This window comes from Streptomyces sp. NPDC087440 (assembly GCF_044744005.1).
In the GTDB taxonomy this organism is placed as follows: Bacteria; Actinomycetota; Actinomycetes; order Streptomycetales; family Streptomycetaceae; genus Streptomyces.
This window is the reverse complement of sequence record NZ_JBIUXN010000017.1, coordinates 1-97,036: the sequence shown is the minus strand read 5'-3', so window position 1 is coordinate 97,036 and position 97,036 is coordinate 1. Positions and strand designations below refer to the sequence as shown.

The window sequence follows — 97,036 nt, the reverse complement described above, 5'->3', positions numbered from 1 at the left end:
CGGCCCCGCCCCCGGCCCGCGCCCGCCTCCCCCCGAACCGTCGTGGCCACGGGCACCACACCCTCCCCCGCACCCCGGCCGGGGCCCCCCCACGGCGCGCGGCGCCCGACGGCCCGAATCCGGTGACACCGCGTCAGGCAGCACCCTGCGCGCCCTGTTGTCCCGTACGGGGTTGTCCCGTACGGGCGCGGCACGCGTACTTCGTGGCCTCGACGGTGCTGCGGGCCAGCGCCATGGCGTCGTGCAGCAGCACCATCGGCTCGGCCCGGTCGTCCGCACCGTCCTGCTGCCGGGCGCGCAGCAGCACGGCGGCACAGGCCAGCGCGTCACAGGCGGCACTGACCTCCGCGGGGATGCGCAGTCGGCGCGGTGCCCGCAACTGCCCCTCCAGCCACTCCAGTTGCTGGACGACCGTCGTCAGGTCGACGGCCGTCTCGGACACCGAGGATGCCGTGGGCACCTCGGACACCTCGGACACGACGGACATGCCCCACCCTCCTTCCCGCCGGGACGCCGGCACCGGACGCCCCGGGGGAGGGGCGCCCCGGCGCCGGCGTCGATGGACGTCACGCGGCCGGTTCGGCCTTCGTGACGAGATAGTCGCCGAGCACGAGATAGTCGATCTCGGTGCCCAGGAAGCAGTTCACCGCATCCGTCGGGGAGCACACGATGGGCTCGCCCGCCACGTTGAACGACGTGTTGATCAGGCAGGGCACGTCCGTACGCTCGGTGAACGTGCGCAGCAGCGAGGCCAGCAGCGGCTCGTCCTCGTCGGTGAGCGTCTGCACCCGCGAGGTGCCGTCGACGTGCGTGGCACCCGGGATGACCTCGTGGTACTCCGGCCGGACCGGGAAGACGAACGTCATGTACGGCGAGCGGGTCTTGCGGCCCATCTCGAAGATCTTCGGGGCGTCGGACTCCAGCACGATCGGCGCGAACGGGCGGAACGGCTCCCGGTGCTTGACCCGGGTGTTGATGACGTCCTTGATGTCCGGGAAGCTCGGGTTTGCCAGGATGCTGCGGTGGCCCAGGGCCCGCGGCCCGTGCTCCAGGCGGCCCTGGAACCAGCCGATGACGACCTTGTCCGTGAGCAGGTCCGCGACCCGCTCGGCGACCTTGTCCTCGGGCAGCCGGGTCCACTCCACCCGCCCGGTGAAGTCCCCGAGGGTCCGCTCGATCTCCGTGCTGTCGTACTCGGGACCCACATAGGGGGTGACCGTGGCGGCCCGCGCGGGCCCGGCGGCGTCCGGGTGGTTGGCCCAGGCGTGCACGGCGGCACCGATGACGACGCCGGTGTCACTGGCGCCGAAGGACACGGACATGTCCTCGAACCGCGAACCCTCCAGCAGGTGCGTGTTGTTGACGCAGTTCAGCGCCAGGCCGCCCTCGAACAGCAGGTGGTCGAGGTCGGTGCGCGCCTCCAGGGCGCGCAGCTGGTGGCTGGTGACGGCGGTGAGCATCTCCTGCGCGGCGGCGGCCAGTGTGGCCTTGTACTCCACGGTGTCCTCGTACGGACCGAAGTGCTGCTCGAAGAGGTCGTCGAAGCAGCGGCCGTTCTCCGGGTCGTGCGGCCGGCACAGGGTGTAGCGGCCGTTGTCGTGCAGCTGGACGATGTGCTCCAGGAACGGGTTCGGCCTCGGCGGCTCGGCGAACCCCGACAGGCCCATGACCTTGTACTCGTCGTTGTTGGGCACGAAGCCCAGGAACCGGGTGATGGACGCGAAGAGGTTGCCGATCGAGTCGTTCGCGCTGATCGTCGCCTCGTCGAAGACGCTGATCTTGCCGTCGCGGATCTCCCCGATCAGCGAGGAGAACAGCTCCGCCCGTCCGTCACTGATCAGGAACGCGGCGTCCTGCTGGCCCGCCATGTAATAGCCGGTCATCGCGTGGGCGAGGTGGTGCTGGACGAACACCACCTTGTCCGGGTCCGGGGTGAACCCGGTGCGCCGCGCGAAGTCCGCGAGGACCGCCTCGGGGCTCAGCGCCTCCCCGAACAGGGCCGCGAGGTGGCTCAGGCGCACCACCTTGTCCGCGGGCTTCAGCGGGGCGCCCACCATGTCGCCCATCATCGCGTCGAAGACCTGGTCGGAGAACCGCCACGGTATGGCGATGAGGTCGATGTCGGAGAACCCGACACCGGCCTGCTCCAGACACCACTGCACCGCGTTGACCGGGAAGTCGGAGGTCTTCTTCTCCCGGTTGAGGCGCTCCTCCTCGACCGCGGCGACCAATTCCCCGTCGACCAGGAGTGCGGCTCCCGCGTCATGGCCGAGGACGTAGTGCTTCTCGGTGCCGACCGCGCCGAAGTGCTCGGCGAAGAGATCGGCGCCACGGGTGAACCCGTTGCACCCCAGAACAATCATGGCGAATTCCTTTTCCGTTGTGCCGAGTTGTCGTGCGGTGAATAGTAGGAAGAGGCTATCGACGGTATTCGGGGCCGGACAATGTGCGCCCCGCACCGCCGTACATGCATTTCACACACCTGTGCCGCATCCGATAAATCCTCGTAGAATTGACGGCCTGTCACGGCTGCCGCATTTCCTTTTCTGTCCGGCCAGTTACCGGGAGGACCGCAATGCCACTGGACCGCATACTCCGCCACCTGATCGCCTGGCAGCAGGCCGACGGCCCGCCCGTCCCGGCCCGCGCCCTGGGCGTCGAGGAGGCCCGCCGGAGGTACCGCGCCAACGCCGCCCCGCTGCCCACCGACACGGCGCAGGGACCGCACCCCGAGGTCACCAGCACCGACGAGACGCTCACCGCGGCGGACGGGACCACGCTCGCCTGCCGGGTCTACACCCCGCCCACGGACCGGGGCCGGCTGGTCACCTACCTGCACGGCGGCGGCTGGACCGTGGGCGACCTCGACAGCCACGACCTGGCCTGCCGCAGCGTGGCGGACGCGCTCGGCGCGGTGGTCGTCGCCGTCGACTACCGGCGGGCCCCCGAATTCCCCTACCCCACACCGCTGCTCGACTGCATCGCCACCGCCCGCTGGGCCGCCCGCGTCCACCCCGGCCGCCCCCACGTCCTGGCCGGGGACAGCGCGGGCGCCAGCCTCGCGGTCGGCGTCGCCCTGGACGCCCGCGACCAGGGCGACCTGCCGCTCGCCGCCCAGCTGCTCCTGTACCCGCCGACCGACCCCCGGCTGCTGTTCGCCGCGGGCAGCGCCCATGCCGAGGGACACCTGCTGTCCCTCGACGACATGGCGTACCACTACGACCTGTACGTGCCCGACGCCCACCGGCGCCGCGACCCCGCCGTCGACCTGCTCGGCGCCGACCTGCGCCACCTGCCCCCGGCCGTGGTCGCCACCGCCGAATTCGACCCGCTGCACGACGAGGGCGTCGAACTCGCCGACAAACTGGCCGTCAGCGGCGTGCCGGTCCGCCACGTCCCGGGACCCGGCCTCGTGCACGGCTACTTCCTCATGCAGCACCTCGTGCCCGCGGCGGCCGCCCGCTCCGCGCTCGTCCTGGCGGAACTGGACACGCTGCTGGGGCCCCCGCAGCACGACGACCGCCCCGCAGCCGACGAGCACTGCGAGGCGGTCCGGGCCTGAACCCCGGGGCCGGGGCGGGGGAGTCAGGCCGCAGTGCGGCACCCCCGCTCCTGCCCCAGCTGCTCCTGATCCTGCTCCGGCAGGCACAGCACCGGGGCCATCGAGGGACCGCGGTCCTCGTACAGCACCGCCAACTCCCCCTCCAGGAACAGCCGGCGCATCGCGACCCGGCGGATCTTCCCGCTCGTCGTCCGCCGCACCCCGCCCCGCCGCAGCAGACAGACGGCACCCGCCGTGACACCGAAAGCCCCCGCCACCGTCCGGCGCATCCGCTCGGCCAGCCGCCGCAGATCCGCCTCGGCGGGCCGCCCCTGCACCTCGTGCACGACGACGAGGTCCTCGGCGCCGAACGCGTCGGCGGGCACCGTGAACACCGCACCGGCCTGCGCCAGTTCGGGATGGCTCAGCCGCAGCGCCCGCTCGACGTCCTGCGGGTACAGACGGCCCTCGGCCAGCCGCAGCTCCTCCTCGACGCGGCCCAGGACGTACAACTCGCCCTCGTGCAGCGCCCCCAGGTCGCCGGTGCGCACGAAACCGTCCGGCCCGAAGGCGTGCTCGGTCGCCGGTGCGCAGTTCCAGTACGCCCGGCCCAGGCTCGGGCCGCGCAGCCAGATCTCGCCGACGCCGCCCGGCGCCACCTCCTGCCCGCCGACCGGCTCCACGATCCGTATCTCGCAGTCCAGCGGGCTGCCCACGCTCACCAGATCGACACCGGACCGGGCGGTGACGAACCGGCGCTGCCCCAGGTGGCCGGCGTCGACCGTCGTCACCACCGGCCGGCGCCGCGCCGCGCAGGAGACGAACACCGTCGCCTCCGCCATGCCGTAGCAGGGGCACGGCGCGGTGTCGGGCAGGCCCGCGGGCGCGAAACGCTTGGTGAACGCGTCCAGCGTCGCGATGTCCACCCGCTCCGAGCCGTTGTACGCGAGCTGCCACCGCGACAGGTCCAGGCCGTCCAGCTGCTCGTCGGTGACCTTGGCCAGGCACAGTTCGTAGGCGAAGTTCGGTGCGGCCGAGCAGTGCACGTCGTACCGGTCGATCAACTGCAGCCACTGGTGCGGGCGTTGCAGGAACGCGCTGGGCCGCATCAGGACGCTGGTGGCGCCGATCAGCAGTGCGGGCAGCAGCTGACCCAGCAGCCCCATGTCGTGGTACAGCGGCAGCCAGCCGCCGACCCGGGACTCCCGGGTCAGACCGAAGGCACGGCGCTGGGCGTCCGCGTTGTGCAGGAGGTTGCCGTGGCTGAGCATCACGCCCCGGGGCTCGCCCGTCGTGCCCGAGGAGTACTGGAGCATCGCGAGATCCTCCGGTCCGACGGGCGGCGGCGACCAGGAGCCCGGCACGGGCAGCGCGTCGCCGCCGGTGGCCACGACCCGGGCGCCCAGCCGCTCGGCGCCCGCCCAGGCCTCGACGTCCGCCAGGTTCGCGGAGTCCGTGAGGACCACCGACGCCGCCGCGTTGCGGGCGATGTGGTTCACCCGCTGCTGCTCGTGCCGGTAGTGCCCCGGCAGCGGTGCCGGGACGGCCACCGCCCCCGCATACAGGCAACCCAGGTACGCGGCGGTGAAGTCGAACCCGCTCGGGTACAGCAGCAGCACCCGGGTGCCCACCGGGCAGCGGGCCCCGAGCCAGGCACCGACCCGGCGGGCCTGCGCGTCGAGTTGGGCGTACGACCACGAGGTCGAGCCGTCGGCCCGCTCCACGTCGTCCACGAAGACCAGCGCCGTACGGTCGGGAGCGGCGTGCGCGTGCGCACGCATCACCGCGGCGACGCTCGCGGCCTGCGGTAGATCGACCATGACCTTCAGTTCCTCTCTGCTGCGTACTCACGGTGGATGGCGTGCTCGAAGCGGTGCGGTCACTCTCTTCGGCGCACGGTGCGGCTCAGCGCGGAGCCACGAACAGCTCCCGGGCCTTGGCCCGCTGGAGCTTGCCGCTGGTCGTCTTCGGAATGCTGCGGCGGGGCACCAGGTGGATCGCGGCGGGCGCCACCCCCGTGCGGGAGGCGACGGCCGCCCGCACCGCCCGGCGCAGCGCCTCGTGGTGCGCCTCCTCCAAATCCGTCTCCACGATCAGGTGCAGCTCCTCGGACTCGGCGTCCTCGGGGCGGTGCCCGACCGCGATCACGGCCCCCAGCCGCACTCCGGGCACCGTCTCGGCGGCCTGCTCGAAGTCCGAGGGGAAGTAGTTGGAGCCGCGGATGATGACCAGGTCCTTGGCCCGGCTGGTGATCCGCAGACCGCCGTCGCGCAGATAGCCGATGTCACCGGTCCGCCACCAGCCCTCCGCGTCCTGCGACGCGGCGGACTCCTCGGGAAGGTCGAAGTACCCGTCGGTGCGCGAGGGGCTGCGGAACTGGAGGTGACCGATGGCGTTCTCCGGCAGCGGCCGCCCTTCGGCGTCGACGACGCGGATCTGCGCGCCGTCGACCGGCTCGCCGCAGTCGGCCACCTGCACCGCGTCGGCGCTGTCCGGGTCGACGTCGACGGCCCGGCCCTCGGCGACGGCCGCCTCCCGGTCGATGGAGTCGAACACGAAGGGCGCGCCCGGCAGCTTCACGGTGAGGACCAGGGTGGCCTCGGCCATGCCGTAGCCCGGGGTGAACGCGTGGGCGGGCAGCCCCCAGCGGGCGAACCGCTCGGTGAAGCGCCGCGCGGTGGCCGGCTGGATGGGTTCCGCCCCGCAGAACGCGCTGCGCCAGTGGGACAGGTCCACCCCCTCCAGCTCCTCGTCGCGCACCCGCGAGGTGACGTACCCGTACGCGAAGTTCGGTGCGGCCGCCACGGCCCCCCGGTAGTCGCTGAGGTGCCGCAGCCACTCGGCGGGGGAGCGCAGGAAGCGGGTCGGCGGCATCAGGACGGTGCTCGCGCCCACGTAGGCGGGGCTCAGCACACCGGTGATCAGGCCCATGTCGTGGTAGAGCGGGGCCCAGCTGACGGTGGTGTCCTCGCGGGTCCAGCCGACCCGGGCGGTCAGCTGCCGGCAGTTCGCCGCCATCGCCGCGTGCGAGATCATCACGCCCTTGGGCGTGCCCGTCGACCCCGAGGTGCACTGGATCATTGCCAGTTCGTAGCCCGCGGGGACCCGCAGGGGGTGGGACGGGGCGTCGCTCGCGGTGGCGCGGGCGTGCAGCACGGCCCCGTCGATCAGGGCGGCGCCGCCGAGGTCGGGCAGCGCGTCGATCACCGCGGCCGTGGTGACCACGGCGGCAGGCCGCAAGTACCCGATCAGATCCTTCAGTTGCCCCTCGAACCCGGCGGCGCCACCGAACCGTACCGGTACGGAGATCGCCGTCGGCGCGGCCCCGAGCAACTGGGTGCCGAAGAAGGCGGTGAGGAACTGCGCGCCCGTGGGCAGACAGAGCAGCACCCGGTCGCCCGCCCCCACGCCGTGCTCGGCGAGGGCCGCCGCACACCGGGCGGCGTTCTCCACCAGCGTGTCGTAGCGCACGGTGTCCACGGTGCCCGGCTCCGGGAGCAGGGTCACCGACGAGCCGTCCGGGCCGCGCTGCGCCTCGGCGAGGAGCGCGTGCCACACGGTCGAAAACGGTTCGGTCGCGGTCATCAGAGCCTCTCCTCGACAAGACGGGTGAGCGGATCGGCCACCCACGGCCGCACCGTGACGTCGTCGGCGACCAGACGGGCGGGACGGAACAGGTGTCGATCGGCCAGGTCCCGGGCGGCCAGCACGCCCGCCGGGGTCAGACCGCCGTACGACGGGCTCGCGGTGGCCGGTTCGAGGCCGAGCAGCATCGTCTCGGCCAGGCAGGAGTAGAAGACGCCCGGCGGCAGCGTGATGCCGGGGAAGTGCGGGGCCTGGTCGTGGGGGAGCGCGATGCGCCCGCCGGACACCAGCGTGACGTTGGACAGCCCCGCCACGGCCGGGTGCACGTCGCCGGGCACCGCGAGGTCGCAGACCAGCACGTCCCGGTCACCGGCCAGATGGTGCGGCAGGATCACCGGGTCGGCCGCGTTCGTCGCGCTGACCACGATCGGGCAGTCCCGCAGCGCCGTCAGGTCGTCGCAGACCGACACCTGGGTGGCACCGGTGAGCCGCTCGGCGACGGCGTCGAGCCTGCGGGCCGAACCCGGACGGCCCACCAGCAGCAGCGACTCGCAGTGCGGGGCGATGAGTTCGGCCATCACCGCGCCGATGTTGCCCACGGCACCGACCAGCGCGACCCGGCGGTTCCCGGGCCCCGCCTCGGCCAGTTGGCGGCACAGCAGGTCGTACGCACAGGCGGCGGTCAGCGAATTGCCCGAGGTCACCCTGACCCGGTCCTCGACCACGTCCCGGGCGGCGTTGGCGACGATCGACGTGTGCCCGCCGAGGCCGATGACCTCGGCCCCCAGCGAGACGCCCAGGTCCACCGCGTCGAGCACGGTACGGCGCAACCACCGCCCCTGGCCCGCGCGCAGGGCGGCATTGGCCTGCGCGGCGGTGAAGGGGACCGCCACCATGACGACCTCGACCGTGCCCCGGGTGCCGGAGGCGACGCGGTGGCGGGCGACCTCGAACGGGTCGAGCTCGCCCTGGATCCGGTCGAGCACGTCCGCGCACTGCCCCGGGGACCAGGACGCCAGCTCCGGCGCCATCGCCCCCAGCTTGCCGGGGACGTCCAGATTGGCGAGGAACACCACCCGGGGCACGTCGCCCGGCGCGGCGGTCGGCCGGTCCCCGCGGGGCTGCGGGACCGGGGTGCGCGGCTGCCACGGCCCGTCGGGCGGGGTGGCCAGATGGGCGAGGAGGGTGGCGTGGTCACCGTTCTCCAGCAGCCCTGCCACCTCGTCGAAGGCGGCCGCGATGTGCTCCACGTCGGCGGCCCGCAGGAGGGCGGACGGCTGGACGCGCAGCGTCGTGGGCGCCGACAGGGTCGGGATGACCCGCAGCCGATGGGTGTGCAGCAGACGTCCGGCGATGAGGTAGCCCAGCGACTCGGGGTCGAACACCTCGCGCAGCAGACCCGAGGCGGGCTCGGGGAGCCGGAACTCCACCCCCAGGAGCAGACCGCGCCCCCGGACCGCGGCGACGGCCTTCGGCCACCGGGCCGCCACGTCGGCGAGCCGCTCGCGCAGCAGCGCTCCGGTGGCCACGACGTCCTCGCGCAGGGACAGGGCCAGGTCGAGCGCGGCCGTGGCGATCCGGGAGGAGAACTCGTCGTCGGCGAAGGTCGACGTGTGGTGCCGGCCGAAGTCCGGGACGTACCGCTCGGCGGCCACCAGGAGCGCCGAGACCTTGGCCAGGCCGCCGCCCAGGGACTTGGAGAACAGGTAGTAGTCGGCCACCACGCCGGAAGGCTCGGAGGCCAGGAAGGTGCCGGTGCGGCCCATGCCGGACTGGATCTCGTCGAAGACCAGGACCGCGCCGTGCCGGTCGGCCAGCTCGCGCAGAGCGGCCAGCGTCTCGGCGGGCACCTCGCGCACGCCCGCCTCGCCCTGGACGGGCTCCGCGAAGCAGGCGGCGAGCGGCGACAGTCGGCGAGCGGCGGAGTGCGGCACCCCGGCGGCGTCGACGGTGACCCGGTGGGCCTCGACGAACGCGTCGTCGAGCGCACCCTCCACCGCCTGCGGCGACCAGTCGTGCAGCCGCCGGTGTTCGGGACCGGGCACATGCAGGTCCGCGGGGACGTTGCCGCCGTGCGTCAGGGTGCCCGCACCGGCCGTCTTGCCGTGGAAGGCGTCCTTCAGGGAGACCAGGACCGGGTCCGTGCCGCGCAGTGCGGCGATCGCCGCGATCGACGCGGTGAGCACCTCCTCGCAGGGGCGTCCGGCCGCGGGCCCGTCCGCGCACGCGACATGGCCGACGCCGTCGCGCCGCACCCGGCGCAACGTCTGTTCGTCCTCCTCCTGCAGGGCCGCCAGGGTCCGCCGGTGCTCCACCGTCGCGTGCTTGACCGCGGCTTCCACGGCCTCCGCACCCGTGCAGCCGAAGGTCACCACGTACCGGGCACCGGTCGTGGCGCCGACGGTCTCGGAGAGCCGCCGGGCCAGCTCGGCCGCGCCCGGGCGGAAGCTGCCCTGGGCGTTGAAGGGGACCTCCTCGTCCAGGCACCGGCGGGCCACCTCGACCAGCGCCGGGTGGTTGTGCCCGAACAACGAGGCGCCGGCCCCGCCGACCAGGTCGAGGACCTCGACCGTTGCGGCGGGGCGGTGCCCGTCCGCCGGACGCTCCCAGGTCAGCCGGTCCCCTCGGCCACGGCTGTAGGTGGCGTCGAGATGCAGGGCGCGAAAGAGCCGGGCCAGTTCCGGGCGGGCGTATTGCGCGAAGGCGGATGCGGGGTCGATGGGGGCATTCATGCGGCACTGTCTCCTTGCCCCGCCCGCACCAGGAGCGAGGCGGCGACCTGGTCCCGTGCGTCGTGCAGGGTCAGCATCGACGCTGCCTGCTCGTCGGATATCTGAATGCCGAACGTGGTCTCCATCTCGATGACCAATTCGATGGAGCGGACGGAGTCGAGCCCGTAGTCCAGGAGCGGGACGTCCGGATCGATGTCGGACAGGTGCAGCCGGGAGCGGAAGATTTCCTCGACGGCGGAGAAGATGTCATTGACCATTGCGTGCTTTCCCCATTCAAGATGGAATTCCAGGGCGACGTACAGAGTTCAACTGCGCGAGGGCGCGGCGCCGTTCAACTGACCGGCGTGGCGGCGCGGCGGCGCGGTCGGCCTGCGCCGTGCGCCGTTCAGCTCCGTATCGCCACGGCGAGCGCGAGGCCGCCGCGCGAGCGGACCAGGACCGGCACCGACTCCCCGCCGTACGAGGCGGTCAACACGTCGTCGGACAAGGTCAGTTCGATGCGCCAGAACACGAAGTCGCCGAGGGACTCGATGCGGTTGAGCGCCTTGAAGGCCGCCTCCTTGGCGACGAACAGCTCGGCCGGAACGTACCGTCCGTCCGGTACGAGCAGGTCCTGCCGCTCCCGCCGGCGGAAGGTGAACCGGCCCATGCGGTCGGTGACGATCGCGTTCTCGACGTCGACGCCGACCGCCTCCGCGCCGGGCACCACCGCCGCGACGGCCAGATGCTCGGTGTGGGAGATCGAACCGGCGAACCCCGGTGGGAAGACGGGCCGCCCGACCGGGTCGCGCGGGACGGCCACCTCGGAGGATCCGGCCGAGGTCAGGGCCTCGGCCGCCGCGGTGCGGCCCGCCGCGAACTGCTCGGCCGGCCCGTGCGGCCACGGCACCGGCTGGATGCCCAGCCGGGTCGGCGCCGCGATGTGTGTGAAGAGTTCCGGCAGTTCGGCCACCGTGTGCCCTTCAATCGCCCAGGCGCAGGGCCGCGACGTGACCGGCCAGCGAGTCGATGGAGCGCAGCACCTCGGGCTGGAGGTCGTCGTCCCACTCGAACCCGAAGGCGTCCTCCATGGCGACCAGCAGGCTGACCAGCCCGGTGGAGGAGACTCCGGCCTCGCGCAGCGACAGATCGCCCGGGAAGCTGCTGATGAACCGGTCCTGGCCGAACAGCTCGGCCAGCAGGGCGCGGATGCGCCGCGCGATGCTCTCGGTGCCCGCGTCGGCGGCCGGGCCGCTGCCGGTGCTGCTGCCGCTGCCGGTGCCGGTGTGCGCGGGGGAGAGGGTGTCGGTGTCAGGCATGGGCTTCCGTCTCCGCCACGAACTTGAGGATCATCGACTGGAAGGACTCGGGGTCGTCGAAGAACGGCACATGGCCCGCGTTGGGCATGATCTCGCAACGGCCCCGCGGGAACAGCGCGGCCACCTGACGGCCCCGGCCGGGGCTGAGCAGGATGTCGTCGTCGCCGAGCACGACCAGCGTCGGTGCGCCGATCCGGGTCAGCAGTTGGGAGCTGGGGTCGCCCTCCTGGACCAGGGACAGCCCGTTGGCCAGTTCCTCGGGGGTGTTCATCGCCATGAAGCTCTCGCGCAGCCCCAGGAAGCCCGGCGTGCCGCCCTCCTCGTTCATCTCGCCCGCGATCACCTCCGGGTACATGTGGTTGTACAGACCGGCGATGCCCTGGGTCTGCAGGGTCACCCGCCAGGCCCGGTTCAGTTGGCGGTGCCTGCGCATGCCCGTCAGCCCGAAGACCGGCCCGGCCAGGATCAGGCCGCGCACCCGGTCCGGGTGGGCGAGCGCCACGTCCCGGGCGAGCTGGGTGGAGGCGGAGGTGCCGACCAGGTAGGTCGACTCGATCTCCAGCGCGTCGAGCAGACCGATCAGGTCGGCGGCGTGCTCCTGCCAGCTCGGCTCCTTCGCCAGCTTCCCGGACGCACCGTGGTTGGCCAGGTCGTACGTCACCACCCGGTGGTGCTCCGCGAGCTCCCCGGTGATCGACCGCCAGAACGGGGCGCTGAGGAAGAAGTTGTTCAGGAAGGTGATCGGGGTGCCGCTGCCCACGGACTCGTAGTAGAGCTCGACGCCTTCCCGCACCTGGGCGCGGCGGGCGTCGGGGGGATAGGACAGGTCCATCTGTTCCTGCTCATCGGCTGCCATGGTTCTCCACCTGTTGCTGGTTGTCGGGGTGTTGCCGGTTGTCGGGGTGCCGCGCGCCCGCGAGGACGGGGGTGCGGGCCAGGACGGGGGCGAAGCCGCGGACGACGTCGGCCGCGGCCCGTTCCTCGGGGACGTCCGCGCAGGACAGTCCGCAGTACAGGGCCATCTCCTCGATCCGGCCGGTGGTCGCCTCGGTGGGCACCGCCGAGCTGAACCGGGGGATGAGGTACGGCCTGCCCTCGACCACGGTGCGGCCGATGAACGTCCGGGGCTGGTGCGGATCGGCGGTGACGGACGTCGCGAGGACGCGGTGGCGTCGGCCCGGCCAGCCGATCTCGTACACATCGGTGATCACGGTGTCGTGCGCTCCGGCGCCGGTGACCGCCGCCTTGAAGACGGGGTGGGCGCGCGACTCGTGGGCGACGACGAAGGCGGTGCCGAGCAGCACCCCGTCGGCGCCCGCGGCCAGCGCCCGTGCGGCCTGCCGGGGCGAGCCGATGCCGCCCGCGGCGACCAGGCAGGCATCCGGCACCCGGGTGCGCAGGGCGGCGACCAGGTCGTCCCGGCGCGCGGTGCCGAGCAGATGCCCGCCGGCCTCGATGCCCTGGGCCACCACGACCGCGCCCGAGGCGGCCGCGCGCACCCCGTCCTCGACGGTCCCGACCTGGACCACCGCCGCGCGCCCCGCCGCCGCGACCCCGGCGAGCACCGGGCTCCGGGGCATCCCGAAGAACGACAGGTGCACCCGCCGCGGCGTCTCGGCCAGGACCTGCGCCACCTGACGTTCCAGCTCGGCGTCGCCGACCACCTCGGGGATCAGATTGACGCCGACCGGCCGGTCGGTGCCCGCGACGAGCCGGGCGAGCATCGCCGACAGGGCTTCGCCGACCAGCTTGTAGCCGCCCGCGCACCCGGCCGCCCCGGCGTTGGACACCGCACACGCCAGTTCGCTTCCCGCGACCCCGCCCATGCCGGACTGCAGCAGGCTCACCTCGACGCCCAGCACCTCGGCCAGCGGCGGACGCGTCGACCGGTGCATCAGCTCAGGCTCTCGACGGCGGACGCGGCGGCCTCGGCACTGCCGAACCGCTCGGTCAGGGTGTGCACCCACCGCTCCAGCCCGAAGGCCAGGCAACTGGTGTGCGCGGTCTCCGCACCGGCACGGATCCCGCACCGCTCGCCGAAGAAGTTGCGGTGGTAGTTGACCGACCCGATGGCCAGCCCGTTCACCACGAACTCCTCCTTCACCGGGAACAGGCGCTGCATCTTGGCCTTGCCGCCGTTCTTGTCGAAGAAGGGGTCGGTGGCCACCTCCAGCTTCAGGTCGAGGCCCAGCTCGCCGCAGAGCGCCGTCACCGCCTGCTTGGCCCGTACGAGATGGCTCTTGGCCGTGTCCTCGGGGCCGACGCAGACGATCTCCCGCATGGAGAAGCCGAGCAGCCGCTGCAGACCCCGGTAGTGGTCCTCGTTGCGGAAGCAGGTGCCGACCGTGGTGCGCAGCACGCCCTCCTCGGGGAGTTCGGCCCCGCGCAGGTTCAGGTAGACCGAGTAGCACGCCGCGGACGGCAGGGCGAACGCGGCCGGCTCCATCACCTGCGCCGGTATCCGCTCCACCGGCCGGACCGCGTCGCCCAGCGCCGCGGCCAGCCGCCCGGGGTCGAGCCGGGTCGCGGCGAGCCCCAGGTGCGGGAAGTTGTCGTAGTAGTCGAAGGTGTCCAGGTCCTGACAACGCATCAGGAACGGGAAGCGGAACTCCGGGGCCCGCCAGTCGGCGGCCAGGCCCAGGATCACCCCGTCGATCGCCCGGTACAGACGCAGCTGTGCGCCGTCCAGGACTTCCAGACCGGTGCCGGTCGCGTACGTGGTCATGCTGCCGCCTCCTTCACGAAGAACCGGGAGTCGATGGCCCTCAGGGTGCGGAAGTCGTCCAGGTCCAGGTCCTCGGGGTCGATCGTCTTCCCCGTCAACTCCTCCAGCAGGAAGATGAATTCGATGAACGCCAGGGAGCTGATGGCCCGGCTGTCGATCAGGTCGAGATCGTCGGCGACACTGTCGAGCCGGGGATTGCGCTCCAGAATGAACGCTCGGACCTCTGTCATCGGATCGGTGCTCGTCATGCGATGTCCTCCCGTCCCACACCGGACTTGGTCAAGAAACGCCGGGTCCGCTTGAGCACCTGGTCGTGCGCCTCGATGCGCGCGGGGTGGCTCAGCGCGCGCCGCCGCAGGGCGAGGGCGTCCGGAATGCCCGCGTCGCGGTAGGCCGCCGGGTTGTAGAGCGTGGCGATGCTGTACTGCAGGTAGCTCTCCAGGTACTCCGCCACCAGCGGCACCTCCTGCGGATGCCGCTGCTTGACCTGGTTCAGCAGCTCGGTGAAGACCATCCGGCCGAACGCCACGTGCCGGCTCTCGTCCACGTGGTGCACCCGGTTGACCTCACGGGCGATGAACGGCAGGGACGCGTCCGTCGCCATGTGCGCGTTGTAGTAGTCGACGATCTCCTCGAAGATCAGGATGCGCGCGAAAATGATCATCTCGCGGGACGTCCGGGAGAGATGGTCGACCGAATCCGCCCGCAGCGACGGCTGGCTCGGGTACAGCCGGCCGCCGTACCGCAGACAGAACTTGGAGAAGAACCACATGTGTTCGTTCTCCTCGCCGATGAAGTGGTGCAGGAACTCCGAGACGTTGGCGTACGTCGGCTCGTGGATGCGCAGCACCACCTCGGTGAGCAGCTCGCGGATGCCGTGGACGTTGAGGCTGAAGAAGTTGATCGCCTCGGACCGGGTCAGGGCGAGCTGCTGCTCACGGGTCAGCTCGTCCCACATCGGGGTGCCGCCCAGCGTGGTCAGCTTCTCCGACATCCACGGCATGTCGGGCTCGATGGTGTCCGGCCAGTCGAACATCGTGTACGGGTTGTAGTAGCCGGACTCGGCGAGATTCTCCAGCCGGTCCAGGTCAAGGGTGACCGGGGCTACCTCGGTGGCCGCCATTGTTCTCCTCTCCTTGTCAGATGTGTTCGGCGCAGGGCTCTGTGCGCGGGGGGCGGGGGACGTGTTCAGCGCAGGGCTTCAGCGGAGGGCTTCAGCGCAGGGCGCGGATGTCCGCGTGCACCTGGACCGGCTCCAGCGAGCCGCAGCCGTGGTGGGCGAGACCGACGTCGGCGGACGCGGTGGACGGGATCACCTTGTTGTAGACCGAGCCCAGACACAGCTGCTGGAACGCCTCGGTGTTCCCCGGAAGCCGCCCGGCCAGCTGCGCCTTCGCGATGTCGACGGTCTTGACCGCCCCGTCCTCGTCCTCGACCTCGACACAGGCGTGCGGCAGGTCCAGGGCCCCGCCCAGCACGCCGCAGAACCAGCCCCGCCGGGCCACGGCCCGGTGTCCGGCCGCGCGGAACTGCTCGGCCAGGAACAGGCTCGCCGCGATACAGCTCGTCGCGCCCAGCCGGTGCACCAGATCGTGGTCGGCCTGCATCGGGACGGGCAGCATCTGCCAGCGGTAGCCCGCGTCCAGGTAGTCGTGGGTCAGCGTGCGCAGGACGGGGGAGCGCAGCGGGCCGAGCGCACCGGTCGTGGTGACCTTCGCCGTGTACCGGGCCGATCCCGGGCCCGGCTGCGGGGCCGTCACCTCGGCGAGGTGCCCCCCGAACCGGGAGGGCTCGGGGGCCTCGAACCGCCACGGCGCCGCCCCGTCGCACTCCGGGCACTCCAGGTCGACCCGGAAGTCCCAGGACTTGGGGCCCAGCAGCGCGTCGACCGGTCGGCCGGCGAAGCGGAACAGCATGCGGAACGCCAGCTCCGGCTGTGTCGTCCCCTTCCCCGAGTACATCCCGAGGTTGTAGAGGTCGTTCACGTCGAAGTGGCGCACCGCGTCCCGGGTCTCGAACGGCAGGCCCGCGTCGATCAGCGTGTCGAGATCAGCCCGGTCGCAACCCAGCATCTCCCGTGCCGCCGATTCCGGCTGATTCCTCACGGAATACAGGTCGGGAACAAATTCGATGGAACCTGCGATTTTCTCCCAGGACAGTTCAGTGACGGATTTTCGGTTCGACACCGACTACCTCCCCAGGTATCCGTTCTCACCGGCTGAATTTCAACCGGTAAAAGGAACCTAACAGTGGTGTGTCAGGGGCCGACAGATTCACCGCACATGAGGGTGCATGCATTTTGCACGGCGCGTCGACCGCGTCAGATCCACTGTTCTTCCCGCGCGATGCGGAGCGCGTCAATGCGATTGCGCGCACCGATCTTCGCCACCACGGACGAGATGTAATTGCGCACGGTCCCTTCGGACAGGAAAAGTCGCGCGGCGATCTCCTCCAGCGTGTCGCCCTGGTCCAGACGCTCCAGCACGGCCAACTGCCGAGGTGACAGCGGGCAGTTGGCACCCGTCACCGCCGGGACCGTCAACTCGGTGTCGAAGGCGCGTTCACCCTGGTGCACCAGGTGCACCGCCTCGAAGAACCGGCGGGGTGGCGCACCCCGTCGCACCATTCCGGCAATCTCGCCGTCCAGGGCGCGACGTACGACCGACCGAATGCAGGCGGTCGCGACCAGAAGGGTCCTGCTGCCCGGAAGAATCGCAATCTTCTCGGCGATGTCGACCGTTTCGTTGTCGCGTCCGTCGAAACTGATGACAGCGACATCCGGACGATGCAGTTCCGCGAACTCCAACGCGGCGAGTCTGCTGCCCGTGCTTTTTGTGACCGTGACCCCCGGCTGCTGATCAAGCAATGCCGAGAGCGCAGACCGAGACAAATGGAGATCGTCGAAGACCATCACGTCTATGCTCACTCAGATTCCTCCGATCAGTGCGCCGACCGTTCTCTGGAAGAACCGGCGGCGCAGCATCGTGACACGGAGGGTCTGGGGGAATTCTGGATGCGTTCTTCAGACGGTGCACGCCGTTCTTCAGACGGTGCACGTCGCTCTTCGGAGACGGTGTACGTCGGTCTTCACACGGCGTACGTCGCCCGAGCGGCGCCCGTCAGCACGCGGACAGCGGCAGCGCGAGGAGGTCGACGCCGTCGGGCGGCCCGGTGAGGCGACCGGCCGTCGTCCAGCCCCAGCGCCGGTAGAGCGCGTGGGCCGGCGCCGCCCTTGACGCGGCGAGTACGGCGTGGTGCTCCGGGCGGTCGGCCAGGAGCAGGTCGAGCAGGGCGCGGCCGTGCCCGAGGCCCCGCGACTCCCGGACGACGGCGAGCTCGTAGACGTAGAAGAATGGCCGATGCAGCCAGGGCGGGGCGGGCGCCTCGGCGCGCGGGTGCCACCAACCGCTCTCCCGGCGCACTCCGTAGGCGAAGCCGCCCAGTGCCCCGGCGTCGTCGTGCACGGTGGTCACGCAGAAGCCGGGCAGGGCCGCGTGTGCGGCGAGCTGCCCGGCGAAGGCGTCGGCGTCCTTCTCGTCCTCGTGGTACGGCGCCTCCCGGTACACCCGCAGGTATACGTCCCGGAGTGTTGCGGGACAGGGGACTTCGGCCGAGCGTTCAGGCATGGTCGACAGTCTCCCGCAGGGCGGCCACGGGCAGGGTGCGGTTCAGCCGGGCCAGCACGGCGACCGCCGCGAGGCAGCACACGCCCAGGACGAGCCAGGGCAGTTCGGGCCGCGCGGTGAGCAGCTGGGTGAACACCGCGGGGGCCGCCACCTTGGCCAGCCCCCACATCAGCTCCTCCAGACCCAGGTACCGGCCCCGGACCCGGGCGTCGGCCATCGACACGATCAGCGCGCTGCTGGTGGGGGCCTGCAACAGCTCCGCGACGGTGAACACGACCATGCCCAGGGCGAGTCCGGCGAAGGCGAGGGTGGTGTCGGCGGTGGGGACACAGGCGAACACGGCGAAGGACACGATCCACAGCACCGCCGCCACCTGGAGCACCCGCGGCCGTCGACGGCGCTCGATCGCCTTCGCCACCCAGGTCTGCGCCAGCATCACCAGCCCGGTGTTGATCGCGAACAGCATGCCGGGCTGCCAGGCGGGCAGGCCGCGCGCGTCGATGACGTACGCACTCAGCAGGACGGTCAGCGCCAGGTCGCACAGGGCGAACACCAGGACGGTGACCAGGAATCCGAGGAAGGCGCGGTCGGCGAGGACCTCCCGGTACCCGCCGCGCTCGCCGACCGGGCGGACCACCGGCCCGGGCGCGGTGCCCGGCAGTACGGTCAGCGGTCGCCAGGTCCCGATGAGGACCGCCGTGACCAGGAACGACGCGGCGTTGAGCAGGACCACCAGGGTGTAGCCACCGCCTCCGTCCCAGGCGACCAGCAGGCTGCCGAACAGACCTCCGGCGCCGAATCCGACGTTGCGCAGCGAGCGTTGCATGGCGTACCAGCGCGTCCGCTGCCCCTCGTCGGCGATGTGCGCCACCAGCGCGGTGGCCGCGGGGCGGAACAGGCTCTCCCCGCACAGGGTGGCCGTCACCAGGAGGACGAGCTGCCACCGCGCGTCGGTGAACACGTACCCCGTGAAGGTGGCCACCCGGATCAGATTGCTGGCGATCATCACCGCGCGCGGCCCGAACCGGTCGATCAGCGGACCCGCGAGCGGCCCGGCGGGCAGCGAGATCAGCGCGGCGACCGACAGCATCACACCGACCGTGGTCAGCCCGATGTCCTTGGCCGCGTGGAAGTACACCACGGCGAAGGGCAGGAAGAGCCCGGTGCCCAGGGCGTCCACGGCCTGCGCGACGACCAGCGGGCCGCGCCCGCGGGTGTTCGGCAGCCCGAGGGTGTCGATGACGGCCATGTGTGCCCCCAGAACTCGTCGATGTGCGAAAGGTGCGTGCGGCCGCGTGGTACGGCAGGTGTGCGCGCGGCGGGAATCAGGCGTGCGGCAGCGGAAAGACGTTGTACTCCTGTTCAGCCAACGGGCGCACGCGCCAGCCGAGTTGCACGCCCGCGCGGCCGATCCGCCCGTCGCCCCACATCGGCATCCCCGCGGGGAAGTTCGACACCAGCCCGGGCACGATGGTGTGCGCGGCGGCGAAACCGGCCGCCGACACGTCACAGGTCGTCAGATCGACGCTGATCACCTCGAAACCCCGCTCCTCGACCTGCCGGCGGTACGTCGACAGACGGCGCTCGGCGAGCCGGGGGAGCGTCTGCCAGGAGCGCGTGGGCAGGTCGGTGACCCACGGGGCGACCCGCTCGGCGGCCCGCGGGTCCAGGTGGAGCTGCTGCTGGCACAGCAGGTCCCGTACGTCGCCGAAGTCGGCGGCGTAGGAGTCGAGATAGCGGCGGTCCGCCCGGTACGGCTTCAGGTTGCCCAGGTGGGGCAGTTCCTCCTGCCCGCCCGCCAACGCCTTCTCGTCGTCCAGGAAGTGGCAGGTGTGGTGCAGGGTGAACCCCTCGGCCAGCGCCTTCGCGGCCGCCTCCACCGGGTCGGGCCGTGTGGCGAACCCGATGGTCAGCCGCCCGTGTTCACGGTCGGACACCGCCGCGGCCAGGACCGGCACGTCGAACTCGTTGTCCAGGTGGATCAGCGTGATGTCGTACGCGTCCAGGCTGTCGCCGACCAGCTCCCGGACCGAGTCCGGCAGCGGCAGCCGGGGCAGGCGTGCGGCGTTGGCCCACCACAGCATGGTGGTGTCGCGCTCGATCACCTCCTCCAAGCCCGAGGTGACGGCGTGTTCCTCGCTCGTGCCCGCGGCCACCCCGGCCACCAGGGGGTCCGCGTAGGCGAGAGGGTCGTGCTCGCCGTGGGCGACCAGGAAGGCGGGCACCCACACCGGCTCACCGGTGGTCCAGGACCGGCCCTCGACCCAGGCGCATTCCGCGTCCACGGTCAGCGGGGCGAAGGGGAAGCCCGCAGTGGCGTACTGCTGCGGCGAGTACAGGTGCAGCCTGCGCGGGTCGAGGGCGGGCACCTTGGCCCGGCGCAACTGGGCGTGGCTGGCGAACCGCAGCCGGTCCTCTGGCAGCCTGCTGCCGCAGTAGCGCTCGACCGCCTCGCCCACGGCGCTGCGCCGCGCACCCTCGAAATCGGACCACGAAGTGCCGAACGCCTGACGGTCGTTGGGCCAGTCGGCGACGCGCCGCATGTCGGCGACGTCGACCGCGCAGGTCCGCAGCAGGGCGGGCATGCCGGGCAGCGGTGCGAGCTCGTGGACGGCGGTGACCACGCCGACCTGGTCGTCGACGAGCAGATCCGTCGCGGCGTCACCGCGCCCGAAGGGCCGCGGCCGGGTCGGCACCGGCAGTACGGTGCGCTCGACGCGGCTCAACCGGCGTGCGTCGAGCTCGACTTCGGGGACGCCGTCCCCGCCCGCGAGCCAGCGCTCCAGGTACGCGGCGCCCTGCGCGGCGATCCAGCGGGCGTCGGCGGCGGTGCCGGGCGCGGTGCCGGTGGCCGGTGCGTCCTGCAGCGCCTCGACGATGCGGGGATCGACGGCCGCGGCCAGGCGCCGCTCCCGTACGTCCCTGAAGTCCGCCGTGCTGCCGGGGACGATCGCGGGGCCGAGGAACGCCCGGCCCAGTTCGCGGCGCAGCGGCAGCCAGCGCAGACCGAGTGCGGCGCACTGCGCGTCGATGCGGGTCAGTTCGGTGTGGGCGGGGTGGGTGAAGGCGGCGATCAGCACGGTGGTGCCGAGGTCGCCGCCGAGCGTGTCCGCGGTGAGGTCCTCGGGGGCCGGGGCCACCAGCGCGTAACCAGCCGGTGCGAGAGCGTGGGCGAGCGGTCCGGTGAGCGCGGGCGCGCCGGTGAGCAGGACCGTCGTACGCGAGCGCCGTGCGGCCCCGGCCGCCTCGTCCGGTCCCGGGCCCTCCTGCAGGCACCCGTCCTGCCGCAGTACGTCGATCACCTCCGCGTATTCCGGCGGCATTCCCGAAAGAACCTCGGCACGCGTCCTGGTCCCGTCGAGAAGGGACGCCCAGGCGCGGAATGCGGCCGTGGGTGCGGAAATGCGGAACTGGCCGCCGCCGGGCGTGGCGACAAAACAGAGATCCTGCTCGATGTCGTAGATCTCCACGTCCACGAGCCGCAGCGTCGAGTCCTCTGTCGCAGATGACATATCGGCCTCATCAAAAGGAAAAGCAGGGGCGGATGCATACGGAAAGTCCCCGGACCCGGGTTTCCCCGGGGCCGGGGTGGGACGACCCGGACCTGCTGAACAGGCCTGTGGTCAGTGCTTACTTGACCTGCTGCTCGACAGTCCCGCCGAAACTACTTGGCGACCGAGCGGTTGTGGACGACAGCGCGGTTGTGCACGACGGCGCGGTTGTGGACGACAGCGCGGTTGTGCACGACGGCGGTGACGGCGGTCTCGGTCTTGATGGTGGAAATCACGGAATTGCCTCCCATGGCTGAGGTGAATCTTCGGGGTGGGTTGTGCGTTGACAGGAATGAATCTACGAGCATGTCGACGGGCTTCCCAGATGTATTCGGCACCGGTGGGTATGCATATTGCACTGCCGGTGGAAGGGCCGGATGTGCGTGCCCGAGCACGGCAAGCCGGCAGCCGCAACCCGCCCCCGTCACGGCGGCCCTCCTCGTCCCGCGCCCCCGCGGCCCGCCCCCGTCGCGGCAGCGCTTCCGCCCCCGCCGCCCCCCCCTCCCGCCACCCCCTCCCGCGTCCCCGGAACCGCAGGTCAGCGGGTGGCCTGTACCGGAGTGCTCTAGGACCGCTTGAGGATTCCTAATAAAACGGGGCGGGCGGTTTTGTTTTCGGGTATCGTCGTCCCGTCAAGCCATCCGAACCGGAGATGCCTCAGGAGGCCCTGATGTTCGATGTGTTCGCGGCGGGCGGCCCGCCCACGCCGCAACCCGCCGACGGAGGACAGCCTGCGGTGGAGCTGGTGCCCATCGCGTCCCTGACGGCGGCGGATTCACCGCGCGCCACGGGAGAGGACGCGGACCACGTCGAGACCCTCGCGGAAACCTGCAACGTACTGCCGCCCATCGTGGTGCACCGGCCGACCATGCGCGTGGTCGACGGCGTCCACCGGCTGCGGGCCGCGGTGCTGCGCGGCGAGGAGAGCATCGAGGTCCGGTTCGTCGAGGGCTCGGCCGAGGACGCCTTCGTCCTGGCCGTACGGCTCAACGCCGAGCACGGCCTGCCGCTCTCCCGCAAGGACCGCCTCTTCGCGGCCGAGCGCATCATCGCCGGCCACGTCCACTGGTCGGACCGGCGCATCGCCGAGGTGACCGGCCTCGCGCCGACCACCATCGCCTCCTTGCGCGAGCGTTCGACCGTCCAGGTCGAGCAGTTGAACGCCCGCACCGGACGCGACGGACGCTCCCGGCCGGTCAACGGGGCCGCCGGGCGGCTCCGGGCGGGTCAGATCGTCGCCGAACGCCCGGAGGCCTCGCTGCGCGAGATCGCCCGCGAGGCGGGGATCGCCCTGGCCACCGCCCGCGACGTCCGGCTGCGGGTCCGCGAGGGAAGGGACCCCGTACCGCCCAAACTGCGGGAGGCTGCCCCGGCGAGCCACCCGGCCGAGACGGTGCAGGAGAAGGCCGAGCGGCCGAATCGGGCGGTCCCGGCGGCCGCGGTGACGCCGCCCGTCGTGCGCAGCCGGCCGGAGCCGGTGCTCGTGTCGGACGCCGGACGGCTGGCGAACCTGGCCCGGGACCCCTCCCTGCGCTTCTCCGAAGGGGGCAGGGCGCTGCTCCAGCTCCTCGCGCCCAACGCCCTCGACGACGAGAAGTGGAAGTGGCTCATGGGGGCCGTGCCGGAACACCGCTACGCCGACATCGCCCGCGCCGCCCGGCACTGCGGCGAGCGGTGGATCAGTTTCGCCGAAGGGCTGGAGCACGGCAACAGCGCGCCCACGGGCCGGGCCGTCTGAACGGGGAACAGAAGACGGCAGGGCAGCGGAGTGCGCCCGTGAAATCCCCTGTTCCAGGGGTGCACTTCGGGAGCGACTGTTAGCATACGAACTCGCCGGTTTGTTTGACGCGAGACGCGGGTGGCTCGGGTCAAGGAGGAAGAAGAGAAGAGGGTGGCATGGCGCAGCAGGAGCGGGCGGTCCGCACACGACGGACGATCCTGACCGCCGCGGCCGAGGTCTTCGACGAGCTCGGCTACGAGGCGGCCACGATGTCCGAGATCCTCGGGCGGTCCGGTGTCACCAAGGGAGCGCTGTACTTCCACTTCTCCTCCAAGGAGCAGCTCGCCCGTGAGGTGCTCGAGGAGAACGCCCAGGTCGTCCCCACCGTTCCGCACCAGGACCTGCAACTGCAGAAGGCCGTCGACACCGGCATGCTGCTCGCCCACCTGATGGTGCGCGACCCGGTGCTGCGCGGCGGTGTCCGCCTCGCCCTGGAGCAGGCCGGGCACAGCAGGGTGGACCGCAGCGTGCCGTTCGTCGCCTGGGCCGAGGCGAGCCGCGATGTGTTCCAACAGGCCAAGGAGCAGGGCGAGTTGCAGCCGCACCTCGATCCCGCGGCGCTCGCGGAGGTGTTCGTCGGAGCGTTCGCGGGCGTGCAGCTGATGTCGCAGGCGCTGAGCGGGCGCGAGGACCTCGCCGCCCGGGTGTCCTCGCTGTACCGCGTACTGATGGCGGGCGTCGCGGTCCCCAGCGTCCTGGTCCAGCTGGACGTGGCCCCGGACCGAGGGGCCCGGGTGCACCGGGCCATCGAGGAGGAGCAGCACTCCCGGGAACGCATCCGCGTCGCCGGGCGCAGCTGAGCACCACAACAGCAGCGAACCGGCGCAGCACAGCACCGCAGGCACGGCAGAGCACCGCAGGATCGGCAGAGCACCGCAGGATCGGTCAGCAACGGCAATTTCCGCAGTCACGGCGCGAGTTCATACGGGGAAGTGCACTCATGACGGTACCGGCTTGTCCCTACGCCATAGACCTGACGGGCAGTCGTCTCGCGGAGGAGGCCGCCGAACTCAGACGGCACGGCCCCGCGACACAGGTCGCCCTGCCCGGCGGCGTCACGGCCTGGGCCGTGACCCGGCACGCGGCCGTGAAACAGCTCCTGGTCGACCCCCGCGTCTCCAAGGACGCCCGACGGCACTGGCCCGGCCTGGTCGACGGACGCATAGGCGCCGACTGGCCGCTGTACCACTGGGTCAGCGCGGAGAACATGCTCTCCGCCTACGGCGAGGAACACAGCCGGCTGCGCCGCCTCGTCTCCGGCGCCTTCACCGCCCGCCGCAGTGCCGCCCTGCGGCCCCGCGTCGAAGCACTGACCACCGGCCTGCTGGACGCCCTCGCGGCCCGGCCCGCCGGAGCCACGGTGGACCTGATCGCCGACTTCGCGCTCGAACTGCCCGTCCAGGTGATCTGCGAGCTGTTCGGGATCGCCGACGCGGGCGACCGACTGGCCCTGCGCGACGGGCTCAGCGTCTCCTTCCGCACCTCCGCCACCGCCGACGAGGTGCGCGCCGCCCAGACCACCCTGCACGAGGTGCTCACCCTGCTGGTTGCAGTCAAACGCCTCGCCCCGGCCGACGACCTCGCCTCCGCCCTGATCGCGGCGCGCGACCAGGACGGCAGCCGGCTGAGCGAGAGCGAACTGGTGGACACCCTGCTGCTGATGATCGGCGCCGGGTACGAGACCACCGTCAACCTGCTGGGCAACGCGATCGTCGAACTCCTCGCCCACCCCGAGCAGTTGCAGCACGTGCGCGACGGCGCCGCCGACTGGAACGCGGTGGTCGAGGAGACGCTCAGGGCGCGCGGCCCCGCCGCCTACGTACCGCTGCGGTTCGCCCTCGAGGACATCGACCTCGGGGACGGTGTGGTCATCCGGCAGGGCGACCCCGTCCTGATCTCCTTCGCGGCCACCGGCCTGGACCCGGACGCACACGGCCCCGACGCCGAGACCTTCGACGTGCTCCGCCGCGAGCGGAGCGACCACCTCGCCTTCGGGTACGGGGTGCACCGCTGCCTGGGCGCGTCCCTGGCCCGCGTCGAGGCGGCCGCCGCCCTGCCCGCGCTGTTCGACCGCTTCCCCGACCTGCGCCTGGCCGTTCCGGCGGCAGAGCTCCGGCCGACGGTCTCCTTCATCACCAACGGCCACCGCGCCGTCCCGGCGATCCTCACCCCCCTGGCCGACCGGTGATCGCGGTCACCGGAGCGACCGGCACCGTGGGCGGGCAGGTGGCCCGACTCCTGGCCGCCGACCATCGCGTACGGCTGCTCGTCCGCGACCCGCACCGGGCCGCGAAGCAGGGCGTGCCCGGGCAGGCGGTCGCCACCGACCTCGGAGACCGGGCGTCCCTCGACGCCGCCCTGGCGGGCGTGCACGCCCTGTTCCTGCTCACGGCGAACCCGCTACTGCCCCACCACGACCCGAACATCCTCGACGCCGCCCGCCGCAGCGGCGTACGGCACATCGTTAAACTCTCCGCCCTCGCCGTGGCCGACGAGCACGCCGACGACCTGATCACCCGCTGGCAGCGCCGCAACGAAACCCTGCTGAAGGACTGCGGAGTGCCGTGGACGATCCTGCGGCCCCGTGCCTTCATGTCCAACTCCCTCGCCTGGGCCGCCTCCCTGCGCACCACGGGCGTCGTCCGGGCCCCGGACGGCACCTCCCGCAACGCGTGCGTCGCCCCCCAGGACGTCGCGGCCGTCGCCGCCCAGGCCCTGACCGGCCCCGGCGGACAGGCCCTGACCCACCCGCTGACCGGCCCCCAGGCGCTGTCCGCCGAGGAACAGACCGCCGTCCTGGCACAGGTGCTCGGCCGACCGGTGCGGTTCGAGGCCATCACCCTGGAACAGGCGTACGCGGCCTGGGCCGCGAAGTACCCCGAACCCGTCGCCCAGGCCCTCCTGCACAGCGCGCGCCGCCAGCGGGACGGCGCCAAGCAGGACACCGACCCCACCGTCGAGACGCTCCTCGGCCGCCCCGCACAGACCTACCGCCAGTGGGTGCGGCAGCACCGCCGGCAGTTCCTGTGACCCGACAGTTCCCACGACCCCGATCGGAAGGGTTCCCATGTCCAGTCGCCCCAGCGGAGTGGTGATCGTCGGCGGGGGGCCCGTCGGCATGCTGCTCGCCGCCGAACTCGGCGCGTACCGCGTGCCCACCACCGTCCTCGAAACCCGGACCGCCACCTCGGACGAGCCCCGGGCCGGCACCCTGCACGCCCGCACCACACAGTCCCTGGCCCGGCGCGGCCTGGCCGCCGGGGTGTCGGACGCCGACGTGACGGGGGAGAAGTCCGAACCGTTCCACTTCGCGGGCCTGCCCGGGCTGACCCTCACCGCCCCGGCGGCCGAGCCGCCGATCATCGTCAAGCAGTCCCAGGCGGACCTGGAACGCCGTCTGGAGACCGTCGCCCGCCGCCGCGGGGTACGGGTGCTGCGCGGCCACCGGGTACGCCGCATCGACCAGGACGCCGACGGCGTGCAGGTCCTCGCCGAGGCGGACGGCGGTACGACACTGCGCCTGCGGGTCGCCTACGCGGTCGGCGCCGACGGAGCCCGCAGCACGGTCCGCGACCAGTGCGGCTTCACCGCCGACACCCACGCCCCGACCGTGTCCGCCCTGATGGGACAGGTGCGTTTCGCCGACCCGGCGGGCGTGCCGCTCGGCTGGCAGCGCACCGCCCGCGGCTGGACCTCCGCCAAGTGCGACGCCGAGGGCCACGGCCGACTGCTCACCCTGGACTGCCGGGGCCCGCACCCCGACCGGGGCAGCGACCCCACCCTGGCGGAGCTGGGTGCCGAGGTCGAACGCATCACCGGCCGGCCCGTACCCCTGGCCGAAGCGTTCCATCTCTCCCGGTTCAACGACTTCTCCCGGCTGGTGACCTGCTACCGGCAGGGCCGCGTCCTGCTCGCGGGCGACAGCGCCCACGTCCACTTCCCCGTCGGCGGCCAGGGCCTGAACACCGGCCTGCTGGACGCGCTCAACCTCGGCTGGAAGCTCGCCCACACCCTCAACGGACTCGCGGGCCCCGACCTCCTCGACACCTACGACCGCGAACGCCGCCCCGCCGCCCTGCGCGTGGTCGACAACACCAGGGCCCAGCTCGCCCTGATGCGCCCCGACCCCGAACTCGACGCGCTGCGCGCCCTGATGAGCGAACTCCTGCCGCTGCCCGAGGTGAGCGGACACCTCGGCGGCATGATCAGCGCCCAGGACACCCGGTACCCCGCGGACAGCGGACCGGCATCCGTCTGGGAGGGCCGCTTCCTGCCCAACCACCCCCTGGCCGAGGACGGCACCGACGTGATCACCCTGCTCGGCGAGGGGCGCCCGGTGCTGCTCCTGAGCGAGGACGTCCCGGCGCCCGCCGGGGCCGACGGCTGGGCGCACGTACTGCGCACCTCGCGGGTGGCCGGACGGCTGGAGGGCGGCGTGGACGCCGTGGTGGTGCGCCCGGACGGGTACGTCCTGTGGAGCTCCGACGGCGGCGACCTCACCGGCACGCTGCACCGGTGGTTCGGCGCGCCGGTGAGCGGCGAGCGGGGGGCGCGGCGGGTCCGTACCGTGACGACGGCCGCAGCGGTCTCGGCCTCCGGCCTCTGAGGGCGGGCCCGCACACCCGCACGGCGACGCGAAGGGGCCCCGTCACCCGGCAGGTGACGGGGCCCCTTCGCGCCCTGCGGACGCCGCCCGGGGGCGGCGTCCCGGTGCGCTCAGTGAACCGGCTGCAGTTCCCGGGCCGCCTGGGTCGGCGCCCCGAGGATGGACTGCTGGAGCCGCTGCACGGATGCGCTCGGCTCCAGGCCCAAGTCCCGCACGAGCGCGGCACGCAGGCGTTGGTAGACGCTCAGGGCCTCGCCCGCGCGGCCCGCGCGGTACAGGGCCAGCATGAACTGGCCGCACAGGCTCTCGTTGAGGTGGTGCTGGTGGACCAGGACGGTCAGTTCGGGCAGCAGTTCACGGTGCCGCCCCAGGATCAGGTCCACCTCGATGCGCCGGTCGAGCGCACACAGCCGGGCCTCCTCCAGGCGCCTGGCCTGTACGTCGAGATGCCGGCCCCGGTCCACGTCGACGAGCGCGGGTCCCGTCCACAGGGCGAGCGCGGCGTGCAGCAGACGGCCCGCCCCGGCGTGGTCGCCCGCCTCCATGGCCTGGTACCCCTCGGTGCTGAGCCGGTCGAAGGTGCGGAAGTCGACGGTGCCGTCGCCCGGTTCGAGCAGATAGCCGCCCGCCCGGGTCACCAGCACGTCCTTGGAGCTGCGCGGTCCGCCGCCGGGTGCCTGGTCGAGTGCCGCGTCGATCAGCTCCCGCAGCCGCAGGACGTAGGTCTGCAGTGTGGTGCGGGCGCTCCGTGGCGGCCGGCTGCCCCAGAGTTCCTCCACCAGCAGCGAGGCCGGCACCAGTCGGCCCGCGTTCACGGCGAGCAGGGCGAGGACCTGGCGCGGCTTCGGCGCGGTCGGGACGATCTCCGTGCGGTCCAGGCGTGCCGCGAAGCCGCCGAGTATCTGAATGTCCATGTCTCTTCCCAGGTCCGTAGGGGGGCGCCCGCGGAACGGGACGCGAGCGGTGGGTGTCGCAGGGAACTAGGGGCGTACTGGAGAAGAATTAAACAGCACGGCCGGTTCTTTTTCTAGGGGGTCGGCGCATGGGCGGGCGCCGTGAAGAGCAGTCGAAGTTTGCGCTTACAAACACAACAAACCGCCGATGCGGTTTGTTAATGTGGAAGCTGGACGGGCGGGCCCTGCGGACAGCACGGGCCGCTCCGTACGGGGACGCCATCTCCAGGCCCGACGACGGGCGGATGGAGCGGATCGGGAGCGACGGAGCACTTCGATGGTCAAGCAGGAACGTGCCGTACGGACCCGCAGCGCGCTCATCGGTGCTGCGGCCGACGACTTCAGCCGCATGGGGTACGCCCCCGCCTCGCTCCTGGCCATCAGCCGCCGCGCCGGTGTGACCAGCGGGGCGCTGCACTTCCACTTCCCGACCAAGGACGCCCTCGCCTCCGCGGTGGTGGCCGCCGCCTGCCACCGGCTGCGCGGCATCGTGGAGCGCCGCGAACGCCGGCCCTCGCGCGCCGGGGGCCTGCAGCTCCTGATAGACGTCGGCCACGACCTCGTCGAGCAGTTGCAGGACGACGTGGTGCTGCGCGCGGGGTTCGACCTGGACGGCGACCCCGGATGCCCGGAGGACGTGGGTGACGTGCGCCGTTACTGGCACCAGTGGGTGCGCTCGACGCTGGAGGGCGCCCAGCGGGCGGGGGAGTTGCGGCCGGACACCTCGGTCGAGCACGTCGCCGGCGCGCTGTTCGTGTGCACGGCGGGCATGCAGTTGCTCGGACGACGGGACGTGCGGTGGGTCTCGCACAGCACGCTCAGCCGGTTCTGGAACCTGCTGCTGCCCCGGATCGCCCGCGACGAGGCGGGGCTGGACGTCACAGGGGCGCGCTGAGGCGCGGAAGGTGTGATTCCGGCCTGGTGCGACGGATCATTTTTGGCCAAGTAGCCGAGCTCGCGCGGGACGTGCGGCACGGGTCCGCAGCCCCTTGGCGCCTCCCCCGGCGGGCCGCCGGGGCAACGACGAGTGCAGGCAGGGCGGTTGGCGGGTGCCCCCCGCGACGCTCATGCACGTCCGGCAGCCGGACGGGAGTCCTCAGTCGAGGGAAGCCCGGAAACCGTGGGTGCCGGAGATTTTCCTTTGCAGCCGCCTGAACTAAACCGGTGCGCCCGTATATTTTGTGCTCGCCCTTTCGAACACGTCGTTGTCCCCCTGTGATCCGGCAAGAAGAAGGGAACCCCCCATGACCCTGGTCGTGCGCCCTCAGCAGTACTCCGTCGACTCCGTCGTGCAGGGCGTCGAGGAACTGCCGCGGCTGACCACCACCGTCCCCCGGGAGTACGTGCACCGGGCCTCCCTGGCCGAGGTCTTCCTCACCGGATGCCGCCAGATCGAGGGCACCCGCTTCGAACTGACCGGGCAGTGGCCGCGCGCCCACACCTTCTTCACCACCCCGGACGGGACCCAGCACGACCCCATGCAGGCCGCCGAAACCATTCGCCAGGTCGGGCTCTACCTCGCCCACTCGGAGTTCGGCGTGCAGCTGGGGCACCACTTCCTGTTGCGGGACATGGAGTTCACCGTGTGTCCGGAGCACCTGGGGATCGGGCGACGCCCCAGCGAGCTGGTCCTCGAAGCCGTCTGCACCGACGTGAAGTGGAGAGGCACCCGCCTCGTCCAGTTCGCCATGGCCATCACCATCGACCGCGAGGGGCACCAAGTGGCCCGCGGCAGCGGGCACTTCACCTGCGTCGCACCGGCCGCCTACCGCCGCCTGCGCGGTGCGCGCGCCGAGCTGGACGCCTCGGCGCTGCAGCGCCCGGTGCCCGCCGACCCCCGCCGACTGGGGCGCGCGCACCCGGCCGACGTCGTCCTGTCGGCCACCGACCTGCCGGGCCGCTGGCTGCTCAGCCCCGACACCCGCCACCCCATCCTGTTCGAGCACGGCGGCGACCACATACCCGGGATGGTGCTCATCGAAGCCGCGCGGCAGGCGGCCTGCGGGGCGGTCGAGGCGCCGAACGTCCTGCCGGTCGGCGCCGCCACCGAGTTCTTCCAGTACGCCGAGTTCGGCGCCCCGTGCTGGATCGACGCGGTCCCCGTCACGGCCGCTCGGTCCGCCCTGCACACCGTGGACGTCAGCGGACGGCAGAACGGCAGCGAGGTGTTCCGCACCCGGATGAGCGTCCTCGAGGTCTGAACGGCCGAAACCGGCACCACCGTACGCGAAAGGGTCCGCCCCGGACGGGACGGACCCTTCACGTACCTCTCTGCACTGATGGGGACAGCCCCGCCGGGCGGGAGCTCAGGGGCAGCCGACCACCTGCGCCGCGAACGACAGACCCGCACCGAAGCCGAGCAGGAGAACCGGGGCACCCTGGGGCACCTCGGCACGCTCCACCAGCTTGGACAGCGCCAACGGCACGCTGGCGGCGGAGGTGTTCCCCGAGTCCACGACATCGCGCGCGATGACCGCGTTGGTGGCACCGATCTTGCTGGTCACCGCCTCGATGATGCGCAGGTTCGCCTGGTGCGTGACGACCCCGGCCAGCTCGGACGGGTCGAGGCCGGCCGCCTCGCAGGCCCGGCGGGCCACCGGCGCCAGGGACGTCATCGCCCACCGGTAGACGACGTGCCCGTCCTGCCGGAACAGGGCGGGCGGTCCGGTCGGACCGGAGGTGCCCAGGGTGATCGCACTGCCCCGCTCGGGCAGCGACCCCCACACCGCCGGACCGATGCGGTCGGGGCCCGCGGCCTCGGTGGCCGTGACGACCGCCGCGCCCGCCCCGTCGCCGAAGATGACGCAGGTCGTCCGGTCCTGCCAGTCGAGGAAGTCGCTCATCTTGTCCACACCGACGACCAGCGCGGTGCGGGCGCTGCCGCCGCGCACCGCCAGATCGGCCGTGGCGAGCGCGTACGTGAATCCGGCGCACGCGGCGTTGAGGTCGAACACGGCCGCGGCGGGAACGCCCAGCCGGGCGGCGACCGTGGCGGCGACGCTGGGCATCCGGTCCACCGCCGTGCAGGTCGCGACGATCACCAGGTCGACGTCGGCGGCGTCCGCCCCCGCCCGGGCGAGCGATTTGGCGGCGGCGACCGTCGCCATGTCGGCGACGCTCTCGTCCGCGTCCGCGACATGGCGGGTGGCGATGCCGACCCGGGACCTGATCCAGGCGTCGGAGGTGTCGACCAGGGCGGCCAGGTCGTCGTTGGTGAGCACACGGGTCGGCTGATGGTGGGCGACGGAGACGATCCGACTGCCGGGCTGGGAAGCGGTCACGGTTCCTCCAAGGGTCGTGGTCCGGGTCGTGGTCCGCAGAGCGAGGTGCTCCGACGGGCGGGTCAGGCCACGTCCCGCTGTGCGGGGGGACGGGGCAGGGACTCCAGCGGGGCCAGGTCCTCGGTGACCGTCGCCAGCACCTTGGCCACCGCGTCGTGCAGGAAGAAGTGCTCGCCGGGCAGGATCTCCAGGCGCCCGGCGGTGTTCGTCTGCCGCAGCCACCGGTGCAGCTGCCCGGCCACCACCAGGGGATCGCGGTCACCGCCGAACACCGTCAGGGGCACGGGCAACGGAGCCTGTACGTGGTACCGGTAGGTCTCCAGGAGCGAGAAGTCGGCGCGCAGCGCGGGCAGCACCAGCTTCATCAGCGCCGGGTCCTCCAGGAGTTCGGCCGGCGTGCCGCCCAGGAAGCGCAGTTCCTCCACCACCTCGCTGTCGGGTGCCGCGTGGATCGGCCGCCGGGTGCGCGGCAGGTCGGGGGCCTCCGAACCGGAGACGAACAGGTGCGCCGGCAGCGGCAGGCCGCGCGCCCGCAGCGTCCGGGTGAGCTCGAAGGCGATCAGCGCGCCCATGCTGTGGCCGAACAGGGCGTACGGCCGGTCCAGATGCCCGGACAGGGCGTCGGCCAGCGCCTCGGTCATCAGCGGCATCCGGCCGATGGGAGTCTCGCCCCAGCGGGTGCCGCGGCCCGGCAGCTCCAGCGGATGCACCTGGACACGGTCGGGGGTCAGGCCGGACCAGGCCCGGTAGGCCGTGCTGCTGCCGCCCGCGTAGGGCAGGCAGAACAGGCGGACTCCGGCCTCGTTCCGCGGCTCCGTCCTGGCGAACCAGGGGTTGCGCATGATGGGTTCCTCCTTCGTCTGGCAGGGGCTTCGTACGGCAGGGGCTTCGTGTGCCGGGGGCTTCGTGTGGCAGGGCTCCGTCCGGCGGGGACGCGGCGCGCGCGGCGCACCGCCGGGCGGCTCAGTCGGTCAGCGTCAGGGCGCCCGAGGGGCAGTGGCGCACCGCGCGGCGCGCGGCGTCGGACACCGGCTTCCGCTCGCCCTCACCGGTCGGCAGGACGACGACGGTGCCGTCGAGGTCGGACTGGTCGAAGTGGTCGGGGGAGATCAGCGCACACATGCCCGCGCCGATACAGCGTTGGGTGTCAGCCTGGATCTGCAAGGTCGTGTCCCGTTGCGGTAGGTGTCCGGTGGGTTCAGACGGCCATGCCGCCGTCGATCTGGACGGTCGTGCCGGTGATGTACGCGGCCCGCGGCGAGACCAGATACGCCACCAGGTCGGCGACCTCCTCGGGCGCGGCGAACCGCCCCAGCGCGATGCGCTCGCGAAACCGCGCCCGTACGTCGTCGGGCAGCGCGGCCACCGGGTCGGTCTCGACGAACCCGGGCACCACCACGTTGGCGCGCACCCCGTACCGGCCGACCTCGCGGGCCAGCGACGCGGTGAAGCCGATGATCCCGGCCTTGGAGGCGGCGTAGTTGGTCTGCCCGGCGTTGCCGTACCGGCCCGCGACCGAGGACATCGTCACGATCGCACCGCGCCGGCGTTCGATCATCCCGTTGATGACGGTCCGGCAGAGGTAGTACGTGCCGTCCAGGTTGACCCGCTGGACGTCGACCCAGTCGTCGTCCTCCATCGCCGCCAGCGGGCCGTCGCGCAGCACGGCGGCCGAGGCGACCGCCACGTCCACCGGGCCGAGGGCGTCCTCGGCCCCGTCCACGAACTCCTGGACGGCCATGCTGTCGCCGACGTCGGCCCGCCGCACGTACGCCGTGCGGCCCAACGCGTCGATCTCCTTCGCCAGGCTCTGCGCGGCCGCCGTGTCCACGGCATGGCACACGGCCACGTCGTAACCGTCCTCGGCCAGGCGCAGGGCGACCGCGCGCCCGATCCCGCGCGACCCGCCCGTCACCAGGGCCACACCGGCCCGCTCGGCGCTGCTCATACCGTGTCCTCCTGGTTCGTGGGGGCGTCGTCCTGGGCCAGCAGGCGGAGCAGCTCCGCCTCCACCTCCTCGTCGGACAGCTCCGCGAGCTGCTCCAACTCCGCGCCGGGCGCCGGCTCGTCGCGGCTGAGCACCTCGATGACGCTCTCGGCCCGCGGGGCCGCCCCCGCACCCGCCTGAAGCAACCCGGCGGTGTACGCGACGGTGGGCTGCTCGAAGAAGGCCCGCAGATCCAGTTCCACGCCGAGCCGGTTCTTGAGCCGGGTGCCGATCTGCACGGCGCCCAGGGAGTGGCCGCCGAGGGCGAAGAAGTCGTCGTCCACACCGACCCGTTCCAGACCGAGCACCTCCTGCCACACCTCGCAGATCTCCTGCTCGCGCGGGCTGCGCGCGGCGACGTACGGCGTGTCCAGGTCCGGCCGGGGATGGCTGCCGCCCGGCAGCGCCAGCCGTCCCATCTCCTGGTCGAGCACCTCGGGGGTCAACGAGCGTGCCAGCTCCCGCAGTTGACGGAAGTCCCGCCGGGAGACCACGAGATGGGCGGGCAGGCCGGACGTCGCCAGGAGCCGGGCGAAGACCTCCCGCCCCTGCTGCTCGGTGATGCCCTCGGCCAGCATCCGCAGGACCTGCCCGGCACCGTCGCCGTCCTTTGCCGGCTCCGGCTCGGGCGGCACGACGGCGTCCAGGATCTGCTCCCGCAGCCGGTGCGGGTCGTTGATCCGCTTGATGGTGAAGTCGCCGATCCTGGCCAGCAACAGGCCGTCCGGATCGAGGAGTTCGATGTCGCAGGTGCTGGTCTCGCCCGCGGAGTCCGTCGCGCCCTTCACCTCGACGTAGGCGTGCACCGTACCCGTCAGACCGTGGAAGACCCGCAGGCTGCGGTAGCTGAAGGGCAGGTAGTACGTGTCGGGGGCGTGCACCCGGGCGGTGCCCCCGGCCGCGTCGAGCAGGGCCGGGTGCAGCAGGTAGTGGTCGAGGTCGCCGTGGAACTCCTCGTCGAGCCGCAGCGTCGCCATCACCCGGTCGGGGCCGACCAGGATCTCCTTCATGCAGTGCCAGCGCGGCCCGAAGGAGAACTCGATCGGCCCGCCCTTCTCGAACCGGTCCAGCCGCAGCCCCAGCTTGATCGACTCGTCGGTGTCGAGCACGTCGGTCACCTCGCAGCGGGCCCGCAGCTCGGCCAGGTCGCGCACGACCCTCGGCGCGGGCTCGTGGAAGCCGACCGTGCCCCGCGCGTGATCGGTCCACGTCGTCCGCCCCGAGGCCGCGGACCGGCTGCGCACCGCGAAGGTCCAGCTGCCGTCGCGCTCCTCCACGGTGGTGAACACCTCGCGTTCCTGCCCGTCGGGGACCACCACCGGCACCATGTACTGCACGTCGCCGATCTCGATGTCCCGCCCCGCGGCCTGCTCGGCCACGGCGGCCCGGACGAGCTCCAGGTAGGCGGTTCCGGGCACGAGCCCGTGCTCCTGGATGCGGTGGTCGTCGACGATCCAGCTCTCCGCGGTGCTGAACACCGTCGCGTACGTCCGCGAGGTGGGCGTCGACTGCACCAGCCGCCGCAGCAGCGGGTGCCCCGTCAGCGGGGTGCCGGTGTCCAGGCCGAACCGGGCGTCGAGCCCGGCCGCCATGCCGACGCCCTGCCAGGTGTCCCAGCCGACCGAGGTGACGGGCAGCCCGGTCTCCCGGCGCTTGCGCTGCGCCCACGCGTCGAGGAACGCGTTGGCCGCGGCGTAGTCGCTCTGGCCCGGACCGCCCAGCACGGACGTCACGGACGAGCACAGCAGCAGGAAGTCCAGGTCGTCCGCACCGCAGACGGCGTCCAGGGCGAGCAGCCCGCGGGTCTTGGCCGCGAGCACCGTGTCGGCGTCGGCGGGCGACTTGGTGACGATCAGCCCCTGGGACGGCAGCCCGGCGGCGTGCACCACGCCGTGCAGCGCCCCCGCCGTCCGGCGCAGCTCCTCGACGGCCCCGCGCAGCTGCTGCTCGTCGGTGACGTCGGCCTCCAGCACCAGCACGCGGGCACCCCCGGACACGAGGCGCTGCAACCGCCGGATCCGCACACCGGTGGCGTCGGAGTCCCCGTGCTCGGCGAGATGCGCGTCCCAGTCGCCGGGCGCCGGGAACGGTGACCGGCCCAGCAGGCCGAGGACCGGCCGCTGCGCAGTGGCGGCGATCTGCTCGGCGAGCGCCAGACCGATGCCGCCCAGGCCACCGGTGATGAGGTACCCGCCGTCGTCGCGCAGCCCCGTGCGCGGGGTGCCGTCGCCGGGCGTCGGCGCGATCCAGTCCACCCGGTCGAAGCCGCGCGCCCACACATGGCCACCGCGCAGGGCGAGTTCGTCGCCGGTGCCGCCGTGCGCGAGGACGGCGCGCACGGCACGCAGGTCAGCGTCCCGCACACCGTCCACCGCCGCACCCGTGAGGTCGAGAACCCGGCAGGCGACCCCGGTCTCCTGCGGGATCACCGTGGCCGCACCGAGCAGCAGGGCGTGCTCGGGCAGCAGCGGCTCGTCGCCGGTGACGTCGTACACCCCGTGGCAGAGCACGTCCACGGCGACGGGGGCGGACGGCTTCGCGTCCCCCAGCGCCTGGGCCAGCGCGAGCAGGCTGTCGAACCCGGTGCGGCGCGCCGCCTCCAGCCGCTGAGCGTCCGGCAGGGCCTGCCGCGCGTCCCGGTCACCGGTGCTCCACAGGTGTACGAAGCGAAGGCGCCGCCCGTCCCCGGCCGCGAAGGGGGGACCGTCCAGGGAACGGGCGAGCGCGGTCAGGTGGTCACGGTCGGCGGGGTCCACGGTCCAGGACGCCTCGCCGGTCTGCTCCCGTACGGTGCCCGCGCCGACGCGGACGACCCGGTCACCCGCCTGTTCCAGCCGGTCGGCGAGCGCGTCGCCGAAGGGGAGTCCGGCACCCAGTACGACCCAGGTGTCCCCGGTGCCTCCGGTCGGGGCGGGCGGCACGAGACGCTGCCAGCCGGGAGTGGAGAACCAGCCGCCCGGGGAGGCGACGGCGGGCTGCGCGCCGCGGGGTCCCGCTGCGGGCTCGACCCAGAAGCGGCGCCGCTGGAAGGGATAGCCGGGCAGCCGCACCGGACGGTGGCGGTGCGGGCCCTGGAGCGCCTGCCAGTCGACGATGACGCCCGCCGACCAGGCCGCCCCGAGCTGAGCGAGCAGATGGACGTCGTCCGCGACCTGCTCGCCCGGGTGCCGCAGGGAACCGACGACACTCCGCTCCGGCGTCCAACTCCCGTGCGCCTTCGTGAAGTTGGCCAGGTTCTGGCCCGGACCGACCTCCACCAGGACGAGACCGGGGTCGGCCAGGAGCACGTCGAGCGCGTCACTGAAACGCACCGGCCGGCGCAGATGCGCACCCCAGTACGCGGGGCTGGTGGCTTCCTCGGCGGTGATCCAGGTGCCCGTGACGTTCGACAGGAACGGGATCTGCGGGGCCGACAGCTCCACTGTGCGCACCACGTCGACGAACGGGTCCACGGCCGCGTCCATGGCGGGGGAGTGGAAGGCGTGCGAGGTGTGCAGCCGTCGGCAGCCCACCCCCTCCTCGGTGAGCCGCCGCTCCAGGGCGTCGACGGCGCCCGAGGGACCGGAGACGACGCTCAGCCGCGTGGAGTTGACGGCGGCGACGGTCAGGCCGTCACCGAGCCGGGCGGCGGTCTCCTCCTCGGAGAGGAAGACGCTCAGCATCGCCCCCGGCGGCATCTCCTGCACCAGCCGCCCCCGCGCCGCCACCAGCCGGACGGCGTCCTCCAGCGAGAACACCCCCGCCAGGCAGGCGGCGACGTACTCGCCGATGCTGTGCCCGACCATGGCCCGCGGCACGACGCCCCACGACTGCCACAGGCTCGCCAGCGCGAACTCCACGCCGAACAGGGCGGGTTGGGCGAGCCGGGTCTGCCGCAGCCGGTCGGCCGCCGCCCCGTCGTCGGCCCCGAACACCAGGGTGCGCAGGTCCTCGCCCAGCTGCGCGGCGAACAGCTCCGCACACCGGTCGAACGCGGCGGCGAAGACCCCGCCCCGCGCGTACAGGTCCCGGGCCATGCCGGGGTACTGGGCGCCCTGGCCGGGGAAGAGGAAGGCGACCGGCGCCCGGTCGGACGCGGCAGCCGGACCAGAGGCGGAGGCCCCCGCCAGGCGGCGCAGCGCACCCACGGCCTCACCGGTGGTGCGGGCGACGACGGTGCCCCGGTGGGCCAGCGGCGTCCGGCGCTGCGCCAGGGTGTGCGCGACGGCGTCCAGATCGGTCGCGGCGCCATCGGCTGTGGCGCCATCGGTCGCGGCGTCCCGCTCCAGCCGGTCCGCCAGCAGCCCGGCCGCCTCACTCAGCGCCGGGGCGGACTTCGCGGACAGCGCCAGCAACCGCGCACGGTCATCGCCGCCCTCCGGCGTCCGCCCGGCTACGGACGGCTGCTCGGCGGGAGCCTCTTCCAGGACGACATGGACGTTCGTACCGCCGATGCCGAAGGAGCTGACCCCGGCCCGGCGCGGGCGGTCGGTGCGCGGCCAGGGCCGCAACTCCGCGTTCACGTAGAACGGGCTGTCCTCCAACTCCAGTGCGGGGTTGGCCCGTTGGTGGTGCAGCGTCGGCGGGATCGCCTCGTGCTTCAGGGCGAGGGCGGCCTTGATCAGGCTCGTCACCCCGGCGGCCGCGTCGAGGTGCCCGACGTTGCTCTTCACCGAGCCGATCGCGCAGTAGCCCCGGGCGTCGGTGCCCGCCCGGTGTGCGCGGGTGAGCGCGGCGACCTCGATGGGATCGCCCAGCGGGGTGCCGGTGCCGTGCGCCTCCACGTACCCGACGGTCTCGGGGGCGACGTCGGCCAGCGCCAGTGCCTCCGCGACGACCTCGGCCTGCCCCTCCACGCTCGGCGCGGTGTAACCGGCCTTCAGCGAACCGTCGTTGTTGACGGCACTGGCCAGCACCACTGCGTCCACCCGGTCACCGGCGGCCTGTGCGTCGGCGAGCCGGCGCAGCACCACGACGCCCACCCCGTTGCCGGGCACCGTGCCCTGGGCGTCCGCGTCGAAGGCCCGGCAGGTGCCGTCCGGCGACAGGATGCCGCCCGGCTGGTACTCGTAACCGCCCTGGAGCGGGGAGCTGACCGAGACCCCGCCCGCCAGCGCGATGTCGCACTCGCCGCCCAGCAGGCTCTGCGAGGCGAGGTGCACCGCGGTGAGCGAGGTGGAGCAGGCCGTCTGGACGGTGATCGCGGGACCGGTCAGACCGAGCTTGTAGGCGGCCCGCGTGGCCAGGAAGTCCTTGTCCGAGGCCAGCATCACCTGGTACATGCCGGACGCGTCCAGCACCTGCTGGTTGTTCATGAGGTTGAACAGCAGGTACGTGTTCGGGCCCGCGCCCGCGAAGACCCCGATCCGGCCCTCGAACCGGGCCGGGTCGATCCCGGCCGACTCCAGGGCGTGCCAGGCGCATTCGAGGAAGACCCGGTGCTGGGGGTCGAGCAGCTCGGCCTCGCGCGGGCTGTAGCCGAAGAACTGCTCGTCGAACAGGTCCGCGCCGTCCAGGGAGCCCTTGGCGCCGACGTAACCGTCGCGCGCCGCCGTCCCCGGATCGATGCCGGCCGCGACGAGCTCCTCCTCGGACAGGACGGTGATGCCCTCCCGCCCCTGCGCGAGGTCGCTCCAGAAGGCGTCCACGTCGGCGGCGCCCGGGAAGCGGCCCGCCATGCCGACGACGGCGATACGGTCCTGATCTTCACCCGGGTCCTGGTTCGGGTCCGTCTGCTGGTCCGGGTCGTGGTGGTGCTGTGACACGTGGATCACCTGTCTCCGCGAGAGGAAGCCCGGCGTTCGGCCGCCTGCTGCCGCCGCGTACGGGACTGACGTCGGTTGAGTGCGCGCTCCCGGCCGCCGCGCGTGGCGGCGGCGGGCTCGCTGGGGGTGCCGCCGAGGAAGGCGGTGAGGGACTCGATCGTGGGGTGCTGGAAGAGCTCGACCATGCTCATGTCGTGGCCGAGCGAGGCGGCCAGACGGGTGCGGAACTCGGCCATCAGCAGCGAATGCCCGCCCAGGTCGAAGAAGTTGTCGCGCATGCCGACCCGCTCCACCCCCAGCAGGTCGCGCCACAGCCCGGCCAGCTCCTGCGCCAGACCGGCCTCCGGGGCCACATACCGGGTGCCCGGCGTGTCACGGCCGGGCTGCGGCGCGGGCAGCGCCTTGCGGTCGGTCTTGCCGCTGGGGGTCAGCGGCAGGACGTCCAGGACGGTGAAGAACGACGGCACCATGTACGCGGGCAACTGCTCGCGCAGATGCCCGGTGAGCTCCTGGGCGGTCGGCGCCGCGGGCCCGGCCCCGGTGACGTACGCGACCAGGCGCACATCTCCGGGCCCGAAGCTGTGGGCGGTCACGACCGCCTCCCGGACCGAGGGATGCCGGGCCAGTACGGCCTCGATCTCCCCCAGTTCCAGGCGCTGGCCGCGCAGCTTGACCTGGTGGTCGAGACGCCCCAGGAACTCCAGGGCCCCGTCGGGGCGGTGCCGGGCCAGGTCACCGGTGCGGTAGATCCGCGCCCCGGGCACCAACGGGTCGTCCGTGAACCGCTCGGCGGTCAGCTCCGGGCGGCCCAGATAGCCCCGGGCCAGCCCCCGTCCGCCGATGCACAGCTCACCGGGCACACCGGCCGGGACCGGGCGGTCACGGCCGTCCAGGACGTACATCCGGGTGTTGGCGATGGGCCGGCCGATCGGCACCGGGCGCGTGTCGTCCTGCGGGCGGCAGTGCCAGGAGGTGACGTCGATGGCGGCCTCGGTCGGACCGTACAGATTGTGCAACTCGGCGCGGTGCACGGCCAGGAACCGGTCGTGGAGGTCCCGGGAGAGCTCCTCGCCGCTGCACAGGACCCGCCGCAGCCCGGCCGACCGCTCCGGCGGCTCGGACAGGAACAACTGGAGCATCGACGGCACGAAGTGGACCGTCGTGATGCCCTCGGCGGCGATCGTGTCGGCCAGATACCCGCTGTCGCGGTGCCCGCCGGGCCGGGCCATGACCAGCACGGCCCCGGTCATCAGCGGCCAGAAGAACTCCCACACCGACACGTCGAAGGAGAACGGCGTCTTCTGCAGCACCCGGTCGCCGGCGTCCAGGCCGTACGCGTCCTGCATCCACAGCAGCCGGTTGCGCAGCCCGGCGTGGACGTTCATCACCCCCTTGGGGCGGCCCGTCGACCCGGAGGTGAAGATGACGTACGCCAGATCCTCACCGTCCACCGCCACCTGCGGATCGCGCCCGGACCGTACGGCCAGCTCCCCGCCCAGCTCCTCCCACCGCAGGACGGGGCAGCCCAGTTCGGGCAGCTCGCCGGAGAGGGCGCCGTGCGTGAGGACCACGCGCGGCCGGGCGTCCTCGACGATCGCGGCCAGCCGCCGGGGCGGCAGCGAGGTGTCGAGGGGGACATAGGCGCCGCCCGCCTTCAGGACGGCCAGCAGGGCCACCGGAAGCTCCAGGGAGCGCTCCAGGGCGATGCCGACCAGCACGTCCCTGCCCACACCCCGGTCGCGCAGCAGATGCGCCAGACGATTGGCGCGCTCGTTGAGCCCGGCGTACGTCAGCGAGACGCCCTCGCAGCGGACGGCCTCGGCGTGCGGAGTGCGGCGCGCCTGCTCCTCGACGACCTCGTGCACCAGCCCGTCGGGCCACCGGCGTTCGGTGGCGTTCCACTCCTCCACCACCCGGTGGCGCTCCGCCGCGTCCAGCACGTCCAGCGACCCGACGGGCGTGTCCGGACGGGCGACGACCTGCTCGACCAGCCGCCGGAAGCGGTCGGCGAGACGTACCACCGTGTCCTCGTCGAACAGGTCGCGGTCGTACTCGAACCACCCCGTGACACCACCGTCGGTGTCGAAGGCCTGCAGTTCCAGATCGAACCGGGCGCCCTCGCTGCGGACCGGCAGCCGGGTCAGCCGGGCACCGCCCAGCGCGAGCGTGGGCACCGGCTCGCGCCCGTAGCTGAAGCTCACCTGGTACACCGGCGGGCGGCTCAGGTCCCGGGCGGTGGTGACATCGGCGACGATCAGCTCGAAGGGGACGTCCTGGTGCGCGTACGCACCCAGGCAGGCGTCCCGGACCCGGGCGAGGACCGTGGTGAAACCGGGCTCGCCGGACAGGTCCGCCCGGATCGGCAGCGTATTGACGAAGTACCCGATGAGGGGCTCGACCTCGGAGCGGCCGCGCAGCGCCGTGGGCACGCCGACCACGATGTCGTCCTGGCCCGACTGCCGGTGCAGCAGGACGTCGAAGACCGCGAGCAGCGCCATGTACGGGGTCGCGCCGTGCCGTCCGGCCAGCGCGGCCAGCCCGCCGACCAGCTCCGCGGGCAGCGACATCTGCACGGAACCGCCGTGGAAGCCCTGGACGGCCGGCCGGGGCCGGTCGGTGGGCAGATCCAGGGAACCGGGCGCGCCCGCGAGGTGCTCGCGCCAGTACGCCAGGCCCTCCTGCCAGCCACCGGCGGCCAGCTGCTCGTGCTGCCAGGCCGCGAAGTCCCCGTACTGGACGGCCAGTTCACCCAGCGGCGACGGCCTGCCCGCACCGAACGCCTCGTACAGCTCGGACAGTTCGGACAGGAAGACGCCCATCGACCAGCGGTCGGACACCAGGTGGTGCATCGCGACCACGAGCACGGACCGCTCGGGGCCGGTGTGCAGCAGCCGCAGCCGCACCAGCGGCCCGGTGGCGATGTCGAACGGCTCGGCGAGCGCCGCGTCGATCCACTTCTGCCGGTCGGCGTCCGTGTACGCGTCCCCGCCCAGGTCGGTCTCGGGAAGGTCGAGGTCCAGGTGCGGGCGCACCACCTGCACCGGGGTACCCGCCCGGGACTCGAAGGTCGTGCGCAGCGCCTCGTGGCGGCGCACGATCTCGGCCACGGCCATGCGCAACAGCCCGGTGTCCAGGGGGCCTTCGACGCGGACGGCACCGGGCACGATGTAACCGGGGTTGCGCGGCCGCAACTGTTCCAGGAACCAGGTGCCGCGCTGCAGGACCGCCAGCGGGAAGGTGTCCTCCGTCTGCGGGGAGGTGCGCTCGGCGAGCAGCGCGTCGAAGCGGGCACGGTCCTCGGGGGACAGGGCCGCGAGCCGGGCGGCGAGGTCGTCGGTCATGACGCCTCCCGCCCGGCCGGGGCACCGGCCAGCTCGTCGAGGAGCGCCCGGGCCGCATCGGCGGCGCGGGGCACCCGCTGGATCGCAGCAGGTGCCCCGGTGCCGCCGAGCGCCGGGTCCGCCGCAGAGCCGCCGCCGGTCGCGGCGAGCTCGGCGACGATGTTCCTGGCGACGCCGGCGATGGTCGCGTCGCCCAGGAAGTCGGTGATCTGCAGGGTCAGGCCGAGGCGGCTCTGGATCTCGTTGCGCAGCTCGACCGCCATCAGCGAGTCCAGTCCGAAGCCGGTCAGCGGGTCGTCGACGCCGACCGCCGTGGCGGAGGAGCCCAGGACGTCCTTGACGCTGAGCACGAACCCCTCGCACAGCGCCGCCAGGCGCGCCGACGCGTCCAGCGCCAGCAGCTCGGCCGCCGTCGGGATGCGGCTGGCGCGCCGCCGCCCCCGCGAGGAGCGGCGCACGGTCCGCGACCCGCGCGCAGAGCGGTCTTCACCCGCGGTGCGCGACGCGGCCCGCCCGTCGGCGCCGGTGTCGTCGGCGGGTGCCGCCGCACCGTCCCACGCCCGGGCCGGCTGCCAGCAGCGGACCGGGTCGAAGGGATAGGTGGGCACCGGCACCCGGGCCCGGGCGTAGTCCCGGTCGAAGCCCGCCCAGTCGACCGGGGCTCCCGCCGCGTACAACTCGGCCACCGTGGGCAGCAGCACCGCCCAGTCGTCGTGCCCCGGGCGCAGGCTCGGCAGCAGCAGGTCCTCGTGGCCGGGCGGCAGCGCGTCACTGATCACGCCGAGCAGGGTGGGGGCCGGGCCGACCTCGACGAACGTGTGATGGCCCAGGGCGCGCAGCGTGGCGAGACCGTCGGTGAAGCGGACGGTGCCCCGCACATGACGGCACCAGTAGTCGGGGTCCGGCGCCCGGTCCCACGGCCACAGCTCACCCGTCACGTTGGACACCAGCGGAATGCGCGGAGCCCGGAAGTCGATCTTCTGCGCCGCGTGGCGCAGCGGCTCCAGGACCGGGTCCATCATCGCGGAGTGCCCGGCCGATGCGATGTGCAACGGCTTGGCCTTGACCCCGCGGGCCAGGAACGCGGCACACACCGCCTCGACGAGCTCACGCTCCCCGGAGATCGCGACGTTGGCCGGACCGTTGACCGCGGCGATGCCGACCCGGCCCGGGTGCGCGGCCAGCTCCCGCAGGACGTCCTCCTCGGAGGCGAACACCGCGGCCATGCTGCCCGGCAGGGAGAACTCCTCGATGATCCGGGCGCGTTCGACCGCGAAGGTCAGCCCGTCGGCCAGCGACATCGCGCCCGCCACCGTCGCCGCGACGCACTCGCCGAAGCTGTGGCCGAGCACCGCCGCCGGGGTGATGCCCCACGAACGCCACAGCTCGGCCAGGGCGTACTCGACGACGAACGTGGCGGGCTGCGCGTAGGCGGTGTGCTGGATCTGCCGGTCCTCGGCGTCCTCGGGGAAGAGAACCTCCAGCAACGGCCGCTCCAGCAGCGGCCGCAGAATCTCCGCGCACTCGTCCACCGCACGCCGGAACGTGGGCTGCGTCTCGTACAGACCGCGCGCCATGCCCGGACGCTGGGCGCCCTGCCCGGTGAAGAGGAACACCACCTCACCGGTACCGGCCTCGCCCTGCACCAACCCCCCGGCGTCCTCGCCGCGCGCGAACGCGGCCAGCCGGTCGGCGACCTCCGCCCGGATGGACCCGACGACAGCGAGCCGGTGCCGGAAGTGCGAGCGCCCGGTGCCCGCCGCGTGCGCCACGTCCGCCAACTCCGCTCCACCGGTGGCCAGTTGTTCGGCGTAGCGCCCGGCGAGCACGGCCAGCGCGCTCTCGCTGCGCGCCGACAGCGGCAGCACGGACGCGGGCCTGCGGGTGTCCCCGGCGGGCGGCACCACGGCCGGGGCCTGCTCCAGGATCAGGTGGGCGTTGGTGCCGCTGAGCCCGAAACTGCTCACCCCGGCCGTCCGCGGGCCCTCGGGCTGCGGCCACGCGGTCAGCTTCGTGGGCACCTCGAACGTGGTACCGGCGAAGGAGATGTTGGAGTTCAGCCGGGAGAAGTGCAGGTTCGGCGGGATCTCACCGTGCTCCAGGCACAGCGCGGCCTTGATGAGCCCGGCGATACCGGCGGCCGCCTCCAGATGCCCCATGTTCGTCTTCACGGCACCCAGGTACAGCGGCGTGCCGCTCTCGCGCCCGTACACGTCGGCCAACGCCTCGGCCTCGATGGGATCACCGAGCCGGGTGCCGGTGCCGTGCGTCTCGACGTACCCCACCTGACCGGCACTCACCCCGGCGGCGGCCAGCGCGCGCCGGAACACGTCGCGCTGCGCGGCGCCGTTGGGCGCGGTGATCCCGGCGCTGCGCCCGTCCTGGTTCACCGCGCCGCCGCGCACCACGGCCAGGATCCGGTCCCCGTCGCGCTGCGCGTCCGACAGCCGCTTGAGGACGACGACCCCGCCGCCCTCACCCCGGACGTACCCGTCGGCGTCGTCGCTGAACGTCATGGCGCGGCCCTGCCGGGACACCGACCCGAACTGCGACTGGGAGATCATCAACAGCGGCGAGAGCACCACGTTCACCCCACCGGCCAGCGCCATGTCGCACTCGCCCAGCCGCAGGCTCTGGCACGCCTGGTGGACGGCCACCAGCGATGAGGAGCAGGCGGTGTCGACGGCGATGTTGGGGCCGCGCAGATCCAGCAGATAGGCGATGCGTGCCGGGATGAAGGAGGCCGCGGCACCGGAACTGGTGTACGCGCCGACCTCCTCGGGGTGGCGCAGCTGGGCGGTGATCCAGTCCCAGGACGCCGTCCCCATCCACACGCCGGTGCGGCTTCCGGCCAGGGCCGACGGGGCGATCCCCGCGTTCTCCAGGGCCTCCCAGGTCACCTGGAGACTGAGCCGCTGGGCCGGGTCCATCGCGACGGCCTCGCGCTGGGAGATCCCGAAGAAGTCGTGGTCAAAGTTCTCCAGGTCGTCCAGGAAGGCACCGGCGCGGGTGTAGATCTTCCCGGGCCTGCCCGACTCCTCGTCGTAGAACGCCTCGTGGTCCCACCGGCCGGCGGGTATCTCGCCCACGGCGTCCGTGCCCTCGGACAGCATCCGCCAGTAGGAGTCCGTGTCCGTGACCCCGCCGGGGAACCGGCAGCCGGTCCCCACGACGGCGATCGGCTCGTTGCGGGACCGCTCGTGCTCCGCGACCTTCTGCTGCAGGCGCTCCAGCGTCAGATAGGCACGCTTGAGCGCCTCGGTCGCGCTCTGGTTGTCACCCGGCGACGTCATCGCTGAGCCCCTTCCTCGATCTGTGTGGTCTTGGCCGTCAGAAGTGCGGCGAGTTCGTCCGCGGACATCGCGTCGAGATCCACCGGGCCGTCCGCGGCGCCGACGTCGGCGGCGGCGAAGCCGGTCGGCACCGGCACGTCCGGGACGTCCTCGGGAGGTGCGCCCCCGCCGTCGCCGGACTCCAGCGCGACGTCCATCCGCTCCGCCAGATGGGGCACCAGCGCGTCGAGGGTCGGGAACCGCCAGGTGACCGTGGAGGCCAGCTCGATGCCCAGCGAGGACTCCAGGGCCTTGCGCAGCTCCAGGGAGAGCAGCGAGTCGAAGCCCATGCTCGTCAGCGGAGCGCCCGTGTCGATCCGGGCGGTGTCCGAGCCGAGCAGCCGGGCAGCGACGGTGCGGCAGTGCTCGCTCAGTACGCCCGTACGCCGACGGCCCGGCTCGACCGCCAGCATCCGGCGGCGGATCTCGTCCCGGGGCCCGGCGGTGCCGGGGCCCGCGTCGGTCTCCTCGACCAGGGTGCGCAGCAGGCCGCCGCCGTGGTGGGCGGCGAGCCGCTCGCGGTCCACCGGCAGCACGCACACCTGGGCGGCACCGCTGCCGATGATCCGGTCGAGGGCGGCGATGCCGTCCTGCGGGCTGATGCTCTCGATGCCGCGGGCGGCCAGCGCACCGCCGCGCTCCGGGCGGGCGGCGAGGCCGATCTCCGCCCACGGGCCCCAGTCGACGCTCAGGGCCGGCAGACCGCGGGAGCGCCGGTGGTGCGCCAGGGTGTCGAGGAAGGCGCTGGCCGAGGCGTAGTTGCCCTGGCTGGCCGAGCCGAGGACGGCGGCGGCCGACGAGTACAGGACGAAGAAGTCCAGCTCGCGCCGTGCGGTGGCCTGGTGCAGATGCCAGGCCGCAGCGGACTTGGGGCCCGCCACGGCGTGGAACCGGTCCCGGTCCAGGCCGGTCAGCAGGCCGTCGTCCAGCACACCCGCGGCGTGCACGACACCGGCCAGCGGCGGCAAAGTGGCGTCGATCCGCTCCAACAGGCCGGTCACGGACGCCCGTTGGGACAGGTCGGCGGCGACCACGGTCACCCCGGCGTGTTCCCGCAGCGCGTCCAGGGCCCGCTCGGCGTCCGGCGTGGGAGCACTGCGGCCGACCAGCACCAACTGGCGGGCGCCCTGCGCGACGAGGTAGCGGGCCGTCTCCAGACCGAGCGCGCCGAGACCACCGGTGATCAGGTACGTCCCGAAGGGGCGCACCGGGGCGGCGCCGGGCGCCGTGGTGACCCTCTCGTCGGGCGCCGGCACCAGCACGATCTTGCCGGTGTGCCGGGCCTTGGCCATCGCGGTGAAGGCGGTGGCGGCATCGGCGAGGGGATGGGCGGTGACCGGCAGCGCGCTGAACTCGCCCCGGTCGAACCCGTCGAGGACCTCCACGAACAGCCGGGCGACCCGGGCGGGCTCCTCGCGGATCGTCTGCTCCAGGTCCACGGCCAGGAAGGCACGGTTGCCTTTGAAGAATTCCAGGCCGATGTGACTGTTGTCGTAGATGTCGCGCTTGCCGATCTCCACGAACCGCCCGCCGGGCGCCACCAGTTCGAGGGAGCGCACCAGCGTCTCGCCGGAGGCGGAGTTGAGCACCACGTCGACCCCGCGACCGCCGGTCAACTCCCGGACGCCGTCGGCGAAGTCGAGGGTGCGGGAGTCCCAGACGTGCTCGACGCCCAGGCCGCGCAACAGGTCCCGCTTGGCGGGGCTGCCCGCGGTGGCGAACACCCGGGCGCCGCGGCGGCGGGCGATCTGGAGGGCCGCGAGGCCGACACCGCCGGTCGCCGAGTGGATCAGTACGCTCTCGCCCTCACCGAGGCGGGCCAGGTGCTCCAGGCCGTGCAGCGCCGTCAGGAACGCGATCGGCACGGCGGCGGCCTGCTGGTCGTCGAGCGAGGGGGGAGCGGGCGCCACCAGCCGGGCGTCGAGGGTGAGGAAGGCGGTCATGCTGCCGGGCGCCGCGGCGATCACCCGGTCGCCGACCAGGTGCTCGCCGACGCCGTCGCCCACGGCGGTGATCCGCCCGGCGCACTCGGCGCCCAACGGTACGACGCCGTCGGCACCCGGGTAGGAGTCGAGGGCCTTGAGGACGTCACTGAAGTTCACCCCCGCCGCACTGACCTCGATCTCGACCTCTCCGGGGCCCGGCGGAGTGCGGCGCCCCCACGTCGAACGAAGGCTGGCCAGGCTGCCGGGACGGGCCGCCACCAACTGGTGGTTGCCATCACGGGCGGCGTCGAAGGCCCAGGCGGGCCCGCCGTCCTCACCGGAGCGAGGGACCTGCGTCCACGGCTGGAGCGCGGGCGTCAGCCGTACGTCCCCGCGCAGCGCGACCTGCCCGTCGTCGCCCGGGCGCAGCACCTCGGCGAGCAGCAGCCCGCCCTCGTCCGCGCCCCCGGCCGGGTCCAGATCGACGACCGTGCTGCGCAACTCGGTGTGCTCCAGGCCGATCACCCGCGCCAGACCCCACAACGGGGCCTGGGCGACGGCGAGTTGATCGCCCTTCGCCACCGGCTGGGCGCCGCGGGTGAGCAGTACCAGCCGGGGTGCCGGGTCCAGTCCCGCACCGGCCAGTTCCTGCATCAGATGGAGTGCGGGCAGGCAGACCCGGTCGTACGCGGCCACCGCCCGCTCCTCGTCGGCGTCCTCGGGCAGGGCCGCGTCGAGAGCCCCGGCCAGCACGATCCCGTCCGCGCGGATGCCCGCGGCGGCCAGGTCGGCCAGCAGCGCGGCCACGTCCTCCCGGCGCCCGGGATCGAGTTCGTACCGGTCCGTGCCCACCGTGCGCAGGGCGGGCCCGGCGGTGACGGTCAGGCAGCGGGCACCGCGCGCCCGCAGGCCGTCCGCCAGGGCGGCGGCGGTGCGGCCGGAGTCGGCGAACAGCAGCCAGGTGCCGGGCGGCCGGGGCGTCGTGACGTCGTCGGCAGGTGCCGGACGCCAGGTGACGTCCAGCAGCGCCTCGCCCACCGGGTCGGCGGCACCGGCCCGCTCCAGACGCCGCAGCGTGATGTCGCCCACCTCACCGACGGCCGTGCCCCCGGCGTCGTACAGGACGACACGCGCACCGGCGACCGTCGGCGCGCCGGGGTCGGCCGCGATGACGGTGGCGTGCGCCCAGCGCGGTTCCGCACGCTCGGCGAACAGGGTGAACCTGCCGACGGCGACCGGTACGTACGTGGCGTCGAGCGGGGTCTCCTGGGCGTCGAGGGCAGCACCGAGAACCTGCAACGCGCTGTCGAGCACGGCCGGGTGGACGAGATGGGCCCCCCGGTCGGAGGTCAGGGCGGCACGCTCGTGCAGCCGGGCGACGGCCTCGGACCGGCCCTGCCACAACTCCTCGATGCCCTGGAACGCGCTCCCGTACCCGAGCCCGGCACGACGCAGGGCCGCGTAGTGCTCCGCGGGCGGGGACAAGGTGGTGCAGCGCGCCCGTACCGCTGTCAGCGGTTCTCCCACCGAGCCGGAAGCGTCCCGGCGGAGCCCCGCCCGCGCCACCTGCGTCCACTCCTCGTCCGCACCGGAGCGGGTGAACAGACGCACCGACGCGGTGTCGGCGGTGCCGGGAAGCAGGGCGAGCTGCACGGTGGCCCCGTCGGACTGCTCGGGCACCACGGTGAGCCGGGTGAACTCGACGTCGTCCAGGACGGCGTCCGCACCCAGATGGGTACGGGCCGCCGCGAGCGCGGCGTCCAGCACCAGCGCGGCGGGCAGCACCGGGCTGCCCCCCACCTGGTGATCCGTCAGGTACGGGAACGCGGCGAGGTCCACGGGCGCCGACCAGTGAACGGCGTGCGGCGCCAGCGCCGACACGGTGCGCTCCCGCAGGACCGGATGCCCGCGGTGCACGGCCCGTCCCGCCGGACGCTGCTCGTACCAGGCACGGGTGCGCTGCCAGGGATAGGTGGGCAGGGCGACCATGGGGCCCGCCTGGCCGTGCACCCGGGTGAAGTCGACCGGGTGGCCCGCGGTGTAGAGGCGGCCGAGCTCGCCGAGCACGGTGGCACGGCCGGGCTGGTCGCGGCGGAGCGAGGAGACGGCGACGCGGCCGTCGTCGTAGGACGCCAGACGCTCGGTGACGGCGTCGGTGAGCATCGGGTGGGGCGACACCTCGACGAACATCGTGTGCCCGGCCTCCAGCAGGGCGCCGACGGCCGTGTCGAACAGCACGGGACGGGTGAGGTTGGCCGCCCAGTACGAGGCGTCCAGCCGCTGCCCCGGGACGATCTCCCCGGTACCGGTGGAGATCATCGGGAGGGTGGTCGCGGCGGGACGCAGGGCGGCCAGGCCCGTTTCCAGCGCGGCGGCGACGGGCTCCATCAACGGGCAGTGCGAGGCGAACTCGACCGATTCCAGGACCTTGCAGTACAGGCCGTCGTCCACGAGCGCCTTCGCGAAGGCCTCCACGGCGGCCTCGTCACCGGAGAAGACGGTGGAGTTCGGGCTGTTGGACGCGGCGATCCACACCTGCCCCGGCGTGCGCTCGGCCAGCAGGGCACGGGCCGTCTCCAGTGGGACACCCGCGACCGCCATGCGGCCCTTGCCGGTGGCCGTGTGCAGGACGGTGCCCCGGTGCAGGGCGATCAGCAGGGCGTCCTCCAGGGAGAGGGCACCGGCCACCTGGGCGGCGGCTATCTCGCCGACGCTGTGCCCGACGACGGCGGCGGGCTCGATGCCCCAGGACCGCCACAGCGCGGCCAGCGCGATCTGGACGGCGGTGAGGGCGGGCTGGCCGACAGCGGTGTCGAGCAGCCGGGACTCGGCGGGGTCGGCCGCCAGCTGGTCGAGCAGCGACCAGTCGGTGTGCCGGCGCAGCAGCGCGTCGGCCCGCTCCAGGACGGCACGGAACGCCTGCTCTCCGCCGAGGCCAGGACCGAGGCCAGGACGAGACGCCTGCTCGCCGCCGAGGTCGGTACGGAACGCCGCCTGCTCGCCGCCGAGGCCACCGGCCAGCAGATCGGCGGCCAGCGGCCACCAGCGCGGCCCCTGCCCGGCGAAGACGAACACCGGCTTCGAGCGCAGTCCGGCACGGCGCACCCCGGTGCTGAGACCGGGCGCCTCCGCACCGCGCCCGAACGCGGCCAGCGCGCTGCGCAGTTCGGCGGCGGAGGAGCCGGTGCAGGCCAGCCGGTGTTCGTGGTGGGTGCGGCGGACGGCGGCCGCCCGGGCGAGCGCCCGCACCGGGGCGTCGTCGATGAGCGTGTCCTCGTAACGGGCGGCGAGGTCCCGCAGGGCCTGCTCGTCGCGGGCGGAAACGGTCAGCAGCACGTCGCCCTCGGCGGCGCCCTTCTCCGGTCCCGCGGCCCGCGGCGGTTCCTCCACCACGAGGTGGGCGTTGGTGCCGCCGAACCCGAAGGAGCTGACGCCCGCGAGCGCCACACCGCCGGTGGGCCAGGGTCGCAGGCTGTCGGCGACCCGCAGGGGCAGCTCGTCGAAGGGGATGTGGGGGTTGGGCTCGCGGTAGTGCAGCGTCGGCACCACCGTGCGGTGGCGGACCATCAGCGCGGCCTTGATGAGGCCGCCGATGCCCGCCGCGGCCTCCATGTGACCGATGTTGGACTTCACCGAGCCGATCACGCACGGATCGCTCGCGTCGCGCCCCTCGGCGAGCACGGCGCCCAGCGCCTTGGCCTCGATGGGATCGCCCAGCACCGTGCCGGTGCCGTGCGCCTCGACGTACCCGATGTCGGCGGCCCGCACCCCGGCCTGGGCGTGCGCCGACCGCAGCACGGCCTCCTGGGCCTTCGGGTTGGGGGCCAGCAGACCGTTGCTCGCACCGTCCTGGTTGACGGCGCCGCCCCGGATGACCGCGTGCACGGGATCACCGTCGGCCAGCGCCCGGCTGAGCGGCTTGAGGATCACCACGCCGGCGCCCTCGGACCGTACGTAACCGTTGGCGCCGGCGTCGAACGGCTTGCAGCGGCCGTCGGCGGACATCACCCCGGCCTTGCTGAAGTTGATGGCGAACGCGGGGGAGAGCACCAGGTTGACCCCACCGGCCAGCGCGAGGTCGCAGTCGCCGCGCGCCAGGCTCTGGCACGCCTGGAGCACCGCCACCAGCGAGGAGGAGCAGGCGGAGTCGACGGCCATGCTCGGACCGTGCAGGTCCAGCAGGTACGACAGCCGGTTCGCGGCGATGCTCAGCGCGCTGCCGCTGCCGGTGTACGCGTCGATGGCGTCGAGGTCGCTCAGCTGGGCGGTGCCGTAGTCGAAGCTGGAGATGCCGACGAACACCCCGGTCTGCGACCCGGACAGCGAGCCGGTGGGGACGCCCGCGTGCTCCAGCGCCTCGAAGGACACCTCGGCCAGCAGCCTTTGCTGCGGGTCCATCCGGGCCGCTTCCTGCTGCGAGATGCCGAAGAAGGCGGCGTCGAAGCGGTCGGCGTTGTCCACGAACCCGCCCCAGCGGCTGACCGTGCGGCCGGGAACACCGGGGTCCTCGTCGTGGAACTCCTCGGTGCTCCACCGGTCGGCGGGCACCTCGGTCACCGCGTCGCGGCCCTCGGTCAGCAACTGCCAGAAGCTGTCGGGTCCGTCGACGCCGCCGGGGAAGCGGCAGCCGATGCCGATGACGGCGATCGGTTCGTCGGCGCCCGAGGACGGCGCGGCGGTCGCAGTGGGGGAGGGGGAAGGGGCGGGTGCGGGTCCGGCGAGGGTGGTGGCGGGCTCGTCGACTGCCGTGAGCTCAACAACGGGGGCGGCCGGTGCGCCCGCCAGGTGCCGGGCCAGTTTGGCGGCCGTGGGGTGCTCCCAGACGATGCCGGGCTCCAGTTTCGTCGCCAGGTACTCCTCCAACTCGCCCACCAGAGCGACCAGTTCGACGGAACGCAGCCCGTACCCGGCGAACGGCAGCTCCGGATCGATGCTCGCCACCGGCCGTCCGGTCGCGGTGGCCAGCGCCTCGCGCAGCCACCGCTCGACGTCGCCGACGCCAGGTGCCGGACGCGGCACGGACCCTGTGGTGCCGTGGGTCTGCTCGGCCGCTGCCGGGCCCGGCGCACCGGCCTCGTTCGCGCACCACAGCGCGAGCGGCTCGAACGTGCCGTCCAGGACGGCGTCCATGCAGGCCGCGCGCTGGAGCTTGCCGCTGGAGGTCTTGGGGACCGTACCGGTGCGGGCCAGGGCGACGACGTACGGCTGCAGCCCGTGCTCGCGCACGACCTCGGCGCGGATGGCGTCGATGACCTTCTCGCGGGCCTCGGGGGTGCGGCTGCCGCGGTACTCCTGGACGACGATCAGGCGTTCCTCGCCGTCGATCTCACGGGACCCGGCGATGCCGCAGCCCTGCCGCAGCCCCGCATCCACGCTCTCGACGGTGCGCTCGATGTCCTGGGGGTAGTGGTTGCGTCCGGCGACGATGACGACGTCCTTGATGCGCCCGGTGACATAGAGCTCCGCGCCGTCGGCGAAGCCGAGGTCACCGGTGCGCAGGAACGGTCCTTCGCCGGTGGCCAGGTGCGCTCCGAAGGTCTCCTGGGTGGCCTCGGGGCGACGCCAGTAGCCGTGCGCGACGCTCGGTCCCGCCACCCAGATCTCCCCGACCTCGCCCTCGGGCCGTACGAGGTGCGTCTGCGGGTCCACGATCACGACCGTCTGATCGTGCAGCGAGACACCGCAGCCGGGCAGGTTGCGCGCCCTCTCGCCGGGTCCGGCGTCCGTGGCCACACCGTGCTGGAGCGGTCCGGCCGCCAGGTCGCGGTGGACGGGCTCGGCGTCCGGCTCTCCGGTGGAGACCACGAGGGTGGCCTCGGCCAGGCCGTAGGACGGTGCGTGGGTGGTGGCCCGGAAGCCGCATTCGGCGAACGCGGCGGTGAAGGCGTCCAGGGTGGACCTGCGCACCGGCTCCGCACCGTTGAGGGCGACCCGCCAGGTGCTCAGGTCCAGGGTCCGGCGGTCCTGCTCGGTGACCTTGGCGACCGCGAGGTCGTAGGCGAAGTTCGGTGCGGGGCTCGCGGTCGCCCCGGCGTCGGAGATGGCGCGCAGCCAGCGCAGCGGGCGCTTGAGGAAGGAGTACGGCGACATGAAGGTCACCGGATACCCGCCGTACGCGGGGGTCAGCAGGCCCATGATCAGGCCCAGGTCGTGGAACGGCGGCAGCCAGCTGACCATGTGCTGGTCGCGGGAGTGCCCGAAGAACTGCCGGTTCATCTCCGAGATGTTGTGGATCAGGTTGCCGTGCGTGACCATCACGCCCTTGGGGCTGCTGGTCGAGCCGGAGGTGTACTGCAGGAACGCGAGGTCGTCCCGGTGGGTGCCGGGCTCCCGCCAGGAGTCCGCGGCGCCGGGGTCGACGGAGTCGACCGGGACCCAGGCGATCTCCCGCAGCACCGGGGCGTGTTCGGCGAAGCGGTCGACGAGGGCGATCGTCTCGGCTGGCGCGAGCACCACCGAGGGCTTGGCGTCCTCCACCACGGCCACCAGGCGCGGCAGCGTGCGCATCGGGAACGCCGGGTCCGGCGGGTAGACGGGCACGGCGACGATGTCGGCGTACAGGCAGGCGAAGAACGAGACGACGTAATCCAGCCCGGCCGGGCACATGATCAGGGCGCGTTCCCCGGCGGGGAAGCGTTCCTGCAGCGTCGCGGCGATGGCGCGGGCCCGCAGGTCGAGTTCGGCGTTCCCGAGGGTCTGGGGGTCTCCTTCTCCGTCCACCAGGAATCGGAAGATCTGCTCCTGCGCGTGCTCGTCCAAGACCGTACGGAAATGGTCGACAAGTGATCGTGCGTCCCGGCCCGGCATCCGACCGTCCTTTCCCTCTCAAGCTGCGAAACTGCGGGGTGCGTGACATGGCGTTTTCCGCTCGGAGTTCCTCAGGGGCAGAAGTGATTGCCCGTCAGAGAGCGCTCCGGAAAGACCAGTTGAACCAAAGCGTCAGAAATCTCGGATGTCAGGACTTCCGGCCGTCGGGGATCGTGCCCGTCGTCGTACGAAATCGGTTGATGGCCGACTCGTGGCGGGCACGCAACTGCGTGTCGTGCACCCCGAGCCCCTCCTCGGGGGCCAGGCAGAGCACCCCGACCTTGCCCTGGTGCCGGTTGTGGTGCACGTCGTGCACGGCCTGCGCGGTCTCGTGCAGCGGCACCACCTCGGACAGCGTGGGGTGGATGCGGCCCTTGGCGATCAGGCGGTTGGCCTCCCAGGCCTCCCGGTAGTTCGCGAAGTGGGTGCCCACGATGCGCTTGAGGTGCATCCACAGATAGCGGTTGTCGAAGGTGTGCTCGTACCCCGAGGTGGACGCACACGTCACGATCGTGCCGCCGCGCCGGGTCACGTACACGCTCGCGCCGAACGTCTCCCGGCCCGGGTGCTCGAAGACGATGTCGGGGTCGTCGCCACCCGTCAGCTCGCGGATCCTGGCACCGAACCGCCGCCACTCGCGCGGGTCCTGCGTGGTCTCGTCCTTCCAGAACCGGTAGCCCTCGGCACTGCGGTCGATCACCAGTTCGGCCCCCATGCGCCGGCACACCTCCGCCTTCTGCGCACTGGAGACCACGCACACCGGGATCGCCCCGCCGTGCAGCGCCAACTGGGTCGCGTACGACCCCAGACCGCCGGAAGCGCCCCAGATCAGCACGGTGTCGCCCTGCTTCATCCGGGCCCCGCCCGGCGAGACCAGTTGCCGGTACGCGGTGGAGTTGACCAGGCCGGACGCCGCCGACTCCTCCCAGCTCAGGTGGCGCGGCCGGGGCATCAGCTGGTTGGCCTTGACCAGGGCGAGTTCGGCGAGCCCGCCGAAGTTCGTCTCGAAGCCCCAGATCCGCTGCTCCGGGTCGAGCATGGTGTCCGCGTGCCCGTCGGGGTGGTCCAGCTCCACCGACAGGCAGTGCGCGACGACTTCGTCGCCCGGTTGCCAGCCGCTCACCCCCTCGCCGCAGCGCAGCACCACACCGGCCAGGTCCGAACCCAGCACGTGGTAGGGGAGGTCGTGCCGGGAGGCCTGCGGGGAGGTCTTGCCGTAGCGGGACAGGAAGCTGAAGGTCGAGATCGGCTCGAAGATCGACGACCACACCGTGTTGTGGTTGATGCCGCTCGCCATCACCGCCACCAGCACCTCCCCCGCTGCGGGTTGGGGGGTGGCGACCTCGTCCAGGTGCAGCGAGCGGCGCGGGTCCTTGTCCCGGCTCTCCATGCCGTCGAACATCGCCGTCTCGTCGGCGTGCAGGGCCACCCCCCGGTAGAACTCGGGCACGGGAAGCCGCCCCACCTCTTCGGGTGAGCCCGAAAGGATCGCGTCGAGGATCTTCTGCATGGTCTGAGGACCTCTTTCCGGCTGGGCTGAGAAACGCAGAGCACGACGAATACACATCGTGCGCGGAAGGGAATGCAAAAAGGGAGGATGAAAAGGAAAGCGAAAGGGAATGCGGAAGAGGGGATTCCCTGGGGCCCAGCCACGGCATTGGGGCAGGCGCGGAATGAATGCTGACACCGGCCGTGTCGCCGAGTCCAGTGGTTATCGGCGCGCACCAATTGACCGTTCAACTGGCTGATCCGGTCAGTCGAACAGAGCGCGCGAGTACGCAAGTCGCCGTTCGGGCAAGGGTGTTCAACTGTCCGATCCGGCCAGTTGAACACCCCCTTGGTTCATTCGTTCGTCAGGGATTTCCCTGATCGCGCCTGGGGGGCCGCCCCTGATGTCGGCGCATTCTTTGCCTTCTACGGTGAGGAAAGTGGACTGAACGGGGTGCCTTCGTGTCGCCTCATACCGAACGTCCCCTCCAGAAAACAAGAAAGGGCGAACATGCGCACCACATCCTCAGGCTGGACCAAAGGCCGCGTCACGTCCGTCGTCGCCGGTGCGGTACTGGCCCTCCTCGCGCTGACGCTCGTCGGGGTCGGCGGCACGGCCCTCTACTACGCGTCGCAGAACGACGGGTACATCGACCTGGGCACCAGCCGGTACCAGCACCGCACCGACACCTACGCGATGACCGCCGACACCTGGCACGCCGACCAGCAGCTCGGCGGCCTCTACGACGACCTCAAGGTCACCTTCGAGCCGGACAAGAAGTCCGACCAGGTCTTCGTCGGGATCGCCGGCGCCAAGCAACTGGGCCAGTACCTCAACGGCGTCGAGCACGTGACCATCCACGACTCCGGCGACAAGGGCGACAAGCAGAGCAACCACCAGGGCGCTGCGCCCAAGACGACGCCGGGGCAGGCCCAGAACGTGTGGATCGCCAAGGCGGGCGGGCAGGGCGCGCAGACCCTGAACTGGCCCGTGCAGCCCGGTGAGGTCGGTCTGGTCGCCATGAAGGCCGACGGCTCGCGCGGGGTGTCCGGCCAGGTGACCGTGGCAGCGAAGATCGGCGCGCTGACCTGGACGGGCATCGCGGGGCTCGTCGTCGGCGTACTCCTCCTCGCCGGAGCGGTCCTGATGATCGTGCGGCCCGTCCGCCGGGCTCGGGGTCGCGCCTGATCCGACCCGCGGGACCACGACACGGCGCAGGCACGCATTCCGCGTGCCTGCGCCGTGCGCTGTCTGCGGCAGCCGACGGGCAACAGACACAGGCGGCGGGGGAGAGGCACCCGACCGGCCCGCGTACACCCCGCCCGACCCGCCCGCGTACGTCCCGACCGGCCCGCCCCCGACCCGCCCGCGTACACCCCGACCGGCCCGCGTTCACCCCGAAAGGCCGGGCGTTTCAGGCGTCCAGTTGCCTCTTCCGCGACCGAACGGCCAAGCTGCGGGCGGAAGGTTGTTCCAGGCCCACTTCCTCAACGGGCCCTCCCTCCACGGCACTTGACCCCTCGCCGCGACCCCGCACGCCGACAGGCCCCGCGGGCGAACCACCCGGCGAGGGCGCCCCCACGGTGCAGGCACTCGCCGCCGCCCAGACCAACGATCAGGAGTGACTGGCGCATGACCGACATCGACCTGACCAGCCTCACGCCCGAGCAGAAGCGCGCGCTGCTGGCAGAGCGGTTGCGGCGCGGGAGCAGCCAGCAGCCACCGGCACGCGAGCGCCGCTTCGCCGCGTCGTTCCCCCAGCAGCGCATGTGGTTCCTGGACCAGCTCAACCCGGGCGGCGCTGCCTACAACATCCCGGCGGCCGTACGCGTGCACGGCCCCCTCGACGTGGACGTCTGGCGCCGCAGCCTCGCCGAGATCGTGCGCCGCCACGAGTCCCTGCGCACCACCTTCGAGGAGACGGACGGCGAGCCCGTCCAGGTCGTCCACGACAGCGGCGAGGTGGAGCTGACCGTCCGGGAGTGCCCCCACCTGCACGGACCCCAGGGCGAGGACGGCATCAGGGAACTGGCCCGCCGGGAGTTCGCCCGCCCCTTCGACCTGGGCACCGGACCCCTCGTCCGCATGACGTTCCTGCGCCTGGCACCGCAGGAGCACGTCCTGCTGCTGACCATGCACCACATCGTCGCCGACCTGTGGTCCACCTCCGTGCTCTTCGGCGAACTCGTCACCCTGTACGCGAGCCACCTCACCGGCACCGCCGCCGAACTGCCCCCGCTCTCCGTCCAGTACGCCGACTACGCGGCCTGGCAGCGCAAGGAACTGTCCGGACCGGGCTTCGCCGCCGAACTGGACTACTGGCGCACCACGCTCGACAAGGCCGCACCCATCCTCGAACTCCCCACCGACCGGCCCCGGCCCGCGGTGCTCGGCTCGACGGGCGCCTCCCGGCCGTTCCGGCTGCCCGCCTCCGTGATGAACCAGGTCCGCGAGCTGAGCCGGCGCACCGGAACCACCCCCTTCATGACCCTGCTCGCCGCCTACGTCGCGCTGCTGCACCGCTACAGCCGGCAGGAGGACATCGTCGTCGGCGTGCCCGTCGCCAACCGGGGCCAGTCCCAGGTCGAGCAGCTCATCGGCTACTTCGTCAACACCCTCGCCCTGCGCCACGACGCGTCCGGCAACCCCACCTTCACCGAACTGCTCGGCCGGGTGCGCACCACCGCGCTCGGCGCCTTCGCCCACCAGGAAGTGCCCTTCGAACGGCTCGTGGAGGAACTGCGCCCCGAACGCGACCTGTCCCGATCGCCGATCTTCCAGGTCTCGTTCGTCTACCAGAACATCCCCGTGCCCGAGTTCGGCACCGGCGGACTCACCCTGGAACTGATGGACGTGGCCAGCTCCACCGCCCGCTTCGACCTCGAACTGCAGGTCTTCGAGCAGGGCGACGAGCTCAGCGGCTACTTCGAGTACAACACCGAGCTGTTCGACGACACGACCATCGACCGCATGGGCGCCCACCTGAAGACGCTCCTGGACGCCGTGCTCACCGACCCCGACCAGCCGATCCTCGACATCGCGCTGCTCACCGAGGCGGAGCGCCAGGCCGAGCGGGACGAACGCACCGACACCCGGCACACCTGGCCCGACACCCTGCTCACCCACCAGCGCATCGAACACCAGGCAAGGCTGCGGCCCGGCAAGGAAGCCGTGCACTGCCAGGGCGAGACCCTCACCTACGCCGAACTCGACGCCTCCGCCAACCAGCTGGCCCGCCGCCTGCGCGCCCTGGGCGTCGGCCGGGACGTCATGGTCGGCATCAGCCTGGAGCGCTCCCTCGACATGGTCGTGGCCGTGCTGGCCGTCCTGAAGGCCGGCGGCGCCTACGTGCCCGTCGACCCCCAACTGCCCCAGGACCGCATGGCGTTCATGATCGAGGACGCCGCCCTGCCCGTCCTGATCACCCAGAGCTCCGTACTGCCCGCCCTGCCCCCCTCCTCCGCCACCACCCTGTGCGTGGACGAACTGCGCACCGAACTGGCCGCCGAATCCGCCGCACCCCTGGATCTGGACGTCGACGGCGCGGACCTGGCCTACGTGATCTACACATCGGGCTCCACCGGCCGCCCCAAGGGCGTCCAACTTCCGCACCGGGCCCTGCACAACCTCTTCCACGCCATGAAGCAGTGGCCCGGCATCGACTCCGACGACAGCCTCATTGCCGTCACCACGCTCTCCTTCGACATTGCCACCCTGGAACTGCTGCTGCCCCTCGTCGAGGGCGCCCGCGTCGTCCTGGCCACCCGCGACGTGGCCACCGACGGCAAGCGCCTGGCCGACGAGATGGCCGCCACCGGCGCGACGATGATGCAGGCCACCCCGTCGACCTGGCGCATGCTCCTCGACGCGGGCTGGCCCGGCCGCCCCGGACTGCGCGGGCTGATCTGCGGCGAGGCACTCCCGCCGGACGTCGCACGGCGCCTGCGCGCCAAGGGCGTCGACCTGTGGAACATGTACGGCCCCAGCGAAACCACCATCTACTCGCTGGGCACCCGCATCACCGACGACACCATCACCATCGGCCGCCCCATCGCCAACACCGAGGTGCACATCCTCGACCCCGAGGGCCGCCCCGTCCCCTCCGGCGTCCCCGGCGAACTGTGCATCGGCGGCCTCGGCCTGGCCCGCGGCTACCTCAACCGGCCCGAACTGACGGCACAGCAGTTCGCCCCCCACCCCGACCCGTCCGGACCCGCCGACCGCCTGTACCGCACGGGCGATCTCGTACGACGCCGCGCCGACGGCCGCATCGACTACCTCGGCCGCCTCGACCACCAGGTCAAACTGCGCGGCTACCGCATCGAACTCGGCGAGATCGAGTCCGTGCTCATGCGCCAGAGCCAGGTCAAGGACACCGTCGTCGTGGTCCGCGAGGACCAGCCCGGCGACCAGCGGCTCACCGCCTACGTCGTGCCCGACACCGCGACCGACGCCCCCGACGAACTGCGCCGCACCCTGCGCACCGCACTCGCCGCACAACTGCCCGACTACATGGTCCCCTCCGCGTTCGTCATCCTCGACGCGCTGCCGCTGACCCCCAGCGGCAAGACCGACCGCGGCGCGCTGCCCGCCCCCGACGGCCAGGAGACCCGCACCGCGGCCGCCTACGCCGCACCGCGCGACGCCGACGAAGAAGCCCTGTGCGCCCTGTTCGCCGATGTCCTGAACGTGCCCCGCGTCGGCATCGACGACGGCTTCTTCGCCCTCGGCGGCCACTCCCTGCTCGCCACCCGCCTCGTGGCCCGCGTCCGCAGCACCCTGGGCGCCGAACTGCCCGTGCGCGCCCTGTTCGAGAAGCAGACCGTGGCCGAACTCGCCGACCTGCTGCGCCAGGACACCGGACGCACCCGGCCCGCCCTCACCCGCGCCGAGCGCCCCGACCCGCTGCCCCTGTCGTACGCCCAGCGCCGCCTGTGGTTCCTGCACCAGATGCAGGGCCCCTCACCCACCTACAACCTCCCCGTCGTCCTGCGCCTGACCGGCGCCCTGGACATCCACGCCCTGCGCGCCGCGCTCGGTGACGTCGTCGCCCGGCACGAAGCGCTGCGCACCGTCTTCCCCGACACCGAGGCCGTCGCCTGCCAGCAGATCCTCGACGCCGAACAGGCCCGCCCCACCCTCGACGTCACCACCGTCGACCCCGGCGACCTGGACGAAGCGGTGGCCGGTGTCGTACGCCACGCCTTCGACCTGACCCGCGACATCCCCCTGCACGCCCACCTGTTCGCCACCGGCGACGACACCCACGTCCTGGCCGTCGTCGTCCACCACATCGCAGCCGACGGCTGGTCCCTCGAACCGCTGCGCCAGGACCTGGCCCTGGCCTACCGGGCCCGCCGGTCCGGCCACGCCCCCGACTGGGCGCCCCTGCCCGTCCAGTACGCCGACTACGCCCTGTGGCAGCGCGACCTCCTGGGCGAGCAGGACGACCCCGACAGCACCTGGTCCCGCCAACTCGATTACTGGCGCGACGCGTTGGACGGCCTCCCCGAGCGCATCGCCCTGCCCGTCGACCGCCCGCACCCGGCCGACGCCTCCCACCAGGGCGACACCCTCACCTTCCAGTGGGACACCGACCTGCACGACGGGCTGGCCACCCTCGCCCGCACCTGCGACGTCAGCATGTTCATGGTGCTCGACGCCGCCCTCGCCGTCCTCCTCAGCCGCCTCGGCGCCGGCCACGACATCCCCATCGGCGTGGCCAGCGCGGGCCGCGACGACCAGGCCACCGAGAACCTCATCGGCTTCTTCACCAACACCCTCGTCCTGCGCACCCGCCTCACCCCCCGACAGACCTTCCGCGAACTGCTCACCGCCGTCCGCGAACGCACCCTCGACGCGCTCGCCCACGGCGACATCCCCTTCGAGTCCCTCGTCGACCGCCTGCACCCCACCCGGTCGATGTCCCACCACCCCCTCGTCCAGGTCATGCTGTCGTGGCAGACCGTCACCGGTGAAACCCTGGACCTGCCCGGCATCACCGCCGAGCCCCTCGTCCACGGCACCGGCACCGCCCGCATGGACCTCGTCCTACTGCTCCACGAGCGGCTCACCGCCGACGGCACCCCGGCCGGCATCGACGGCGGCTTCGAGTACAACGCCGACGTCTTCGACCCCGACACCGTGCGCACCCTGCTGCGCCGACTGCGCCACGTCGTCCTCGCGATGATCGCCGACCCCGACCAGCCGGTGGACGACGTCGACCTCCTCACCCCCGCCGAACGCCACCACGTCCTGGAGGAGTGGAACACCACCCACCCCCAGCAGGACATCACCGCGAACCTCGTGGAACTCTTCACCCAGCAGGCCGCCCGCACCCCCGACACCACCGCCGTCAGCTGCGGCGACGACCGGCTGACCTACCGCGAGCTGAACGACCTCACCGACCGGCTCGCCACCCGCCTGCGCGCCCTGGGCATCGGCGCCGACCACACCGAGGACGCGGTGTGCCTGCTCATGGAACGCTCGGTGCGCCTGCCCGTCGCGATCCTCGCCGTCCTCAAGGCCGGCGGCGTCTACGTGCCGCTCGACCCCCGCTACCCCGACTCCCGGATGCGGCTCATCATGGCGGACACCGGCGCCACCCTCCTGCTGGTCGACGGCGACCTCACCCACCCCACCCCCGAAGGCCTCGCCGTCCTCGACGTCACCACCGAACTCGCCGCCCTGGACAACACCCCCGCCCACCCCCTGCCCCCCACCCGGCTCGGCGGCCCGGACCGCATGGCGTACGTCATGTTCACCTCTGGCTCCACCGGCCGCCCCAAGGGCGTCGCCGTCACCCACCGCAACGTGGCGAGCCTGGCGGCCGACCCCGGCTGGCAGGGCGGCAACCACACCCGCGTCCTCATGCACGCCCCCACCGCCTTCGACGCCTCCACCTACGAGATGTGGGTGCCGCTCCTGTCCGGCGGCCAGATCGTCGTGGCACCCGCAGGCGACCTCGACCCCGACGTCCTCCTCGACACCCTCCGCACCCAGGGAGTCACCTCCGCCTTCTTCACCGCCGCCCTCTTCAACCTGCTCGTCGAACGCGACCCCGAAGCCCTCTCCCAGATGCGCGAAGTGATGGCCGGCGGCGAGGCCCTCTCACCCCCCGCCGTCGCCAAGGCCCTCGCCGCCTGGCCCGAAACCGTCCTCACCAACGGATACGGACCCACCGAGACCACCACCTTCGCCGTCCTGCACCGCACCCGCGAGACCCCCGGCGCCACCGTCCCCATCGGCACCCCGATGCACGACACCCGCGCCTACGTCCTGGACGACCGGCTGCGCCCCGTACCCGTCGGCGTCTCCGGCGAGCTCTACCTCGCCGGAGCGTCCCTGGCCCGCGGCTACCACCAGCGGCCCGGCCTGACCGCCGAACGCTTCGTCGCCTGCCCCTACGACACACCCGGGGCCCGCATGTACCGCACCGGCGACCTCGTACGCTGGCGCGCCGACGGACGCCTCGACTACCTCGGCCGCACCGACGACCAGGTCAAGATCCGCGGCTTCCGCATCGAACCCGGCGAGATCGAGAACGTCCTGGGCACCCACCCGGCCGTCGCCGACGCCGCCGTCCTCGTCCACGACAAACCCACCGGCGGTAAGGAACTCGTCGGCTACGCCGTCCTCACCGACGGCGCCCACGCCGAACCCGCCGCCCTGCGCGCCCACATCGCCGAACGCCTGCCGCAGTACATGGTGCCCACCGTTGTCATGGTCCTCGACGCCTTCCCGCTGACCGGCAACGGCAAGCTCGACCGCCGCGCCCTGCCCGCCCCCGAACGCGGCGACGCCACCGCCTCACGGGCCGCGGAAACCCCCACCGAACGCACCCTGGCCGGCGTCTTCGCCCACGTACTGGGACTGCCCGAAGCCGGAGCCGAAGTCGGCTTCTTCGACCTCGGCGGCGACAGCATCCAAGCCACCCAGCTGGTCGCCCAGGCCCGCACGGCAGGCCTCGTCTTCACCGTCCGCGACGTCTTCACCCACCAGACCGTGGCAGGCATCGCCCAGGTCGCCCGGCACGCCGACGACGACACCACGACCACCACCACCGACATCGGCACCGGCCCGATCCCCGCACTGCCGATCCTCGAACGCCAACGCCACCTCGGCGGCCCCACCGTCGGCTTCGACCTCTCCGCCACCGTCGCCCTGCCCGCCGACGTCGACGAAGCCCGGCTCACCGCAACACTCCAGGCCGTCGTCGACCACCACGACGCCCTGCGCACCCGCCTGGTCACCGGACCAGGCGGCCAGTGGTCACTGCACGCCGCCGAACCCGGCACGATCCAGGTCGCCGACCTGCTGCGACGCGTCGACCTCAGCACCCTCGACGCCGCAACCGCCCGGACCGTCACCGACCGGGAGACAACCGCGGCCAAGCAGGCACTCGACCCCGCCACCGGGGCCATGCTGCGCCCGGTGTGGTTCGACGCCGGACCCCACCGGCCCGGCCGCCTGCTGCTCGCCGTCCACCACTTCGCCGTCGACGGCGTCTCCTGGCGCATCCTGCTCTCCGACATCGCCATCGCCTGGGACGCCGTGGCCGCAGGCCGCGACCCCCACCTCACCCCGGTGACGACCTCCCTGCGCGGCTGGGCCGAACGCGTCGCCACCGGCGACGCCCTCACCCGCCACCGCCCGGAACTGCCCCTGTGGCAGCGGGTGCTGGCAGACGCCGAACCCCTCGTCACCAGAACACTCACCCCCGACCGCGACGTCACCGGCACCGACAACCACCTGACCGTCACCCTGTCCGCGAAGGACACCGCCCCCCTCCTCGGCCAGGTCCCGGCCGTGTTCCGCCGAGGCATCCAGGACGTCCTGCTGACCGCCTTCGGCCAGGCCGCCGGACGCCACCGCACCGGCCCGCTCACCCTGGACGTGGAGAGCCACGGCCGCCACGAACACCTCGTCGACGGCGTGGACCTGTCCCGTACGGTCGGCTGGTTCACCAGCGTCCACCCCGTCCGCCTCGACCCCGCACTGCCCTGGGACCAGGTCACCGCGGCAGGCCCCGCCCTCGCCGACACCGTCGTCCGCACCGGACAGCAACTGCGCGACCTGCCCCAACACGGCCTCGGCTACGGCGTCCTGCGCCACCTCGACGAACAGTCCGCCGCCCGCCTGGCCCCCCTGGCCGCCCCCCAGGTGCTCTTCAACTACCTCGGCCGGATACCCGTCACCGACGAAGAACGCCCCTGGCTGCCCCTGCGCGACGACACCACCGCCCCCACCCCCACCGCCCGCCCCCTCTCGCACCCGCTGGAGGTCAACGCCGTCACCCAGGACGGACCCGACGGCCCCCACCTGGTCGTCCACTGGACCTGGGCACCCTCACTCCTCACCGAGGACCAGGTCCGCACCCTCGCCGACGGCTGGTTCGACGCCCTGCGCGCCATCACCCGGTGCGCCACCGCCGTCGAGAACGGCACCGTCGCCCTGGACCCCCACCCCGCACCCGCCGCGGCCGCCGGCGCCGCCGACCTGCTGAACACCCCCATCCCCAAGGCCGACCACACCAACGGCACCGGCCTCTCCTTCGGCCAACTGGAGTTCCTGCTCCAGCCCGTCGGCCCCGACCACGCCCACCACGCCGTCATCACCGCCTTCCGCCTCCGCGGCCCCCTCGACACCGTCGCGCTGCGCCGCAGCCTCGACGACCTCGTACACCGCCACGACATCCTGCGCACCCGCTACGTCCACCGCGGCTCCGCAACCCTGCAGTTCGCCGACGGCCGCCCCCAGTGGCCCATCGAGACCGTCGACCTGCGCGGCCACAGCACACTGTGCCAGCACGAGGAACTGCGCGCCCTGCTCACCCGGGAGACCAAGAAGCCCTTCCGCATCGAACGCGGCGACATGGTGCGCGGCCTGCTCGTGCGCCTCTCCGACGACGAACACGCCTTCGTCCTCGTCGCCCACCACATCCTCGTGGACCACTGGGGCTTCCTCGTCGTCTTCGGCGAACTCTCCCAGCTGTACGCCGCCCACGCCTCCGGCACCCGCCCCCAGCTGCCCGAGGTGCTCGCCCAGCACCTGGACTACGCGGCCTGGGAACAGAGCCTGCTGGCCTCCGGCGCCCTCGACGACCACATCAACCACTGGCGCACCGAACTCGACGGCGCGGCACGCCACCTCGACTTCCGGGCGCCCGCCCACCAACTCGACGACAGCATCGAAGGATTCAGCCACAGCATCGTCGTCGACTCCACCACCATGGACGCGGTCAAGGAGGCCGCCCGCCGCGAGGGCGTCACCCTCTTCATGATGCTGATGGCGGCCTTCCACGTCCTGCTGCACAGCTACTCCGGCGCCACGGACATCGCCGTCAGCCACCCCCTCGCCGGCCGCGAACGGCCCGAGACCGAATCGATGGTCGGCCCCTTCATCAACATCATCCTCAACCGCTCCCGGATGGCCGACGACCCCACCTTCCACGAACTGCTCCAGCGCGTCCTGCACAGCGAACTCGACGCCTACTCCCACCAGAACGTCCCCGTACGCGCCCTCGTGCACGACGGCATCGTCGGCGACGGCAACTACCTGCCGATGCGCGTCATGCTCAACCTCCTCGGCGTCCCCACCAAGTCCCTCACCCTCGACGGCCTCGACGTGACACCGCTCGACATACGCATCGGCGACGAGACGCCCCTGCCCGAACTGATCACCGCGATCGAGCCCCACAACCTCGACCTCTACCTCGTCGCCCGCGACGTCGAGGGCGAACTGCGCGGCCTGTGGGTCTACGACCCCGACTACCTCGCACCGCAGGTCATGGGCGCCCTGGTCAACCAGTGGCCGCGCATCCTGCACCTCGCGGCCAACAACCCGCAGTTGACCGTCTCCCAGCTCCGGGACCGCCTCCTCGCCCCCTGAGCCCGCCCCGCCGCCACCCCACCGGCCGTCGCCCCGACCGACGGCACCACACAGGGAAGATGACCGCGACCATGAACGCCATCACCAACGGACTGCCCACCCTGCGCGAACGCCCCCTCGACCCGCCCGGCATCCTCCGCGAACAGGACCCCATCAGCCGGATGACCTTCCCCGACGGCCACCCCGGCTGGCTCGTCACCGGATACCGGCAGGGACGGCAGATCCTCGCCGACAAACGCTTCAGCTCCTCGCCCACCCACAAGCACCTCGCCTTCCCCTCCGACCGCCCCTCCGACCTGGAAGCCGAGATCCCCGGCCTGTTCGAGCACATGGACGCCCCGGACCACACCCGGTTCCGGCAGCGCCTCGCCGGCCAGTTCACCCTGCGGCGCATGCGCCTGCTCGCCCGGCGGATCGAGGAGATCACCGCCCAGTACGCCGACGCCATGCTCCGCAAGGGACCGCCCGCCGACCTCGTCGCCGACTACGCCGTACCCGTGTCCTCCCAGGTCATCTGCGAACTCCTCGGCGTCCCCTTCGCCGACCGCGACCGCTTCGTCGGCGACTCGGAGAACCTCCTGCGCCTCGACGTCGACCCCCAGGACGCCCAGGCATCACTGAAAGACCTCCTCGACCTCACCGGCGAACTCCTCCTGCGCAAGAAGGCCGCACCCCAGGACGACGTACTCAGCGTCCTGGTCACCGCCGACGACATCTCCTTCGAGGAGTGCGTCGGCGCCACCCTCCTGCTCCTGGTCGCCGGCCACGAGACCACCGCCAACATGCTCACCCTGGGCACCTACGCCCTGCTGAACAACCCGGACCAGGCAGCCCTCCTGCGCGCCGACCCCACACTGATCGACAAGGCCGTCGAGGAACTGCTGCGCTTCCTGACCATCGTGCACGTCGGCGTGCAGCGCACCCCCACCGAGGACGTCGAGATCGACGGCGTCACCCTGCACCAGGGCGAAACCGTCCTGATCCACCTGCCCACCGCCAACCGGGACCCCCACCAGTACCCCGACCCGGACCGCCTCGACATCACCCGGGGCACCCACAGCCACCTCACCTTCAGCCACGGCATCCACCAGTGCCTCGGCCAGCAACTCGCCCGCCTGGAACTCAAGATCGGCTACACCGCGCTGCTGCACCGCTTCCCCGACCTGCGCCTCGCCGCCACCGCCGACGAGATCCCGATGCGCTCCGACATGACCGTCTACGGCGTCCACCAGCTCCCCGTGACGTGGTGACCACCCCCCGGACACCGTGACCACCCCCCGGACACAGGGACCGGGGCACCGGACCGACACCGTCACGCAGACAGACACCAGGGCAGGAAGAGGACCCATGACGCACCCGTTCGACGACCCCGACAGCGACTACCAGATCCTCGTCAACAGCCGCGAGCAGCACAGCATGTGGCCCAGCGGCATCCGCGTCCCCCACGGCTGGTCGCCCGTCTTCGGCCCGGACAGCCGGCAGGCCTGCCGCGACTACGTCGAAGCCCGCTGGACCGACATACGCCCCGTCCCGCTGCGGACCGCCCCATGACCACCGAGACCCGGAAAGCCCCCTCACCCCTGCGGAGCTCCCCGTTCCGCAGGGTGATCGCCGCGGAGTTCATCTCCTCCGTCGGCACCCAGATGACCACCCTCGCCCTGCCCTGGTTCGTCCTGACCACCAGCGGCTCACCCGCCCGCATGGGACTGGTCTTCCTCATCCAGATCCTCCCCGTGCCCCTGCTGAGCATGCCCGCCGGACTCCTCGTGGCCCGCTGGGGCGCCCGCCGCGTCACCATCGTCGGCGACCTGTGCAGCGCCACCCTCATCGCCGCCGTACCCGCCCTCTACCTCATGGACATGCTCCCCTTCTGGGCACTCCTGGTGATCGTGGCCCTGCTGGGCTGCGTCACCGCCGGCTACCTGTCCGCACAGCGCATGCTCCTCACCGACACCATCGGCACCGACGAAAGCCTCGTCACCGCGGGCAACGCCCTGTTCGAGACAGCGACCTCCACCGCCCGCCTGCTCGGACCCGCCGTCGCCGGCCTCCTCGTCGCCCAGATCGGTGCCCTCAACGTCCTGTGGGCGGACGCCGCCTCCTTCGCGCTCTCCGCCGCCCTGCTGACCCGGCTGCCCCGCACCACCCCCAGCCCCCAACCACTGGCCGCCCACAACATGGCCGAAGGCGCCCGCCACCTGCTCCGCGACCCCGTCCTGCGGACCCTGGCCCTCGCCACTCTCGGATACGGCACCCTCATGCCGGTCGTCATGCTCGCGCTGCCCGTCCTGGCCACCGACCGCTACCACGCCGACCCCCACGTCGCCGGCTGGCTCCTGGCCGCCTGGGGCGGCGGCACCGCACTGGGCACCGTCCTGGTCGCCTGGCTCGCCCGCCGTACCGCACCCCTGAAACTGGCGGCGGCGGGCGGAGCCGGCGCGGCCGTGGTGCTGTGGCTGCTGCCCTGGGACCAACCGGTCACCACGCTGGCGCTGACCGTCGCCATCAGCTGCATGTTCCTGCCCGCGGTGACCGCACCCGCCGTCACCATGATGATGCTCCGGCCCCCGGAACACCTCCGCGCCCACGTGGTCCCGGTGTTCGGCGCCGCCGTCTTCCTCGCCAGCCCGATCGCCTACGGCACCGCCGGCCTGCTGTTCGAACACCTCGCGGTCAGCACCGTCCTCACCGCGGTGGCCGTAGGAGCCACCCTGTGCGCCCTGCCCCTGCTCAAACTCGGCCTGTCACCCAACCGCCCCTGAACGAACCGACGGCACCACGACAGAGGTCAGCACAAACCCGTCCGCCGCCATCCACCGCCCGTCGAACACCTGCAACCGCCCACCGGGCAGCACCGGGCCGGGGACCAGCAGACGGGCGGTGAACGAACCGTCCACGGCGAACTCCACACTCGCCTCCGAGAAGTCCAGCCACCGCCCCGTCAGCGGAAACCACGCCTTGTACACACTCTCCTTCGCGCTGAACAACAGACGGTCCGCATGCACCGCCCCCCACGCCGCCCGCCGCAGCCGCTCAGCCTCCTCCGGCCTCACCACCGCCTCGAACACCCCGGCGGGCAACGGAAGATCCGGCTCGGCGTCGATCCCCAGCGAGAGCACGTCCGCCACCCCGGCCACGGCAGCCGCACAGTACCCCTCACAATGCGTCATGCTGCCCACCACACCGCCCGGCCACCGAGGCTCCCCACGCGGCCCCGGAAGCAGCGGAACCGGAGCCACCCCCAGCGCCCCCAACGCCTCGCGCGCACACAGCCGCACCGCGGCGAACTCCCCACGACGCTTGGCGACCGCCCTGTCGACGACCGCGGCCTCCTCCGGGAACAACGCCCTCACAGCAGCCGCGAAGACGTCCTGGGTCCGCCACTCCACTGCCACCTGCTCAGGAAGAATGCGCTCGATCATTGTGCTTCCGTGACCTTGGGGACGACGGTCAGGACGCACCACCCCACCCGGCGTCCAAGAACCACAGAAGTCTCACCCAACGCCACCACCCTGTCGAGCACGAACCCCGAGCCGCCCCGACAACAGGCACAACCCGCCCCCGTCCGGCCCGCGTTCTGCACCACAACACGTGCAATCCGCATCTCGTCGCACACCACGACGCCGGGCTAGCGTGATGCGTACCGTCACAGGCCGTGAACGAGCAATGCCCCGCGGCCGGTTCGCGAAGGTCCCGTCGTAGCGGACCACGCGGTGACAGCACGAGCCACAGGACACGAGGGCCTCAGACCTGCGGCGGACCCTCCCTTCGGCATGCGCCCGTACCGCTGCCCGGACTCGCCCGGGCCCACGCGGTCACCACCCCGCATCCGGCAACCGGACCCGCCCCACCCGTCCGACCCCTCGTGCGGACCGAGAGAGGACGGAATGCCCCAGCACCCCCAGCACCCCCCGTACCCCCAGGACCTCCCGCACACGAAGCGGCTGCCCCTGACGACCGGCCAGCACGGAATCTGGTTCGCCCAACGGCTCGACCCGGCGAACCCGACCTACATCACGGCCGAGTACATCGACATCCACGGCCCCCTCGACACCACCGCACTGCACACCACGATACGCAGCGTCCTGACCGAAGCACAGTGCCTGCACGTCCGCTGCGAAGAGGACAGCACAGGACCCTGCCAAGTCACCGACGCACCCCCCACCGTCCCGGTCACCGTCCTGGACCTGAGCACAGAGCCCGACCCCTGGGCCACCGCCGACCAGTGGATGCGCGACGACCTCGCCCACCCCCTCGACATGAACCACCCACCCCTCTACACCCAGGCGATCCTCTCCCTCGGCGAAGACCGGCACCTCTGGTACCAGAAGTTCCACCACCTCGTCACGGACGGCTTCTCCCACGCCCTCATCGCCTCCCGCGTAGCCGACCGGTACACGGAGACGACCACCGGCACACCACCCGCCCCGACCGCCTTCGGCCCACTCCACGACCTCGTACAGGACGACACCGACTACCAGACATCCCCCACGGCGGACACCGACCGCGCCTACTGGCAACAGACCATGACCGGCGCCGGACGAGCGGCATCGCTCTCCGAACGGACCGCACCCACCCCGCACAAACACCTGAGCGACACCCACCACATGCCGCCGCCGGACTTCACCCGGCTACGCAACGCAGCCCGCGCCCGGCGCACCCACTGGAGCAGCCTGCTCACCACCGCACTCGCCGCCTACACCCACCGCATCACCGGAGCCGAAGACATCGTTCTCGGCCTGCCGGTGACAGCACGCACCACCCCGACACTCAAACGCACCCCCGGCATGACGTCCAACCTCCTGCCCCTGCGCCTGCACGTCACCCCCGACACCACCCTCGCCGAGCTGGTCCGCCACACCACCACCCAGAGCCGGCACGCCCTCAAACACCAGCGCTACCGCTACGAACACCTCCGCCGAGACCTCGGCCTCCTGCACGACGGCAGCGCCCTGTGCGGACCGCACATCAACGTGCTGCCCTTCGAGTACGACCTCACCTTCGGCGAAGCCACCGCCGTCTCCCACGCACTGGCCACCGGGCCCGTCGACGACCTCACCCTCACCGTGCTGCCCCGCGAAGAAGGCCTGCGCCTCACCTTCAACGCCAACCCCGGCAGATACACCCCCGCCGAACTCGCCGGACACCTCACCCGCTTCCGCACCGTCCTCGACACCCTCCTGGACGACCCCGAACACCCCGTGGGCGACCTCGACATCCTGGACACGGCAGAACACAACCGACTGCTGGACTGGGCCCAAGGCGGGGGCACCACCGCAACAGACCCCCGCACCCTGCCCGAAGCCTTCGAGACCCAGGCCCGCCTCCGCCCCGAACACACCGCCGTGACCTGCGAAGGAACAACCCTCAGCTACGGACAGCTCAACACCCGGGCCAACCGCCTGGCCCGCCTCCTCCTCCAGGCCGACGCCCGCCCGGGCCGCCACGTGGCACTCGCCCTGCCCCGCTCCCACGACCTCGTCACAGCACTGCTCGCCGTCCTGAAGTCCGGCGCCGCCTACATCCCCGTCGACCCCGACTACCCGCCGGACCGCATCACCCACATCCTCCACGACGCCCAACCCCAACTCCTCATCACCACCAGCGAACTCGCAGCCCGCCTCCCGGACCACGGATGCCCCCGCATCCTCCTCGACGACCCCGACACCCACACCGCACTCGCCACCCTCCCGGCACACAACATCGACAACCCCGAACGCACCACCCCGCTCACCACCACCCACCCCGCCTACGTCATCTACACCTCCGGATCGACCGGCAACCCCAAAGGCGTGGTGGTGACCCACCACAACGTCATGAGCCTGCTCTCCGCCACCCGCACCCTCTTCGACTTCGGCCCGAGCGACGTATGGACCCAGTTCCACTCCTACGCGTTCGACTTCTCCGTCTGGGAAATCTGGGGAGCACTCCTGCACGGCAGCCGACTCGTGATCGTCCCCACCACCGTGGCCCGCTCACCGCAGTCGTTCCTCGCCCTGCTCGCCGCCGAAGAAGTCACCGTCCTCAACCAGACCCCCTCGGCCTTCCACCACCTCATGCAGGCCGAACAGGACACACCCGACCTGGCACAACACCTCGCACTGCGGTACGTCATCTTCGGAGGCGAAGCCCTCGACCTGAGCCGACTCGCCCCCTGGTACGACCGGCACCCCGACGACGCACCCCAGCTCGTCAACATGTACGGGATCACCGAGACCACCGTCCACGCCACCCACCAGCCCCTGACCGCGAAACTCGTGGTTGACACCCCCGGCAGCCTCATCGGCACCGGCCTGCCCCACGTCGACGTACACATCCTCGACCGCACACTGCGCCCCACCCCCGCCGGAATCACCGGCGAGATCTACATCGGCGGCCCCCAGGTGACGAACGGCTACCTCCACCGCCCCGAACTGACCGAACAACGCTTCCTCCGCCACCCCCTCGCCCCGGCAGGAACACGCCTGTACCGGACCGGCGACCTGGCCCGCCGACTCCCGGACGGAATGATCGAATACCGAGGACGCGCAGACGACCAAGTCAAGATCCGCGGATACCGCATCGAACTCGGCGAAATCGAAGCCGCGCTCAGAGCACTCCCCGACGTGGCCGACGCCCGAGCCCTGGCCGGCACCGACACCGTCGGAGACACCGTCCTGCGGGCCTACACCACTACAACCGACGGAGCCCACCCCGAACCAGGAACCCTGCGCACCGCCCTCAAGAACACCCTGCCCGACTACATGATCCCCGCAACGATCACCGTCGTCGACGCCTTCCCCCTGACCGCCCACGGCAAGCTCGACCGCACGGCCCTGCCCACCCCGGCCCCCACCCGCTCACAACCCCCCACACCCCCCACAGACCCCCTCGAACGACAGATCACCCAGGCCTGGAACGACGCCCTGCCCGGCGCAACCCCCGACGGCATCGGCATCGACGACGACTTCTTCGACCTCGGCGGCGACTCCTTCAAAGCAGTCCGCGCCGCACGAAACATCGGCGCACAGGCAACAGCGATCGACATCTTCCAACACCCCACCCCACGCCGCCTCGCCACACACCTGCGCACCACCGCCCAACACACCACCCCACACCCCTGGCTGCGCACCCTCACACCCACCAGGCCCACCCCACCCCGCCTGACCCTGATCTGCATCCCCTACGGAGGCGGCAGCGCCACCGCCTTCCAACAACTCGCCGCCTGCCTGCCCCCACACATCGAACTACGCGCCGCCGCCATCCCCGGCTACGACCCCGCACTCCCCACCCAGGAAGGCCCCCCACTACACGAAGCCGCCGCCCACCTCGCCGAAGAGATCACCCGCACCGTCACCGGCCCACTCGCCCTCTACGGACACTGCGTCGGCACCGCACTCACCCTGCTCACCGCACGCGAACTCGAAGACCGCAACACCACCCCCCACGCAACCCACCTCGCCGCAGCCCTACCCGAACCCGACCCCCATGGCGCACTCGCCACCCTCGCCGCCCAGAGCGACGACACACTCCACACCTACCTCCAGTCCCTCGGCGGCTTCAACGGCGTCCTCGACCCCACAGACCTGCACCGCACCCTCACCATGGTCCGCCACGCAATGATCCGGGGAGCCACCTTCCAGATCGAGGCCGCCACCACATGGAAGAAACTCCACACCCCCCTCCACATCGTGATCGGCGACGCAGACCCCGCCACCGCAGGCTACGAAAACACCTACCGCGCCTGGGGCCACTACACCCACCACACCCACCTCTCCGTACTCCCCGGAGCCGGCCACTACTTCGTCAAAGACCACCCCCACCCCCTCGCCACCACACTGACCACCATCAAATAACCCCTTAGCTTGACTCTGTCGGGGATCTTGGACCCGTCGAGGTCAGGTGACCAGCGTGCGCCTCGACTTCGGCCGGGCGCTCGGGCCGTCTGGACCAGAGACGGGACTTGCGCGCCGGAATGGGGCGACGGGACAACGGATTCCTCGGCTTTCTGCGACGGTCGGCGGAACGCCCCGGGCAAGTCCGTGCGCCGCGCTGGAAGACGCAAAGATCCCCGACAGAGTCATCACCACGTCCTGGAAGTGGCATAAGAAGACATCTCATTTGGTGAGTCTGCGGTAGCAGATGAGGGTGCAGGCGATGCTGGTGAAGGCGAGGAAGTGGTCGGCTTTGCGCTCGTAGCGTCAGTGCAGTCGCCGGCAGCCAGCGAGCCAGGCTATCGTGCGTTCCACCGTCCAGCGGTGGCGGCCAAGGCGTTGTGAAGATTCAACTCCCCTGCGGGCGATGCGGTGTGCAATGCCTCGCCCGCGTAACCATTTCCGCAGGTGGGCATAGTCGTAGCCCTTATCGGCGTGGAGCTTGCCGGGCCTGCGCCGCCGACGTCCCCGGCGTGAACGGATGGGCGGGATGCCCTTCACGAGCGGGATCAGGGCCTGGCTGTCGTGCAGGTTGGCCCCGGAAATGCCGACGGAGATGGGCAGACCGGAGCGTTCCCTGATCAGGTGGATCTTCGAGCCGTACTTGCCCCGGTCGACAGGATTCGGACCTGTCAGGTCCCCCTTTTCAGGGCCCGCATGTTCACCGAGTCGATCGCGCACCGCGACCAGTCCAACTCTCCGCGGGCACCGAGTTCGTCGAGGACCAGGCGGTGGAGCTTGGCCCACACCCGGGCCTTCGACCACTCCGAGAACCGCCGGTGGGCCGTGGCTCCGGACGGACCGAACGACGCGGAAGGCAGCTGCTGCCAGGTACAACCCGACGTCGCCACGAACACGATCGCGGCCAGAACCTCCCGGTCGCCGTGCCGCCGACGTCCGCCGCCCTGGGGCCGGGAAGGCGCCTCCGGCACCACCCGTTGGAACAGCTCCCACAACTCGTCCGGCACCAACCGCTCAACGATCCCCACCATGACCCACAGAATACCGGCACAGCCAAATGAGATTTCTTCTTATACGCCGGAGCCTGCACCACGTTCCCGCTGCGGTGGAGCGGATGGAGGAGGAGCTGCGGGTCATCATCAAGCTGGGATTCGAGGCGTACTTCCTGGCGGTCGGCCAGGTCGTCGCGGACGTCCGTGAGATGGGGATCCGGGTGGCGGCCCGCGGGTCGGGTGTCGGGTCGATGGTTGCGCACGCTCTGCACATCGCGACGGCGAACCCGCTGGAGCACAACCTGCTGTTCGAGCGGTTCCTCTCTGAGCGGCGTACGTCGCTGCCGGACATCGACGTGGAGTCCGCCCGCCGCCTTGAGGTCTACGACCGCATCTTCGCCCGGTTCGGGGCGGAGCGGGTCGCGGTGACCGGCATGCCCGAGACCTACCGCGCCCGCCACGCCCTGCGCGACACCGGCCTCGCGCTGGGGATCGCACCCCAGCAGGTCGATCGGATCGCGAAGTCCTTCCCACACATCCGGGCCTGCGACATCTCCTCCGCGCTGGCCGAGCTCCCCGAGCTCCGTCAGCTGTCTGAGGAGGCGGCGTCGGGCCGGTTCGGGCCGCTCTTCGAGCTGGCCACCGGCCTCGACAAGCTGCCGCGGGGCATGGCGATGCACCCGTGCGGCGTCATCATCACCGACAACACCCTGCTGGACCGGCTGCCGGTGCAGCCGACGCCGGGCGGCCAGTACCCGATGGTCCAGGCCGACAAGCACGACGTCGAGGACCTCGGTCTCATCAAGCTCGACGTCCTCGGGGTGCGGATGCAGTCCTCGATGGCGCACGCCGTCGACGAGATCGCCCGCACCAGCGGTGCCCCGCGCATCGACCTCGACGACCCTGCCCAGGTCCCGCTCGATGACTTCTTCGCGTTCAAGATGATCCAGAACAGCGACACCATCGGCATGTTCCAGCTCGAATCGCCCGGTCACCAGAACCTCCTGGGGCGTCTCCAGCCGCGGGACCCGCAGGACGTCATCGCCGACATCTCACTGTTCCGGCCGGGCCCGGTGTTGTTTCCGCACTCACTGTGTCCCGCACTGGTCGTGTCTCTTTGCGACGAAATTACGTCGCGGGCCGAGTCCCAGCCGTTCAGTCAAGAATGTTGCTTTGGAGTAGCAGGAGCTTGCCTACGTCGAGATGGCCTTCCGGTTCACCGAAACCGTGCTGCTCGGTTTCGGCATCATTGCCGTACACGACCGCGCCAAGTGATAGCGACGTCTGGCCGCATGTGATGAACGCAAGGGACGCGTGGGTGGCACTGCGGGCGCGGTAAGTAGGCAACTGAACATTTCTTCAGGCTCACTCGACCGTAACGGCGGTCTGAGCGGGTGCGGATCTGGTCGAAGGCTTGCGGGAGTCCGCCCAATTGGGCTCGGAAGTGGGTTAGGCGCGCTGTCTGATGTTCGGTTCCGGCAGCACGGAGGTGATGAGGTCCGCGAGGTACGGCATGTGGTCGTCGAGGAAAAAGTGGCCCCCTGCCAACACGTGGAAAGAGAAAGCAGCCTGTGTTTCGCTCCCCCAGGCTCGCGCGGCCTCGACCGTGACACCTGGGTCCTTGTCACCGGTCAGGACCGTTATCGGGCAGTCGAGCGGGGGCGCGCTCCGGTAGATGTAATCTTCCACGATCCGGTAGTCGGCGCGTACTGGTGGAAGGGCGAGGCGCAGGAGATCGGGGGAGGACAGCAATTCGTCTGGCGTTCCGGACAACTTCCTTATGTCCTCGATGAGTTCGGAGTCAGACATCTCGCCCACTGGCTTCCTCCTGGCGGGCCACTGCGGCAGAGAGGGGCCGCGTCGACCGGAGACGAACAGAGCGGCGGGCGGCTGTCCCTCGGCCGTCAGGCGTCGCGCAGCCTCGAATGCCAGGAGCGCGCCCATGCTGTGCCCGAACAGGATCGTCGGCGTCCCATCGACGGGCGCCGGAAGTGCGGCGAGTGCGGCTGCGACCATCTCTTCGGCTCGCTCGGCGAATGGCTCTCCGAACCGCTCCTGGCGGCCTGGGTACTGCACGATCAGTGGCTCTATGGCGCCAGCAACGGCGGCCGAGAGCGCGTGGTAAGCGCTAGCCGAGCCGCCTGCGTGTGGAAAACAGAGCAGGCGGCTTCCAGCATTGGGTGCGGAATGAAAGCGACGTATCCAGTCGCTCACGAGTGTGTCCTCCCTTTTCGGGTCGCGGTTCGTGCTCTCTGTCGCGCAGCCACTCGAGTTCAGTTGGGCCAGGCGGCGAATGGTGGTGTTCCTGTCACATTGCGGTTAGGGAGACGGATAGTTGTTCAGGGCCATTGACGACGATGGAGCTCAGCAGAGTCGGCTCGCCGTCGAGCTCTACGTTGATCGACTGAGTAAGTAACTCGTTGTAGAGATGGCGTAGTTCGACGCGAGCGAGCATGCTACCGATGCAGAAATGCTCCCCGAAGCCCAGGGCCAGGTGGCGGTTGGGGTTGCGGCGGATGTCGAAGCGATCGGAATCGGGGAATACTGCCTCGTCGCGGTTGGCCGAGGGCAGCCAGAATGTGACGCGGTCGCCGGCGGCTATCTGGTGTCCACGGATCTCCACCGGCCGGGTCGCGGTGCGCATGATGTGCGTCGCGGTCGAGGTCCAGCGCAGCACCTCCTCGACCGCGGAGGGCAACAGGGCCGGGTCCTGTCTGAGGTCCTGCCATTGGCCGGGGTGGCTCAAGAACGCCAGCATGCCCCCGGACGCTGCGATGCGGGTGTTCTCGGTGCCGCCGACGAGAAGGTTGTTGCAGTTGAGGATCACGTCGTCCGGGGTGAGCGGCTCGCCGTCGACCTCGGCCGTGGCGAGGATGCTCACCAGGTCGTCCGAGGGGTTCTTCGCCTTGTCCGTCCGCAGAGTGTCGAAATACCCCAGGATGTCGAGGTGTGCGAGGCGCTGCGTCAACGGGTCACCGGCCCCGAAGGCATCACTGGTCAGCGTGAACAGTCGTTCCCAGTCGGCACCGGGGATCCCCATCATCTTGCAGATCACATAGAGCGGGACGCGGGCGGCGACGTCCGCCACGAAGTCGCAGGTGCCCCGTTCGAGAGCCTCGCCCACCACACGCCGCGCCACCCCCTGGATGTCCTGCTCGATGGCGCGTACCGAACGGACCGAGAACCACTCGTCGACGAGCCCGCGCAGCTGTTTGTGTCGTGGCGCGTCGGTCAGCGCGAGGGTGCGCCCGCCGCCGGGGTCGGCGCCGTGGCTGTCGGGGCGCAGCAGAATCCCCTGGGCAGAGCTGAAAGTGTCCGCGTCCCGGTAGGCGGTGCGCACGTCGTCGTACGTCGTCAGGGCCCAGAAGCCGGGGAGGTCGGTCGGCTCGTGCCAGTACACGGGCGCGTGGGCGCGGAGCCAGCGCCACTGGGCGAACGGGTCGCCTGTCGCGTACAGCTCCGGGTCCACGAGGTTGATCTGCGGTTGCTGTTCGGCTGCTCGGATCGGCTCGGTTGCCATGCGGATGTCTCGCAACTCTGCTCGGCTTCAGTACGACACCAGGTCGAGGCGCTCGTCGGCGCGGCGCTCCATCGGTGCGGTGTCCCGGGAGACCAGGAAGGCTGGGCGGGTGGGGCGCGCGGGGGCGTTGGTGATGGCGTTGTACGTGATGAGCAGTAGCGCGCGGCGGTCCGCAGACCGGTTGTTGGACGAGGAATGGACGATGCTCGGGTGGAAGACCTGGATGGAGCCGCGCGGCCCCGTGAAGACCTTCCGGCCGTTCTCGTCGGCCAAGTGCCGCGCCCGGTCGCCGTCTACGGTGTAGGCGAGGTCGGCCGACACGTGCGAGCGCCAGTCGGACTCCGCGCCGTCCGCGCGGCTCTCGGGAAGGTCGAGCAGGCCCAACCGGTGCGAGCCCGGTATGGCGGTGAGTGGTCCGTTTCCCTCGTGGACGTCGTCCAGGGAGACGGCGATGTTGACGGCGGCGGGGCTCGGCATGCCGTCCTCCTCGTGCCAGAACGCGAAGTCCTGGTGCCACGGCCAGGCCGCCCCCTCGTGGGCCTGCTTGAGGTTGACCTTGAACTGGTAGACGTAGACGGGCCCGCCGACGAGCTCCTCGGCGAGCTCCACCAGCCGGGGCAGGCGGACGAGGGCCGCGCACACCTCGTCGAAGGCATGGCAGCCGTGGAGGGCGCGAACCGTGCCGCTGTCCTTCTCGTACACGACCTCGGGCCGGCGTTCGTGGCTGATGGAGACCACGCGCTCCCGCAGCAGTGCGACGGCGTCGTCGCTGAAGCGGAACGGCGGCTCGCACCAACCGTCCTTCTCGTAGGCGGACTTGAGGTCGGCGAGCGAGGTGGCAGTTTCTGCCGCGGAGCTGGCCATGGACACGAATCTCCTGGGTGACGTAAGGAAGGGGCCTGACTCGGCCGTGGGCCGTGCGGGGCCGGTGCGAGTCAGGCGGAGGTGAGGACGAGCGCGGCGTTCTGGCCGCCGAAGCCGAAGGACGTGCTGAGCGCGCTGGTCGCGACCACGTCCCTGGGCTTGTCGGTCACTAGGTCGAGCCCGGCCGCCGTGTCATCCACCCGCTCCACGTTGGCAGTGGGCGGCACCTGTTGGTTGGCCAGTGTCAGCAGGGTGAAGGCCGCCTCCAGGGCTCCGGCCGCGCCCAGGGTGTGTCCCGTCAGGCTCTTGGTGGCTGTCACCGGCGGGGCGTGCGGGAACACGCGGGTGAGCATGCTTGCCTCCGCGGCGTCGCCGAGCGGAGTCGCGGTGCCGTGGGCGTTGATGTGTCCGATGTCGGCCGCCGCCAGACCGGCGTCGGCGAGGGCGGTGCGCGTGGCGAGCTCCGTGCCGCGGCCCTCGGGGTCGGGAGTTGTGTAGTGGTGGGCGTCGGCCGAGGCGCCGTACCCGGCGACATGGCCCCGGACGCGCGCCGAGCGGGCCCGCGCGTCTTCGGCGCGCTCCAGGACGAGCATGCCGGCGCCCTCGCCGAGCACGAAGCCGTCCCGCTCCGCGTCGAACGGGCGGGAGGCCTCGGCGGGAGCCGTGCCGCGCGTCGACAGTGCGCCCATGCGGCTGAAACCGATGCTGGCGATCCTGGCGCGGCCGGATTCGGCGCCGCCGACGACGGCGATGTCGCAGCTGCCTGCCCGCAACAGATCCCGCCCCAGGCCAATGGCCGTGGCACCGGAGGCGCAGGCCGTGCTGACGCTTAGGCTGGGGCCGAACACGCCCAGGTCCGTGCTGATCTCGCCGGCCGTGATGCCGGTCAGACAGCGCGAGATGAAGAGCGGCGAGACACGGGAGTGGTTCTCGGCGGCGAAGTGCTTGGACTGCCGGTCCCAGTGTTGCGTGCTGGTGCCGCCCACGCCTAGGATCACCGCGACCCGCGCCCCGTCCCAGGACTCCGGGTCGAGCCCGGCGTCGGCCACGGCCTGTCGGGCCGCGACAACCGCCATCTGCGCGTAGGGCTCCAGGCGCCAAGAGAGCGCGCGGCCGAGCTGGGCGTCCCCGTCGAAGCCGGGCACGGCGCAGCAGAAGTCGACGGCCAGGCCTTCCAGAAGGGGGTCGGCGGAGGCGGTCGAGGCGCCGGCGAGCAGCCCCGCCCAGTTGGCCTCGACGCCAATGCCGAGCGGCGAGACCAGGCCGAGGCCGGTTACGGCCACCGCGGGGGAGGCGTTCACGAGGAGACCTCGGTCCGGCTGCTCATCGCTGCCTCCACCACAGCCACCGCCTCACTGATGGTGCTGTCCGGCGTTAGTTGCAGCGGCGGAACGCCGTACTCCTCGTCCAGGATCACCGAGAACTCGACGAGCGCCAACGAATCGATCTTGAGCTCGACGAAGGTGATGTCGGGGGTGATGAGCGACTTCTCGATGCCCAGAGCATCGGAAAGGCGCTGGACGATCTCGTCATGGGTGCTGGACATCGGGAGTTCCTTCCAAGAATGGCCGGACAGAATGCGCGTCATCGACTGCGGGTGCGTATGGGTTCCGGTTGGAATTTCGTTGGAACTCCGGCATTTCAGGGGCCTGCACGGAAATAGGCAAGGGTATTGTCTGGCTCGCCCGCGACAATTCACGCATGAGTCGTTACGTAACCATTAATATTGTGCTCGATCGTATCCTGCCGCCTCAGACCCGGTGCGGTCACGATAATCGCGACCCTAGGCCACGGATCTCCGCCGTGGCAAGCGGCAGCTTGCCAAGATATTCGGCGTTATTAGCCGCCTGCTTCATTTACCAGGCATGACTGGCTGCCGGGTCGTTCCGGTTTCATTCATTGATATATGAATGAAAACGAAGTGATAGATCGCGGGTGCATCGTGCCATCGACATGTCGCGATGGGGGGATGTACAGCGATGCCGAATTCCAGAGATGTGCTCGACGGGTTGCCGGCCGGCCCGCTGCCTCTTCCCTGCGACCCGGAGGGCACCTCCCCTGTCCAGTGGGTGCACATGCCGAACGGTGTGGGGGTCTGGGCGGTGTCCGACTACCACCTCGCCCGCCAGGTGCTGGCTGACCCGCGGTTCAGCCGCGCGGCCGCCGTCGCGCCTGACGTGCCGAAGGTCGCCAGCATCGACCCGTCGCCCGACTCCATCGTCAGTCTCGACGGCAAGGCGCACTCCCGGCTGCGCAGAATTGTGGCGGGGGCCTTCACCGAGCGACGCATCAGCGCGCTCGGCCCGTTCATCGAGACCCGCTCGAGCGAACTCCTGGACGCCATGGCTAACGGCGGGCGGTCGGCAGACCTGGTCGCCGGGCTCGCCGCGCCGCTGCCGCTCAGTGTGCTCTGCTACATGCTCGGCGTTCCCGAGGCCGACCGGGAGAGCTTCCGGGAGTGGGTGCCGGTCCTCTTCGACCTCGACGGCGAGGGCGCCGAGATCCGCACCCGGGCGTTCCTCCTCACCCACTACATGACGAAACTCATCAGCGGCAAACGCAAGGAGCCCGGCGGCGATCTCATCAGCGCCCTGATCCAAGCGGCCGACGAGGAAGGGAAGCTGACGAACCGTGAGCTCGTCACCCTCTCCCTGGCGCTCCTCATGGCCGGCTACGACTCCACCGCCGACCAGATCACCCTCGCCTTCCTGAGCCTGCTGCACGACCCCACTCGTGCCGCCGCCCTGCGCGCCGATCCCTCTCTGGTCCCCGCCGAGGTCGAGGAGCTCCTGCGTATCAACCCCTCGGCGCCCCTCAGTTTCAGTCGCGCGGTCACCGAACCCGTCCAGCTGGCGGATGTCACCATTTCACCGGGAGAACCGGTCCTGGTATTCCTCATGGGCGCAAACCGAACCCGCGACGATTCCGGAAACCCCGCAGGAATCCCCCATCTCACGTTCGGCCGCGGAGTGCACCGCTGCCTCGGCGCCCCGCTGGCCAGACTTCAGCTGGCAACGGTCATCCGTTTGACTCTGGAGCGCTTCCCGAGCCTCGCGCTCGCCGACGACGTCGAACGTCTCGACTGGAAGCCCGCTGCGGCGACGCGCGGCCTCAAGTCCCTGCGTGTGCAGTGGTGAACGGGCTGCTGACGGGCCTGTCGTACACACCCGAAACCCGCGCCCGTCCCGGATGAACGGCGTGCCTATAGTGTGCTGCGCCATTGATTTCGTCGTTGGCGCCTGACACCCCAGCGCTGCCGACTCGCCCAAGTGCCCCAAGGCCGGGGCCGGGCGAGTGGCTGACCAACCGCTGGGGCCGGGCGCGAATCCACCGACGAACTTCGGGCGCTACGCAATAGTAATTACCAGATAGTTCCACTTGCGACGGGGGTAACAGGGTGGTTTTGGGGAGTGACCGCATGGCTTCCTCCGATGCCGCGCACGAGGGCGCGGGCGAAGCCAAGCACGAAAGAATTGCCATAAGGGTTCTGGGCGCCCTGTCGGCGACCGTGAATGGACACCCTGTTGTGATAGCGGGTCCACGGCAGCGCACCATCTTCGCGATGCTCGTCCTGGCCGGGGGGCGCGTCGTCTCCGTGGACAGCCTCGTGGACGCGGTGTGGGGAGGCCGACCGCCCAACACCGCACGGACCCAAGTGGCCATCTGCGTCGGGGCATTGCGCAAGGCATTCCGGGCGTCACTCTTCGCCGCCCCGGTCATCGAGACCACCCACCCCGGATACCGGATCCTGACGCGGGCGTGCACCTTAGACGCCCGCGACTTCGCAACCATCTCCGCGGAGGCAGCCGAAAGTATCCGCCTCGGCCACGTCGACGAGAGTGTCGGGCTGTACCGGAAAGCCCTGGAACTGTGGACCGGGCCCGCCCTGTCCGGTGTCGCGGGGCAGGTGATCGAGGACGAGGCGACGCGCCTGGAGGCGGAGCGCCTCGCCGCCTACGAAGCGCTTTTCGACGCGGAGCTCACGCTCGGCCGGCACCAGGAAGTGCTGCCCGAGCTCTCGGCGCTGGCCGACGACCAGCCCCTGCACGAGAAGCTGCGGCACAGCCTGATGCTCGCTCAGTACCGGTCCGGGCGGCGGGCGGAGGCGGCGGAGGGCTTCCGCAACTGGCGCAGGAGGTTCGTGGAGGAGATCGGGATGGAGCCGAGCGCGCCCATCCACGAGCTGCATCGCGCCATCCTCCAGGACGCCCCCGAACTCTCCCACTTCGGCGACGACGAACGCCAGTCCGGGCGGCGCGCCTCGCCAGCAGAACTGCCCGCCGACGTACCAGAGTTCCTGGGCCGAGAGACGGAACTCGCCGTCCTGGACACCCTGGTGGCTGACGCGGGTGACCAGGAGCCGTCCGGCGCTGCCCGACCGCGCGCGGGCGTCGTCGCCGGCGCCGCCGGAGTCGGCAAGACGAGCCTCGTCGCGCACTGGGCGCACCGCGTCTTGCAGCACTTCCCCGACGGGCAGCTCTACGCCGACCTGTCCCAGTACGAGTGGACGCAGCCGAGTGCTACCGTGCACGCGCTGCTCGGCCGCTTCTTGCGGGTCCTCGGCGTCGCAGCGGAGCTGGTCCCCGAGCGCCTCGACGAATGTGTCTCGCTCTACCGCAGCCTGTTGGCCGACCGGCGCGTCCTGGTGGTCCTCGACAACGCCTCCAGCCTCGCACACATCCAGCCGTTCCTGCCGGGCAGCGGCCCCTCGCGGGTCGTGGCGACCACCGGCGGACGCCAGGACCCGATGGCCGTGGGCAGCGGCGCGGTCCGGGTCGACCTCGGCCCCCTGCCCGACGCGCAGGCGGTGGAACTGGTGGCGCGGATCATCGGCGAGCGCCGCGTCCTCGAAGACACCTCGGCCGTCTACGAGTTGGGCCGCCTGTGCGGCAGGCTTCCCCTCGCGCTGCGGGCCGCCGCGGGTCGGCTCGCCGTCAAACCCCACTGGTCCGTACGGCATCTGGTGTACCGCCTGACCAAGGGACGCCGCCTCGACGAACTCAGCGCGGGCGGCCTGGAGGTGCGGCAGGGCTTGGAGCGCGGCTACCGCAGCCTGTCCGAGGAGGCGGCCCGCATGTGCCGGATGCTGGGCCTGCTGGACGCGCCGGACTTCACGGCCCACGCCGGAGCCAGGCTGCTCGCCGTGGACCAGGTGGCGGCGGAGGACGCGATGGAGCAACTCTTCGACATGCATCTGCTGACCGTGGTCGGCACGGACGCGGGCGGGGCACTGCGTTACGCCTTCCACGAGCTGGCGCGGCTCTTCGCCCGTGAGCGGGCGCTGGCCGAGGAGTCCGACCAGACCCGGCAGGCCGCGCTCAACCGCCTCTCCGGGATGCATTTGACCTGCCTGTCGATATCCAGCCGATAAGGGAGATATCTAGCGTCTTGCGTGTCATGTGAAGGAAGCGGCGATTTCGCAGGAGTGGCTGCAGGAGTGGCTGCGCGCACGGAAGGTACTGGTGTGGAGACTGCGCCTCTGGCGTTTTGGCAGCGCGTGCTCACCGGCGGTGGTTTCACGCCTTTGCCTCGGTGGCCGGTGCGCTCGGCGGACCCCGTCGGAGCCGTCGGCGGCCCCGTGCCGCAGAGTGCCCGGGACGCGACCGCCGTCTGGCGGGCCGCGGTTCCCGAGCCGGTCGCGCACGCCCTGCTGCGCCTGTGCGAGCGCTCCGGTGCGTCCCTGGACAGCGTGATCCTCACCGCCTGCGCCAAGGTCCTGGCGCAGGTTACCGCCGAACCGGTGGTGGTTCTCGGCCAGCTGCCGCCGTCGGCCGCCAGCGCCGGGGACGCGGTGCCCTGCCGGGTGGACGTCGGGGACGGTACCTGGGCCCGGCTCCTCGACGACACAGCCCGGATCCACGCCGACGTCCTGCGCCACCTTCCCGACTTCCCCGAGGAGAGCCGCACTGGTGGGGCCGGCCCGCTCTACGACACCCTGTTCGTGCCCGGTCGCGCCCCCGCCGCCCAGGACCTCGCGCCGGACACCGTTCTCGCGCTGGGCCTGTCCCAGGACGGCGACCGGCCGGCGCTCGTGCTCCGTCACCGCCCCGAGGCGGTGGGCGCCGACCAGGCAGGCCGGATCGCCGGATATCTGCTCGCCGCCCTGGACGCGCTGAGCGGCGCGTCGGACACGGACCACCACTCATGGAGCCCCCTCACACCCGACGAAGTCACCTACCAGACACTCGGGTTGGCCGGACCGCCGCGCGAACTGCCCGACCTGCGCGTCCACGAGCTCTTCGAGGAGCAGGTGCGCAGGCGCCCCGACGACGTCGCGGCCGTCCACAACGGCACCTCGTGGACCTACCGCCGCCTCAACCAGCGCGCCAACCTCGTCGCCCACGCCCTCCTCGACGCTGGGCTGCGCCCCGAGGGCGTGGTCGCCGTGGTGACCGAACGCGACCTGGAGTGGCTGGCGGTCGTCCTCGCCGTCCTCAAGGCGGGCGGCGTCTACCTCCCCGTGGAACCGCACTTCCCCGCCGACCGCGTCACCGACATGCTTCAGCGCAGCGACTGCCACCACGTGCTCACCCAATGGGGCGTCTCCCGCAGCCTGGACGAGGCGGCGGCGCGGCTGCCTGGCGTACGCGTCGACGATCTGGACGACCTGTCCTCGGGACCGGACACCGACCCCGGCCTGCCGGTGACGGCGGACCAGAGCGCGTACATCTACTTCACGTCCGGCTCGACCGGCACACCGAAGGGCGCCGTGTGCGAGCACGCAGGCTTCCTCAACCACGTCTTCGCCAAGATCGACGACCTCGGCATCATGGCGGGCACGGTGGTGGCGCAGACCGCGCCTCAGTGCTTCGACATCTCCCTGTGGCAGCTCGTGGCGGCCCTCGTGGTCGGCGGGCGCACCGTGGTCGTCGACCAGCCGGCCGTCGAGGACGTCGCCCGTCTGCTTGAGACCCTCGCTGAGGAGAACGTCGAGGTCCTGCAGGTCGTGCCCTCCTACCTGGAGACGATGCTGACCGAACTCGACCACACCCCGCGCCCGCTGCCGCGGCTGCGCTGTGTGTCAGCGACCGGCGAGGCGCTCAAGAAGGAGCTGACCGAGCGCTGGTTCGCGGCCTTCCCAGACAAGGCGCTGGTCAACGCGTACGGACTCACCGAGACGTCGGACGACACGAATCACGAGGTGATGACGGGCGTCCCGGAGGCCACGTCAGTGCCGCTCGGCAGGCCGGTCGCCAACGTACGTGTGTACGTGGTCGACGAGGCGCTGCGGCCCGTCCCGCTCGGCTCGCCGGGCGAGATCGTCTTCTCCGGCGTGTGCGTGGGCCGCGGCTACGTCAACGACGAGGAGCGCACCCGCGCCGCCTTCGTCCCTGACCCGCACGTGTCCGGCGCCCGTTTGTACCGCTCCGGCGACATCGGGCGCTGGCTGCCCGGCGGACGCCTGGAGTTCCTCGGGCGGCGTGACGCGCAAGTGAAGATCCGGGGCTTCCGCATCGAGATCGGAGAGATCGAGAACCGGCTGCTGACCGTCCCCGGCGTGCGCGACAGTGCCGTCATCGTGACCGGCAGCGGCGGCTCGGGCCAACTCGTGGCCTTCTGGACTGGATCCGCGGAGCTGACCGCGGACGCGCTCGCGGCGGCGCTCGGCCAGGCCTTGCCCGCGTACATGGTGCCGAGCCATTTCCACCGCCTGCCCGAGCTGCCGCTGACCGGCAATGGCAAGACCGACCGCAAGGCCCTGACCCGCGTCGCCGGCGAACGCGCCACGGACGACGGCGCGTCGGGTACCGGGGACGCCCCGGGCGAGGCGCCACGGACGGCCGCCGAGCGGCGGGTCGCCGCACTGTGGGCCGAGGTCCTCAAGGTGCCCGCCGAGCGCATCGGACGCGACGCCGACTTCTTCGGCCTCGGCGGTACCTCGCTCTCCCTCGTCCGCCTGGCTATCGCGCTCGAGCGCTCGCTCTCCCCGCGGGAACTGCGGGACACCCCGCGGCTCGCGGACCTTGCCGCGCTCCTCGACGACCGCGGCGCCCAAGGATCGGCACACCGGGCCGCGACCGCGGCGCCCGACAGCACGAAGACGGACGGCTGAACACCATGACCGACACCACTTCGCCCGGCGAAACCCTCCCCGATGGCTCCCGGCTCGTCCTCGGCGAGACACGGACACCGGTCCTCGAAACGTCCGGCCGCGACGTGCCCGCGAAAGACGTACGCGAAGCGCTCGGCCAGCACGGCGCGGTCCTCGTCCGCGGCCTCGGCCTGAGCGCACCAGCCGACTTGGCCGCCGTGGCCCACGCCCTCGACGTGACGCCGATGCGTGAACGCGAGAGCTTCGCCGCCCGCCACGACCGGGGGCACGGCGTGTACTCGGCGTCGCTCTGGCCGGTCGACGAGCCGATGTGCATGCACCACGAGCTGAGTTACGCCACCGAGGTCCCCGCCATCGCCCTCTTCGGCTGCCTGCGGGCCCCCGGCAGCGGCGGCGCCACCGGCGTGGCCGACGCGCGGGCCGTCCTCGACGCCCTGCCCACCGAACTGGTCGAGCCCTTCGAACGGGACGGCTGGCTCCTCGCCCGACACTACGGAGACGTCGGCTTGAGCTGGGCGGAGGCGTTCGGCACCGAGGACGCCGACGAGGTGTCCGCGTACTGCCGCGCGCACGACCTCGACCACCAGTGGCTGGCTGATGGCTCGCTGCGCACCCTGCAGCGCAGGTCGGCCGTCGTCCGGCACCCCGCGTCGGGGGAGCGCCTGTGGTTCAACCAGATCGCGTTCCTCAACGAACTGACGATGGACCCGGCGATCAGGGAGTACCTGCTCGCCCTCTACGGCCCGGACGCGCTGCCCTTCACCACCCGCCACGGCGACGGCACCGCCATCCCGGAAGCCGTGATCGCGACCATCAACGCCACTTATACGGCCGCCACTTCGCGCGAGCCGTGGCAGACCGGCGACGTGCTCGTCGTGGACAACCTGCGCATGGCGCACAGCCGCGAGGCCTACGAAGGCGAACGCGATGTCGTCGCGCTCTTCGGCGACCCGACACGGCTGCCCGGCCACACGTGGCCCGTGCCGGCCCGCTGACACCTCAGGAACCTCCAGGAACCCCTCAGGGAGCTTCTCCATGCCCGAGCAGTACGCGACACCATCGTTCTCCATAATCTCCGGGGTCCAGGTGCATCACGTCCTCGATGGCCGGCACCGGGAGGTGGTCGACCTCATCGAGGCCGCCTACCGGTGGCACGGCGAAGGACAGACCGTGAACCCGCCCTCATACTTCCTGCGGTTCCCCGACCGGCCGTCCTCTCGCATGATCGCCCTACCCGCGTCGGTCGGCGGCGACGCCCCCACCGACGGGCTGAAGTGGATCTCCAGCTTCCCGTCGAACGTCGAGCGCGGCATCCCCCGGGCCTCCGCGGTCCTCGTCCTCAACGACCACGACACCGGCTACCCACTGGCCTGCCTGGAGAGCTCCATCATCAGCGCCGCGCGCACCGCGGCCTCGGCAGCGCTCGCCGCCGACCGGATCGCGGAGGCCCGTGGCGGCCGCCCGGCCCGCGTCGGCTTCTTCGGTGTCGGCCTGATCGCACGCTACGTCCATGCCTATCTGGCGGGTACGGGCTGGTCGTTCGACGAGATCGGCGTGCACGACCTCTCCGCGGAGCACGCCGCCGGGTTCGGGGACTACCTGCGCCGCGCCGGTGAGCCGGGGCCGGTCACGGTCCACGACGACGCTGAGTCCTTGATCCGCTCCTCCGACCTGGTGGTCTTCGCGACGGTGGCCGGGACGCCGCACGTCACCGAACCCGCCTGGTTCGCGCACAACCCGTTGGTCCTCCATCTGTCGCTGCGAGACCTCGCGCCGGAAGTGGTGCTCGCGGCCACCAACATCGTCGACGACGTCGACCACTGCCTCAAGGCCGACACATCGCCGCACCTGACCGAACAGCAGGTCGGCAACCGGGACTTCGTCAACGGCACGCTCCACGACGTCCTGACCGGCACCCTGCGGCCGGACACCGAACGGCCCGTCATCTTCTCGCCGTTCGGACTCGGCGTGCTCGACCTGGTGCTCGGCCGACACATCTACGACGCGGTCGCGGCAGCCGGCGAACTGCACGTCGTCGACGGCTTCTTCCACGAGATGCGACGCTACGGCTGAGGAGGGGAGGCCACGTGCCGGTCATCTCGGCGCCCCAGGAGTTCAACCAGGACGACTTGTACGTCGATCTCGGTGCCGTGCTCGACATGCCCCTGTTCCTCAAGTGCGAGGGCTTCAATTTCACCGGGTCCATCAAGCAGAAGGCCGCCGTGGAGATGGTGGAGGCCGCCGAACGGGACGGCCTCATCGCGCCGGACTCCGTCCTGGTCGAGTCCTCCTCGGGAAACCTCGGCATCGCGCTGAGCGTCATCGCCGCTGCCAAGGGATACCACTTTGTCTGCGTCACCGACCCCCGCTGCAACCTGGCGGCCAAGCGCCTCATGTCGGTGCTCGGCGCCACGGTGCACACCGTCACCGAGCCCGACGGCGAAGGCGGATTCCTCGCCGCGCGCATTCGCCACGTGCGCGGCCTGTGTGCGGCGGACGACCGATACGTGTGGCTCAACCAGTATGAGAACGAAGCCAATTGGAGAGCCCACTACCGGCACACCGCGCCCGCCGTCGACCGCGCCTTCCCCGACCTCGACGTACTGTTCGTCGGGGCGGGTACCACGGGCACGCTGATGGGGTGCGCGCGCTGGTACCGGGAACACCGCCCGCACGTACGCGTCGTGGCCGTGGACAGCGTGGGATCCGTGGCGTTCGGGCATCCGCCGGGGCCGCGCATGATCCCGGGGCTCGGCTCCGGTGTCCGACCGCCCCTGCTGGACGAGGAGTTCGTCGACGAGGTGATCCTCGTGCCCGAACGGGAGACGGTGCGGATGTGCCACCGCCTCGCCGGGGGCGGATTCGTCTTCGGCGGGTCCACCGGCACATTAGTCAGCGGCGCCGGACAGTGGCTCGACGCAAACGCCGGCCGCACCGGGCTCACGTGCGTGGCGATATCGCCGGACATGGGCGAGCGCTATCTCGACACCGTCTACCAGGAGAACTGGGTGGAGGGGATCTACGGCCGCGAGGCGCTGGGGCCGAGGCGGCCGGATCCGACCGAGCGTCAGATCAACCGGATCTGACTCCGTTCGGCGTCACCCAGGGTGGCCGCGTAGCAGTACGAGGCACGGCCCGTGGAGAGCAGCGGCGCGTGGTGGACACCCGCCGCGTACGAGGAGTGGCAGGCCGCGAGGACTTCGGGGCCCTCGATGTGCCGGTCCACCGCCCTGGCGTACAGCCTGCCCGCCGACGTCGCGTCCTGCGGCGTCAGCTCCAGCAGTTCGACGCCGTCGCGGTCGAGTAGATCCTGCACGGCCGTACCGACGCCGGACTGATGGGATTTCGTGCAGTATTCGTCCCAACACGTGCGCATGGCACAGGAAACCGCGAACGTGACCGCGGGTATCACAAGACGGAGTTCCCCGGCGCTCATGGCGGCTTTGACGGAGGACGCGGCCGAGGAGTGGCCGACCGCGATCTCGTACAGGGCAAAGGAATCGGGTACTGCGCACCCATCTGATGTTCCCAGAAGGTCGTGCAGCTTCACTGATGCTCCCCTCGGTCTCAGGGCAGTTTGTGTGACGGAAGACCAAAGGATAGCCGTCGAAGGCGCCGAAAGGACCCTCGCCCGTGCATGAGAATCCAGGAATGACCGCGCGATATCGAAGTGATGAAAGCCCGTGATGGGGTGGGGTCCTCGGGCTTGTGAACACGGTCGAGCCAGCCGAGGGGCCGCCTTCTCCACATCGCCGGCCCCACTATCGAAGACGAGGTTGTGGTGTGACGAACCCCTTTGACGACACTGAGGGAAAGTTCCTCGTCCTCCTGAACGAGGAGGAGCAGTACTCGCTGTGGCCCAGCTTCATCGAGGTGCCCGCCGGCTGGCAAACCGTCCTTGAGGAGACGGACCGGAACACCTGTGTCGAGTTCATCGAGAAGAACTGGACCGATATGCGGCCCAAATCCCTCCGGGACGCAATGGACACGCACGCCTGAGGAAGGAACGCCGAGCCAGGACGGGCCGCCCGGGCGGTGACGCCCGCCCTGGCTCGATTCTCTTTCCTCCCTTCCCTCCGTTCCTTCCTTTCCCGTCGTTTCCAACTCATGGGCAGGTAGCAGGTGTCTGACGCTCAAGCCACTCGTCGACCGTTGTCCGCCGCGCAGCACGGCGTCTGGTTCGCGCACCAGCAGGGCCTCACCGACCTGGACTTCAGCCTCGCGCAGTGCGTCGACATCCGTGGCGCGGTCGACGCGGACCTCTTCAGGGCGGCCGTCGGCGCGGCCTTGACCGAGGCCGAGGCCCTTCGCGTCCGCTTCACCGAGGACGCCGACGGCGTGTGGCAGACCCCCATGCCCGTCCCTGAGGACGTCCTGACGTGCCACGACGTGTCGGCGGAGCCCGACCCGACGCAGACCGCCCTGACCTGGATGCGCGAGGATCGCGCCCGCCCCGTCGACCTGCTCGCCGATCGGCTCTACGACCTCGCCCTGTTCCGCCTCTCGCCCGACCGCCACCTCTGGTACACGCGCGCCCACCACGTCGTCATCGACGGCCACGGCGCCGCTCTGTTCACCCTCCGCGTCGCCGAGATCTACACCGCCCTCGCCGAACAACGTCCCTGCGGCGACTCGACGTTCGGGACCCTCGCCGCCCTCCTCGAGGAGGACGAGCAGTACCGCGCGTCTCCGGACTTCGCCGAGGACCGGACGTACTGGCAGGACCGACTCGCCGACCGGCCCCAGCGGTTCAGCCTCTCGCGCCGCGCCGCCACCTCGCGCGGCTCCTCGCTGCGCGCCACCATCCGCCTCGCCACGGCCCTCAACGACGACCTCGTCGCCGCCGCCCGCACCGCCCGCACCCACTGGTCCGTGGTCCTCACGGCCGCCGTCGCGCTGTACGCCCACCGCATGACCGGCGCCGACCGCATCACGCTCGGTTTCCCCGTCACCGCCCGCGTCACCCTCACCGCTCGCCGCACCCCCGGCATGACCGCGAACGTCGTGCCGCTCCGGCTCACGGTGGGCGCGCACGACGACTTCGGGCAGCTCGTCGCGCGCACCACCCGGGCCGTCAAGGAGGCGCTGCGTCACCAGCGGTACCGCCAAGAGGACCTCCAGCGCCACTTCGCGCCATCACCCGACGCCTCCGGTTCCTTCGGACCGCTGGTCAACATCATGGACCTGCAGGACGGCCTGGCCTTCGGCGAACACCCCGGCAGGCTCCTCAACCTCGGCAACGGCCCCCTCGACGACCTGGCCTTCGACGTCTACGGCACGGCACGCGGCGAACAACTCGTCATCCACCTCGACGGCAACGAGACGCTCTACACCGCCGACGAACTCACCTGGCATCTCGCCCGGTTCGAGCACACTCTGGCCGCGGCCCTGGCCAAGTCGGCTCGTGCCCTCGGCGAGCTGGACGTGGTGCCCGCCCAGGAGCGCAAGCTGCTCCTCCAGGCCTGGAACGCCACGGTCGCGCAGGAGCGGACCGCAGCGCCGGCGGAGCGGATCGTCGAGTCGGCGCGGCGAACCCCGGACGCGCCCGCGGTCGTCGCGCAGGACGGTGTCCTCTCGTACGCGGAGCTGAACGCCCGCGCCAACCGTGTCGCCCAGCTCCTCATCGAGCACGGCGCGGGCCCGGAGCGCGCCGTCGCGGTGGTCGAGACCCGGTCGGTCGACTGGCCCGTGGCGCTGCTCGCAGTGGCGAAGGCGGGGGCGGCGTGTCTGATGCTGGACCCAGAGACCGACGCGGGTTCTGAGGCGGAGGCCGATGCCCTGGCGGGGGCGCGGGTGGCGTGCGTGCTCACCCCTGGCCACGCGCCAGAACTGCCGGTGGAGCCAGCGCTGCCCCGCATCGTCCTGGGCGAGCCCCGTACCGAGGAAGCACTGGCCGGGCGGTCGGACGCCGACGTCACCGACGCGGAACGCGCCGCGCCGCTGCTGCCCTCCCACCCCGCGCACATCAGCCGCACGAGTGGCCTGACCACCACGTACGCAGCCCTCGCCGACCAGCTCGCCTGGCTGCGGACCCGCCACCCGCAGGGTCCCGGCGACCGTGTCCTGCAGGGGACCGCGCCACTGTGGGAGTGCCACTGGGCACTGGGCGGCGGGGCGACGTTCGTCCTCCCCGAGCGCGCGGCGACCTCGTACGAATCGGCCCCGCACGACGCGGCCCGCGTCGCCGTCGGCCTCGCCGCGGACATTGCCACCCGGCAGATCACGGCCCTGCACACCACCCCCACCGTGCTCGCCGCCCTCCTCGCCCGCCTCGACGAGCCGGGCACGCAGACGTACTCCTCCCTGCGCACCGTCGTTTGCGACGGCGAACCGTTGCCGGCTCAGCTCGCCGCACGCTTCCGTGACGTACTGGGCGACGTCGCTCTCAGCACCGCATACGCGCCCGTGGAGAGCGCCGCGCACGCCACGGCGGGGAACGCCGAGACCGCGGCTCAGCCGGGCGGCGCCTCGATCGGCAGGCCCGTGCCAGGAAGCCGGGTGTACGTCCTGGACGCTTCGCTGCGCCCGGCACCCGTCGGCGTGACCGGCGAACTGTACGTGGCTGGCGCACAGCTGGCGCGCGGCTACACGGGCCGTCCCGGACCGACCGCCGAGCGCTTCGTCGCCGACCCGCACGGCGCACCGGGGGAGCGGATGCACCGCAGCGGCGATCTCGCGCGATGGCGTGTCGACGGAAGCCTCGAACTCGTAGGCCCCGCAGCGGAGTTCGCAAGCATGGCCAAACTGTGTGCGGAGACCGCCACGGTCGTCGCCGCCCACCCTCACGTCGGCCAGTCGGTGGCCGTCGTCCGCGAGGACGCGGACGGGACCGCCGTCACCACCGCCTACGTCGTGCCGCCACCCGGTATCGAAGCCGACCCGCAGGCGATCCGGCGCCACGCCGCCGAACGCCTGCCCGCGGCGCAGACGCCGACTGCCGTGGTCGTGCTCGACGCGTTCCCCGTCACCGCCCGGCACACCCTGGACCGCGCGGCACTGCCGCTGCCGGCCTCGGCGACCGAACCGACCCGGCGCACCGCGCGCACCCCGAGCGAGGAAGCGCTCTGCCGCGCCTTCGCCGAGGTCCTCGGCGTCGACACGCCCGGCATCGACGACAACTTCTTCGAGCTCGGCGGCCAGTCCCTGACGTCGATCCGGCTGCTCAGCCGGGTCCGCACCGAACTCGGTGTCGAACTGCCCGTGCGCGCCCTGTTCGAGGCGCCCACCGTAGCGCGGCTGTTGCGGCGCATCGACGAGGCCGAACAGGCCACCCGCGTCGGCCTCGTCTCCGCGCAGCGCCCCGACCGGCTCCCGCTCTCCTTCGCGCAGCGTCGGCTGTGGTTCCTCAACCGCCTCGAAGGGCCGGCGTCGACCGCGTACAATATGCCATTCGCTGTACGCCTCACCGGCGACCTGGACCGGGAGGCGCTGGCCGCCGCGCTGCGGGACGTCGTCGTCCGGCACGAGTCGCTGCGCACCGTCTTCCCCGAAGGGTCGGACGAAGCGCCCCACCAGAAGATCCTGGACCCCGACGAGGCCCCCGCCGACCTTCTGATCACCGCTTCCGCGACCACCGACGAACTGCCGGACCTGCTCACTTGCGGCGCCGCCGACGCCTTCGACCTGACCCGCGAACTCCCGCTGCGCGCCACTTTGTTCACCCTTGGCAAGATCGAGCACGTGCTGCTCCTGGTGATGCACCACATTGCGGGCGACGGCTGGTCGATGGTCCCGCTGGCACGGGACCTGGTGACGGCGTACGAGGCGCGTGGAGCGGGGGAGTCCCCGGACTGGAAGCCATTGCCGGTGCAGTACGCGGACTACACCTTGTGGCAGCACCGAACCCTCGGCGACGAGAACGACCCGACGAGCCAACTCTCCCGTCAACTGGCCTATTGGGCAGCGACTTTGGAAGGCCTGCCGGAGCACCTCGACCTGCCCGCGGACCGGCCCCGTCCGGCCCTGGCCTCCCATCGGGGCGACAGCGTGCCGGTCGAGATCGACCCCCTGACGCACCGGGCCCTGGCCGCGCTTGCCCAAGAGGGCGACGCCAGCCTCTTCATGGTGGTTCAGGCGGCATTCGCGGTGCTGTTGTCGCGGATGGGTGCGGGTACGGATATCCCGATCGGTACGCCGATCGCGGGGCGTACGGATGAGGCGCTGGACGAGCTGGTCGGTTTCTTCGTGAATACGCTGGTGTTGCGGACGGATCTGTCGGGTGATCCGACGTTCCGTGAGTTGGTGGAGCGGGTGCGGGAGACGGACCTGGCGGCGTATGCGCATCAGGATGTGCCGTTCGAGCACCTCGTGGAGGTTCTCAACCCGGTCCGCTCCATGGCGTCCCATCCGCTGTTCCAGGTGATGCTCGCCTTCCAGAACAACGCCGCACCGCACTTCGAGCTCCCCGGCCTGGCCACGGAGATCGACCAACTCGACACCCAGACTTCCAAGTTCGACCTGCTCCTGAACGTCACGGAGCTGCGGGACGCCGATGGTGAGCCCGCGGGTCTGGCGGGAGTCCTGGAGTTCTCCACTGATCT

At 71.7% G+C, this 97,036-nt stretch carries 58 protein-coding genes and 2 pseudogenes; 23 read left to right on the top strand and 37 right to left on the bottom strand.

The features are described from left to right. Positions 1-133 precede the first annotated feature (133 nt). Positions 134-487 carry a hypothetical protein gene (locus tag ACIO3O_RS29285; protein ID WP_401750980.1) on the bottom strand — a complete coding sequence of 118 codons (354 nt, stop codon included), beginning with the start codon at positions 485-487 and terminating at the stop codon, positions 134-136. Between the two features lie 79 nt (positions 488-566). Beyond that, positions 567-2,363, bottom strand: a complete 1,797-nt coding sequence (locus ACIO3O_RS29280) for a carbamoyltransferase (RefSeq protein ID WP_401750979.1) — start codon at positions 2,361-2,363, stop codon at positions 567-569. Positions 2,364-2,575: 212 nt separating this feature from the next. Here ACIO3O_RS29280 and ACIO3O_RS29275 point away from each other — a divergent pair, with 212 nt between their 5' ends. Next, positions 2,576-3,562 carry an alpha/beta hydrolase gene (locus tag ACIO3O_RS29275; RefSeq protein WP_401750977.1) on the top strand — a complete coding sequence of 329 codons (987 nt, stop codon included), beginning with the start codon at positions 2,576-2,578 and terminating at the stop codon, positions 3,560-3,562. A gap of 23 nt (positions 3,563-3,585) precedes the next feature. On the opposite strand, the gene ACIO3O_RS29270 is transcribed toward ACIO3O_RS29275, so the two are convergent. The 17 genes from ACIO3O_RS29270 to ACIO3O_RS29190 all read right to left on the bottom strand — a co-directional run bounded on the left by ACIO3O_RS29270 (position 3,586) and on the right by ACIO3O_RS29190 (position 21,294). Continuing rightward, positions 3,586-5,361: a fatty acyl-AMP ligase gene (locus tag ACIO3O_RS29270; RefSeq protein WP_401750975.1), complete on the bottom strand. Its 1,776-nt coding sequence runs from the start codon at positions 5,359-5,361 to the stop codon at positions 3,586-3,588. An 85-nt stretch (positions 5,362-5,446) separates the two neighbouring features. Next, the gene (locus tag ACIO3O_RS29265) at positions 5,447-7,126 is read right to left on the bottom strand and encodes a fatty acyl-AMP ligase (RefSeq protein WP_401750973.1); all 1,680 of its coding nucleotides are present in this window, start codon (positions 7,124-7,126) and stop codon (positions 5,447-5,449) included. Then, positions 7,126-9,858: an aminotransferase class III-fold pyridoxal phosphate-dependent enzyme gene (locus ACIO3O_RS29260; RefSeq protein ID WP_401750971.1), complete on the bottom strand. Its 2,733-nt coding sequence runs from the start codon at positions 9,856-9,858 to the stop codon at positions 7,126-7,128. The genes ACIO3O_RS29265 and ACIO3O_RS29260 overlap by 1 nt, the downstream gene beginning before the upstream one ends. Next, a complete protein-coding gene (locus tag ACIO3O_RS29255) occupies positions 9,855-10,115 on the bottom strand; it encodes an acyl carrier protein (protein WP_401750968.1) in 261 nt (86 codons plus the stop codon). Before ACIO3O_RS29255 ends, ACIO3O_RS29260 begins: the two co-directional genes overlap by 4 nt. Positions 10,116-10,243: 128 nt before the next feature. Then, positions 10,244-10,810, bottom strand: coding sequence for a hypothetical protein (locus tag ACIO3O_RS29250; RefSeq protein ID WP_401750965.1), 567 nt, complete (start codon positions 10,808-10,810; stop codon positions 10,244-10,246). Positions 10,811-10,820: 10 nt separating this feature from the next. Beyond that, positions 10,821-11,156: a phosphopantetheine-binding protein gene (locus tag ACIO3O_RS29245; RefSeq protein ID WP_401750962.1), complete on the bottom strand. Its 336-nt coding sequence runs from the start codon at positions 11,154-11,156 to the stop codon at positions 10,821-10,823. Then, positions 11,149-12,012 carry an alpha/beta fold hydrolase gene (locus tag ACIO3O_RS29240; protein WP_401750959.1) on the bottom strand — a complete coding sequence of 288 codons (864 nt, stop codon included), beginning with the start codon at positions 12,010-12,012 and terminating at the stop codon, positions 11,149-11,151. Before ACIO3O_RS29240 ends, ACIO3O_RS29245 begins: the two co-directional genes overlap by 8 nt. Beyond that, positions 11,999-13,051, bottom strand: a complete 1,053-nt coding sequence (locus ACIO3O_RS29235) for an NAD(P)H-dependent flavin oxidoreductase (RefSeq protein WP_401750958.1) — start codon at positions 13,049-13,051, stop codon at positions 11,999-12,001. The genes ACIO3O_RS29240 and ACIO3O_RS29235 overlap by 14 nt, the downstream gene beginning before the upstream one ends. Continuing rightward, complete coding sequence (locus tag ACIO3O_RS29230) at positions 13,051-13,881, bottom strand: hypothetical protein (RefSeq protein ID WP_401750955.1); 831 nt, start codon at positions 13,879-13,881, stop codon at positions 13,051-13,053. The genes ACIO3O_RS29235 and ACIO3O_RS29230 overlap by 1 nt, the downstream gene beginning before the upstream one ends. Beyond that, a complete protein-coding gene (locus ACIO3O_RS29225; protein WP_401750953.1) occupies positions 13,878-14,129 on the bottom strand; it encodes an acyl carrier protein in 252 nt (83 codons plus the stop codon). Before ACIO3O_RS29225 ends, ACIO3O_RS29230 begins: the two co-directional genes overlap by 4 nt. Next, positions 14,126-15,004 carry a diiron oxygenase gene (locus ACIO3O_RS29220; protein ID WP_401750952.1) on the bottom strand — a complete coding sequence of 293 codons (879 nt, stop codon included), beginning with the start codon at positions 15,002-15,004 and terminating at the stop codon, positions 14,126-14,128. Before ACIO3O_RS29220 ends, ACIO3O_RS29225 begins: the two co-directional genes overlap by 4 nt. Before the next feature lie 91 nt (positions 15,005-15,095). Then, complete coding sequence (locus tag ACIO3O_RS29215; protein WP_401750949.1) at positions 15,096-15,986, bottom strand: hypothetical protein; 891 nt, start codon at positions 15,984-15,986, stop codon at positions 15,096-15,098. Positions 15,987-16,201: 215 nt separating this feature from the next. Then, positions 16,202-16,807 (bottom strand): response regulator transcription factor, encoded by a 606-nt coding sequence (locus tag ACIO3O_RS29210; protein WP_401750947.1) that lies wholly within the window; start codon positions 16,805-16,807, stop codon positions 16,202-16,204. A 193-nt stretch (positions 16,808-17,000) separates the two neighbouring features. Continuing rightward, positions 17,001-17,507 carry a GNAT family N-acetyltransferase gene (locus tag ACIO3O_RS29205; protein WP_401750945.1) on the bottom strand — a complete coding sequence of 169 codons (507 nt, stop codon included), beginning with the start codon at positions 17,505-17,507 and terminating at the stop codon, positions 17,001-17,003. Then, on the bottom strand, positions 17,500-18,756 hold the full coding sequence (locus ACIO3O_RS29200; protein ID WP_401750944.1) for an MDR family MFS transporter: 1,257 nt from the start codon (positions 18,754-18,756) through the stop codon (positions 17,500-17,502). The genes ACIO3O_RS29205 and ACIO3O_RS29200 overlap by 8 nt, the downstream gene beginning before the upstream one ends. 76 nt (positions 18,757-18,832) lie before the next feature. After that, positions 18,833-21,019, bottom strand: coding sequence for a YcaO-like family protein (locus tag ACIO3O_RS29195; protein ID WP_401750941.1), 2,187 nt, complete (start codon positions 21,017-21,019; stop codon positions 18,833-18,835). Positions 21,020-21,171: 152 nt separating this feature from the next. Continuing rightward, complete coding sequence (locus ACIO3O_RS29190) at positions 21,172-21,294, bottom strand: hypothetical protein (RefSeq protein WP_401750939.1); 123 nt, start codon at positions 21,292-21,294, stop codon at positions 21,172-21,174. A 434-nt stretch (positions 21,295-21,728) separates the two neighbouring features. Between ACIO3O_RS29190 and ACIO3O_RS29185 the strand changes: the two genes are divergently transcribed. The 5 genes from ACIO3O_RS29185 (at position 21,729) to ACIO3O_RS29165 (ending at position 27,444) form a co-directional block, all read left to right on the top strand. After that, complete coding sequence (locus tag ACIO3O_RS29185) at positions 21,729-22,796, top strand: ParB N-terminal domain-containing protein (RefSeq protein ID WP_401750937.1); 1,068 nt, start codon at positions 21,729-21,731, stop codon at positions 22,794-22,796. A gap of 158 nt (positions 22,797-22,954) precedes the next feature. Further along, complete coding sequence (locus ACIO3O_RS29180; RefSeq protein WP_401750935.1) at positions 22,955-23,638, top strand: ScbR family autoregulator-binding transcription factor; 684 nt, start codon at positions 22,955-22,957, stop codon at positions 23,636-23,638. A 140-nt stretch (positions 23,639-23,778) separates the two neighbouring features. After that, positions 23,779-25,026 (top strand): cytochrome P450, encoded by a 1,248-nt coding sequence (locus ACIO3O_RS29175; protein WP_401750932.1) that lies wholly within the window; start codon positions 23,779-23,781, stop codon positions 25,024-25,026. Further along, positions 25,023-25,868, top strand: a complete 846-nt coding sequence (locus ACIO3O_RS29170; RefSeq protein ID WP_401750929.1) for an NAD(P)H-binding protein — start codon at positions 25,023-25,025, stop codon at positions 25,866-25,868. Before ACIO3O_RS29175 ends, ACIO3O_RS29170 begins: the two co-directional genes overlap by 4 nt. Before the next feature lie 37 nt (positions 25,869-25,905). Continuing rightward, entirely contained in the window at positions 25,906-27,444 is a 1,539-nt protein-coding gene (locus tag ACIO3O_RS29165) for an FAD-dependent monooxygenase (RefSeq protein WP_401750927.1), read from the top strand. A 110-nt stretch (positions 27,445-27,554) separates the two neighbouring features. Here the strand turns inward: ACIO3O_RS29165 and ACIO3O_RS29160 are convergent, their stop codons facing one another. Beyond that, positions 27,555-28,358 carry a BTAD domain-containing putative transcriptional regulator gene (locus ACIO3O_RS29160; RefSeq protein WP_401750925.1) on the bottom strand — a complete coding sequence of 268 codons (804 nt, stop codon included), beginning with the start codon at positions 28,356-28,358 and terminating at the stop codon, positions 27,555-27,557. Positions 28,359-28,674: 316 nt separating this feature from the next. Between ACIO3O_RS29160 and ACIO3O_RS29155 the strand changes: the two genes are divergently transcribed. Together ACIO3O_RS29155 and ACIO3O_RS29150 are read left to right on the top strand one after the other, a co-directional pair. Next, positions 28,675-29,292 (top strand): ScbR family autoregulator-binding transcription factor, encoded by a 618-nt coding sequence (locus tag ACIO3O_RS29155; protein ID WP_401750924.1) that lies wholly within the window; start codon positions 28,675-28,677, stop codon positions 29,290-29,292. Between the two features lie 349 nt (positions 29,293-29,641). Next, complete coding sequence (locus ACIO3O_RS29150; RefSeq protein ID WP_401750923.1) at positions 29,642-30,598, top strand: ScbA/BarX family gamma-butyrolactone biosynthesis protein; 957 nt, start codon at positions 29,642-29,644, stop codon at positions 30,596-30,598. A 105-nt stretch (positions 30,599-30,703) separates the two neighbouring features. Here ACIO3O_RS29150 and ACIO3O_RS29145 read toward each other — a convergent pair whose 3' ends face one another. The 9 genes from ACIO3O_RS29145 to ccrA form a co-directional block, all read right to left on the bottom strand. After that, complete coding sequence (locus tag ACIO3O_RS29145) at positions 30,704-31,678, bottom strand: beta-ketoacyl-ACP synthase III (protein ID WP_401750920.1); 975 nt, start codon at positions 31,676-31,678, stop codon at positions 30,704-30,706. Positions 31,679-31,740: 62 nt separating this feature from the next. Next, entirely contained in the window at positions 31,741-32,520 is a 780-nt protein-coding gene (locus ACIO3O_RS29140) for a thioesterase II family protein (protein ID WP_401750917.1), read from the bottom strand. A gap of 121 nt (positions 32,521-32,641) precedes the next feature. Further along, on the bottom strand, positions 32,642-32,842 hold the full coding sequence (locus ACIO3O_RS29135) for a ferredoxin (RefSeq protein ID WP_401750915.1): 201 nt from the start codon (positions 32,840-32,842) through the stop codon (positions 32,642-32,644). A 34-nt stretch (positions 32,843-32,876) separates the two neighbouring features. Continuing rightward, positions 32,877-33,626 carry a 3-oxoacyl-ACP reductase FabG gene (gene fabG, locus ACIO3O_RS29130; RefSeq protein WP_401750912.1) on the bottom strand — a complete coding sequence of 250 codons (750 nt, stop codon included), beginning with the start codon at positions 33,624-33,626 and terminating at the stop codon, positions 32,877-32,879. Then, positions 33,623-39,409: an SDR family oxidoreductase gene (locus ACIO3O_RS29125; RefSeq protein ID WP_401750909.1), complete on the bottom strand. Its 5,787-nt coding sequence runs from the start codon at positions 39,407-39,409 to the stop codon at positions 33,623-33,625. Before ACIO3O_RS29125 ends, fabG begins: the two co-directional genes overlap by 4 nt. Positions 39,410-39,414: 5 nt before the next feature. Then, complete coding sequence (locus tag ACIO3O_RS29120) at positions 39,415-42,750, bottom strand: amino acid adenylation domain-containing protein (RefSeq protein WP_401750906.1); 3,336 nt, start codon at positions 42,748-42,750, stop codon at positions 39,415-39,417. Next, positions 42,747-46,043 carry a type I polyketide synthase gene (locus tag ACIO3O_RS29115; protein WP_401750904.1) on the bottom strand — a complete coding sequence of 1,099 codons (3,297 nt, stop codon included), beginning with the start codon at positions 46,041-46,043 and terminating at the stop codon, positions 42,747-42,749. Before ACIO3O_RS29115 ends, ACIO3O_RS29120 begins: the two co-directional genes overlap by 4 nt. Then, positions 46,040-54,766, bottom strand: a complete 8,727-nt coding sequence (locus ACIO3O_RS29110; RefSeq protein WP_401750901.1) for an SDR family NAD(P)-dependent oxidoreductase — start codon at positions 54,764-54,766, stop codon at positions 46,040-46,042. The genes ACIO3O_RS29115 and ACIO3O_RS29110 overlap by 4 nt, the downstream gene beginning before the upstream one ends. Before the next feature lie 196 nt (positions 54,767-54,962). Beyond that, entirely contained in the window at positions 54,963-56,324 is a 1,362-nt protein-coding gene (ccrA, locus tag ACIO3O_RS29105) for a crotonyl-CoA carboxylase/reductase (protein ID WP_401750899.1), read from the bottom strand. Between the two features lie 489 nt (positions 56,325-56,813). Here ccrA and ACIO3O_RS29100 point away from each other — a divergent pair, with 489 nt between their 5' ends. The 5 genes from ACIO3O_RS29100 to ACIO3O_RS29080 all read left to right on the top strand — a co-directional run bounded on the left by ACIO3O_RS29100 (position 56,814) and on the right by ACIO3O_RS29080 (position 69,955). After that, a complete protein-coding gene (locus ACIO3O_RS29100) occupies positions 56,814-57,491 on the top strand; it encodes a hypothetical protein (protein ID WP_401750897.1) in 678 nt (225 codons plus the stop codon). A 444-nt stretch (positions 57,492-57,935) separates the two neighbouring features. Further along, complete coding sequence (locus ACIO3O_RS29095; protein ID WP_401750896.1) at positions 57,936-67,193, top strand: amino acid adenylation domain-containing protein; 9,258 nt, start codon at positions 57,936-57,938, stop codon at positions 67,191-67,193. 59 nt (positions 67,194-67,252) lie between these two features. Continuing rightward, complete coding sequence (locus ACIO3O_RS29090) at positions 67,253-68,443, top strand: cytochrome P450 (protein WP_401750893.1); 1,191 nt, start codon at positions 67,253-67,255, stop codon at positions 68,441-68,443. Positions 68,444-68,540: 97 nt separating this feature from the next. After that, on the top strand, positions 68,541-68,744 hold the full coding sequence (locus ACIO3O_RS29085) for an MbtH family protein (protein ID WP_401750892.1): 204 nt from the start codon (positions 68,541-68,543) through the stop codon (positions 68,742-68,744). After that, positions 68,741-69,955: an MFS transporter gene (locus ACIO3O_RS29080; RefSeq protein ID WP_401750890.1), complete on the top strand. Its 1,215-nt coding sequence runs from the start codon at positions 68,741-68,743 to the stop codon at positions 69,953-69,955. Before ACIO3O_RS29085 ends, ACIO3O_RS29080 begins: the two co-directional genes overlap by 4 nt. On the opposite strand, the gene ACIO3O_RS29075 is transcribed toward ACIO3O_RS29080, so the two are convergent. Continuing rightward, positions 69,938-70,615, bottom strand: coding sequence for a 4'-phosphopantetheinyl transferase (locus ACIO3O_RS29075; RefSeq protein WP_401750889.1), 678 nt, complete (start codon positions 70,613-70,615; stop codon positions 69,938-69,940). The genes ACIO3O_RS29080 and ACIO3O_RS29075 overlap by 18 nt on opposite strands. 465 nt (positions 70,616-71,080) lie before the next feature. Here ACIO3O_RS29075 and ACIO3O_RS29070 point away from each other — a divergent pair, with 465 nt between their 5' ends. Then, positions 71,081-75,028 carry an amino acid adenylation domain-containing protein gene (locus ACIO3O_RS29070; RefSeq protein ID WP_401750887.1) on the top strand — a complete coding sequence of 1,316 codons (3,948 nt, stop codon included), beginning with the start codon at positions 71,081-71,083 and terminating at the stop codon, positions 75,026-75,028. Positions 75,029-75,289: 261 nt separating this feature from the next. Here ACIO3O_RS29070 and ACIO3O_RS29065 read toward each other — a convergent pair. Beyond that, a pseudogene (locus ACIO3O_RS29065) lies at positions 75,290-76,098 on the bottom strand (IS5 family transposase). Positions 76,099-76,166: 68 nt separating this feature from the next. Between ACIO3O_RS29065 and ACIO3O_RS29060 the strand changes: the two are divergent. Next, a pseudogene (locus tag ACIO3O_RS29060) lies at positions 76,167-77,135 on the top strand (DNA polymerase III subunit alpha); the annotation flags it as partial. 373 nt (positions 77,136-77,508) lie between these two features. On the opposite strand, the gene ACIO3O_RS29055 reads toward ACIO3O_RS29060, so the two are convergent. The 5 genes from ACIO3O_RS29055 to ACIO3O_RS29035 form a co-directional block, all read right to left on the bottom strand. Beyond that, positions 77,509-78,273, bottom strand: coding sequence for a thioesterase II family protein (locus tag ACIO3O_RS29055; protein WP_401750885.1), 765 nt, complete (start codon positions 78,271-78,273; stop codon positions 77,509-77,511). 94 nt (positions 78,274-78,367) lie between these two features. Further along, a complete protein-coding gene (locus tag ACIO3O_RS29050; protein ID WP_401750884.1) occupies positions 78,368-79,579 on the bottom strand; it encodes a cytochrome P450 in 1,212 nt (403 codons plus the stop codon). A 27-nt stretch (positions 79,580-79,606) separates the two neighbouring features. Next, a complete protein-coding gene (locus ACIO3O_RS29045; RefSeq protein ID WP_401750882.1) occupies positions 79,607-80,443 on the bottom strand; it encodes a phytanoyl-CoA dioxygenase family protein in 837 nt (278 codons plus the stop codon). A 71-nt stretch (positions 80,444-80,514) separates the two neighbouring features. After that, on the bottom strand, positions 80,515-81,744 hold the full coding sequence (locus tag ACIO3O_RS29040) for a beta-ketoacyl-[acyl-carrier-protein] synthase family protein (RefSeq protein WP_401750880.1): 1,230 nt from the start codon (positions 81,742-81,744) through the stop codon (positions 80,515-80,517). Continuing rightward, entirely contained in the window at positions 81,741-81,989 is a 249-nt protein-coding gene (locus ACIO3O_RS29035) for an acyl carrier protein (protein ID WP_401750877.1), read from the bottom strand. The genes ACIO3O_RS29040 and ACIO3O_RS29035 overlap by 4 nt, the downstream gene beginning before the upstream one ends. 529 nt (positions 81,990-82,518) lie before the next feature. On the opposite strand from ACIO3O_RS29035, the gene ACIO3O_RS29030 reads away from it, so the two are divergent. From ACIO3O_RS29030 to sbnA, 6 genes are all read left to right on the top strand, one after another. Beyond that, on the top strand, positions 82,519-83,580 hold the full coding sequence (locus ACIO3O_RS29030) for a cytochrome P450 (protein ID WP_401750875.1): 1,062 nt from the start codon (positions 82,519-82,521) through the stop codon (positions 83,578-83,580). A gap of 281 nt (positions 83,581-83,861) precedes the next feature. Continuing rightward, positions 83,862-85,814 carry a BTAD domain-containing putative transcriptional regulator gene (locus tag ACIO3O_RS29025; protein WP_401750873.1) on the top strand — a complete coding sequence of 651 codons (1,953 nt, stop codon included), beginning with the start codon at positions 83,862-83,864 and terminating at the stop codon, positions 85,812-85,814. A gap of 93 nt (positions 85,815-85,907) precedes the next feature. Beyond that, positions 85,908-88,496, top strand: coding sequence for an amino acid adenylation domain-containing protein (locus ACIO3O_RS29020; protein ID WP_401750871.1), 2,589 nt, complete (start codon positions 85,908-85,910; stop codon positions 88,494-88,496). A 5-nt stretch (positions 88,497-88,501) separates the two neighbouring features. Then, the gene (locus tag ACIO3O_RS29015; RefSeq protein WP_401750869.1) at positions 88,502-89,491 is read left to right on the top strand and encodes a TauD/TfdA family dioxygenase; all 990 of its coding nucleotides are present in this window, start codon (positions 88,502-88,504) and stop codon (positions 89,489-89,491) included. Positions 89,492-89,531: 40 nt separating this feature from the next. Then, positions 89,532-90,569, top strand: a complete 1,038-nt coding sequence (gene sbnB, locus ACIO3O_RS29010; RefSeq protein ID WP_401750867.1) for a 2,3-diaminopropionate biosynthesis protein SbnB — start codon at positions 89,532-89,534, stop codon at positions 90,567-90,569. Between the two features lie 14 nt (positions 90,570-90,583). Then, on the top strand, positions 90,584-91,582 hold the full coding sequence (sbnA, locus tag ACIO3O_RS29005; protein ID WP_401750866.1) for a 2,3-diaminopropionate biosynthesis protein SbnA: 999 nt from the start codon (positions 90,584-90,586) through the stop codon (positions 91,580-91,582). On the opposite strand, the gene ACIO3O_RS29000 is transcribed toward sbnA, so the two are convergent. After that, positions 91,564-91,812: a hypothetical protein gene (locus ACIO3O_RS29000; RefSeq protein ID WP_401750864.1), complete on the bottom strand. Its 249-nt coding sequence runs from the start codon at positions 91,810-91,812 to the stop codon at positions 91,564-91,566. The two genes, sbnA and ACIO3O_RS29000, sit on opposite strands and share 19 nt — an antisense overlap. A gap of 467 nt (positions 91,813-92,279) precedes the next feature. Here ACIO3O_RS29000 and ACIO3O_RS28995 point away from each other — a divergent pair, with 467 nt between their 5' ends. Together ACIO3O_RS28995 and ACIO3O_RS28990 are read left to right on the top strand one after the other, a co-directional pair. Next, a complete protein-coding gene (locus ACIO3O_RS28995) occupies positions 92,280-92,495 on the top strand; it encodes an MbtH family protein (RefSeq protein WP_399169615.1) in 216 nt (71 codons plus the stop codon). A gap of 153 nt (positions 92,496-92,648) precedes the next feature. Beyond that, a partial coding sequence (locus tag ACIO3O_RS28990) for a condensation domain-containing protein (protein ID WP_401750862.1) occupies positions 92,649-97,036 on the top strand: 4,388 nt, incomplete at its 3' end.

Excerpts from the sequence above, each read along its gene's own strand:
- ACIO3O_RS29285 (WP_401750980.1), bottom strand. The coding sequence starts at position 487 with ATGTCCGTCGTGTCCGAGGTGTCCGAGGTGCCCACGGCATCCTCGGTG.
- ACIO3O_RS29280 (WP_401750979.1), bottom strand. The coding sequence starts at position 2,363 with ATGATTGTTCTGGGGTGCAACGGGTTCACCCGTGGCGCCGATCTCTTC.
- ACIO3O_RS29275 (WP_401750977.1), top strand. The coding sequence starts at position 2,576 with ATGCCACTGGACCGCATACTCCGCCACCTGATCGCCTGGCAGCAGGCC.
- ACIO3O_RS29270 (WP_401750975.1), bottom strand. The coding sequence starts at position 5,361 with ATGGTCGATCTACCGCAGGCCGCGAGCGTCGCCGCGGTGATGCGTGCG.
- ACIO3O_RS29265 (WP_401750973.1), bottom strand. The coding sequence starts at position 7,126 with ATGACCGCGACCGAACCGTTTTCGACCGTGTGGCACGCGCTCCTCGCC.
- ACIO3O_RS29260 (WP_401750971.1), bottom strand. The coding sequence starts at position 9,858 with ATGAATGCCCCCATCGACCCCGCATCCGCCTTCGCGCAATACGCCCGC.
- ACIO3O_RS29255 (WP_401750968.1), bottom strand. The coding sequence starts at position 10,115 with ATGGTCAATGACATCTTCTCCGCCGTCGAGGAAATCTTCCGCTCCCGG.
- ACIO3O_RS29245 (WP_401750962.1), bottom strand. The coding sequence starts at position 11,156 with ATGCCTGACACCGACACCCTCTCCCCCGCGCACACCGGCACCGGCAGC.
- ACIO3O_RS29240 (WP_401750959.1), bottom strand. The coding sequence starts at position 12,012 with ATGGCAGCCGATGAGCAGGAACAGATGGACCTGTCCTATCCCCCCGAC.
- ACIO3O_RS29235 (WP_401750958.1), bottom strand. The coding sequence starts at position 13,051 with ATGCACCGGTCGACGCGTCCGCCGCTGGCCGAGGTGCTGGGCGTCGAG.
- ACIO3O_RS29230 (WP_401750955.1), bottom strand. The coding sequence starts at position 13,881 with ATGACCACGTACGCGACCGGCACCGGTCTGGAAGTCCTGGACGGCGCA.
- ACIO3O_RS29225 (WP_401750953.1), bottom strand. The coding sequence starts at position 14,129 with ATGACGAGCACCGATCCGATGACAGAGGTCCGAGCGTTCATTCTGGAG.
- ACIO3O_RS29220 (WP_401750952.1), bottom strand. The coding sequence starts at position 15,004 with ATGGCGGCCACCGAGGTAGCCCCGGTCACCCTTGACCTGGACCGGCTG.
- ACIO3O_RS29205 (WP_401750945.1), bottom strand. The coding sequence starts at position 17,507 with ATGCCTGAACGCTCGGCCGAAGTCCCCTGTCCCGCAACACTCCGGGAC.
- ACIO3O_RS29200 (WP_401750944.1), bottom strand. The coding sequence starts at position 18,756 with ATGGCCGTCATCGACACCCTCGGGCTGCCGAACACCCGCGGGCGCGGC.
- ACIO3O_RS29195 (WP_401750941.1), bottom strand. The coding sequence starts at position 21,019 with ATGTCATCTGCGACAGAGGACTCGACGCTGCGGCTCGTGGACGTGGAG.
- ACIO3O_RS29185 (WP_401750937.1), top strand. The coding sequence starts at position 21,729 with ATGTTCGATGTGTTCGCGGCGGGCGGCCCGCCCACGCCGCAACCCGCC.
- ACIO3O_RS29180 (WP_401750935.1), top strand. The coding sequence starts at position 22,955 with ATGGCGCAGCAGGAGCGGGCGGTCCGCACACGACGGACGATCCTGACC.
- ACIO3O_RS29175 (WP_401750932.1), top strand. The coding sequence starts at position 23,779 with ATGACGGTACCGGCTTGTCCCTACGCCATAGACCTGACGGGCAGTCGT.
- ACIO3O_RS29165 (WP_401750927.1), top strand. The coding sequence starts at position 25,906 with ATGTCCAGTCGCCCCAGCGGAGTGGTGATCGTCGGCGGGGGGCCCGTC.
- ACIO3O_RS29160 (WP_401750925.1), bottom strand. The coding sequence starts at position 28,358 with ATGGACATTCAGATACTCGGCGGCTTCGCGGCACGCCTGGACCGCACG.
- ACIO3O_RS29155 (WP_401750924.1), top strand. The coding sequence starts at position 28,675 with ATGGTCAAGCAGGAACGTGCCGTACGGACCCGCAGCGCGCTCATCGGT.
- ACIO3O_RS29150 (WP_401750923.1), top strand. The coding sequence starts at position 29,642 with ATGACCCTGGTCGTGCGCCCTCAGCAGTACTCCGTCGACTCCGTCGTG.
- ACIO3O_RS29140 (WP_401750917.1), bottom strand. The coding sequence starts at position 32,520 with ATGCGCAACCCCTGGTTCGCCAGGACGGAGCCGCGGAACGAGGCCGGA.
- fabG (WP_401750912.1), bottom strand. The coding sequence starts at position 33,626 with ATGAGCAGCGCCGAGCGGGCCGGTGTGGCCCTGGTGACGGGCGGGTCG.
- ACIO3O_RS29120 (WP_401750906.1), bottom strand. The coding sequence starts at position 42,750 with ATGACCGACGACCTCGCCGCCCGGCTCGCGGCCCTGTCCCCCGAGGAC.
- ACIO3O_RS29115 (WP_401750904.1), bottom strand. The coding sequence starts at position 46,043 with ATGACGTCGCCGGGTGACAACCAGAGCGCGACCGAGGCGCTCAAGCGT.
- ccrA (WP_401750899.1), bottom strand. The coding sequence starts at position 56,324 with ATGCAGAAGATCCTCGACGCGATCCTTTCGGGCTCACCCGAAGAGGTG.
- ACIO3O_RS29100 (WP_401750897.1), top strand. The coding sequence starts at position 56,814 with ATGCGCACCACATCCTCAGGCTGGACCAAAGGCCGCGTCACGTCCGTC.
- ACIO3O_RS29095 (WP_401750896.1), top strand. The coding sequence starts at position 57,936 with ATGACCGACATCGACCTGACCAGCCTCACGCCCGAGCAGAAGCGCGCG.
- ACIO3O_RS29090 (WP_401750893.1), top strand. The coding sequence starts at position 67,253 with ATGACCGCGACCATGAACGCCATCACCAACGGACTGCCCACCCTGCGC.
- ACIO3O_RS29085 (WP_401750892.1), top strand. The coding sequence starts at position 68,541 with ATGACGCACCCGTTCGACGACCCCGACAGCGACTACCAGATCCTCGTC.
- ACIO3O_RS29080 (WP_401750890.1), top strand. The coding sequence starts at position 68,741 with ATGACCACCGAGACCCGGAAAGCCCCCTCACCCCTGCGGAGCTCCCCG.
- ACIO3O_RS29075 (WP_401750889.1), bottom strand. The coding sequence starts at position 70,615 with ATGATCGAGCGCATTCTTCCTGAGCAGGTGGCAGTGGAGTGGCGGACC.
- ACIO3O_RS29070 (WP_401750887.1), top strand. The coding sequence starts at position 71,081 with ATGCCCCAGCACCCCCAGCACCCCCCGTACCCCCAGGACCTCCCGCAC.
- ACIO3O_RS29050 (WP_401750884.1), bottom strand. The coding sequence starts at position 79,579 with ATGGCAACCGAGCCGATCCGAGCAGCCGAACAGCAACCGCAGATCAAC.
- ACIO3O_RS29045 (WP_401750882.1), bottom strand. The coding sequence starts at position 80,443 with ATGGCCAGCTCCGCGGCAGAAACTGCCACCTCGCTCGCCGACCTCAAG.
- ACIO3O_RS29035 (WP_401750877.1), bottom strand. The coding sequence starts at position 81,989 with ATGTCCAGCACCCATGACGAGATCGTCCAGCGCCTTTCCGATGCTCTG.
- ACIO3O_RS29030 (WP_401750875.1), top strand. The coding sequence starts at position 82,519 with ATGCCGAACGGTGTGGGGGTCTGGGCGGTGTCCGACTACCACCTCGCC.
- ACIO3O_RS29025 (WP_401750873.1), top strand. The coding sequence starts at position 83,862 with ATGGCTTCCTCCGATGCCGCGCACGAGGGCGCGGGCGAAGCCAAGCAC.
- ACIO3O_RS29015 (WP_401750869.1), top strand. The coding sequence starts at position 88,502 with ATGACCGACACCACTTCGCCCGGCGAAACCCTCCCCGATGGCTCCCGG.
- sbnB (WP_401750867.1), top strand. The coding sequence starts at position 89,532 with ATGCCCGAGCAGTACGCGACACCATCGTTCTCCATAATCTCCGGGGTC.